The sequence below is a fragment of the Ruminococcus bromii genome (assembly GCF_002834225.1).
In the GTDB taxonomy this organism is placed as follows: Bacteria; Bacillota; Clostridia; order Oscillospirales; family Acutalibacteraceae; genus Ruminococcoides; species Ruminococcoides bromii.
Window position 1 is genome coordinate 1 of the sequence record NZ_NNSR01000072.1, and the last position, 114,564, is coordinate 114,564.

Here is a 114,564-nt window from a genome sequence, read left to right on the forward strand (position 1 = left end):
GCAAAGATGAAAACTGCAATTGAAGATTACGAAAACAAAAGCGGTGACAAGCTTCACGGTGTTGTTGTTGTACCTTTCTTTACAACTATTTTCAAGGAAGAAGCAAAGAGCCTTGCAGTACCGAACATTACAATCAAGCTCCCGAACGGACAGACACTTGCAACATCTGCAACAAAAGGCTTTGCGACAGGTGCAAAGTCAACAGTTTCATCTATTGTAAAGGCAACAGCAACTGCGACAGTAAAAACCAAGGTAATTGCCGTTGTCTGCGGTGCTACAATACTTGCAGGCACATCAGCAGTCGGCATAAGCATTCTTGCAGGCTGTAACGCTGAGAAAGAACCGACAGAACCGTCAGTAATATCTTCAACCGTACAGACATCAACTGTTCCAACAACTGTACCTAAAACTACAGTACCAAAGGCAGTTAAAGATTTGGTAGACAAGGGTGAAATCAAGGTCGACAAAGACGGCAACATCACAGATAAGAATGGCAAGAAAGTCGAAGTAAAAGACGGTAAGGTAGAAGTAAAAACCGATGACGGTAAGACAGTTACAGTTAAGGTTGACGATGTAAAAACTACGGTATCTAACAACAATAACAGCAATAAGGGTAACACCGAAAAGAAAGAAGATACTAAGTCAAATACATCTAAAAAAGACAACTCTTCAAAGACAAATACATCAAAGGTTGACACTTCTAAGAATGACAAGAAGCCAGCATCTAAGCCGAGCAACTCTTCAAAGAACGACACAAAGCCAGCTCAGAAGCCAACATCTAAGCCAGCATCTAAGCCGAGTGAGTCCTCAAAGACTGAAACACCTACAGCAAAGCCAAAAAAGAAGGTATGGGTAGATGACTACAAAACAGTTCACCACGAAAGAAAATGGATTGTAACGGGTACTCACGAGGAAGATGTATATGAATGGGTAGGAGTATATGTATGCAATAATTGCGGTATGAAGTTATCAGATGCTAATCTGAGAAAACAGCATCTTCTTTGGGAAGCAGAAGAAAATGGTGCTGGAGCTTATCATGTGGAAGAGGAATATGTAAAAACAGGAACCAAAACAGTAGAAGACGGCTACTGGAAAGAAGCCTATGACGAGAAAGTCAAAGACGGCGGTCACTGGGAGTACAGATAATTAAATTCGATAACAAGTATAAATACTAAATAAGATAGGGCTGTGAAGAAATGAAGTTTAAGACTTCGTTCTTCACAGCCTGACTTGTTTTGTACAAAAGCACGGCGCACCCAAGTTTCCTGTTCGTAAAGTATGCCCGAGCATAGTATTGTAATCGTTTGTGAAATCAATTGTAGGGGAGAACCGTGTTTTCTCGTTCGTGTGCAAAGCAGGATACATAATTTTGGCAAAATTAGAATCTGTTATGTTTAAGCTCAAATATTCTGACACAATAAAAGCCGTGTTTATTTTTGTCAATTGTATTTTTAAAATTCCGTCAGAACAATGTGCGCCTGTGAATTGTCAAGTACAATGGGTTTATCCATATCTACTCTCTTTAGTTCTCCGTACAGTCTGCCGAAAATCACCGTTGTTTTGTCCATATATGCCGCCATTGCCTCGCCTTTTACCGTAAACGGCTTAAATGTAATGTCAACTGCGGAATATCCTGCCTTGAAGTACCACGGTCTGTCAAGATTTCCGCCTGTACTTTTAACATTTATCTGTGACAGCTTTTCAAGATGCCCGTCAGTGAAAAAGCAGTTTTCGTTGCCGTAACGGTTATCGCCTACTCTGCTTGCAAGGCAGAGGGAAAAGCGTTTTCCGTCAATAAAGCAGTCGGAGCTTAATCTCTGATAATTATGCTTTCTCGGCTTTGAAAAGCGTGTCCAATCAAAATATGCGTTAGTGGTTGTTTCGTTTAAGGAATATTCCATACCGCCCACACGAATAATTCCGCCTGCGACAAATTTGGGAACAAAGCGTTTGAGATAAAAATATTTTCTGTCCCTCTCAAATGGTGCAATTTCGTTAAGACTTTCTCCTGCCGTCTTTTTGAGATTAATGTTAAAGTAAAGATTTTTTATGCCGCCAAAGTCGATAAAATCACATTTTAAAAATCTTCCGTTCGGTGTGTTTGTAAGCTGCAGCTGAAGTCTTTTGTCCGTGTACAAAAGCTCTCCCGAAATGCCCGATTCGGGAAGCTCGTTCTTGCTGAAAACAAATTTTTTTACAACACAATCATAAATCACACCGCCTCTTTTAAGGTCGGCAACCGCAATTTTTACCGCAAATTCCATGCCCAGATTTTCAACCGAAAGATAGAGCGATACCTCTGTGTTGCTTATGAAATAGCAATCCCTTTCGCTGTGTTTTCCTCTTGTTTTGCTCTGTTCGCTGTTATATTCAAAAACAGGCGTTCTTGCCCAGCCTGCACACATAACCTCTCCGTTTTCTTCAAAAACATTATGCTTTTCGGTTATCTCATGTTGCAAAACAATCCCTCCGTGTTCTCGTTTTTAAAATTTCCCATAAAATCACACCATACAATATACACAAAATAATTATGCTTTTCAAGAATTATAACAAAACTGTAAATTTCGATTTTCCGCATCCGAACACTATCGTATGTACTGATATATATTTTTGGTGCATAAACTTGTAATACTATCATACACCTGTGAGGGCGGTTTTTATGAAGAAATTTGTCATTTTGCTTTTAATCTGCTTATGTTTTCTGCTTTGTTCATGCAGTGCCGACACATCGGGATATCAAAACGAGCTTACCTGCACAGACTGGAGTGCAGAGCTTGACGGCGGCGGAAGGATAAGCCTTTCGTTTGACGGCGACAATGCGTCCCTTATTATGATGAGCGGAAAAGACAAGGCGGAGCTTTGCGGAAAATATGTTGTCGATGATACAACGCTTGTCATATTTGTGCCGAAACTTTACAGAAACTACACATTTGAATATATTCCCCACGGAAAAAAGCTTGATTTGTCATACAACGGTTCAAAAATCACGCTCAGCCGTGCCGATAACACGCAAAAAACCGAGTAAATCAGTCGTTCAAAGTTTCTTATGTACATTTTGAGCGGAATACGCAGATTAACGAATAATTTTATTGATAAATAAAGTTGTGTGTGTTATAATGTTTTAAGCTATGTTATTATGCCATTTTTGGATTTTTTCGGAGGTATTGTTTTGGTAGTGTTTGGAATTGATCCCGGATATGCCATTGTAGGTTGGGGAGCAATCAATTTTCAATCGAATACATATAAAACTCTCGGTTACGGTGCAATTGAAACCGTTGCCGGAACTGATTTTAACAAACGGCTTGAGTACATCTATGACGAAACCTATGCTATTCTCAACAGATGTCGCCCCGACGCTCTTGCAATCGAAAAACTTTACTTTCAGACCAATCAGAAAACGGCTATCAATGTTGCTCAGGCAAGGGGAGTAACCCTGCTTGCGGCACAAAAACTTAAAATACCAATCTTTGAGTACACTCCTCTTCAGGTCAAAACGGCTGTAACGGGATACGGCAAGGCTAAAAAACCGCAGGTTATGGAAATGACCGCAAGGCTTTTAAAGCTGAAAGAAATCCCGAAACCCGATGATACCTGTGACGCACTTGCAATTGCAATCTGTCACACACAGGCGGCAGGCTCACAGCTCAGAAGAGTAATGTACGGAAAGGGACTTTAAATATGCTTTATTCCGTAAGAGGAAAACTTATTGCTATAGAATCAAATGCGGCGGTAGTAGAGTGCGGCGGTGTCGGCTATATGTGCCAGACAACAATGAACACACTCAAAGCCGTAAAGCTCAACACAGAGGTAACGCTCTACACCTACCTTAATGTAAGGGAAGATGCGGTTGACCTTTTCGGCTTTGCAACAAAGGCAGAGCTTGAAACCTTTAAAAACCTCATCAGCGTAAGCGGTGTAGGTCCAAAGGCAGGACTTGCGGTTTTGTCGGAACTCAGTCCCGAACAGGTTGCAATGGCGATTGCCTCCGATGACCTCAAAACAATTACAAGAGCACAGGGAATAGGCAAAAAAATTGCACAGAGAATTGTTCTTGAACTCAAGGACAAGCTTGCAAAAGCGGCTAAAGAGGACAGTTCCTTTGCACAGGCGGCACAGAACAGCGTGAATGTTTCAACGGGAAATGTTCCGAAAGCAATTGAGGCTCTCGGAGTTTTGGGCTATTCTCCTTCGGATGTTTCGCCCGTGCTTGCAGCACTCGACAGCGCCTTGCCTGTTGAACAGCTTATTTCGCTCACATTAAAACAGATGGGAAGACAGTAATATATGAGTAAAATGGAATTCTCGGATGAATTTGATTTTGAAAACAGAATAACCGATACTTCCGAAATTCCCGAAGATACGGCAGAGAGCGACAACCCTCTGCGACCGAAAACACTTTCGGAATACATAGGACAGGAAAAGGCAAAGGAAAACCTCAAGGTTTTTATCGAGGCGGCAAAAATCAGAGGCGAAACCCTTGACCATGTACTGCTCTACGGCCCTCCGGGACTCGGTAAAACAACTCTTTCGGGAATCATTGCGAATGAACTCGGTGTGTCAATGAGAATAACCTCAGGCCCTGCAATTGAAAAGCCGGGCGACCTTGCGGCATTGCTTACCAACCTTAACGAGGGCGATGTGCTTTTTATTGACGAAATTCACAGACTGAGCCGTTCCGTTGAAGAAATACTTTACCCTTCAATGGAGGACTTTGCAATTGACATCATCACGGGTAAAGGTCAGATGGCGGCTTCGTATCATCTGCCGTTGCCAAAATTTACACTTGTCGGGGCAACCACAAGAGCAGGTCAGCTGACCGCCCCTTTGCGTGACCGTTTCGGTGTGGTGTTAAGACTTGAGCTCTACACTCCCGAGGAGCTTGCACAGATTGTTGAAAGAAGTGCCGGAATCCTCGGAATAAAAATTGAACATGACGGTGCGCTTGAAATTGCGTCCCGTTCAAGGGGAACACCACGAATTGCAAACCGACTTTTAAAGCGTGTGCGTGACTTTGCACAGGTTATGTCAAACGGTGTCATCACACTTGAAACCGCAAGGACAGCACTTGACAGACTCGAAATTGACGAACTCGGTCTTGACCGCAACGACAGAAGAATGCTTGAGGCAATCGTTCGTTTTTACAACGGCGGTCCTGTCGGACTTGAAACGCTTGCGGCGGCAATCGGTGAAGAGGCTGTAACAATCGAAGATGTCTATGAACCGTATCTTTTGCAGATAGGTTTTGTCAGCAGAACACCGAGGGGCAGATGCATAACTGCCGAGGCCTGCAAGCATCTCGGCTGTGAATTTCCTAAGGGTGTTGTAAATGCACAGCCAACACAGCCGACTCTCTTTGGTGACAGGGAGTCATAAATCAGTCACAATATGAGTGTATAATTCAACAGAGTGCAAGGCTTTTACTTGGGTTATACCGAAAATTTCAGTTTTGAAAATTTACAATCTACAAATTATTTAACGGAGGAATATATATAATGGGAAGATTATTCGGCACAGACGGTGCAAGAGGTGTTGCAAACGCAGAGCTTACACCCGAACTTGCAATGAATATAGGCAGAGCGGCGGCAATGGTTCTTATCAGCGATGAGGTTGAACACCCCACAATTTTAATCGGTAAGGACACAAGACTTTCGGGCGATATGCTCGAGGGCGCACTTATCGCAGGACTTTGCTCGGTAGGTGCAAATGTTCACATTCTCGGGGTAGTTCCTACTCCTGCGGTTGCTTATCTTGTAGGCAAATATAATGCCGACGCAGGTATTATGATTTCCGCATCACACAACCCGTTTGAATTTAACGGTATCAAAATTTTCAGCTCTGACGGATGCAAGCTCCCCGATGCCCTCGAAAACAGAATTGAAGAAATCGTACTTGACCATGTTGTACCGTATGCATCAGCAACAGATGAAAATATCGGCAGAGTAACATATGATACAGAGGCGGCTGATTTGTATATTGACCACCTTGTTTCGGCAGTTGACTGCAACTTTGAGGGTATGGAAATTGCACTTGACTGCTCAAACGGTTCTTCTTCAAGAACAGCCGAAAAGCTTTTCACAAAGCTTGGTGCAAAGGTTCATATGCTTTTTGACGAGCCTGACGGTGTGAACATCAACCGTGACTGCGGTTCAACTCATATGAGCAAATTGCAGAAGTATGTTCGTGAACACAAGCTTTCATGCGGCCTTGCCTTTGACGGTGACGCCGACAGATGTCTTGCGGTTGACGAAAACGGAAACCTTGTTGACGGCGATTACCTTATTGCAATCTGTGCAAATGATATGAAGCAGAGAGGAGTACTCAAAAAGAATGCTGTTGTCGGAACAATTATGACAAACATGGGCTTTAACAAGTTTTGTGAAGAAAACGATATGCACTTTGTTTCAACAAAGGTTGGCGACAGATATGTTCTTGAGGCTATGATGCAGGAGGGCTACAACATCGGCGGCGAGCAGAGCGGTCACATCATTTTGCTTGACTACGCAACAACAGGCGACGGTCAGCTTTCAGGCGCAATGATTCTCAGCATTATGAAGAGAACAGGCGAAAAGCTCAGTCAGCTTGCAAAGATTATGGAGCGTCTGCCGCAGGTGCTTATCAATGTTAAAGTAAGCAGAGAGGGCAAGCTCTCATTCTATACAGACAGGGAAATCAAGGCTGAAATCGAAAGAGTGAGCGAAATCCTCGGTGACAGAGGCAGAATCCTTGTTCGTGTATCGGGAACAGAACCTCTCGTAAGAGTAATGCTCGAGGGCGAAAACCTCGAAGAAATTCAGAACCTTGCGGAAGAAGCCGCACAGGTAGTAAGGGAAAGACTTGCATAATGCGATTATCTGATAAATGGAAAGATTATGAACTTATAGATACCTCTGACGGGGAAAGACTTGAAAGATGGGGAGATATAATCCTTATCCGTCCCGATCCGCAGATTATCTGGTCAAGCGAAAAGAAAAATCCTCTTTGGTATTCGGCACATGCCCGTTACCACCGTTCAAATCGTGGCGGAGGAAGTTGGGAGCAGTACAAAAAAGTTCCCGACCGCTGGACTGTAAATTACGGCAACCTCGTTTTCAACATCAAGCCTATGGGATTCAAGCACACGGGTGTGTTCCCCGAACAGGCAGTTAACTGGGATTTTGCCGCAGAAAAAATTAAAAACGAAAACAGACCGCTTAAAATTCTCAACCTTTTCGGTTACACAGGCTGTGCAACTCTTGCGTGTATGAACGCAGGCGCAACCGTTTGCCATGTTGACGCATCAAAGGGCATGGTTCAGTGGGCAAAGGAAAATGCCGCATCAAGCGGTATTGCCGACAGACCTGTCCGTTGGCTCGTTGACGATTGCGTAAAATTTGTACAGCGTGAAATCCGCCGTGGCAACAGGTATGACGGAATCATTATGGATCCTCCGTCATACGGCAGAGGTCCTGGCGGTGAGGTCTGGAAGCTTGAAGAACAGCTTTATTCGCTCGTAACCCTGTGCAAGCAGGTCCTTTCGGACAATCCGCTGTTTTTCATTCTCAATTCTTACACAACGGGACTTTCTCCCGCTGTAATGGAGTATTTGCTCGGAGTTCTTTTGCAGAAGTACTTCGGCGGAAAAGTATCAAGCGATGAAATAGGACTGAAGGTGAGCGACACGGGACTTGTATTGCCGTGCGGCTCAACCGCAATATGGGAGAAATAATAAATGAGCTTTATTTCACTTGACAACATCAGCTTTTCATATTCCGACATTGAAAGCGGTCAGCCGTACAAAAATGCGGTTGACGGTGTTTCTCTCAACATCGAAAAGGGTGAATTTGTTGCCCTTCTCGGTCACAACGGATGCGGAAAGTCAACTGTTGCAAAACATCTCAACGCAATGCTATTGCCGGATAAGGGCAAAGTGTATGTTGACGGAGATGACACATCAGATGAAAACAAGACATATGACATAAGAGAAAAAGTGGGACTTGTACTTCAAAATCCCGACAACCAGCTTGTTGCAAGCGTTGTTGAGGAAGATGTTGCTTTCGGCCCCGAAAACCTCGGAATACCGCCAAAGGAGATTCGACAGAGGGTTGACGATGCCCTAAAAGCCGTTGATATGTACGATTACCGTGAACACGCCCCGTTCAAGCTTTCTGGCGGTCAGAAACAGCGTATTGCAATTGCGGGAATTCTTGCAATGCAGCCACAGTGCATAGTTCTTGACGAACCAACGGCAATGCTCGACCCTAACGGCCGTGACGAGGTAATGACAACGCTTTTAAAACTCAACCGTGAAAAGAATATGACGGTTGTCCTCATCACACACTATATGGAAGAGGCAGTCCTTGCCGACAGAGTTGTCGTTATGGACGCAGGAAAAATCCTCACTCAGGGTACACCCGAAGATGTTTTTTCACAGGTGGAACTCCTCAAAAAACACCGCCTTGATGTTCCGCAGGCAACAGAGCTTGCATACAGACTCAGGGGGTGCGGAGTAAAATTTGATAAACTTCCTCTCAATGCAGAGCAATGTGTAAAAATGCTTGAGGAGGTGCTGTCATGAGCAAGGTGCTTGAACTGAAAAATTTAAGCTATGTTTACGGAACAGGCACTCCGTTTGAGAAAACCGCAGTCAATAATGTTAGCCTTTCAATTGAAAAGGGCGAGTTTATCGGCATTATGGGACACACGGGCTCGGGCAAGTCAACACTTGTTCAAATGCTCAACGGACTTATGAAACCAACTTCGGGACAGGTTCTTCTTGACGGCGAGGATATCTGGGCAAATCCCAAGGATATCAGAAAAATCCGTTTCAAAGTCGGAATGGTATTTCAGTATCCAGAATATCAGCTTTTTGAAGAAACCGTTGCCAAGGATATCGCATTCGGCCCTACGAATATGGGCAAGAGCGGTGCAGAGCTTGAAAAAGCGGTAAATGATGCCGCAAGATTTACCGGACTTAAAGATGAACTTCTTGAAAAATCTCCGTTCGACCTTTCGGGCGGTGAAAAGAGAAGGGCGGCAATTGCAGGTGTTATTGCAATGAATCCCGAGGTTCTTGTTCTTGACGAACCGACCGCAGGTCTTGATCCTATGGGCAGAGATGTGCTGTTGAGCCAGATTGTGCAGTATCACAAGGAACGCAAAAACACAGTTATCCTTGTATCCCACAGCATGGAAGACATTGCAAGGGTTGCCGATAAGATAATCGTTATGAACAAGTCAAACCTCGTTATGTTTGATAAGACAAAAGAAGTTTTCTCAAAGGGAAGAGAGCTTGAAGAAATAGGACTTCGAGTACCGCAGATAACCAAGATTATGCTTGATCTGCGTGAAAAAGGTTTTAATGTTCCCGAAGGAATACTTACTGTTGATGAGGCAATGGACTGTATTTCCTCACTGCTTGACAAGGAGGGTAAAATATGGTAAGAGATGTTGCGTTCGGTCAGTATTTTCCTGCGAATAGCGTAATCCACAAATGTGATCCCCGTGCAAAGCTGATTATGCTTGTCGGATTTCTCGTAATTATTTTCTGTACTTTTAATTATGCTTCGCTTGCACTTGTTGTGCTTTTTACCGCACTTTTTGTTGCGGCAAGCAAGGTGCCTGCAAAGTTCTATTTCAAAAGCATGAAAGTAATTATATTTATTATAATAGTAACCTCAATTCTCAATGTGTTCTACGGTTCGGGTGATCCGCTTGTACAATGGGGAATTTTCAAAATTACCTTAAACGGCATTAACAGAGCAATTTTTGTTTCGGTAAGAATCATCTGTCTTATCCTTGCAAGCTCCTGTCTTACATTCACAACCTCTCCGACAGAGCTTACGGATGCAATTGAAAGACTGATGAAGCCGCTTGCAAAACTGCACTTTCCCGTTCACGAGATTGCAATGATGATGTCGCTTGCTTTAAGATTTGTTCCCACACTTCTTGAAGAAACCGACAAAATTACTCAGGCTCAAAAGGCACGAGGTGCCGATATGGAGTCGGGTAATATTATTCAGAGGGTAAAGGCGTTTATCCCTATTCTTATTCCGCTTTTTGTTTCGGCATTCAGAAGAGCATATGAGCTTGCAACAGCTATGGAGTGCCGTTGCTACCGTGGCGGAACAGGAAGAACACGAATGAAAACTATTCATATGGCAAAGCGTGACTATGTATCCTTTGTAATGGTCGCACTTCTAATCGGCGGAGTGATTTTATGCAACATATTCCTGCCTGCGGCAGTTTAAGAAATCTTCTTCTCACAATTTCATATGACGGAAAAGAGTTCCACGGCTGGCAGATTCAGCAGAACGCAATGACGGTTCAGGAGGCTTTTCAAACTGCTCTTTCTAAGATTATCGGTGATGACTTTGATGTAAAGGGATGCAGTCGCACAGACAGCGGAGTTCACGCAAATATGTACTGCATCAGCCTTAAAACAGAACATCCCATAAAGCCCGAAAGGCTCAAGGCGGCGCTTAACCGCTGGCTGCCGCTAAGCATTGCGGTTCTTGACTGCAAAGAGGTTGCACCCGATTTTCACGCCCGCTATTCCTGCACAAGCAAGGAATATATCTACAAAATCTGGAACAGCGAGGTGCGAAATCCGTTTCTTGACGGATACGCACTTCATTACAGATACAAAATTGACGAAAATCTGCTCGACAAAGCCGCTCAGGCATATGTCGGCAGACACGATTTCACTTCCTTTTGCACGCTTGATAACCGTGAAAAAGGGGATATGACCAGAAATGTAAAAGCCTTTTCGGTAACCCGTGAGGGCGACCTTGTTACAATGAAGGTTGAGGCTGACGGCTTTTTGTATAATATGGTTCGTATTATGGTGGGAACACTTCTCAGAATTCAGCAGGGTAAAATTGCTCCCGATGAAATCCCCTCCATTATAGAAAAGAAAAACAGAAAATATTCGGGTCCCACCGCACAGGCTTGCGGATTGTACCTGAATCGTGTGAATTATGAAAATGACAACAGTTCACAAAAAGGAGTGAACACTGATGTTTAAAAAGTTTAAAGGACATTATTCAAAACGAAAAACACATAAATCCGACAGAGATGTAATGAGCTATGAGGATATGCCTCTTGACGATTATGAACAGGAAAAAACCGAAATGTCGCCGCAGGCTGTCAAGAAAATCGTACTCGGTGCGTGTATTGCCATTGCGGCAGGACTTATAGTTTTTGCCTTTGCAAACCGTGATAAGCTTACATGGGAGAACATCTCAAACTGGTGGACTTATGATGTACTCGGAAATGCAGGTCACGGTTATCCCGTTGACATTATCGGTTCAGAGGTTTCATCAGGTAACTTTGCCGTGTCGCAGGGACACGCAGTGTATGCTTCCGATACCTCTTTTGTAACCCTGACAAGCTCCGGTACAGAGGTTGCACGACTTCAGCTTACACATTCAAATCCCGTAATGAAAAACAATGAAAACAGATTTCTTACATACGGAATCGGCGGTTCAAGCTATGAGATAAGCAGCTTTGACGAAAAGCTTTATTCGGGTACTGCCGATAACAAAATCTATACCGCAGATATTGCGTCAAACGGTACATATTGCCTGGTAACAGAGGATACCGGTTATCTTACTACGCTGTATGCTTACAGCAAAAATAACAACAGAATCTATAAATATTCTTTTTCGGAATATTACATAACTTCGGTTGCTGTCAACAAAGACGGTTCCGGCTGTATTGCAACAGGCATTTCAAGCGATAAAGGCTCGGTTGTAACAGGCGTTTATGTTCTTGATTTTTCACAGGACAAGCCTGTTTCAACATACACCGTAAAAGGGGATTCTGTTATTGACTGCAAGTATCTTACATCTGACACAGCTGTACTTATCGGTTCACAGGCAAGCTACATTGTAAACAAGGGCGAGAAAAATTACAAGACCGTCAGCTACGACGGAAAGACCCTTTCAAATTATTGCTTTAACACAGACACTTCATCATATACAATGGCTCTTTCAAGAAGCGGTGACGGCAGGAGCGTTGCTCTCATAAACTATAATAAAAACGGCGAGGTTCTGAACACAATCAATACCGAACACAAAGCCGACTCAATTTCGGTTTACAAGGGAACGGCTGCAATTCTTGACGGCAATGTTGTTTACGGTTATAATCAAAAAGGTGATTTGCTATACTCGGCAAATTCGGGAACGGGTTCAAAAAAGGTTGTGCTTGCGTCCGATTATACCGCTTATATTCTAAGCGTAAATCAAATCAGATTCATCGACCTTGACAGCGTATCCAGCAGCGATACCGCCGAAACTTCAAAACAGGAGTAATAAATTTGATTGCAGATATAATAATTATTGCAATATTTGCGCTTTTGTTCATGATTGACTTTAAGCGTGGAATTGCAATTACAATTCTCAATATCGCAGGAGTGGCTCTCACGGGCTTTCTTGCGTATCACATTTCAGCTTTTCTTGCATCGTGGGTTTATACGGCATTTGTTCAGCAGACTTTGATAACAAATTTGCAGCAGATGATAGACACACAGGGCATTAACGCAGCAATAGCAAACAGCTTTTCTGCTCTTCCGGACTGGGCAATGGGGATGATGGGATTTTTCCTTTCTCTTTTTGGAACAGATGCAAGTATCTATACTAATGACTTTCAAATTCCGAATCAGACGGCTACAACCGTATCCGTATCGGTTGAACAGCTGATACAGCCAATTATAACAGGATTTTTTCAAATGGTTATCGGTGCGGTAATCTCAATAATTGTCTTTATACTTATCAAGTTGCTTGTTAATAAACTTGCAAAGGTATTCAAAATACCGGTTGTTAAACAGGTCAATCAGTTATTGGGCGGTGTATTCGGACTTGCGGAGGCGGCAATCCTTGTATTTTTTGCCGTAAATATCTATTCGGGAGTGCTTGAGTTTTCAAATCCCGAAATGCTTAATAGCCCTATGATTTCAGGTGCTGTTTTTAAATTTTTCAGTGTTGCAGTCTGAATGAAGAAACAGGAGGGAACAGTAATGGAAAAAGAAAAAGATGTGTGGAGCTTTAAAACATCCGATTTGGTTGCTATACCTAATATTATAACTTATGTAAGATTTGTGCTTATAATCCCGTTCGTATATTTTTTCCTTGCGGAACAGTATATATATGCGGCAATATGTATAGGTTTGTCGGGACTTACCGATTGCTTTGACGGAATGGCTGCCAGAAAACTCAATCAGGTAACTCCTCTCGGGAAAATCCTTGATCCCATTGCAGACAAGGTAACGCTTTTTGCGGTCGTTATCTGTATGGTGATTTATGTGCCTATGGTTCTTCCGATTCTTGTGACGCTTTTGGTCAAAGACCTTCTTATGCTCATCGGCGGTGCTGATTTAATTAAGAAAAGGCTCACACCGCCTTCCGCTAACTGGTACGGAAAGGTCGGAACAATTATTTTCTACTTTTCCGTATGTCTTATCGTATTTTTGAAAGCATTCTTCGCTTACGAAAATATGGTGCTTGACCTTGTGTTGCTTTCAGTTACCGCAGCGTCAATGCTTTATGCACTTTATCGTTACGGAAAAATCTATTTTGCAATGATTAAAGAGTACAACGAATCACTTAAAAAGACAGCTGACATTAAAAATAAATAAATTCCGACAAATAAATATTGAATTATTTGTTAAACAGTTGTATAATTCTTATATTACCATGACAGCAAATGTGCAATTTGGTGTCCTAAAAAGGAGTATGCTATGCTTTGTACAAGATGCGGAAAACGCCCTGCGGTTGTTTTCGTTTCAAATAATAATTCCAAAGACGCCCCGACGGCAGGTTATTGCCTTACCTGTGCAAAAGAGCTTGGAATCAAGCCGGTTGAGGATCTTATCAGCAAAATGGGTATCTCGGACGAGGACCTTGAAAATGTTCAGGATCAGATGAATACCCTCATGAACAGTATGGGTGACGGCGATATGTCACAGCTTATGGAACAGCTTGGTGCGGATAACCTTGCCGAGCAGATGGGCGATTTTGCTAAAGACGGTGACGGCAGTGAGGATGATGACTTCTCTCACGGTGCACCTGCATTCCCTGCATTTTTCAACAGTATGTTCGGCGGACAGAACAACAATGCGACAAATCAGGATAACAATAAAAAGGGCAAAAAAGAGAAAAAAGAAAAGAACAGAAAGCACATCAATCTTTACTGTGAAGACCTCACACGCAAGGCGAGAGAGGGCAAAATCGACCGCATTGTCGGCAGAGACAGCGAGATTGAGCGTGTAATTCAGATTCTTTCAAGAAGAACAAAGAACAATCCTTGCCTTATCGGTGAACCAGGTGTAGGTAAAACCGCTATTGCAGAGGGGCTTGCTCTCCGCATTGCCGCAGGAAATGTTCCTCAAAGACTTAAAAACAAGGAAATTCAGCTTCTTGACCTCACCTCACTTGTTGCGGGTACTCAGTTCAGAGGTCAGTTTGAAAGCAGAATCAAAGGACTTGTTTCCGAAATAAAAGAGAACGGCAACATAATTCTCTTTATTGATGAGGTTCACAGTCTTGTCGGCACAGGTGACAACGAGGGTACAATGAATGCCGCAAATATCCTCAAACCGGCTCTTTCAAGGGGCGAGGTTCAGGTTATCGGTGCTACAACATTCAACGAATACAGAAAATATATCGAAAAGGATTCTGCACTTGAAAGAAGATTTCAGCCTGTAAAGGTCGGTGAGCCTACAATCGCTCAGTCAATTGATGTTATCGCAGGCGTAAAAGGCTATTATGAGGCACATCACCGTGTAATTGTTGACGATGATATCGTTCGCAAGACGGTTATCCTTTCCGAAAGATACATAACAGACCGTTTTCTTCCCGACAAAGCAATCGACCTTCTTGATGAAAGCTGTGCCTGTGCCGCTCTCCGCAATAAAAGCATGGAGCGTCACGATAAGCTTGAGGACGAAAGACAGAAGCTTCTTATCAAAAAGGACGCTCTTACAAATGCCGATGAGGTAAACTACGAACAGCTTGCCGAGGTCAACACAAGCCTTGCAAGAATTGACAGCGACCTTAAAGAAATTGACCCCGAAACTCTCGTTTCAAAGGTCACAGAGGAGGATATCGCCAAGGTAATCGAACTCTGGACAGGCATCCCCGCATCAAGAATCAAGGAAAACGAGCTTTCAAAGCTTGCCAACCTTGAGGACGAGCTTAAAAAGAAAATTATCGGTCAGGACGAGGCTGTAAAGGCTCTTGCATCTGCAATCAGAAGAAGCAGAGTTCAGATTTCACCTCGCCGCAGACCTGCATCGTTCATCTTTGTAGGTCCGACAGGTGTCGGTAAAACAGAGCTTGTAAAGGTTCTCAGCAAGGAACTTTTCGATACCCCCGAAACACTCATCAGACTTGATATGAGTGAATTTATGGAGAAACATTCGGTTTCTAAAATTATCGGTTCACCGCCCGGATATGTCGGTTACGATGAGGCAGGACAGGTAACGGAGAAAGTTCGCCGCAGACCTTATTCGGTTCTCCTCTTTGATGAAATCGAAAAGGCTCATCCCGATGTTCTCAATATTTTGCTCCAAATTCTTGACGAGGGCAGAGTTACAGACGCTCACGGCAGAACAGTAAACTTTGAAAATACTGTTATCATTATGACCTCAAATGCCGGCTCTGCGTCAAAGGACAGCGCATTAGGCTTTGGCAAGACTGAAGAAGATGCCTCAAAAGAAAAGGTTATGAAGGCACTTTCCGAGTTCCTCCGTCCTGAATTTATCGCAAGAGTAGACGAGGTTATCGTATTCAACAGCCTTAAAAAGGACGATTTTGTAAAGATTGCAGACCTTATGCTCTCTGAGTATGTACCGACTCTTGAGGAAAAGCACATCAAATTCACATTTGACGAAAAGGTTTGTCAGCTCCTTGCAGATAAGTCATGCAACGGTGCAAGCGGTGCTCGTGACCTCAGAAACACAATTCGCAGAGAGGTTGAGGAGAAAATTGCAAACGCAATGATTGAGGCAGGTGCAGGCGGTGTTACTGCAATGCACCTTACAGCCGAAAACGGAGAGCCTGTTCTTCAGTCAATCTGATTTTTTACGGTAAAAGTTAACACATAAAATTTTCGCATATCGGGCAGTCATTACGATTGCCCGATTTTTTGTATGCATTTTTTATATGCAATATAATTCCGCTAAAGAACAATCTCGCACGGCGAGCCGCCGTACCCAATTCGTGAAGATAGTTTGTAATATCAAAAAACATATTATGCCCGAGCGGAAGTTTTTTAAAAATTGAAAGTTGAAAATTGAAAATGTAAAATTGTGGTCGGGCATACAGTTTGCAAAATGCAAATCATTGTCGCCCGATTGTTTTTGTATATATAGAAGTTGCGTTAAATGTAGAGGCGGATATTATCCGCCCGCACGGCGAGCCCCGTACCCAATTCGTGTAGATAATTTGTTTTGCATTATACAAACTGTCTACACGAGAGAAAAAACACAAGAGAAAAAACGGCTGTGTAACATAATGTACACAGCCGTCTTTTGAAAATAAAATGAAAGAAAGATTTAACCTTTTACAGCACCTGAAACAACGCCCTCGATGATGTATTTCTGACAGGCAAAGTAGAAAATAATAATTGGAACGATACTCAGAACGATAAGCGCCATAATAGCACTTGTGTCCGTATGACCGTAACTGCCGTTAAGATACTGAATATGAATCGGAATAGTTTTGTAATCCATATCAAGAATAAGATAGGGGAGAAGGTAGTCGTTCCAAATCCACATTGTTTCAAGGATTGCAACCGAAATAAAAGTAGGTTTCATAATCGGAAGAACAATACCGAAGAATGTTCTCAAAGGACCTGCTCCGTCAACATCTGCGGCTTCCTCAATTTCAACAGGAATTGATTTAACAAATCCCGAGAACATAAATACCGCAAGTCCTGCTCCAAATCCGAGGTATATAATCAAAATACCCCACGGAGTTGTAAGCTTGAGACTGTCGGCTGTCTTTGAGAGGGTAAACATTACCATCTGGAAAGGAATAACCATTGAGAAAATGCAGAAATAGTAGATGATTTTGCATATACGAGAATTTGAACGCTGCAAGTACCACGCACACATTGATGTGCAGAAAAGAATAAGCACAACACCGCCGATTGTAATGAAGAAGCTCCATACAATTGACTTCCAGAACGGATAGTTGCCGTGGAACATACCTGTCATATAGCTTTGAAAGCCCTGAAAACTGTCTGCATTCGGAAATTCAAAGATTGCACGGCTGATTGCCGCATTGCTCTTGAAGGAGTTCATCAGTACAATGAAAACGGGAGCAACATAGAATACTGACACAATAGAGAAGAGAATTGTTAAAATTTTCATTCCTACGGTTTGTTTTTTCTTTACAGGCCTATCCTTAGCCTTTGCTGCAACTTTTGCCATTACTGCTGAACCTCCTTTCTTCTTGTAAAGTAAAGCTGAATAAGGGCAATGATAACAACAATTACGAAGAAGATAACGCCCTCAGCCTGACCTACGCCACGAGAATTCTGGTTTGCATAGAATGTATTGTAAATATTGAGAGCCATCATTTCCGTCTGATAAACCATTGTACCGCTTCCCTGTGATACAATACCCGGAGCACCGCCTGTGAGGGCAAGGTTCTGGTCGAACAGCTTAAATGAGTTTGTAAGTGTAAGGAATGTGCAGATTGTGATGGAAGGCATCATCATCGGCAATGTTACATTTGTAAGCAACTGTTTTTTGCCTGCGCCGTCAATTTTAGCCGCCTCATAAAGATCATGAGGTACGCTCTGGAAACCGGCAATGTAAATAATCATCATATAACCTGCCTGTTGCCAGCACATAAGAATTACAAGTCCCCAGAAACCGTAGTTTGCGTTAAGCGCAAGGTTTGTTCCGTAATACTGAAGAATACCGTTAAAAATGTACTGCCAGATGTAGCCGAGAATGATACCGCCTACAAGGTTAGGAACAAAGAAAACAGTTCTGAATACATTTGATCCCCTGATTCCGAGCGTGAGTGCATACGCCACAAAAAACGCAATTAGGTTAATGAGTATAACAGATACTATAACAAACACAACTGTGAACCAGAATGAATGTAAAAAGCCCTCATTCTGAAAGGCCTTGACATAGTTTCCGAACCCGATGAATACTGCATCGCTTGTTGTTCTGAATTTACAGAACGAAAGGTAAATGCCGTTAAAGAACGGATATACAAAACCTATAAGGAAAGCAGCCAGAGTGGGAAGAACAAATATCAGAAAATAAATTTTTCTTTTAGGTTTTCTAAACATAATATTTTGCCTTTCCGTTCATAAGAAAGGGGAGCGGAATGCCGCCCCCCTACCGAACCTGTTAAATTAAAACAGAAATTTTACAATCAGCCGTTAGCCTTTGCATATTCTGTTTTCCAACCCTGTACGAATGCAGTCTTAACAGCATCCCAGTCGCCTGTACCTGCTGCATACTGTGTAAGAGCTGTACCAACACCGTTTTTCCAATCTTCACTTGGCATTGTTGTGAAGTTCCAGCTTACAGGAGTTTTGCCTGCTGCTGTGAGTTCGTTATCAATCTTAACAAATACATTGGTTGCTTCCTTAGCATTCTTGAAAGGAATTACAAATCCCATATCGTCAGCAAGAGCAGATGTACCTGTTTTGTTTGTTACACACCAGTTCAAGAATTCAAGAGTAGCTGCCTGATCGTCAGCACTTGCCTTGTTGTTTACACACCAGTAGTTCTCTGAACCTGTGCAAAGACCCTGATTAGCTTCATCGCCTGCGCCGATGTAAATCGGGAGCATGCCGAGTTCGTCGTCCTTCATACCTGCCTTGGTAACTATTGAATATTCCCAGCTGCCGTTCTGGAAGAATACTGCTTCGCCTGATGTGAACTCAGTTTCAGCGTCTGTACCCTTCTTGCTTGCGAGGTCTGCAGGATCACATGTTGAATCTTTGATGTAGAGATCCCAGATGTTCTTATAGTTTTCAAGGTATTTACCCTCGATAGCGTCTGTTGATTTGATGCCCTTATCCTTGTACTCAAAGTAGATAGGAAGGTTAGCAAGGTGAGTTTTGAATCTCCAGTCAGATGAAGAATCCATACCTGCTGATGTGAACGCACCCTTAACGCCGAGCTTATCCTTATTCTTCTGGATTTCATCGGCTACAGTCTTTAACTTCTCAAAGCTGTTGATGTCTTCAATCTTCTTAACCGAAGCAAAGTCAGAATCGCAATACTTCTGGAGAAGAGTCTTGTTGTAGATAATGCCGTATGTTTCAATTACATAAGCAATACCGTAAACCTTGCCGTCCTCTTCAAGTGCATAATCCTTTGAAGTAAGCTGTTTATAAATTTCTGATGAGCTGAGGTCTGCACAATAGTCTTTCCAGTTTGCAAGACCTACAGGACCGTTAACCTGGAAGAGTGTAGGAGCGTTGTCCTTGTCCATCTCTGCTGTAAGTGTTGACTCATAAGTACCCTCGGCAGCTGTCTTAACAGTTACCTCAACACCTGTTTCGTCCGTGTACTTCTTAGCAAGAGCCTGCCAATCCTTGTCCTGCTCAGGCTTAAAGTTAAGATAGTAAACTTTACCGTTTTTTGCGTTGCCTGCTGCATTTTTTGAATCATCTTTTGATGAACCTGATGATGAAGAACCGCCGCAGCCTGCAAGAGCAGTAGCAGTCATCATACCTGCAACTGCAAGAGCTGCAGCTCTTTTGATTGTTGATTTTTTCATAGCTTTCACCTTAATTAAAAATATTTATCCGCTAAACCCGGATATTGGCGAGAGAACAACATTCTGTGTTCTCTCTATTGCAACAATCATAACACACTATTTATGAAAATACAATAGATTTTTTTAAAAATTTTCTCTGCGATTAGTCAAAACGAAGGTATTGACCAAATGTAATTTCAAAATCAAACAAAAAACAACCGCATATTATCTGAGTTTTTTGACTTATTTGTCAAATAAGAAATATTAAAGTAACATTAAAGTTACAATATTGTAACCTGTCAAATATGGTCATTCTATTGAAAATGACAAGTGCTTTGTGCTAAAATTATGTCAAATTTGTTTTTTAAGAAGGTTAATTTAGCAATTATGAAAAATTTCAATCAATCATCACTTGCACGATTTTTCACCCGATTCCCTAAGCTGTTATTTGCGGGATTGATGTACTCAATTCCGTTTGCCGTATTTTCCGGAATATTCATTCTCATAAGCTTTCTGTCCGGATTCAACAATGTAATATTATGGAGCTTGGGAATAATTCCCGCAATGCCGTTCTATTCCGGACTTGTAATGGTAATCCGAAAAATCTCTGTTGAAAAAGAGGATGTAAATGTTTTTAAAACTTTTGTTCAGGCTTTCCGTGAAAATTTGAAAAAATCAATTTTTAACGGATTTGTCGCTTACCTCATAGTAGCATGTTCGTTTTTTGCAATTCTCTATTACGGAACACTTGCTCAGACAGACATCGTTTACGGCTCTGTCTTTACCATATATATAGTATTCTCAATCGCAATGCTTATTATGCTGTTCTATGTACCGCTTCTAACAATTACCTATGACCTCAGACTTCGTGACATTTATAAAAATTCACTCTTGTTGATTTTCGGTAAAATTCTCAGAAATATTGTCGCGCTTGTGCTTGTCGGCATAATTTCTTTTGCGGTCTTTCTCGCAGTAATCTATGCAAAGGGTGCAATGCTTATTGTTGTAGTTGTTCTCTCGGTAATTTTCTACCCTATGATTGCAACCTATATAATAGTATCCGTAATTGCAAAAGGCGTGCAGGAGTCTGTCGGTTACTTTACAGGTGATAATGTGCAGTATGTCCTCACGGAAGAAGAGGTTCAGCGTGAAACCGAAGCTGTAGAGAATGCAAACTCAGATGACGACTACATCTTTGTCAACGGCAGAATGATTAAAAACCCGTCGAAAACGAATACAACAGAGTAATATTTTAGCACTTTGCAGAATGCATAGTGTTTTTACATCAAAATTAAAACCGCACCAAAGAGTCTGAAAACGGCTTTTTGATGCGGTTTTTGTAGTTGAACTAAAGAAGGTATATGCCCCGGACCTGATGATTTCATCCCATTCGACAGATATAGAAACTGTTGATATTATCCGCCTCTGAGTATTTGTTGCAGTCAAGGTATTAAGTAAATTTGGGTATATAAAAATAAAACAGTCGGCAACAAAAAAGATACCGACTGATAAACACCCCAACATTTTTATTATAACATAATACAGATATTACTTCAATAGATTTTTTAAAAATAAAATTATAAATATTTTTAATAAAAGTGTTGACAATGTTGAAAACTAACTGTATAATATAGACAAAGAAAAGAACTTAAGGAGGTTTTAAAAATGAAAGCAAGAAAACCTTACTTCAAACAAATCAGAGATTATATGCGGAGCTTACCACCTAACTCTACAGCCCGTGTATTCTAAGAGATGATCTTCTAATTCTTGTTTGTTTTGTCGGAAGAGCTGATTATTTTGATGTTATAAAAACATATTTATTAATTTTTAATCGCAAGAGCATTCCGAATTCGTCTTTAGCAATCTACATATTATGATTGAAATTCGTCCAATTAAGCGTTAAAGATTATCAAATTTAATACTCGGGAGAACGGAATTTTAATTATAACTTAATATATATGAAATCTTTAAATTGGTGGTTAGTCCAATGGAAGCTTAATCAGAATTTAGGTTAAGCAAAAATAATCCGAAACGGAGATAAGTCCAATGGAAGTAAAAACTAAAACCGATGGATGAACAGCTTATACAACAGCACACAGAGTAGTCTGAATTTAAAGAATGTAAGAGGCTGAATTTAGTAAGCAGTTCAAACGGAGCGTAAATTTGGAAACTTACAGTACAGAGTGAAACCGTAAATTTCAATCTGATTTCTAAAATTCTAAGAAAACTAAACTGTCAGGAGATTATTCCAATGAAATAAGAACTTGAAAAAAATCTCACTTATTTGTTATGATTGGAGATATTCCGATGTATGCTTGAGATTTAAACCGGTATAAAGTCAAAATATAATCCAATACTTGGAATTGACAGTATTCGGTTACTGATATTGATTTGTTAAAAAGTTAATATAGGTCATAAATAAAGCATTGATTAGCAGTAATTATAATGTCGTGATGACATAGTGAATCTGCAGACAATAGGAGATTATTCCAATGAGAATTTAAGTCTTATGGTTTGATGATTGTATACATACTTAGGTGTGTAAACATAATTAGTCGAATTTAAAGCTAAAGGAGTTAATTCCAATAACTGTATAAGCCAAAATTCCGAAATATTCCAATGGCTTGGTTTCAGGATAGGTACAATTGAAATAAAAAAGTTGATAAGCTTTTTTAAGTGATTGTTGTGCCGATTGATATTATGAATTTAAACGGTTGAAAAACTTTTATATTCAAATTTAGGAACGGAGAAAAGTCCAATGTAATACTAAATTGTTAGTGTAAAGGACGAAAATCCGAAATTGGAGATGAGTCCAAAGGGCATATTAACGATACGATACCCATCTGAAAATTGCTATTTATGAATCAACCAATTACAGAGGTGACTGCAACAGTGGTCACCTCTGTTTTGCATTTTGTCTGAGATAACTGTGTATAATAGAATAAGTGAATTTGCTGAATACAAAAATTATGGGGACAACATTTGCTGTCCCCATATCTATTTCAATAATAATTTTCTAATCAATACAATATTGATTACTCAATACCGAGAATTTCTTTACTTGCGATTACGAGCTTTTCACAAATTTCTGTTGCATCTGCTTTGTTCTTGGCGACTGAAGTTATATAGAGCTTAATTTTTGGCTCTGTGCCGCTTGGACGGATGATAACTGCATTGTCACCGGAAAGGTGAAGAGCAATAACATTTGACTTAGGAAGTTCAATGTCGGTAGCACTGCCGGTTGCGATCTCAGTTTCCTTTTTAAGAAGATAGTCGGAAACCTTAACAACATCGTAGCCTGCAATGCTCTTTGGTGTGTTATCTCTTACAGCTGTCATAATATCAGCCATCTTCTGCATACCTGCGGCACCGTCAAACTCGAATGAGTATGTCTGATTGAGGTAGTAACCAAATTCTTCGTAAAGACCGTCAATAACCTCGGCAAGTGACTTGCCCTGCTTCTTGTAGTAAGCAGCCATTTCGCAAACGAGCATTGACGCAACAACAGCATCCTTATCTCTTACATATGTGCCTGAAAGGTAGCCGTAGCTTTCTTCAAAACCGAAGAGATATCTGTTTTCTTCATGCTTTTTTTCAAGGTTTAGAATAACTTCACCAATGTATTTGAAACCTGTAAGAACATTCTTGAGTTCACAATCGTACTTTTCGCAAAGCTTGTTGATGAGTTTTGTTGTAACGATAGTTTTAACAACAACAGGCTTTTCGGGAAGCTTGCCGCTTGCTTTTTTGCAGGAAAGGATGTAGTTTGTCAACATTACGCCGTCTTCATTACCTGAAATAAGTCTGTAACTGCCGTCATAATCCTTAACTGCGATACCTACACGGTCTGCGTCAGGGTCGGTTGCAAGAAGAAGGTCAGGTTGTTCTTTTTCACAAAGCTCAAGACCTTTTGCAAGTGCCTCTTTAATCTCAGGGTTCGGATAAGGGCAAGTTGTAAAGTTGCCGTCGGGAAGTTCCTGCTCGGGGACAACAATAACATCTTTAACGCCGATTTTGCCGAGAACCTTTCTTACAAGCTTGTTGCCTGTACCGTTAAGAGGTGTGTAGACAACCTTAAGGTCAGCACCCTCACAAATGCCGGGGTTGACCTGCTGTTCCATAACCTTTTCAAGGTATGTGTCATAAACGCTCTCATCAACATATTCAATCATACCGTTGCTAACGGCTTCATCAAAATCTGCAATTTTAACATCCTTGAACATATCAAGCTTTGAAATTTCGTCGTAAACTGTGTTAGCGGCAACATCTGTCATCTGACAGCCGTCCTCGCCATATGCCTTGTAGCCGTTGTATGCAGCAGGGTTGTGGCTTGCCGTAACCATAATACCTGCCTGACATTTAAAGTAACGAACGAGGTATGAGAGAACGGGAGTAGGCTGAAGCTCAGAAGTGATGTAAACCTTAATACCGTTAGCGGCAAGAACTCTGGCTGCCTCATTCATAAACAAATCTGCTTTAATTCTGCTGTCGTGAGAAATAGCAACAGAACCCTTGCCGTACTTTTTGAGAACATAATTGGCAAGTCCTTGTGTAGCCTGACGAACAACATAAATATTCATTCTGTTAGTACCTGCACCAATAATACCTCTAAGACCTGCAGTACCGAATTTTAAAGCTGTGTAGAAACGATCATAAATTTCATCTTCATTGTTTTTTATACTTTCAAGCTCAGCTGTAAGATCCTTGTCTTCAACAGCATTTTCGAGCCATTCGTTATAAAGTTTTTTAATATCCATGATTATGCCCCCAACTTAAAATATTCACAAAATTATAGTTAATATCTGTGACAAGCCATTCTTGCCTATCTTAATTCACTATACCATAAACTCTGAAAAAAAACAAGTTTTTTATTTTGTACATTTTACGGAATGTGTACTAAAAGCTGTGTGTTCTAAATTAAACTGTATAAAATTCTATTAACTGTATAATGAAATTGACTCATATTATTGGCTTTTCGTGATGAGGGACGGCGGTTATTCCGCAAAAACAACTGTGCTTTGCTTTTAATGTATATCTAAGCGTGCTGAGCGTGCTGACTTTTGTTCTTTGTCAGAATTAAATTACGGCTCAACAAACGGCATATTAAAATACTCGGCAACTGATTTTGCAAGGTTTCTGCCGATTACATTGATGTTGTCCCTAATCCATTGAGCTTCTTCGGGATTATCGTGATATGCAACCTCAATCAATGCCGACGGTGATTTTGTCCGCCTTACTTCCGCAAGTGAGGTGGTGGGGATTATGTCAACATCGTTCGGTTCGGGATAAATATCCTTGTAATTCTTTTGCAGAATTTCTGCAAATCGCTTGCCGTTACTGCCTGTCGGGTAGTAATAAATGTCCGCACCCGTGTATCTGCCTGCCGAACCCTCGGGAGCGGCATTGCTGTGAATTGCAAGGTGCAAATCGTGATTGCCCTTGTTTGAATCTGCAATTGCCTGACTAAGCGTCATATCGGGATCGTTTCGCTTGAAATCAATTCCGCTTGCTTTCAAATAAGGCTCCATTGCGTCCGCAATAAGATTCATATAATATTCTTCATTTCCTCCGTCTACATACGGATTATACTCCTGTAATGACGGTGAAAGGTATACTGAAGGCATAAAATCTCTCCTAAATTTAATCTCTTATCATTTTATTCGCAAAACCCGTGCCGTTGACAAATAATTTTCTTTTCAAAATTCAATTTGTATTGTATAATGATTACATATGATTTTGGTGGAAATGTTGGCAAGTGTATGATATCACAATTATTATGTGTGAGCAGATTGTAACCGTAGACAGAATGTCAAGCGTAGGGGCGGGTATTGTTCTTCTAAAGAACTATTATTTAATGCAAAAACTTGCTTAATTACTTTATGAAATTATGAAACGGAGAAATTATTATGACTGATGAAATGAGAGCAAAAGTTGAGAAAGTTATGAAAAATCTTGAACGCAACAAGATGAAACCTTATTTTTGCGAAAACAGGGAAGAGGCTCAGGCACTTGTAAAAACACTCATTAAAAAGGGCGAAACAATTTCATGCGGCGGTTCAAAAACTCTTGACGAAACGGGAATTTATCAGATAATAAATTCGCCCGATTACAATTTTCTTGACCGTTCCGCACCCGGAATGACTCGTCCCGAGGTTGAAGAGGTTTACCGTCAGACTTTCAGGGCAGACACATTTTTTATGAGCACAAACGCTCTTACCGAAAACGGAGAGCTTTATAATGTTGACGGCAATTCAAACCGTGTTGCCGCACTTCTTTACGGTCCGAAAAGCGTTATCGTTGTATGCGGTATCAACAAAATCGTAAAGAATATTGATGAGGCAATCAAGAGAGTTAAAACAATTGCCGCTCCGCAGAATACAATCAGACTCGGCATTGAAACCCCTTGCGGAAAAACAGGCGAATGTGTTTCATTAAGAAAAGAAAATCCCGAACTCTGTGACGGATGCCACGGTGATACAAGAATCTGCTGTAACTATGTGGTATCTGCTCAGCAAAGACATATTGACAGAATCAAGGTTATTATCATCGGCGAAGAATACGGATATTGATTCTTTTAAAGAAAAAAGCCGCATCAAAAGACACGGCTTGGGAGAAATTCAGAATGTAATCATCTGCAATTGTTCTGACTTTTGTTCTGGCTGTTCTGCTGATTTTTATTCTGATTGCTGTTCTGATTCTTATTCTGGCTGTTCTGCTCGTTCTTGTTCTGATTGTTGTTCCGATTCTGATTGAAATTCATTTCAACACCTCCTTTACAAAACTATTATTAACCCGAAAAGGCTTGTTTATTCATGAATGATTTTTTATTGCGAATGAAATCACTTCTGGGTGATGAATTTGACGAATTTTTAAAATTTTACAACAGCGATGATTTTATAAAAGGACTTCGTGTCAACACCTTAAAATGTTCGCCCAAAAAGCTTTGTTCACTTCTTGATTTTGAACTGAAAAAGACTCCGTTTTGCGATGAGGGCTTCTATATTCCGTCCGATGTTAAGTCAATCGGCAACAATCCTCTGCACCATGCAGGAGCGTTCTATGTTCAGGAACCGTCTGCAACTTCGGCAGTTACAATGCTTGATGTTCATGAGGGCGATTATGTCCTTGATTTGTGTGCCGCTCCGGGCGGAAAAAGTACGCAAATCGGCGCTAAACTTAACGGAACAGGACTTTTGTGGAGCAATGAAATTGTAAGAAACAGAGCGAATATTCTTTTATCGAATATTGAACGAATGGGTATTTCAAACGCTGTTGTATCAAACTGCCGTCCAGATGAACTTTGCAAAAGGCTTGAAAACCGCTTTGACAGAATCCTTGTTGACGCACCCTGCAGTGGTGAGGGAATGTTCCGCAAGAATGATGCGGAGCGTGAATGGAGCATTGAGCATGTAAAGAGTTGTGCCGCCCGTCAGCTTTTGATTCTTAACAGTGCAAAAAATGCCCTGAAAAACGGCGGATATATGGTTTATTCAACCTGTACTTTTTCAAAGGAAGAAAACGAGGGCGTAATTTCTCGGTTCCTTGCAGAAAATCCCGATTTTGAACTTGTTGATTCGGGCGTAACATTCGGCAGACCTACGCTTGATTATGCGAGAAGAATTTTCCCGATGGACGGCGGAGAAGGACATTTTGCCGCCAAGCTTCACAAAAAGGGCGAGCCGTATTCTAATTATAGTATTCCTAAAAAGAATAATAAAATCGACTCGAAAATTTTTGATTTTTATGACAGTATTTTTATCGACAGACCGTTCGGTGAAAATATTGAGGTTATAAAGGATAAAATTATAGTTCTTCCACAGAATTATAATTTTGATGTAAAAGGCTTGCAGATTCTCCGTGCGGGAGTTATTCTCGGCGAAATTGTCAAGAACAGAATCGAACCGCATCACAGCGCATTTACGGCAGCTAAAAAGGAAAACTGTAAATCCGCAGTTGATTTTGATGTGAACAGTAAAGAAATTGCAGCGTATCTTCACGGTGAGGAAATTGCCGTGCCACAGGATGTCAAAGGCTATACGGCTGTCTGTGTAAACGGAATTACTACAGGCTTTGGTAAAGCGTCAAATTCAAGACTGAAAAATAAATATCCGAAAGGGCTTCGCATATTAAGATGAAAAAATTATCAGATATAGGTACAATCAAAGACATACTTTCAAGACACGGTTTTACTTTTTCAAAGTCACTCGGTCAGAATTTCCTTATAAACCCGTCAGTTTGTCCGAGAATGGCAGAGCTTTCGGGTGCCGGAGACGGAGTAGGCGTAATTGAAGTCGGTCCCGGAATAGGGGTTCTCACAACAGAGCTTTGCTCACTTGCCGACAAGGTCGTAGCAGTTGAACTTGACAAGCGACTTCTTCCCGTTCTTGAAGAAACACTCTCAGAACACGACAATGTTAAAGTTGTGAACGATGATATTCTTAAAATTGACTTGCACAAGCTGATTGAAGAAGAATTTCAGGGTATGGATGTTGTTGTGTGTGCAAATCTTCCGTACTACATCACATCTCCCGTAATTATGAAATTGCTTGAGGACAGACTGCCGATTTGTGCAATCACGGTTATGGTTCAAAAAGAGGCGGCTCAGCGAATTTGTGCTGAGGTGGGTTCCCGTGCAAGCGGTGCGGTAACGGTATCGGTCAACTATTATGCAGAACCCGAAATGCTGTTTTCGGTTAGTGCAGGCTCGTTTATGCCTGCTCCAAAGGTTGATTCGGCTGTTTTAAGACTTAACATTCTCAAAGAGCCGCCCGTGAAGGTCGATGACGAAAAGAAGTTTTTTAAGGTTGTAAAAGCCGCCTTTTCACAGCGAAGAAAAACACTTTCAAATTCTCTTGCATCGGGACTTTCTTTGCCAAAGGCAGAGGTCAACGCAATTCTTGATAATTCTTCCGTTCCTCTCAATGCAAGGGCGGAACAGCTTAAACTTGAAGATTTTGCAAACATTGCAAACAACCTTGGTGACTGATTATGAAAAGAAAAATGAACGGTCTTTACAAAACAGCTTTTATATTGATGCTTGTTGCCGCAGCACTTTTTATTGCCGCAACAATTGTTGCATATGCCCTTGAACGTCCGTATTTCTCAGCAGTTTTCTCATGCAGCGGAGCTTTTCTTGCATTTTTGGGCATAATATTTGCAACTTGCAGTAAACCCAAAAAACGCAAAAGACACCTTGTATCAGATGAAATTGCTGCCGAAAGTGATGACGATGATGAGATTTCTGAAAATTTTGTTGACAATGAGCAATAAATTTGATAGAATGTCAGTAGATAAAGGGGAGTAGTTCGCAGATAATCTGTGATATTAATCGTCAGTACATACCGTTTTCGGTATCGGTTATATCTTAAAGGACAAGACTTTTATTGTAGGGTGAGTTGCACCTTGCAATAAGGGTCTTTTTTATTTACCTTTTTCAGTTGTCTGTATTCTGCAATCCGAACGGAGGAGAAAATTATGAAAAATTGGTATCAGTTGACCGAGAGCGAAACTCTTGACAAGCTCGGTGTCACAAGCGAAGGACTTTCGTCACAACAGGCTGACAGTCTTCTTGAGAAACACGGAAAAAATGTGCTTGAAGAAAGCAAAAAGAAATCTGTTTTTCAGGTGTTTTTAAGTCAGTTTGCCGACCTTATGGTAATAATCCTTATAATTGCGGCAATCGTTTCAATGTTTTCGGGAAGTGTTGAAAGCACAATCGTAATTTTTGCGGTAATCACACTCAATGCTATTCTCGGCACGGTTCAGCATGTCAAGGCAGAAAAGTCACTTGAAAGCCTTAAATCGCTTTCGTCACCCTCGGCAAAGGTAATCCGTGACGGAAGAAAAATTGAAATTGATTCAGAAAACATCGTTCCCGGCGACATTGTTGTGCTTGAGGCAGGCGATCTTGTTGTTGCAGACGGTAGAATAATAAATAACTATTCTTTACAGGTAAATGAGAGCTCGCTCACGGGTGAATCAACAAATATTGACAAAAGCGTGGCGGTAATTGAAAAGGAAGTTCCGCTTGCCGACCGCACTGATATGGTCTTTTCGGGCAGCCTTGTAACATATGGCAGAGCAATTGTTGTTGTTACGGAAACAGGTATGAACACAGAAATCGGTAAAATTGCTACACTTATGAATCAGGCAAAGAGCAAGAAAACTCCCCTCCAGCTCAGCCTTGATAAATTTTCGAGCAGACTTGCCGTTATTATTATGGCAATCTGTGTAGTAGTTTTCGGCTTGAGTATGTTCAACGGAATGTCGGTTCTCAACTCTCTTATGTTTGCCGTTGCACTTGCAGTAGCCGCAATCCCCGAGGCGCTCGGCTCAATCGTTACAATTGTTCAGGCAATGGGTACGCAAAAAATGGCAAAAGAAAATGCCGTTATCAAGGATTTGAAGGCTGTTGAAAGCCTCGGTTGTGTGTCTGTAATCTGCTCCGATAAGACGGGTACGCTCACACAGAATAAAATGACTGTTCAGAAAATCTATGTGAACGGCGAAAGTATTCTTGAGGATCAGCTCGACCTTAATATTGAAAGCCACCGTCATCTCCTTTACGATATGGTTCTAAACAACGATTCGAGTATCGTTGACGGAAAGGGAATAGGCGACCCGACCGAGTACGCTTTGCTTGAAACATTTCAGCATATCGGACTTGATGAAAATGTGCTTAGGGATGTTCTTACAAGGGTTGAGGAAGTTCCGTTTGATTCCGACAGAAAGATGATGAGCACAAAGTACAAAATGCACGGTGTAAATCATATTCTCACAAAGGGTGCGCTTGATTCAATTCTTGACCGTTGTGTAAGTATCGCAACAAAAGACGGTGTTCGTCCGATTACAGATGAAGATAAGGCTGAGATTTCAAGAGTTAACCGTGAATATTCCGAACAGGGACTCCGTGTTCTCACCTTTGCATATAAGGAATCTGATGAGGCTCTCACGGTTGACACAGAGAAGGATTATACATTCATCGGACTTGTTTCAATGATAGATCCTCCGAGAGAGGAGTCAAAACAGGCTGTTGCCGATGCAATCCGTGCAGGAATCAAGCCTGTTATGATTACGGGCGACCACAAAATCACAGCAAGTGCAATCGCAAAGCAGATTGGTATTTTCAATGACGGTGACATCGCAGTTACAGGTCTTGAGCTTGACGCAATGAGCGATAAGGAGCTTGACGAAAAAATTGAGAAAATTTCTGTTTATGCACGAGTTTCTCCCGAAAACAAAATCAGAATCGTTGAGGCTTGGCAAAGAAAAGGCAACATTGTTTCCATGACAGGTGACGGTGTAAACGACGCACCCGCTCTCAAAAAAGCTGATATCGGTGTTGCAATGGGTATCACAGGTACCGAAGTTTCAAAAGACGCCGCATCTATGATTCTTCAGGATGATAACTTTGCTACAATTATCAAGGCGGTTGCAAACGGACGAAATGTTTACCGCAACATTAAAAATGCAATTCTTTTCTTGCTTTCGGGTAATATGGCAGGCATTTTTGCCGTGTTGTTCTGTTCAATTATGGCTCTGCCCGTACCGTTTGAGGCGGTTCACCTTCTGTTTATCAACCTTCTTACAGACTCACTTCCCGCAATTGCAATCGGTATGGAGAAGCCCGAAAAAGACTTGCTCAGACAAAAACCCCGTGATCCGAAACAGGGAATCCTTACAAAAAGCTTTTCTGCTCTTATGCTCGGACAGGGTGCTTTGATTGCCGTTGTAACGCTCATTTCATTCTACATCGGACTTCAGACAAGTCCTGCCGTTGCAAGCACAATGGCATTTGCAACACTCACGCTTGCAAGACTGTTCCACGGCTTTAATTGCAGAAGTACACATTCAATCTTTAAACTCGGACTTTTTTCAAACACGGCAAGCATAGGCGCTTTCTTTATCGGAACATTCCTGCTCGCATTTGTATTGTTTGTTCCGTTTATGCAGCCGCTTTTCAGCGTTACCGCACTCACAGGCGCACAGGCAGGCTTTATAGCCCTCCTCGCATTCATCCCGACATTTATAATTCAGTTTGTAAAAGTCATTGTTGAAAATGTGAGAAAGTAAATTTAATAACATTGAACACGGCAGATTGATTTTGCCGTGTTCTTTTACTTTTATCGAATAAAATTCATTGACAAAGAAATAATAATGTAGTACAATGTACTATACAAGGAGGTCGGTATTATGGCATTCTCAATCAGATTAACAGAACAGGAAAAGAAAATAGCAGACAGCTATGCTCGGTTGCACTCAATATCACTCGGAGAGGCTTTTAAACAGGCTTTGTTTGAAAAAATCGAAGAAGAATATGACCTTGCCGTTTTTGATGACGCTTATGATGAATACAAAAAGAGCGGTGAAGAAAGCAGACCAATCTCTGATTTTTGGAAGGAACTTGACATATGAGTTATGTTGTAAGAACCACTCCGAGATTTGAAAAAGAATTTAAAAAACTCGACAGATATACTATGAAGATGATTAAAGCATGGATTGAAAAGAATTTATCGGGGTGTGAAAATCCCAGAGTGAAGGGAAAGGCTCTCACGGCAAATCGCAAAGGTCAATGGCGGTATCGTATCGGAGATTACAGACTGCTCTGCCTTATAGAAGACGAAGAACTTGTTATTCTTGCTTTGTCTATAGGTCACAGGCGAGAGGTTTATGACAACACTTAAAATTAAAAATACTTAAATAATCAAATTCGGTCATAATCTTTGAATAATTATGACTGAAAATTATTTAATTTGAATTATTTTGACTGAAATTACAAAAATTCCTTGACAAAGTTTGACAGGTTTCTTATAATTAAATCATAACATAATGTTTCACAGGGTATTACAGGATATACAAAAATAAGATTAAGAAGGGTGACAGAAATTATGAACATTTGGCACGACATTTCTCCAAAGAGAATTACAAAAGACAAGTTTTATGCCGTAATCGAAATTTCAAAGGGCGGCAAAAACAAATATGAGCTTGACAAAGAAACAGGTATGCTCAAGCTTGACCGTGTGCTTTTTACATCAACTCACTATCCTGCAAACTACGGCTTTATTCCGAGAACCTTTGCAGATGACGGCGATCCGCTTGATGTTCTTGTTTTGTGCAGTGAAACAATTCAGCCGATGACACTCGTTGAATGCAAGCCAATCGGTGTTCTCAATATGGTTGATAATGACAGCTGTGACGAAAAAATTATCGCAGTTCCGGTAAACGATCCCAACTACAACTGCTACAGCGACATCAGCGAACTTCCAAAACATTATTTTGAAGAAATTCAGCACTTTTTCCAGGTTTACAAGACCCTTGAGGCTGGCAAGGTTACTTCGGTAACCGAAACCGACGGTGTTGACAAGGCTAAAGAAATCATTGAAAAGGCTATCACAAGCTATATTCGTGATTTTCAGATGGCGTAAATTTATAAAGACCGCAAAACTAAAAGCTTTACCAAAAACGGTAAAGCTTTTTCTTTATTCTGATATTTAATTTAATTCTAAAAAGGAATATTATTATAATCCATTCCTGTATAATAAAAATACCGCAGGTTAAAGTTTAAAATCCTTAGCCGAAAAATCTGTTTTAAAAACCGTGACATTCGGCATACGCAATAACGGGTCATACTTAAATGATCTGCATTTTCCGTTCTTGACCTGCTTAGATTTTTTGCAGAACATAATATCGTTTTCAATTCCGCTGTATTCGCAATATGAACAGTTGACAGGAATATTCTTGCCAAACAAACTTTTTTTCATAATCAACACCTCTGAATGTATATAGTATAGCATTAACTTGATTATGTTTCAAGCATAATATTTTGTCGGATTTTATTTATGAAAATCAGAAAGGAACGCTTATGAAATTTTCTTCAAAAACAATGAAGCTCAACAACATTGATACAGTACCGTATCTTACATATAATTCTTTGTCAGAAATAAATTTTATCAATCACGCATTCACAACCCGACTTGGTGGTGTGTCAACGGGTGAATTTACATCAATGAATATGGCGTTTAACAGGGGTGACAATCCCGACAGTGTAACCGAAAATTACAAAAGATTCTGCAAAAGTGCAGGCTTTGATTATGAAAGCCTTGTAGCCTCGGCACAGGATCACCACACGGTTGTAAGAGCCGTAACATCTGCCGAAAAGGGCATAGGCATCTACAAGCCCCGTGATATGGAGAGCGTTGACGCTTTGATTACAAATGAAAAGGGAGTAACCCTCGTAACCTACTATGCCGACTGCACACCGCTGTTTTTTGTTGATACAAAGAACAAGGCAATCGGACTTGCCCATGCCGGTTGGAGGGGAACTGTCGGCAGAATAGGGGAAAAGGTTGTTGAGAAAATGACTGAGCTTTACGGTACAAATCCCACCGATATCAAAGCCGCAATCGGTCCCGCAATTTCAGTTTGTTGCTATGAGGTTGACTATCCATGTGCAGAACATTTTCTGAATCTTGCAGACCTTGACAGCTCAAAGTTCGTTTTTGAAAAAGGAAACGGAAAATATATGGTTGACCTTTTAGAAACCAACCGTCAGATTCTTACTGCTTCAGGTGTAAAGAATGAAAACATAACAGTTTCGGATGTCTGCACCAACTGCAACAGCGACCTCTTATGGAGTCACCGTGCCACCAAAGGTCACAGAGGTACAATGAGTGCATTTATGTGTATAAAATAAGAATAATATTTTTGCTTTTGCAAAGCAAAAGACGGTTATTGACCGCCTTTATATATCTGAATTTATCTTTCTGTTTTTTGCAAACCATACATCGTTTACCTTAAATTCTTTGCCGTTAAGGTAATTAAGAATGCCTGCATCGGTTTCAAAATTGAATTTCAGCTTATAGCTATAAAGCGCCTGATACTTAATGCTGTCGGGTGCTTTTTTGCCTTTGCCGTATTTTGTATCGCCCACAAGCGGATGACCGATTGATGCCATATGTGCTCTTATCTGATGAGTTCTGCCTGTTAAAAGTTCAACTTCGGCAAGGCTGAATTTGCCGTTGAAGTCAAGAATTTCATATTTTGTCTTAATTTCTTTTGAACCATCAACTTCATTTTTGAAAACAGTAACCTTGTTTTTACTTTCATTCTTGGTCATATAACCGTGAAGTGTGTCGCTGTCCTTTTTCGGCTTTCCGTATAAAAGGCAGAGATAGTATTTTTCAAGCTCTCTTGTTTTCATTTTTGCATTTAAAATTCGCAGACTGTCGGCATTTTTAGCCGCAATCACAATTCCGCCCGTGTTTCTGTCGATTCTGTTGACAAGTGCAGGCGCAAAGGCCTTTTCTTCATCGGGATTATATTCACCTTTGTCATAAAGGTAGTGCTGAACTCTTGCAACAAGTGAATCAAAGTGATAATTCTTGTCGGGGTGTACGATTATGCCCGGTTTTTTATCTATAAGTATAAGGTTTTCATCCTCATAAACAATGTCAAAGGTTTTCGGTGCTTTCATGAACTCATAGCTTTTTTGCTCCGATGCCTCAAAAAATTCGTCCTTAATATAAAAGGTAAGCACATCGCCCTCTTTGAGCATGGTCTGAATATCACACTTTTTGCCGTTTACCTTAATACACTTTTTCCTTATATATTTGTACATAAGCGACTTTGGCAGAGTTTTGAATCTTTTTTGTAAAAATTTATCGAGTCGCTGATTTGCGTCATTTTTTTTTATTTCAAGTGTTCTCATAATTTGTAAAATTCTCCGTAAAAGTTTCTTAGATTATCTTATATCAATTTTAAAAATAATTCAACTGCTTTTGCACACTATTTGATTTTGTGTATATTCTGGTATAGGGTGATACAGTGAATTGCTACAGACAGAGAATTAAATCCGCAGTATGCTTTGGATTGGGACTGCTGTGTGCATCACTTCTGCCGAGTGAATGGGTACTCGTCATTGCGGCAGGCGCACTCGTAGTTGTCAGTATTTGTTGTGTTCGGAGGTAAATTATGAAAGTTGTACTTATTGAGAAACCAAAATTCATATCGGCAATTTTAAGAAAAATTTACGGAATTAAAAAAGGGTGAAAATAAATCGGTGAAAGCAAACACAACATTTTCAAGTGCTGCCGGTTTGGTCGGCAGGTAAACAGTTGCCGTCGCAGTGCCTGTTTATAGCACCTTTTGCCGAATTACGATAATTTAAGACGGTATTGACTGTTCAGTATTAAAGAAAATGCCTTTCGCTTTTGCGAGGGGCATTTTTGCGTGCTTTTTCGCGGAATATTTATGTGTGTCGGTGTAATATTTTTCTTCCGTATGCAATATATTTAACTATAAAACATAAAGGAGAGAAAAATATGGAGTTTAATCAGGAGAACCGTTTGTTTTGCACACCGTCGGTTGTGCTTGACACGGTTGCCGAACAGCTTGCAGATGTTGATCTTACTCTGCCCGATTATTGTCCGGATATTGAAAAAATTCTGAAATGTACCCTCACACCCAAAATTCAAAGCAGGACGCTTTCGGGCGGTCAGCTTCAAATCGACGGATTCTGTACTGTGAATGTGATGTATGTGGAAAGCATAAATAAAAGCGTTCGCTGCTGCGAACAAAGCGTTAATTTTTCGCAGAGCTTTTCCGTGAAGGACGCTTCGGATAATCCGGTTATAATAACAAAAACCAAGTCGGAATACATAAACTGCAGAGCATTAAGCCCACGCAGACTTGTAATGCACGGAGCATTTTCTCTGTATGCAAAAGTATTTTCCAAAACTCAGACGAGCATTTTCACTTCGCCCGATAATATTGAGATATTAAAAAAGACGGTGTCTTGTGCCGACCTTAAATCGTTCTGTCAGGAGCAGTTTTCGGTATGTGAAGAAATCTCCGTAGGCGAAAAGCCCCGTATTGAGTCTGTCCTTCACAGCGATATAAGCGTGGGAGTTACCGATGCAAAAGCCGTTACGGGAAAGCTTATGCTCAACGGCGAGCTTAATCTTAAACTGCTGTATCTGACAAACGTTGAAAGCGGAGAAACGGGAAAGCTTGATTATCTTCTTCCGTTCAATAAGATTATTGACTGTGACGGAATTGACGAAAACACAATAAACTGCGTTTCCTGCGATGTTATGTCATATGACATAAGACTGAAAAACGATATGCTTTCCGAAAAGCCTTCCGTTATTCTTGATGTGAAGCTTTGCGTAACCGAAGAAGGTTACATTACCCGTGAAGAAGAGGTTGTATGTGACGCTTATTCCACAGACTTTTCATCACTGCCCGAATTTGAACAGCTTAAAATTACAGGAGAAGTTATTCCTCTGAACGAAGCTCATATGGAAAAACTGTCCGTGAAGGTAGATGACGGCAAAATTTCAAAAATTCTTGATATTTTTACCGATCAGATAACAGCCGAAGCTTCACACGATGACAGAGGTACGGTCGTAAAGGGCAAAATTAACATATGTATACTTGCTCTCAACGAGGAAGACGCGCCCGTGTTTATTGAACGCTCAGCCGATTATGAACATATCATTCCTAATAATGAATGTAACTGTGCAAAAATTTCAGGAGCACGCGCAGCAAGTATAAGCTACCGTCTTGCCGAAGATGATGTGATTGAAATCCGCTGTGAGTTGAAAATATGCGGAGCCGCTATTTCCGAAAACAGAATAAATGTTGTTAAAAATGTGAATGTTTTTGAGGATAAACCAATACCTCCCGAAAATTTTGCACTTACTTTATATTTTGCGAATAAGGGAGAAAAGCTCTGGGATATTGCAAAATCACACAATACAAGGCTTGGTTTGCTGCTTTCGGAAAATCCGGAGGAAAATCAGGTGCTTGAAGCCCCGAAAATGCTGTTGATTCCGAGAATATAGGGAGGTATAAAGATGGAAGAAAGAAATGTTTATCAGGACATTTCCCGAAGGACAGACGGCGATGTATATATCGGAGTTGTCGGCCCCGTCAGAACGGGTAAATCCACATTTATAAAAAGGTTTATGGATTCGCTTGTACTGCCGAATATTCGTGACGAGGCAGTCTATAAGCGTACCGTTGACGAACTTCCGCAGTCTGCCGCGGGAAGAACCATAATGACAACAGAACCAAAGTTTATTCCCGAGGAATCCGTTGAAATCAATCTTGGCAGCAACACAACCTTTAATGTCCGTATGATTGATTGTGTCGGATATATTGTGAACAGCGCCATCGGCTACAGTGAAGAGGACGAACCGAGAATGGTGAAAACTCCGTGGTCGAAGGATGCAATTCCCTTTGATGATGCCGCAGAAATCGGTACTAAAAAGGTAATTACCGACCATTCGACAATCGGTCTTGTTATTACAACGGACGGTACAATCAGCGATATTCCGAGAGAAGATTATATAGAAAGTGAAAAGCGCGTAATAAATGAACTCAAGGCAATTAACAAGCCGTTTATTATTCTGCTCAATTCAGTTGACCCTGCGGCGGACGAAGCAATCAATCTTTCAAATGAAATGACTGCAGAGTATAAAGTTCCCGTAATACCTGTAAGCTGTATGGAACTTGATGAAACCGAAATCAAAAGGATACTCGCACAGCTTTTGTTTGAATTTCCTATCCGTGAAATCAAGGTTGACATTCCAAGATGGGTTGTAAAGCTCGATAAAGACCATTGGCTGAAATCGGTTGTATTTGATTCAATAAAGAAAAATGCCGCAAAAATTGAGAAAATCAGGCAAATTCAGCAGGTGTTATCAGAGCTTGAACAATGTGAGTACATTACTTCTGCAAGGGTTACGAACCTTGACCTCGGCAAAGGCTGTGCCGAAATGGCTGTATCTATCAGAGGTGAACTTTTCTACAAGGTAATTTCTGAAGAAACAGGTCTTGAAATTACAGAAGAATACGAGCTTCTGAACTGTATAAAGACTCTTTCACAAAAACAAAAGGAATTTGACAAGATTGCTCAGGCTTATGAGCAGGTTCAGGAAACGGGCTACGGAATTGTTATGCCGACAATTGACGAACTTACCCTTGACGAACCGCAGATTATTAAGCAGAGCGGAAAATACGGCATAAAACTCAGAGCAAGCGCGCCGTCAATTCATATGATGAAGATATTTACGCAGACAGAGGTTACTCCGATTGTCGGATCGGAACAGCAGTCCGAAGAGCTTGTGTCTTATCTTCTCAGAGAATTTGACGAAAATCCGGAGAAAATCTGGGAGAGTAACATATTCGGAAAATCCGTCCATGAGCTTGTAAACGAGGGACTTCACAACAAGCTTTACAGAATGCCCGCCGACGCAAGGCGGAGAATAGGGGAAACCATTGAGAAAATTATCAATGACGGCTGCAACGGATTGATATGTATAATTCTGTAACGGTAAATAACAACAGAATTGCAAAGATTTAATTAACAAATAAATCAGCTAACGCAAAAATAAATTAGTAATATCGCCAAAAAAATATTCGCCCCATATTTGTTGTTGAAAATGCTTCGGGAATAAAGTATAATATTCCTATATGCAAATGACAAATATGGGGGTTGTTTTATGAATCTTTCCGATGTAGCTTTATTGGCTAAAGAGGAGCTTTCCCTTGCCGAAAAAGGTATTGCCTCTGCAAAAGTTGTTCTTACAGGTTTTGTTGTTGTATTCGCAATGCTGATTCTCTTGATTTTCATAATCAAGATTTACGGCGCAATTATTCAGAAAGCTCAAAATGCCGGCAAAAAGAGCAAAGAGAAAAAGGCTGAAACCGTAGCAGAAACTCCTGCTCCCGTTGTTGCCGTTCCTGTTGCTCCTGCTCAGACAGACGGTGTTTCCGATGAGGTTGTTGCCGTAATTTCCGCAGCAGTTGCCACTATGTACGGCTCTTCCGAAAAAGCAAGAATCAAGAGTATTAAAAAGTCATCAGACGGCGGTCGTTCCGCATGGGCAAAAGCCGGTGTACTTGATAATACCCGCCCGTTTTAAGGCAAAGTTTTAAGGGAAAGGATGTTATCTAATGGAAATTTTACAGGGCTTTGTAGATGCCGTTGTCGGTATCTTTGAAGACTCGGGTCTGTTAACTCTTAACTGGCAGAACTATGTAATGATTGGTATTTCAATCGTTTTGCTTTACCTTGCAATCAAAAAGCAGTATGAGCCGCTTTTGCTCCTTCCTATCGCATTCGGTATGCTGCTTGTTAATCTTTATCCGAGCATTATGGCTCCGCCTACAACACAGCTTTTGACAGAGGCTCAATGTACCGCACAGAATGTTGCGGTGTCGGGACATGCCAAGACGGTGATTGACGGAGTAACTTATATTGAGAATCCGACATACGGCGGACTTCTTTATTACCTCTATCAGGGTGTTAAGCTCGGCATTTATCCGCCTCTTATCTTCCTCGGCATCGGTTGTATGACTGACTTCGGTCCGCTCATCTCTAACCCGAAGAGCCTTATTCTCGGTGCTGCCGCACAGATTGGTATCTTTTTAACATTTACAGGTGCTATTTTCCTCGGCTTTACAGAGGCAGAGGCAGGTGCTATCGGTATCATCGGCGGTGCCGACGGTCCTACGGCTATTTATGTAACAACAAAGCTTGCTCCGCATCTTCTCGGTTCAATCGCAATTGCCGCATATTCATATATGGCTCTTGTGCCGATTATTCAGCCGCCTATTATGAAGGCGCTCACAACCAAAAAAGAGCGTTCGGTAGTTATGGAACAGCTTCGTCCTGTTTCAAAGCTTGAGAAGATTATGTTCCCGGTAATTGTTGTTATTATCATCGCAATCTTCCTTCCTGACGCAGCTCCGCTCGTTGGTATGCTTATGCTCGGTAACCTCTTTAAGGAGTCTGGCGTTGTTGAAAGACTCAGCAAAACAGCTCAGAACGAGCTTATGAATATTATCACAATCTTCCTCGGTACAACTGTAGGTGCAACTGCATCCGGTCAGAACTTCCTTACTCTTGACACAATCAAGATTATCGTTCTCGGTCTTCTTGCGTTCTGTATGGGTACTGCATTCGGTGTACTCTTCGGTAAGATTATGTACAAGGCAACAGGCGGTAAGGTTAACCCGCTCATCGGTTCAGCAGGCGTATCCGCCGTTCCGATGGCTGCCCGTGTATCTCAGAAGGTTGGTCAGGCTGAAAATCCCGGCAACTTCCTCCTCATGCACGCTATGGGCCCGAATGTTGCAGGTGTAATCGGTTCAGCAGTTGCAGCCGGCGTACTCCTTAATGTTGTAGGCTGATAACCGTAACTTAATAAACTATGATAAAGGAAGTCTTTACGGCTTCCTTTATTTTTGCTGTTAAAGAATCCGACAATGAAAAATTTGTATAATATCACAGAAATTATTTCAATTATTATTCTATGATAGAATTATTACACGGGTTATATAAGATATAATAATTAGTGAATATGTAAAACTGTGCCGTAAAACATCTTCTTTTTTGCTTTGCAGTACTGTTTCCTTATTATGAATTAAAGGGGCTATATAAATGGCAAAGAATGTAACCGTTCAGCGAATTGTCAGCGTCCTTTTGCACAGAGTCAAGTTTATTATTCTTGCCACTGTTGTAATGGGATTGCTGTTCTTTATGTACTCACGCTTTGTAATTGCACCGATGTACAGCACATCGACTATGATTTATGTTCAGAATTACAGTTCTGCTCAGCGTGATAACGCAAATACTGAGGCAACGACTTCGACAAAAACTGAAAGTGATTCAAAAAAGACTTCAAACGAAGAAAATCAGAAGATTTATCCTGCCGATATCTCTGCATCTGCAAACCTTGCTGAAATCTGTGTTACGCTCTTTAAAAACTCTGATGAGATGACAGCACTCTATGACGGATGCACGGTTAATGTTGATGTAACTGACGGTACTTTCTTTATTACTATTACCGTTGACGGTACCGATGCACAGAAGTGCGCCAATGTTGCAAATCAGCTTGCCGAAAAAGCTGCCGAGGTTTACAATTCAAAATTCAGCTACGGTCAGATCGGAACTCTCCGTCAGGCCAATGTTCCGCCGGCACCTTATGCGCCGAGTAATATGAAAAATATGCTCATCGGTGCCGCTATCGGATTTATTGCATCCTGCCTTATTTCAATTCTTATTGAACTTATTGATACAACTATCAAGTCAGAAGACGATATACAGGAAATTTACGGAATCCCCATATTTGCCGAAATTCCCGACTTTGATAACCAGGGTTAAGGAGGAACTATGGCTTCTAATTTTAAATTATTTAAAAAGAAAAACGACAGAAAAAATAAAGGACAAATTTTTTCTCTCTCCGACAAAAGCAAGTTTGCAATTGTTGAAGCCTACAAGGCGGCAAGAACAAATATTATGTTTTCACTTTCTGCAAAAGAAAAGAAATGCTTTGCCGTAACAAGCTATTCAAAGGGTGAGGGAAAAAGCACGGCTTCCGCTAACCTTGCAATTTCATTTTCAAAAATGGAGAAGAGAGTTCTTCTCATTGACTGCGATCTTCGCCGTCCGAATATTCATAATATTTTTAAGCTTGACAATAAGAACGGTCTTACCAATGTAATCGGTAAAATGATTGAGGTTGACGAGGCTGTTAGGCACGATGTTTTACCTAATCTTGATATTCTCCCTGCGGGTACTATTGCGCCAAACCCTTCCGAGCTTATGTGCAGCGCTCGTTTTCAGGAGCTATATAAGCAGTTTGTCAGGGAGTATGATTATGTAATTTTTGATACACCCCCTATCGGTGTTGTTGCCGATGCTTTGCTTCTCAAGGATTTGATTGCCGGTTTTGTTGTAGTTGTGCGTGAACGCTCAACAACTCACGGTGATCTTCAACATCTTATTGACAGTGTTAAGCTTGCCGACTCTACCATACTCGGACTTCTTGAAGTAGGCTGTACCTATGATTCAAAAAGAAGAAAGAAAGGCTATTACTATTACCAGTATTATTGATTTGTCAGATTCGCTGCTTTGTGCTGCAGCACGAAAACATCTAAAAGCTATATAAACAACAAAAAAATCACAGACTTGCAAACTTTCACCAAAAATGACTGTTGTGAGTCTGTTCTTTTTTGTGAAAATAAAAATGCAAGTTTGTAAAAAACATCTTGCATTTTTCTGCCGCATAGGGTAAAATGTATTAGAAAATTAAAATACATTTGCAATAATATTTTAAGGAGTTATTCAAAATGGGTTATCTTGATTTAAGTAAACAGGAACTTGAAAAAGAGTATAGCGTGCTTTCTAAAAGGTTTGAAGAAATCAAAGGTATGGGTCTTAGCCTGAATATGGCAAGAGGCAAGCCCAGCAAAGAACAGCTGGATTTTTCATTGCCTATGCTTGACACAATTAACAGCAAGTCTGATTTTATCGGCGAAGACAATATGGATTGCCGTAACTACGGACTTCTCAACGGTATTACAGAGTGCAGAAAGCTTTTTGCGGATATTCTCGGTGTAGATGCAGAGAATGTTATTGTAGGCGGTTCTTCAAGCCTTAATATGATGTTTGATACAATTTCATGCTTTATGACAGCTCCCGCTGTTGAGGGCTGCAAACCATGGTATGAAGTAAAGAACAGAAAATTCCTCTGTCCGGTACCGGGTTATGACCGTCATTTCGGCATTACTCAGTATTACGGCTTTGAGCTTATCCCGATTCCTATGGATGACAACGGACCTGATATGGATATAGTTGAAAAGCTCGTTTCCGAAGATGAGTCTGTTAAGGGCATCTGGTGTGTTCCTAAATATTCAAACCCTGCAGGAACAACTTACAGCGATGAGGTTGTAAAGCGTTTTGCAGCCTTAAAGCCTGCCGCCAAGGATTTCAGAATTATGTGGGATAATGCCTATTGCATTCATGAAATCAGCGACACGCCCGATGTGCTTCTCAATATTATGGATGAGTGCAAAAAGACCGGCAACGAAGACCTTCCTATTATGTTCTGTTCAACATCAAAGATTACTTTCCCCGGTTCGGGTGTTGCTGCGCTGGCTGCTTCTGAGAATAACCTTAAAGTTCTCCGTGAGAAATATAACTATGAAATCATCAGCTATGACAAGCTTAATATGCTTCGCCATGTAAGATTCTTCAAAAATTATGACGGCGTTCTTAAGCATATGGAAAAGCACAAGAAAATTCTTAAGCCTAAGTTTGACATCGTTCTTGATACACTTGATAAGGAGCTTGAACCCGCCGGTATCGCATCATGGAAAAAGCCGCACGGCGGATACTTTGTAAGTGTTGATGTATATGACGGTACGGCAAAGAGGACAGTTGCCCTCTGCAAGGAGGCAGGAGTTGTCCTCACAGGAGCAGGTGCGACATATCCTCTCGGTCTTGACCCCAATGATTCAAATATAAGAATTGCTCCGACATTTCCTCCGAACAGTGAGCTTGAAGTTGCAATGGATGTTTTCTGTACCTGTGCCAAGCTTGCCGCCTGTGAGAAGATTCTGAACAAGTAATCATCACTAGATTTTTTGTCTGTCAGTGCTTACTATGAAAGATTTTGTGCATTATTTATAACATTAGAATGTTTTTTTTGACAGATTGAATTCTTTTTTTATTAAATATTTCCGTATCCATTGACATTTTACAAAAATAATTCTATAATAACTCTGTTACGGTCTGTGGTTAGATGTTCGTGACAGAGTTATTTTGACTTTAGAGCAAAATAAAACCACAGCCAATTATTTAACGGAGGTTTCAAAGGCATGAAAAGAGTTCCAAAGCCTGTATTCTTTGTCGTAGCTTTGCTGATACTTGCCTTTTCATTTACTGCGATTTTTGGTATTTCCTACTACACCGGCGATAACAAAACAACAGTATTAAAAGGTATCAGCGACATACGATGGGGAATAGACATCCGCGGCGGTGTTGAAGCTACTTTCAAACCGGCAGGGGATGTTGACGCAACTGACGAGCAGCTTGAGTCTGCAAAGTCAATCATTGAATTAAGAATGGTATCTCAGGGTATCACGGATTATGAGCTTTATGCTGACGCAAAGAGCGACAGAATCATTGTTCGTTTCCCGTGGAAGGAAGATTCCGACCAGAACGCAGTTGAGGCTATTGAAGAAATTTCTTCAACAGCACAGCTTACATTCCGTCCCGGAGACGGTCATGAAACAACTGACATCGATTCAAACGGTGAATATGTTTACAAGACTCCTTCAGGTGACACGGCAAAAACAATCCTTATGGACGGTTCTTATGTTGAAAGTGCCTCAGCAGGTATGACAACAGACAAGACCACAGGTAAAAATTCCTATGTAGTTCAGCTTAAGCTGAAGAGCAGCGGTGACAAGAACGGTAAAGAGCGTTTTGCTGACATCACTAAAGAATATCTAAACCAGCAGGTTTCAATCTGGATGGATGATATTATGCTTTCAGCTCCTAAGGTTGAGGCTGAAATTACAGACGGCAACGCTGTTATTTCAGGTGACTTCACAGCTAAAGAGGCTCAGGACCTTGCATCAAAAATCAACGCAGGTGCTCTTCCTTTCCAGCTTGAAACATCAAACTATGGCACAATCAGTGCAACCCTCGGTGAAAATTCACTCATTGCAATGGCATATGCGGGTGTTATCGCATTTATCCTTATTGCAATCATTATGATTCTCTTCTACCGTTTGCCCGGTTTTGTTGCAGTTATCTCACTTCTCGGTCAGATGGGTCTTGCCATTGCGGCTGTATCAGGTTACTTCCCTGTATTCTCTTCATTCACAATGACGCTCCCCGGTATTGCTGGTCTTATCCTTTCAATCGGTATGGGCGTTGACTGTAATGTTATTACTGCCGAGCGTATCAAGGAAGAACTTAAAGCGGGCAGAACTCTTGACGGTGCTCTTGAAAGGGGTACAAAGAATTCACTTTCCGCTATCATCGACGGTAATATGACCGTTATTATCGTATCAATTATCCTTATGCTTGTATTTGGTCCTGCAAATATTCTCTCCATTATCTTCGGTGAGTCAACAACAGGTACTATCTACTCATTCGGTTACACACTTCTTGTCGGCGTAATCGCTAACTTTATCATGGGTGTATTCTGTACAAGAATTATGCTCAGAAGTGTTGCAGGCTTTAAGTTCCTGCGTAAAAAATGGTTGTTTGGAGGTGCTAAGAATGACTGATAAAACTCAGACAAAGGCAGTTTCAAAAGCCCCTCTTACAGACGAGGAATTTGTTAATAAGTATAACGGAGGCCGCAAGATTATTGACTTTGTAGGTCACAAAAAGATTTTCTTCGGAATTTCTCTTGCAATTATTATTATCGGTATCATCTGCAACTTTATTTTCGGTACACAGCTTGACATTCAGTTCTCAGGCGGTGCAACTCTTAAATTCAGCTACAGTGGTGAAATCAATCAGTCTGAACTTACTGATTTTATTCAGGTTGAAACAACAGAGGACAGAATCACTACAACATATGCTCAGGATCTTATGGGTGACAGCGGCACAACGGTAACTGTTCAGTTCTCGGGTAACGATTCAATCAAAACCGATATTCAGAAGAACCTTGAATCAGACCTTCAGAAGAAGTATCCGGACAATAACTTCAAATGTCTTGAATCAAATTCGGTTGATGCTTCAATGGGTTTCAGCTTCCTTCTCAAGTGTCTTACTGCTGTTGCAATTGCAGCCGTGCTTATGGTTCTTTATGTAACAATCAGATTTAAGAAAATCGGCGGTCTTTCGGCAGGTGTTATGGCTCTCGTAGCCCTCTTCCACGATGTTGCAATGATTTACTTTATGTATGTAATCTTCCAGATGCCGATTGACGCAAGCTTCATCGCAGTTGTTCTTATGATTCTCGGTTATTCGCTTAACGATACAATTGTTATCTATGACCGTGTTCGTGAGGAAAAGAAGCTTGTCGGAAGCAAAACAGATGTTGGCAAGATATTCAACCTCAGCTGTACAAAGTGTATTAAGAGAACAATTATGACTTCTGTAACAACACTTTCAGCTATTCTTGTTGTTTATGTTGTTGCCTGTGCGTTCAATATCACATCTGTTCAGGGCTTTGCTCTTCCGATGATTATCGGTATCATATCGGGTTGTTATTCTTCAATCTGTATCGCAGGTCCGCTTTGGGTTATGTGGCAGCGTCATAAAAAGGCAAAGAAGCTTGCCGCTAAAGCTGCATAAAACAGCTTTCGGATAAATTTATCCGATTCTGCAAATAATTATAAAGGGGTTGCATAAAGATGTTTTATGCAATCCCTTTTGTGTATTCTGTACTTTAAACAACTTGGAGCGATATATGAAAAAAACTGTTTCAATTTTTCTTTCTTTCCTGATAATTTGTGGCTTGTTTTCAATCTCCGGATGCGGAAAAGCTGAGAGCTTTAAGAAGTCTGACGGTAAAATCAGCGTTGTTACTACAATTTTTCCTTACTATGATTTTGTAAGACAGCTTGCCAGCGATAAGGCTGATGTCCGTTTGCTGCTTTCGCCCGGAAGTGATCCGCACAGCTATGAACCCACGCCGTCTGATATTGTTGCAATTGAAAATTGCGATATTTTTATCTATAACGGCGGTGAAAGCGATGAATGGGTTGACGGAGTACTTTCATCAATTGAAAACAAAAATGTCAAGGTGATGAAGATGATGGAGTATGTTCCTCTCAGACATGAACAATCTATGGATCATGACCATGAACACGACAGTCATGAAGATATGGATGATGATGACGAAGGTCACGATCACGAAGAAGGGGAGGAGTATGACGAGCATGTCTGGACTTCAATCAGAAATGCAGAGCGTATGTCTGCCTCAATCGCAGATGAGTTAATGTCAGTTGACAGCAAAAATTCTAAATATTACAATGACAGAAAAACAAATTACATTTCACAGCTTGACAGCCTTGATAAGAAATTTACCGAAGTTGCAAATAATAAAAAGCGTGACACGCTTGTTTTTGGCGACAGATTTCCGTTTCTCTATTTCGTAAGCGACTACGACCTCGGTTATGAATGTGCTTTCCCCGGATGCAGTCATGAAACCGAGCCGAGTACAGCCGTTGTTTCTCATCTGATTGATTTTACAAGAGAACACAATATACCCGTTGTGTTCTATCTTGAGCTTTCAAGCGGCAAAATTGCGCAGATTATTTCAGAAGATTCTTCCGCAAAGACGATGCAGTTTTCTTCGTGTCATAATGTTACAAAAGAAGATTTTGAAAACGGTGCAACATATGTTTCTGTTATGAAACAAAATCTTGAAGCACTAAAGGAGGCGTTATACTGATGTCACTTATTAAAATAGAAAATGCCTCGCTCGGTTATGAAGGCAAAACCGTTGTCAATGATATTTCGGTTGATATAAAAGAAAAGGATTATATCTGCATAGTCGGCGAAAACGGTTCGGGCAAAACTACTCTTATGAAAGCCCTTCTCGGACTTTTAAAGCCTTTGAGCGGTTCAATTACCTACGGCGACGGACTGAGGCAGAATGAAATCGGTTACCTTCCGCAGTCAAGCGATATTCAGCGTGATTTTCCTGCTTCTGTCAGCGAGGTTGTGCTTTCGGGCTGTCTTAACAAAAAACACACCTTTTTCTATTCTAAAGAGCAGAAAAAAACTGCCGCTGAGAATATGAAGCTCACGGGTATTTATGATTTACGCAAGAAGTGTTTCAGAGAACTTTCCGGAGGTCAGCGGCAGCGTGTTATGCTTGCAAGGGCTTTATGCGCAACACACAAGCTGCTTATTCTCGATGAGCCGGTGACGGGACTTGATCCAATGGCAATGGCTGATATGTATGCTCTCATCAAAAAACTGAATGAAAGCGGAATCACGATTATTATGGTTTCTCATGATGTAAATTCAGCGGTGAGCAATGCCTCAAAAATTCTGCACCTTGCAAAGAATTGGTATTTTTACGGTACTGCACATCAGTATCTGCATTCGGATGCCGGCAAACGCTTTATTCTCAGCGATTGTCCGTGTGATGAATGTCAGCACAGAGTTCACGGGGGTGCAAAAAATGTTTGATATGATTATCGAAATGTTTTCATACAATTTTATTGTCAGGGCATTTATTGTCGGCATACTTGTTTCTTTGTGTGCGGCTCTGCTCGGTGTTACGCTTGTTCTCAAACGCTATTCAATGATTGGTGACGGGCTTTCACATGTGGGCTTCGGTGCGCTTGCAGTTGCGGCGGCTCTCAACCTTGCACCGCTTGAAGTTGCTGTTCCTGTAATCATTATTGCGGCATTCCTGCTGTTAAGACTTTCCGAGAACAGTAAAATCAACGGCGATGCGGCAATCGCAATAATTTCAAGTACGGCACTTGCAATAGGTGTTGTATTTGTCAGTGTATCGGGCGTAAATACCGACCTCAACTCATACCTTTTCGGCAGTATTCTTGCCACAACAACAGCCGATGCTATTATGTGCGGAATCCTTGCACTTGTTGTAATCGTAATATTCATTTTGTTCTATAACAAGATTTTTGCCGTAACCTTTGATGAAACATTTTCAAGGGCAACAGGTCTGAAAACAGGTGTTTATAACACGGTAATTGCACTCCTTACGGCTCTCACAATCGTAATCGGTATGAGAATTATGGGTACTCTGCTTATTTCCGCACTTATAATTTTTCCTGCGCTTTCTTCAATGAGGGTCTGCAAAAAATTCAAGTCGGTAATTCTCTGCTCAGGTGTGCTTTCGCTCTGCTGTTTCTTTGTCGGTATGTGTGCGTCATATTTCTGTGACACACCGACAGGCGCAAGCGTAGTAATAGTCAATGCAGCTGTTTTTCTTATATTCTGGCTGATTGAATTTATCAATTCCAAAATTAAAAAGAATAATTCTGTGTAAGAATTACAAAATATTTTCAACTAACGGAAACTCGCTTTCTTTAATGGAGGCGAGTTCTTTTTTTGCCTGAACGCTTTCGGCAAAGTACATATCACGGTTCTGTTTTTGTGCAAATGCGGTCATCCTCGAAATGCTTATTCCTATTGCGTCAACATAATCGTGTATGAGCACGGTATCAATAAATTTTGCACTGTCATACCACTCTTCTTCTGTTTCTTTGCAAATTTTGAGAGCGTCGTCAAATTCGAGCCGACTCATCAGTCTGTCGGCGTGTTCGATTTTTGCAATGAACGAATCCGTCTTGCCCGAAATAAATCCTGTTTCAACCGAGGCAAAGCAGAGTGCCGCCAGAACAAGCGAAAGTGCAATGTAAATTCTTTTCATACTGTCATTCCTTTTTTATAATATTGTAATTTCCGAGTGCGTCAAGTGTCATCAGAAAAACATTGTTTTGCTTAATATTTTTCTTTTCGAGAATTTTCTTGACATAATCCTTTTCTTTTTCACACAGATTAAGAGAATTTTGAAGGATTTTACCGTTGCTGACAACAACCGTTTCAATTTTGTTGTCCTTGATTTTTAACCCGAAATCCTCGGCAGACGGCTGTCTTTTATCAGGCTTTTCGAGAACGCTTACTTCACCGTTGGTTTCAACAATGCAGTACTGAACATCTTCAATCGAAAAAATACCCTGTTGTCTTAGCTGAACGCTCAAATCTTCTGTTGTAAGCCGTAGCTTTTTCATTGCAGATTGCAGAATTTTTCCGTCTTTAATTACAATAACGGGCTTTCCGCACACAAGACTGCGGAAACCGCTCCACTTCATCATAATCACGCTTGCTGTAATTTCAAGAGCAACTAATATTGCAACCGGGATAACTCCGCTCAATAACGGTTGAGATGTGTTCTGCATAGGAATTGACGCAATATCCGATACTATCATCGTTATAACAAGCTCACTCGGCTGCATATCGCTTATTTGTCGCTTTCCCATAAGTCTGACTGCCAAAATAACAAAGGCATAGAGCAAAATTGTTCTGATTATTGAAATTATCATAACATCACCGTTACTAATATTTGCATAATTTGAGCCGATATACCGCAAAATAAAAAGCAGATATATTAAGACGGTGATTAAATGTATAATTCGTTAAAAGAAAATATTTCAGCTTTGAAGAAAATGTTCAAAAATTCGGCAGACTTTACGGTTCGTGAAATGAATCTAAAGGGACAATGCAGTATAAAATCCGCAATAATCACAATTGAGGGGATGTGCGGAAAAGATACGCTTGCATTGTCGCTGATCAATCCTCTGCTTGATTATTATTTTGAATGTCAAAATCCCGATGAAATTTTTGATACAATCAAAAATACCGTGCTGACATCAAGCGAGATTGTCGAGTTTACGACAATTGACGAGGCAATCAGCTTTTCAACATCAGGCTTTGCCCTGCTTGTTGTTGACGGCTGCAGCCGTATGCTTGCAATCGGAGCACAGGGCTTTTCGTTCAGAAGTGTTTCCGAACCTGAAAGTGAGGTGGTTCAGAGAGGCTGCCGAGAGGGTTTTACAGAACCGCTGAGAATCAATATGACTTTAATAAGACGAAGAATCAAAAGTCCCGACCTTGTTTTTGAAACCGTAACAAGCGGATACAGTTCAAATACGCAGATGATGATTTGTTACCTTCAAAACAGCGTGTCAAAGCAAATCCTTAAAGCAATCAGAGAACGGCTTGAAAACTGCAATCTTAAAATGATTCTTGCGTCGGGATATTTAAGCGAATATCTTGAAGATAACAGTTCAAATTCACTTTTTTCGGGGGTAGGAATTTCCGAAAGACCCGATACGGTCTGCGGAAAGCTATCGGAGGGGAGAGTGGCAATTCTGATTGACGGAACACCGTCGGTAATAATAATTCCTCATCTTTTTGTTGAAGAATTTCAGAGTGTTGACGATTACTCAAATCGTCCGTATTATGCGGCATTTATACGGATTTTAAAGTATATTTCATTCTTTATAGCTGTATTTTTACCGGGAATATACACCGCTTTTGCACAGTTCCATCCCGAATATTTTCCTACGGGTCTGCTCGTGAAAACCTCCGATTCATTATCTCAGACTCCATTGCCCGTAACACTTGAAGTTATTCTCATAACCTTTATCTATGAGGTTATGAGAGAGGCGGGACTGCGTATCCCAAAGCCGCTCGGACACGCTGTCAGTATTGTCGGAGCGCTTGTAATCGGCGAAAGTGCCGTCAGTGCAGGTATAATCAGCTCGTCAACCCTTATGGTCGTAGCAACTGCGGCAATTTGCAGTTATGTTACATCCGCACTCTATCCGCCTATTATGGTGCTGAGATTTTTCTGCGTTATCGCAGGCGGAATGTTCGGCTTGTGGGGAATAGTTCTGCTCACCTGCGGAGTACTTGTCAATATGTGCTCAAAAACCTCGGTCGGTGTGCCGTATATGTCATCGCTTGCTCCGTTTTCATGGAGAAGTATGCGTGATGTCTTTGTCAGAGCAGATTGGAAAAGTCTTTCAAAGCGCACAATCAAGGTTCAGAAATTTCCCGAAACGGAGGAGATATAATGCAGTCTAATATAACTTTTCCGTCAAAAAGACTTATGCTTTCGCTGTTTGTATGTTCTGTACTTCCAATATTGTTAATGGGGCGGAGCTTTTTGCAGAGTGACAATATTTTTTCAAGTCTTGTGTCAATCGGATTCGGAATATTTTTCACGCTGTTGTGCTTTGTTCCTTTTTATTCGATAAAGCACAGAACAAGACTTGATTTTTCAGCCTTTGCAAAAAACACATCGCAAACGGGCTTTTTCTTTGTTTCTTCATATTATTGTATGTATTTCACCGTGATAACCGTTTCTTTTCTGATTAGATTTTGTGATATGTTTGTTTCGGGTGTTAATCCCGATGCTGACACAAAGGTGATTGCCTTTCTGATACTTTGCATTTGTGTTTACGGTGCGTCAAAGGGGGTAAATCCGCTTTCAAGAGTCAGCATTTTTGTGTTTGCGTTTCTTATAATTGCATTTGCAGTGATATTTTTCGGCAATATAAAATCTTTTGAATTTGCACCGAACAGCACCTTTGTAACACCCGATTTTTCAAATATTCGGAGCAATGCTGCAGACTGTTTAATCTTTGCGTTTCTGCCTGTAATTTTTGGATTCAATTCCACAAGCACCAAAAATCTGTCGATAAAACAACCTGTAATTACAACTCTTATTATATTCGGCACATTAATGTTAACTTTGTTTTTCACCGATTTTGTAACGGGTGCATATTCGGCACAACAACCGTATTCTGTTCAGCTATTGTCAAAAACCGCTTATTTCGGTGATATGAAGGGCTTTGACAGCTTTTATCTTGCCGCTGTAACAGCTTGTGTATTTGTTTTTGTAACAGCGGTTCTCATCAGCGTTTCAAACTGCATTGTAAATACATCTTCAAAAAGAACGCTTGTTTTTGTTTCGATAATAGCTTTTATAATGTTTGTTTTGTTTGTTTGTGCAGATAGTTATAATGCTGTAAAAGAATTATTGTTGAACAATATTTTTCTGACTGCACTCAATTTTATTTCCGCACTTCTGATTCCGGCAATCTGTCTTTTTGCGTATAGGAGAAAGCTGTATGATTAAAAAAATATTTTTACTGCCGATTATGGCAATTGTTCTGATTTTAGGCGGCTGTACAAATTCAAACCGAATTGACACCTCATCACTGGTACAGACTGTTACCGCTGAAAATAAATCCGGCAAAACCGTATATAATTTCTATCTGCTGAAGAACTGCGAAGATGTGCAAAGTGTTTCGGTTGAGGCTGACAGCCTTGAAAAAGCCGTAATATTGGCAAAGAAAGCCTATATCCCAATGCTTACGCTTTCAAAGCTTGAATTGTATCTTATAGACTCAAATCTCGGAGAAAAAAATCTCAAAACAGATATAAATTATATTTCAAAAGCAAGCAAAATTTCACCTTTAACTTATGCAGCCTTTTCGGATACAAAAACATTGCAACTTTTTTCAAAAGATAAAGAGGCATTAAGAAAAGTAAAAGAACACATTGTTCATTTAAAGAATAATGAAAAAGAGCTTTCGGTGACATCTTTATCCATATTTAATAATTTTAAGGGTAAAAATAACGGCTATTTGAGTATTTGTTATATTAGTTCCGAAAAAGAATTAAAAGCAGACATTGTTAAAATAGTAACATAAAAATGAGAAAATTTTATTTAAAATTGAAAAATAATTCACAAAAAGACTTTATCAAGACAGCGTTATGGTGTATAATAGCAATAAGTATATAATACTTATTGCGAATGTTCGCCGATTTTGAGGCAGGAACATTGCACCGCTTTAATAAGGGTAATAAATATTTAGGATAGGACGATGATTTATGTCTGTTGAATTTTCTGTTCCGCTGTCGCAAATTGCAGAAGCATTGAACCTCACCGAAGTTTATGTCGCTGAAAATTACAAGGAAACTAACATATCGACTGTTGAAATCAACAGACCGGGACTTGAACTTACGGGTTATCTTGAATTCTTTGACAACAAGCGAATTCAGGTTCTCGGCAACACGGAGTTCTCGTATCTCGGCCGTTACGGTCCCGAGGCTCAGAAAATGGTTATTGACTCCATTTTCAGCTTTGGACCGCCTGCAGTTATAATCTGCCGTGACATTGAACCTTCAAACGCAATTCTCGAGAGTGCAAAACTGCACAAGGTGTCAATTTTCAGCACTCCGCAGAGTACATCGGATCTCACTGCGTCACTTGTACAGTACCTTAACAAAGAGCTTGCTCCGAGAATCACCCGTCACGGCGTTCTTGTTGAAGTGTACGGCGAAGGCTGTCTGCTTACGGGCGACAGCGGTGTCGGTAAGAGTGAAACCGCAATTGAGCTTATCAAGCGTGGTCACCGTCTTGTTGCCGACGATGCCGTTGAAATCAGAAGAACTTCTCTGACAACTCTCTACGGTCAGTCTCCCGAAAATATCCGTCACTTCATTGAGCTTCGGGGTATCGGAATTATCAACGCCAGAAAGCTTTTCGGTATGGGCGCAATCAAACTGCAGGAAAAGATTGATATGGTAATCAACCTTGAGCAATGGGACAGCTCAAAGGTTTATGACAGAATGGGACTTGACAACGAATATATGAAGATTCTCGGAATAGAAGTGCCTACTTTGACAATTCCCGTAAAGCCCGGTCGTAACCTTGCTGTAATTATCGAGGTTGCCGCAATGAATAACAGACAGAAGAAAATGGGTTATAATGCCGCAAGAGAACTTCTCAAAAATCTCGGAATGGCTGTTGAGGATCTTCCGCCGTCACCAAAGGTTATTGTTGATACATGGGAGTAACTGTATCGGATTTTTTATACATTTTAAATGTGCGGAACAGAAATTACATATCATAAACTGACAACGGAGGGTAATTTAATGGATACTACCGATATTATATATAATTATGCTCAAAAGCTTGACTGTGATGCAAGACGATTTGAACCGATGAGCAGACACACTTCATTTAAAATCGGCGGAAAAGCAGATGTTTACATAAAGGTGACAAATCTTTCTCAGCTGATGAAAATTTTAAAGGAATGTGATGCCTGTAAGGAGAAGTATATTCTTCTCGGCAACGGCAGCAATGTTCTTGTTCCCGATGAGGGAATCCACGGCACTGTTCTCCGTCTTGACGGTGATTTCAGAAACATTTCATTGATTGACGACACAACAATCTATTGCGGAGCCGGTGCGGCTTTGGGAAGTCTTTGTAAGTTTGCCCAAAAATGCGGACTTTCGGGACTTGAATATGCGTGGGGAATCCCCGGAACAGTCGGCGGTGCTGTGTTTATGAACGCAGGCGCATACGGCGGTGAAATGAAAGATGTTGTTTACAGCGTTTCTCATATTACAAACAGCGGTGACATCGGCAGAATAGAAGCCGCTGATCTTGGATTCGGCTACAGAACAAGCGTTTACCGCAAAAACGGCTGCATAATTACAGGCGCTGTTTTCAAACTTAAAAAAGATAATCCCGAAGAAATTCAGAACAGAATGAACGATTATATGAACCGCCGTTCGGCAAAACAGCCGCTTGAATATCCCAGCGCCGGCAGCGTGTTCAAAAGACCTGAGGGTGCATTTGCAGGTGCTCTCATTGAGCAGTGCGGACTCAAGGGCAAAACAGTCGGCGGTGCTCAGGTCAGTGAAAAACACGCAGGCTTTATTATTAACAAATCGAAGGCTACGGCAAATGATGTAAAACAGCTTGTGTCTGAAATTCAGAAAACTGTTGAAGATGAAACAGGCTACAAGCTTGAATGTGAACTTATTTTTCTTTAATCAAAAGGTGTAATTTTATGGAATTTGTAATCATTACAGGAATGTCGGGTGCAGGCAAAACAGGTGCTTTGCATGTGCTTGAAGACATCGGCTACTACTGCGTTGACAATCTACCGTCAAGCTTGCTGTCAACACTCTACGATCTTTGCCTTAAATCTGAAGATGATTCAATGAAAAGAGTTGCAGTTGTTGTTGATGTAAGAGGCAACGAAAAATTTGAGGAAATGTGTTCTCAGATTGAACGCTTTAAAAAACGCTATGAAAATGTAAAAGTATTGTTCTTTGACGCAATGACGGACAGGCTCGTTGTTCGTTATAAGGAAACAAGAAGAAGACATCCTCTTTCGGAAAAACTCAAGGACGGTTCGGTACTGTCTGCCGTTGAGCTTGAAAGGGAGCTTCTTTTGCCTGTTAAAAGAACAGCCGATTATAACATTGACACTACATATATGTCAAACAAACAGCTCCGAGAGCGAATTATGTCAATGTTCATGGAGGACACTTCACAAAGCATTACGCTGACATTTATGTCGTTCGGGTTCAAATACGGAATTCCGCTTGAGGCAGATCTCATTATGGATGTGCGTTGTCTGCCTAATCCTTTTTACATTCCCGAACTCAAACATCTTACAGGGCTTGACAAAAAGGTGCGTGACTATGTTCTTGAAAGTGAAGAAACAACCGAATTTTTAAAGCGACTTTTGAGTATGCTCGATTTTTCGGTTCCGCTCTATCTCAAAGAGGGCAAAAGCGAGCTTGTTGTCGGCATAGGTTGTACGGGCGGCAAGCACAGAAGCGTTACAATTGCCATGCAGCTTAACGCTCACTTTCATGAGAAAGGCTATAAGTGCGTTATTCAGCACAGAGATATTGACAGGTAAGGTGCAGAGATGTCATTTTCCTCGGATGTAAAAAAAGAAATTTGTTCGGTTGAACAGTTCGACCGTGAAGCTCTCAAAGCAGAGCTTTACGGAATGCTTTTGTTCAGCAGAAATTTTTCATCAAAAAAAATAACCTTTACAACAGAAAGTAATTATGCGGGAAACCGCCTTATATTTCTTTTACAGAATTTATATATGCCGATAATCGAAAAACAATCGGCGTTGAGAACAAAATCAAGCGACAGCCGCCTTTACAAAATAATCGTGATTGACGAAAACGATTGCAAGCGTATTTTTGAGGATTTCGGACATATTTACGGTCAGGTTACTCTGCGCGTAAACAGGGCAAATCTTTCAAGCGAAGAGCTTACACAATCATTTTTGAGAGGTGTTTTTCTAAGCTGTGGCTCAATATCCGATCCGATGAAAAGCTATCACCTCGAATTTTGCGTTCCTCACAAAAATCTTTCTCAGGATTTGTGCAAGGTGCTTTCCGAAATAACCGAATGTACTCTCGCTCCGAAAACAGTTGTTCGCAGCGGCAGTTATATCGTTTATTTCAAAGAAAGTGAGCAGATTTGCGATTTGCTCACCTACATAGGCGCTCCGATAAGAGCAATGGAGATTATGGGGACAAAGGCGATAAAACAGGTCCGAAACAATGTGAACCGCAGAATCAACGGTGAGGTGGCAAACATCGGAAAAATCGCAACGGCGTCGGCAAAACAGCTTGATGCAATCGAGCATATCAAGAGGACGGTCGGAATTGATTCTCTGCCGGAAGATTTGCGGGAAATTGCATATTTAAGGCTTGAAAATCCCGATATGTCACTTCGTGACTTGGGACAGAATCTTTCAACCCCAATCAGCCGAAGCGGTGCAAATCACCGTATGCAAAGACTGCTTGAATATGCAGGTACAGAGGTAAAAACTAATGGAAAATAAAAATATAACTTTTGAACAGGCAAATGAACTGCTTGAAAAATCAGTTTCAAAAATGGAGAGCGGAGAGCTTACTCTTGAACAGACAATGGAGGAGTATGCAAAAGCGTGTGAGCTTCTTGCTTTTTGTATGAAACAGCTTGAGCAATGCAAGGGTAAGATTATTGATATAAACGAGAAAATTTCAAAGCTTTCAAAGGGTGATGACAATGAGTAAGGATTATGCAAAGATAACCGAAAATGCTTTAACAAACTATCTTCCGAGTGCGGATTGCCGTGAAAAAAAGCTGATTGACGCAATGGCTTACAGCCTTGAGGCAGGCGGAAAGCGTGTCCGTCCGTACCTTGTGTTTTCGTTTAACAGCCTTTGCGGCGGAAGTGAAGAGTCTGCAACGGCATTTGCCTGTGCAGTTGAAATGATTCACACATATTCTCTCATTCACGATGATTTGCCGTGTATGGATAACGATGACCTCAGAAGAGGCAAGCCGTCAAATCATAAGGTTTTCGGTGAGAATATAGCTTTGCTTGCCGGCGACGCACTTTTAACGCTTGCCTTTGAAACCCTTACAAATGAAAAGACAGTAAAAATTTGCGGAACTCCTGCTTGCTGCAGAGGTGTTTCCGTGCTTTCAAAATACGCAGGTGCGACAGGAATGATAGGCGGTCAGGTTATTGACCTTATGAGTGAAAACACGAACGCTCCGATTGAAGTTCTCCGTGAAATGGACTACAAAAAAACAGCCTGTCTTATAAAAGCAGCCTGCGAGCTTGGCTGTATAAGTGCAGGCGCAAACGATAAGCAAATCAAAGCCGCCTCTGAATTTGGCGAGTGCATCGGCATTGCATTCCAAATTCAGGACGATATTCTTGATGTAACCTCATCCGATGAGGAACTCGGCAAGCCTGTAGGCAGTGATGCCGAAAACAGCAAATCAACCTATGTTTCACTTCTCGGAATTGAAAAGTGCAGAGAACTTGTTGATGAACTTACCAAAAAGGCCGTCAATGCGCTACAGGGCTTTGACGGTGATACAACAGAGCTTGGAGATTTTGCATATAAACTTGCAAAAAGAAATAAATAACTTTGTTAAGTAATTTTGATTATACGGATAGGAAATAAATTATGGGTGAGTATGAACTGCTTTCTAAAATTAAATCACCGCATGATGTCAAAAAGCTTAACGGCGAACAGCTTGAAAACCTGTGTACCGAAATAAGAGAGAAGCTTGTTGAAACTGTATCTGTAAACGGTGGACACCTTTCGCCTAACCTTGGCGTTGTTGAGCTTACCGTTGCTCTTGAGCGTAGCTTTAATCTGCCGAAAGACAGCATTGTATGGGATGTCGGACATCAGGCATATACCCACAAGCTGTTGACGGGACGCTATGAGCAGTTTGACACAATCCGCAAAAAAGGCGGAATTTCAGGCTTTCCGAAGCGTGCCGAGAGCAAATACGACGATTTTAACACAGGCCACAGCAGTACATCAATATCAGCCGCATACGGTATTGCAAGAGCAAAACACCTTATGGGCGACCAAAGCTACACAGTTGCCGTAATCGGTGACGGTTCGTTCACAGGCGGACTTGCTTTTGAGGGAATGAACAACTCGGGCAGATTTAATAAAAATTTCATTGTTGTTCTCAATGATAACAAAATGTCCATTTCACCGAATGTAGGCGCATTGTCACGCTACCTTACAACGGTAAGAATTCAGCCGTGGTATATGCGAGTCAAGAAAATTACGGAAAAAATTCTTTCACACATTCCGCTTGTCGGAAAACCGCTTAAAAGATTTTTGCAGGGAGGAAAATCAAAACTTAAAAATCTTGTGTACAAAAACACTCTTTTTGACTGCTTCGGTTTTACCTATCTCGGACCTATTGACGGTCATAACATTGATGAGCTTGAAAATGCGTTTGAGTGTGCCAAAAAGGTGAATTCTCCCGTTCTTGTTCATGTTGTCACCAAAAAAGGAAAAGGTTATCAGCCTGCCGAGGACAATCCGGGCGGATTTCACGGAATCGGTCAGTTTGATATTGATTCCGGCGAGCCTCTTTCAAGCCACAGGGGGTTTTCGGCTGAGTTCGGAAAGACTATGTGTGAGCTTGCCGAAGACGATAAAAAGATTTGTGCAATCACAGCCGCAATGTCGGGAGGTACGGGACTTACCGAATTTTCAAAGCTTTATAAAGAAAGATTTTTTGATGTAGGTATTGCAGAAGAGCACGCAGTAACCTTTGGATGCGGACTTGCCGCAAAAGGTATGCGTCCTGTTTTTGCTGTGTATTCAACATTTTTGCAGAGAGCCTATGATCAGCTTTTGCACGATGCGGCTCTCGGAAAACTTCACCTTGTAATCGGTGTTGACCGTTCGGGAATTGTAGGCGATGACGGTGAAACTCATCAGGGTGTGTTTGATGTTTCGATACTCAACACCATTCCGAACACAACAATTTTTTCTCCGGCATATTTTGACGGTATGAGAAAATCTCTTTCAACCGCAATCTACATTTGCGACAGCCTTGCCGTTGTGCGTTATCCTCGCGGCGGAGAGCTTTACAGACCTGATGATTTCGGTGAAGAAAATCTTTCTTACGATGTTTACGGAAATCCGAATTGTAAAAATCTTCTCATAACCTACGGCAGACTTTTCTCTTACGCCTGCAAGGCTAAAGAAACTCTTGCAAAACAGGGTATTGAGATTTGTATATTAAAACTTTGCAGAATTAAACCGATTGATGAAAATGCCGTTGATTTTGCGGCTGCTTTTGAAAATGTGTGGTTCTTTGAAGAGGGAATCAAAAACGGAGGCATTGCAAGAAACTTCTCCGATTTACTCTGTTGCACTTCATTCTGCGGAGATTATCACATAAAGGCTATAAATGACAAATTTGTTAAGCAGATGTCAGTAAGTGAGGCTCTTCATGAGCTTAAGCTTGACAATGACGGAATGGTAAACACCATTACCAAAAATTTAAAGGAAAAGAATTAGGATGAAAAAAAGACTTGATATTCTTGTATATGAAAAGGGCTTTACCGACAGCCGTGAAAAGGCTAAGGCGATTATAATGTCGGGGCAGGTTTATGTTGACAATCAGAAAGCCGACAAGTGCGGAACTTCTTATGATGAAAATGTTAAAATTGAAGTAAGGGGCAACACGCAAAAATATGTCAGCCGTGGCGGTTTAAAGCTTGAAAAGGCCATAGACAATTTTGACTTTGATTTAAAAGATAAGATAGCAATGGATATCGGTGCGTCAACAGGCGGCTTTACCGACTGTATGCTCCAAAACGGTGCAAAAAAGGTGTATTCAATTGATGTCGGCTATGGACAGCTTGCATGGAAGCTTCGCAACGACCCCCGTGTTGTCAACCTTGAACGCACCAATATGAGAAAGGTTACAAGGGAGCAGGTTCCCGATGAAATCGACTTTTTCTCGGTTGATGTTTCGTTCATTTCATTAAAGCTGATTCTGCCTGTTGCAAGACAGCTTATGAGCGAAAACGCACAGGCGGTCTGCCTAATCAAACCGCAGTTTGAGGCAGGCAGGGAAAAGGTGGGCAAAAAGGGCGTAGTTCGTGATCCTGCCGTCCATGTGGAGGTTGTCAGAAAAATATTTGATTTCTGCCTTGAAAACGGCTTTGATGTACTTAATCTCGACTATTCGCCAATCAAAGGTCCCGAGGGCAATATAGAATACCTTATCCACCTTCGCAAAAGCGACGATCCAAAATCATACACAGATGTAACACCCGAGCAGCTTGTTGAAAATTCACATGCCGCTCTTGATAAAAAATGAGCAGGTGTTTTTATGAAATTTGCATTAGTGGTCAATCTTTCAAAAGAAAGAGCAATTAAATATGCAAAAAAGATTTCTCTTTTTCTTCTTGATAAAAATGCAGAAATTGCTATGATTGAGGAATGCAGTCAGTATTTTAAGGGAATCCACATTCATTATTCAAAAAACATTACGGAGCTTTTTGAATACTGCGATATGGCGATTACGGTAGGCGGTGACGGAACGATTATCCATGCCGCAAAATATGCCGCAAAAGCCGATAAACAGCTTATCGGTGTGAATGTCGGCAGACTTGGTTTTGCCGCAGATGTTGAACCGCACGAATATGAACAGCTTGAACGACTTCTTACGGGCGATTACGCAACAGAAGAGAGAATTTTGCTTGATGTTGAGGTCATAAAAGAGGACGGCTCAAAGCACTATCTTGCAGTAAACGATGCCGTTGTCGCAAGAGGTCAGCTTTCAAAAACAATTGATTTGCACCTGAGTCTTGACGGTGACGAAATTTCAAAATACAGAGCAGACGGTTTGCTCTTTGCAACTCCGACAGGCTCAACCGCTTATTCATTGTCAGCAGGCGGACCTATCCTCGCGCCGAAAATGGAATGTATTCTTATGACTCCTGTTTGTCCGCACTCGTTATTTTCCCGTTCCGTACTTTTCAGCGGAGAATCGGAGCTTTCGGTTCATGTTAAAATCCCCGAAGAATGCTGTTGCGTGCTGACAATTGACGGTGAAAAGAATGTTCCGATACTTGCAACCGACAGGGTTGTAATCCGCAAATCCGATTTAAAGCTTAAACTTGCGTTACTCCACAACCGCAATTTTTATAAGCTGCTCAATGAAAAACTGAAAGAGAGGGATTTCTGATGAAAACAGGGCGACACGCACGAATTCTTGATATTATAGCCGAACATCCGATTGAAACACAGGATGAACTGCTCACTCGACTTCGTGAGGAAGGTTTCAAGGCAACGCAGGCTACAATTTCAAGAGATATCAAGGATTTACGCCTTGTTAAAACTCTCGGAAGTGACGGAAAATACCGCTATGTTTCTGCATCTCGCAGTTCAACCGATATCCGTACCAATTTTTCAAATCTTTTCAGCACTTCGGTAGATTCAATTGATGTTGCGCAAAATCTTGTTGTAATAAAAACCCTCAGCGGTATGGCTCAGGCAGTTTGTGCCGCACTCGATTCTGCCGACTATCCGTCTGTTGTCGGAACAATTGCAGGTGACGATACAATCTTCATTGCCTGCCGAACAGCCGACCTTGCTGTGTCGCTTACCGAAGAACTCAAAAAGCTAATTTGACAGGACTGATTGAAATGCTCAGAACTTTATATATAGAAAACATTGCCGTGATTGAAAAAACTTCAATAGATTTTGAAAACGGTCTTAATGTCCTCACAGGTGAAACAGGTGCAGGTAAAAGTATAATAATTGACGCAATCAACGCAATTATGGGACAGCGTACATCAAAGGAAATTATTCGCACCGAGGCTGATTCAGCCTTTGTAAGCGCCCAATTTGACGATATTAACCAAAGCATTGTTGAAAAGCTTGATGAACTCGGCTTTTCCGATGACGAGGGAATGCTCATTTTGCAGAGAACTCTCAACAGAAACGGCAAGAGCAGTTGTAAAATCAACGGAAAGCCTGCAACGGTTTCAATGCTCAAGGAACTCTCAAAGCATCTTATAAACATTCACGGTCAGCACGAAAGCTACGAACTTTTCTCTTCCGAAACTCATATTGATTATATTGACCGTTTCGGCGGTTGTGAAAAGCTTTTGACTGATTATAAAAAATGTTATGATGAATATAAAATTCTCAAAAAGAAATTAAATTCAGCCGATTCGGACGAAAGTGAAAGATTGAAAGAAATTGATTTACTTTCATATCAGGTAAATGAACTCACAGAATCCGATGTTAAGCAGGGCGAAGAACAGGAGCTTGAGAGCGAAAGAACAGCGCTTATGAGCTTTGAGAAAATCTTTTCTCTGCTCAATGATGCTAAAATGGCTCTTGACGGTGACGAAAACTACGGCGGCGGTCTTGAATCGGTCGATTCTGCATCAACTGCCCTTCAAAAAGCGTCATCATATAATGCTGAATATGAAGAAATTGCAAATACGCTTACAGATGCATATTACAATTTAAAGGATTGTTGCGACAGCATTTCCGACGCTATTGATTCGCTTGAATCAGATCCACAAAGGCTTGAAGAAGTTGAAGAAAGGCTTGACCTTATCAACCGTCTTACAAGAAAATATAATTGCCCGTCAGACGAGCTTTCGGAACTTGCCGAAAAATATCAGGCAAGACTTGACGAACTTGTGAACTATGACCGCAACCGTGACGAGCTTGCGGAAAAATGCAGAGAAAGCGAAGAAAAAATGCTTGCGGCTGCCGAAAAACTCGGTACTCTCCGCAGAAAAACCGCAAAAACCTTTGCAACAAAAGTAAAATCCGAAATGGCATTTTTGAATATGCCGAATGTTGAGCTTGTTCCGTACTTTGAAAAGTGCGAACCAAATTCAAAGGGTACGGATAAAATGGAACTGCTCATCTCCGCAAACCCGGGTGAAACACCTCGCCCTGTTGCAAAAATCGCATCGGGCGGTGAGCTTTCAAGAATGATGCTTGCAATTAAAACTGTTCTTGCAAGCACGGATACGGTTGATACCCTCATTTTTGATGAGGTTGACACAGGTATTTCGGGTTCAGCGGCAGAAAAGGTCGGCTTAAAACTGCGTGAAGTCAGCAAAAGCAGTCAGGTTCTCTGCGTAACACATCAGGCACAAATCGCCGCCCTTGCCGATTCTCACTATCTTATCCGCAAACAGGTTGAAAAAGGAAGAACATTTACAAATGTAACCCTCCTTGACCATAACGGCAGAGCAGGCGAGCTTGCACGAATAATCGGCGGTGTTGATATAACCGATGCCGCACTTAAACATGCAGAATCAATGCTTGAAAAGTACAATAACTGATTTTGAAAGGAGTAACGAATATGACGAATGAAGCAATATTAAGCAGTAACGGAAATTATACACTATTCAGCTTTAACGGCTATGTTATCAGATTCAGAACTTCATCAAAACTCGAAAGATATACAAAAATACTTGAATGGGAAAACGGTTATATTGCAGTGACAGCAAAATATAAAGGGCTTCCCGAAGAAGAAGAATATATAGATTTAGTGCCGATTCTTGAAAATCTGTATATTGATCCTGATGAATTTTTAAAACAGATAGAGAAAGTGAGAATCAGTTATGATTGATTTTAAGACAATTGCTGACAATGCTGATTTGATTATAAACGGTTATGCGTTTACAAAATCAGGAGATTACATCAGGGTTTTAAATTTGAATCGCCTTAATAAAGCACTCGTATTTGATTATAATCAGGAAGTAATTGAAACAAGTATGGATGATATAGAAATTCAGATTGTATTTGATTATTATAATAAAAACAAAAAATATATGGAGGTGTAGCCGTGCCTAAATATTATGAATTTAAAGTATGCGGTTACTATCTCTATTATACCGCACATTGTATTATTGAGGCTATGCATGTCCATGCAAGTGATAAGAAACTTACTGAATCTGGTTCAGCTAAGTTTTTTGTTAAAAGTAACGGTGACACAACTGTTGAAAGACAGGGAATCATCTCTGAAAGAGAAGTAAGAATTATTCGTGAATTTATTAAGGATAACTACAAAGATATGTATCTTAAATGGAACGAATTAAGCAATAACGGATTCTTTGGTGAATAATTTATTAAACTATACAAACGAAAGGGAGCGGCATTTTGAAGCTGTGGTCGGTTGCAAAACTTGATAAAACTAAGGCGGGGGAGATTCAGTCCCGCTATGAGCTGCCTGCAATTGTTGCAATGCTGCTCCAGATACGGAATATTACAACGAATGATGAAATTGAAAGCTTTCTTTACAATGATTCTTTCGTTGCCGATCCGTTTGAAATAAAAGATATGGATAAGGCTGTTGAACGCATTAACAAGGCTCTTGATTGCGGTGAACCGATTTGTGTTTACGGTGATTATGATGCCGATGGTGTCACATCAACAGCACTTTTGTATTCTTACCTTGAAACAATTGATGCAAACGCAATGTACTATATTCCGTCCCGTGAAACAGAGGGCTACGGAATGAATAAAAACGCTGTTGACAAGCTCAACGAGCGTGGAATAAAGCTCATAATTACCGTTGATAACGGAATTGCGGCAGCACAGGAGGTTGAATACGCAAGCTCACTCGGAATTGACACGGTTATAACAGACCACCATATGCCGTCAGGCGAGTTGCCGAAGGCTTGTGCCGTAGTTGACTTGCACAGAAGGGACTGCAAAAGCAGGTTTAAAAATCTTTCGGGTGTCGGTGTTGCCTTTAAGCTGATTATGGCTCTTGAGGGAGAGTACTGTGACACAACAACCCTGCTTGAGAACTATTCGGATCTTTTGAGCATCGGCACAATCGGTGATGTTGTTGAGTTGAAGGATGAAAACCGAGTGTTTGTCAAGCACGGACTTGAAAGCATTACAAATACCGACCGTCCGGGATTGCAGGCACTTATCAAAGACTCCGGACTTACAGGCAAAGTAATATCTTCAACTAATGTGTCGTTTACAATCGTTCCGAGAATCAATGCGGCAGGCCGACTCGGCTTGTCCGAAAAATCAGTATCGCTCCTTCTTACGGAAGATTATGAGGAAGCCGATGAAATCTCATCTCAGCTTTGCTGTGACAACTCCGAAAGGCAGGAGATTGAGCGTGACATTCTTGAAAAAATTGACGAAATTATCCGCAGAAAGCCGTCGCTTGTCAATGATAAAATTATTGTTATTGACGGTGAAAACTGGCATCAGGGTGTAATCGGACTCATTGCCGCCAAAGTCAAAGAGGCTTACGGCAAGCCTGCAATTGTCATTTCAAAGCTTGGCGGTACTGCAAAGGGTTCAGGCAGAAGCGTTGAGGGATTTCCCCTTTGTGACGCTGTTTTTGCTTGCTCAGACCTGCTTACACACAGAGGCGGTCATCCAATGGCGGTCGGACTTTCTCTTGATCCCGAAAATATACCTGCTTTCCGCAAAAAAATAAACGAATTTGCCGATAATTTCGGTAAGATGCCCTACGATAAAATCAACATTGATTGCAAACTTAACCCTGCGTACATAAATCTTGATTTATTAGATTCTCTCTCGCTTATGCAGCCATACGGTGCCGGCAATCCGACACCTGTTTTCGGTTTGTATAATATGACTCTGAGAAATATTACTCCGCTTTCGGGCAATAAGCACCTAAGACTTACGCTGTCACGCGGCAACACACAGATTACAGCTATGAAGTTTTTCACTTCAACCGAAGAATTTCCGTATAAAATCGGTGAAACGCTCGACCTTGCGGTAAATCTTGACCGCAATGAGTTTAACGGAAATGTGTCTGTTTCCGTGATTGTCAGAAATATTAAATCATCGGACTGCGATACCGAAAAGCTCCTTGACAGCCGTACAAACTACGAGGATTTTTGCAGAGGAAAACAGCTTGACAGCTCACAGCTTTCCGATTTAATGCCTGACAGAAATGATTTTGCCTTGCTTTACAGATATTTAAAAAATAGCAGTGGGTATGCCTTTGATACCGCAATTTTGCCTCATATGCTTGACAACAGGCTGTCTTTTGGTAAAATTAAAGTAATCCTTGAGGCTATGAGAGAACTCGGTCTTATAGAATTTTCAGACGGAATGAAAACCTCCGGAATATCCGTTCTGCCTGTAAACGGCAAGGTTTCTCTTGAGTCTGCTCCGATTATCAGGAAATTAAGAGAGGTATTTTGATGGGAAAATTTTCAAATGTTGCACATTATCAGGATTTTACGGAACTGAAAAAGATTCTTTCCGCATCTGCTGCCAACACTTACGATATGGATAAAATCGAAAAGGCATATAAATTTGCCGAAAAAGCTCACGGTGACCAGCGCAGAGTATCGGGAATTCCGTACATTCTTCATCCCGTTTCAGTAGCCTGTATTGTTGCAGAGCTCGGTATGGATACCGATTCCGTCTGCGGTGCGTTGCTGCATGATACTGTTGAGGACACAGGAGTAACACTTGAAGAGGTTACAAAACTTTTCGGTCACGATGTTGCTAAGCTGATTGACGGCGTTACAAAAATTTCAAAAATTCCGTACTCAACCCGTGAACAGCAACAAGCCGAAAATATAAGAAAAATGCTTATCGCAATGGCTGATGATATCCGTGTAATTATCATTAAGCTTGCCGACAGGCTTCACAATATGCGTACAATGAACTGTATGCCCGAACAAAAGAGGAGAGATAAATCACTTGAAAATATGCAGGTGTTTGCTCCGATTGCTCATCGGCTCGGTATCAAAACAATAAAAGATGAGCTTGAGGATCGTTCTCTCCAGTACCTTGATCCAATCGGTTATAAGGAAATCGAAGACGACCTTCTTATGACGGAGGAGGACCGTGACAAATTTATTGAATCCATCAAGACTCAGATTCTTGCAAAAACCGAGGGTATAATTCCCGGTGTTTATATCAGCGGCAGAGTTAAAAGTATTAACAGTATTTACCGCAAAACATATATGCAGGGCAAAACAATGGATCAGATTTTTGACATTTTTGCCGTGCGTGTAATCGTTGACACAGTATCCGACTGCTACAATGTTCTCGGTGTAGTTCATGATATATTCAAGCCTATTCCTAACCGCTTTAAGGACTATATATCAATGCCTAAGCCGAATATGTACCAGTCGCTCCATACAACCGTACTCGACAAAAACGCAATTCCTTTTGAAATTCAGATAAGAACATGGGAAATGCATTACACCGCCGAATACGGAATCGCTGCCCATTGGAAGTATAAGCTTGGAATGGGCGCAGGCGGCAAAAATAATGACAAAATGGAGGAAAACATCAAAAAGGTCAAGGATATGATTCTTGATCAGCTTGAGGCTGAAGATGTTACCGACATCGCAAAGAATATCAGAAACGATTTTACGGAAAACGATGTTTATGTGTTCAGCCCGAGAGGCGATGTGTTCAATCTTCCGCAGGGTTCAACTCCGATTGATATGGCTTATCTTATTCACACACAGGTAGGTCACAGAATGGTCGGCGCTAAAATTAACGGAAAAATCGTTCCTATTGACTATAAGCTTAAAACAGGCGATATCTGTGAAATTATCACCCAGAAAGAGGAGCACCCAAACAGGGCATGGGTTGATATCTGTAAAACCGCATCGGCAAAATCAAAAATCCGTTCATGGTACAAACATGAAAAGCGTGATGAGAATATTGTTGAAGGCAGGCAGATGCTTGACAAGGAATTTAAGCGTCACGGAATCAATCTTTCCGAGGAAGAATATCCCGAGTTTCTTCAAAAGCTGATGATTAAAAAGCAGTATAATTCCATGGATGATTTCTATGCCGCAGTAGGCTACGGCGGTATTCAGCTTTGGAAGATAATGCCAAGGCTCAAAGAGGAATATCAGAAAGCATATGCGTCAGATATTGAAGAAATTGATGTTCCGCAAGCACCCGTAAAGCGACCGAAGGCATCCGCAGGCGTTGTAATTGAGGGTGCTGACGATGTTCTTGTAAAATTCTCAAAGTGCTGCAATCCTCTGCCGGGTGACGATATCATCGGCTATATTACAAGGGGCTACGGCGTTTCAATTCACAAAAGACATTGCACAAATGTGCCGAAAGATATCAGCAAGAGTGAAGAACCTGAAAGATGGGTAAGCTGTTACTGGGAGGACGAGGTCGGAGAGGCATTTAGAAGTACGCTCCAGATTACCGCAACCGACAGAACAGGACTTCTTGCAGATGTTACAATCAAGCTTTCGGATATGCACATTTTTATACACTCTCTAAATTCAAGAGAAGCGGGCAACGGACTTGCCGTAGTTACGGCAACAATTGATGTTATGGGCAGAAATCACCTTCGCGGTGTAATTTCAAAGCTTTCCGACATCAACGGAACAATTGAAGTAAAAAGACTGTAATTGGGGTTATAATTTATGAAAGCAATTTTACAGAGAGTTACCGAGGCCAAGGTTGAGGTCGATTCAAAAACCGTGGGCGAAATCGGTATTGGTTTTCTTATTCTTCTCGGAGTTGAAAACGGCGACACCGAAAAAGAGGCGGACGCACTTGCCGCAAAAATTGCAGGGCTGAGAATTTTTACAGATGAAAATGATAAAATGAATCTTGCTCTTGCCGATGTAAACGGTTCGGTGCTTGTAATTTCAAATTTTACCCTTTGTGCAGACTGTTCTCACGGCAGACGGCCAAACTTTATGGCAGCCGCAAGACCCGACACAGCCAATCCTCTCTATGAATATTTCTGCAAAAAAATGCACTATAACGGAATTGAGCGTGTTGAAAAGGGAATTTTCGGTGCCGATATGAAGGTTTCGCTTGTTAATGACGGTCCCGTTACTATTGAAATCAACACAAAGGATTTGAAAATATGATAGATGTAAAAATTTTTAATGTTACGGTTCTTATGACAAACTGTTGTCTGCTTACAGACAGAAAAACAGGCAAAATGGCTGTAACCGATCCGGGCGCACCGAATGAAGAACTCAATTCCGAAATTGAGAAAAACGGCGGAAAGCTTGAATATGTAATTCTTACACACGGTCACTACGACCACATAAGCTATGCAAAACAGCTTGCCGAAAAGTTTGACGCTAAGATTGTTACGGGAGAGAAGAATAACGAATTTCTCAGCAATCCTGCACTCAATCTTACCGAAAAGCACAGACTTTCACTCAAACCGTTTTCAGCCGATATTCTGCTTAAAGACGGTGACAAATTTATGCTCGGCAACACTGAAATCAAATATATCACCACACCTGGACATACAAGCGGTTGCGGTTCATATATTTTTGATGACACAATCATTTCGGGAGATACTCTTTTCTGCGAGTCATACGGCAGAACAGACCTTCCCACAGGTGACGACGCCGAAATGGCAAAGTCAATCAAAAAGCTTAAAAATCTTGAGGGTGATTATCGTGTAATTCCCGGTCACGGCCCGACAACAACCCTTGACCACGAGAGAAAATACAATCCGCTGATGAGGATTCTTTAATATGAATTTATATGTAAAAAATCACAATTTTCATTTTGAACTTGAAAATCTTACAAGGCTTTTCTTTCCAAATGAAAAAATAACGGTAATAAGAGATTTTTCTGAACCACAGCCTCCGTATATCTATACGGAGGTTTCGGATAAAATTACAATTTCGGTGAATATCGGTTCTTTTAATAAGTCCGAAACAGCTGTGAAAAAGCTTACGGATGATGACAACGAGCTTGTTTCGGCACAGCTTTTGTACAAACTTCTTTGTGATTTTACGGGACTTACACAGCCGTGGGGAATACTTACGGGAGTTCGCCCAGTAAAGCTTTTAAGAAAACTTGCCGAAGAATCAAATGAAGAACAGGCTGTGAAAAAGTTTTTAAACGACTTTTTTGTCAGCAACGAAAAAACAGCATTGTCAAGGGAAACCGAGCATAACGAAAGAAAAATTCTTGAACTTTCAAGACCCGAATCTTTCAGCCTTTATGTCGGAATCCCTTTTTGTCCGTCAAGATGCAGTTATTGCTCATTTGTAATGGCGTCAATCGAAAGGGCTGAAAAGCTGATTGAACCGTACACAAAGCTATTATGCGAAGAAATTAAACGGACAGCCGAAATTGCAAACAAGCTTGGTTTAAGGCTTGAAACCGTATATTTCGGCGGCGGCACTCCCACTACTCTGAGTGCCGAACAGCTTGACACGGTGCTTAGAACAGTAAACAAATGCTTTGATATGTCAACCTGCCGTGAATTTACAGTTGAGGCAGGTCGACCCGACACAATAGACAGCGCAAAACTTTTTGCCTTAAAAGAAAATAAAGTTGACCGAATCAGCATAAATCCGCAGACAACAAACGATGAGGTGCTGAAAACTATCGGCAGAAAGCATACTGCTCAGCAGTTTTTTGACGCTTTTGAGCTTGCAAGAAAATGCGGCTTTGATAATATCAACACAGACCTGATTGCAGGCTTGCCGACAGATACCCCCGAAAGCTTCAAAAATTCACTCGATTCAATCGTCAGGCTGAATGCGGAATGTATCACGGTTCACACTCTTTGTATGAAAAGAGCGTCCCGCCTTACAACCGAGGGAGTAACGCTTGATTTGCAACAGGCGAGAGATGCAAGAGAAATGCTTGCCTACACGCAGAATATTCTCGGACAAAACGAGTACATTCCGTACTATATGTACCGTCAGAGCAGGATGGTCGGCAATCTTGAAAATGTCGGCTGGTCAAAAAGAGGCTTTGAAAGCCTGTACAATGTTTATGTTATGGACGAAACCCACACAATCCTTGCCTGCGGTTCGGGCGGTGTTACAAAACTGAAACGAAATAATCCCGATTATCTCGAAAGAATATTCAATTTTAAATATCCGTACGAATACATTGACCGTTTTGATGAACTTATTCAAAGAAAGTCAGGAATAATGCAGTTTTATGGTCAATAACACAGTTGATAATTGCTCCCGACAGTGCTATAATACGACATATGCGATTGAAAAAAATAAAATTGTCATATGTTGAACATAATGAAAATAATGTTCATAATTAGATTCTCTCACGAGTAAATTTTAGAAAGGTTGGATCAGTATGGGAAAATTCGATGAGATTTTTGACGATGTTGTAGTAAACGCAAAGGCTTGTGCGTCTGCTGTTTCGCAGAAAGCGTCATCGGTATATGATGTGTCTAAGCATAAAATAACAGCCGCTGAAATCAGAGGCGATATTAACAAAAAGCTTCGTGAGCTCGGTGCGCTTACATATAAATCCGAGGTTCACGGCACAGACTATTCACAGCAGATTAAGATTATTGTGTCTGAAATCAGCGATTTAAAGGACAGTCTTAATGCAGTAAATGAACATATTGCCGTTGCAACGGATAAAAGAAGATGTCCCGGTTGCAATGCTGTAATTCCCAATAATTCTGTTTTTTGCAATATCTGCGGTATTAAAATTGACGATATCGGCGATGCGAAAGAAGACTTTGAACTTTGATTTTTATTAATGGGTGATTATTTTTGTCTAAATTAAAAACTAAAAAATACAATGCCGTTGCAAATGCCGAGAAAGACGCTTCTCAAACCTTTGTCAAAGGTGCGGCAATTCTTACTTTAAGTATGGTAATTGTCAAGGTTTTCGGACTTCTTGACAAGGTTATTCTTACAGGTATTTTCTCCGGTGTTTCTTTTGAACAAGCCGTTGCCGGCGGAACAGAAACCGTCAATTTTGCATCTTTCGGTCTTGGTCTTTACAGTAATGCCTATGAAATTTTTGTAGTTATATTTACTGTTGCAACAGGCGGTCTGCCGATAGCAATTTCAAGGCTTGTATCTGAAAGTACAGCTCAAAAACGGTTCAATGATGTAAGGCAGATTCATAAGGTTTCAATACCATTCTTCGTTATTGTCGGCATTCTTTCATTTGCAATTCTTGTCGGTGCAAGCTTTATCTATGTTCAGATTATAGAGTCTCCGTATTCGTTGCTCGGTATGCTCTGCCTTTCTCCGACGGTGTTCTTTGGCTGTCTTGTTTCAATTTACCGAGGATACTATGAAGGTCAGCGCAATATGATGCCGACTGCCGTTTCGGAAATTATCGAGGCAACGATTAAGCTCTTTATCGGTGCATTCCTCGCTTACATCATTGCACACCTCGGTATGAATTCTTATGCTGAGTCAGGCACGGTTTTCGGACTTTACATTGCAAATCAAACCGAGGCTTACCAGACAATCGTTTCATTCTCGGTTGCAGGTGCAATTATGGGTATCACCCTCGGAAGTGCCGCGTCATTTGTGTTCTACATTCTCAAGTTTAAAATTCAGGGCGACGGAATCCCCGAAGAGTATTATCGCAATTCTGTTGAGGCTCGTTCAAGAAGAGAAACTTTTAACAAGATTCTCAAAACAGCCATTCCTGTTGCAATGGGTTCACTTATTATGAGCGTAGGCTCTCTTATTGACCAGGTAATCGTTCAGCGTGTGCTGCTCAATATGATTGAAACCAATCCGCAGGCTCTGCAGGCACAGTACAGTCAGTATTTCACAGCCGATATGTTCTATGCCGACACAAAGACAATCCACACCAGCCTTTGGGGTTGCTACTCAGCCGCCCTCACTTTTCTTCAGCTTGTAACAGCCGTAACACAGGTATTCGGTTCAAGTGCTATGCCGAATGTAACAAGTGCGTGGACAAAGGGCAACAAGGATGAGCTTAAAAAGTCAATTGAAACCGTTATCCGTCTGACAATGCTCTTTACATTCCCGATGGCTCTCGGTATGATGGCACTTTCTTTTCCTGTTATGAGCCTTGTGTACAACGATCCTCTCATTACCGATGTCGGTGGAAGAATACTTCTGATTATGGGCGTCACAACAATCTTTGGTGCGGCGTCAACTCCTGTGTGCAGTATGCTTCAGGGTATCGGCAGGGTTGATCTTCCAATGAAGCTGTACACAGTTTGTATGGCTGTTAAAATCGGCATTACTTGGATGTTTGTAAGCGTTCCGGAAATCAATGTTCAGGGTGCAACAGTCGGTTCAATGATTACCTATGCAATTATGACAATTGTTGGAATGTATCTTCTTATAAGATATTCAAAAATCAAGCCTGATTTGTTCGGTACAACGGTAAAACCGCTTATCGGTGCGATTGCAAGTGCCGCTTCTGCGTTTGGTGTGTATCACCTTATGGACAGCATTATCGGTTCTGCAAGAATGTCAATTGCAATTTCTCTTGCAACTGCAATCATTGTTGCGGTTATCGTTTATATTGCTGTATTGTTGATATTGCGTGCTTTTACGGCAACAGAATTGAAATTTTTGCCGAAAGGTGAGAAAATCGCAAAAACACTTGAAAAATTCGGACTGATTAGGTAAAATATATATCTGTTGCGGTTGTTTCCGCTTTTCAGATAAAATTTGCATGGTCTAATAAGATTATCGGAGATGTCACGAATGAACTTTACAGAAAAAGAAAATTATAATTTTAATGACCTTGTTGAGATAGTAAAAGTCCTTCGTGCACCCGACGGTTGTCCGTGGGACAGAGAACAGACTCACAAGTCAATCCGCTCAAATTTTATTGAGGAAACTTATGAGGCTGTTGAGGCTATTGATACCGATGACCTTGATTTGCTAAAAGAGGAACTCGGCGATGTTCTTCTTCAGGTTGCACTTCATGCTGAAATTGAAAGCGAACAGGGAACCTTTGATATTAACGATGTTTGTGACGGAATCTGCAAAAAGCTTATAATCCGTCATCCTCATGTTTTCGCAGATGTCAAAGCTGACACAACCGAAAAGGTTCTCAAAAACTGGGATGCAATCAAGATGAAAACAAAATCTCAGAAAACTCAGACTCAGGCTATTCTCAGTGTGTCAAAGGCACTTCCTTCACTTATGAGAAGTACAAAAATTCAGCAGAAGGCTGCAAAGGTCGGTTTTGACTGGGAAAATGTTGACGGCGCCCTTGACAAGCTTTTTGAAGAATGTGAAGAACTTAAGACGGCTGTTGAAAATAAAGATAAGGAAAATCAGCGTGAAGAGCTCGGTGATGTTCTTTTTTCAGCGGTAAATGTCGCAAGATTTCTTGATATTGACAGTGAGCATGCACTTTACGACGCCTGCGATAAATTTACTGACCGCTTTTCATCAGTTGAAAGGCTTGCAAATGAGCGCGGAATTGATATGAAAACGGCATCATTATCAGTACTTAATTCCCTTTGGGATGAAGTTAAATTATCTAAGAATTAAATTGGAGGTTTATTATTATGAACAAGACAGAACTTATTGCTGCTGTAGCAGAAAAGAGCGGCATTTCAAAGAAGGATGCTGAAAAGGCTGTTTCATCAACAATTGAAACAATCATCAATACAGTAGCTGAAGGCGAAAAGATTCAGATTGCAGGTTTCGGCACATTTGAACAGCGTCAGAGAAATGCAAGAACAGGTTGTGACCCAAGAACAGGTAAATCAATTGAAATTCCTGCTTCAAAGGTTCCTGCATTCAAGGCAGGCAAGGGCTTCAAGGATGTTGTAAACAAGTAATTTGTTTTCTTTTCGGGTAATGATGCCGCTGTGCGTCATTACCCTATTTTTTATCGGAAGGAAGTGGATTTATGCGACTTGATAAATATCTCAAGGTTTCAAGACTTATCAAACGCAGAACTGTTGCAAATGAGGCTTGTGACGCAGGTAAAATTACCGTAAACAATAAGGTTGCCCGCGCGTCATACGATGTTAAGCTTGGCGATGTAATTGAAATCACACTCGGTTCAAAAAGCGTGAAAGTAAAGGTCACAGATGTAAAAGAGGTTGTTCGCAAGGAAGATGCCGCAACAATGTATGAGGCGGTTGTCTGATTTTATTTTGTCAAATAAAAAGAATAATTTTATTTAATTCTCCGTATAAATTACTGATAACTAATTTGTACGGGGGTTTTTTTATGCAGGAAACGCCAAAGGTTAAGAATCACACAGTAATGCTTGATAACAGGGGAAAGCTTGTCATGACAGGTGCGGAGGATGTGCCGGGCTTCAACGAAGAAACCGTTTCTGTCAAGACCTCATGCGGATGCCTTGTGATTAAGGGTGAAAATCTTCATATTGACAAGCTTAACCTTGAAACGGGTGATGTGTCCATTGACGGCAAAATTAACGCAATGCAGTATTTGGGCAGCGGTGCGTCAAAATCAAAGCTTTCAAAACTTTTTAAGTAGGTGTAATTTTGGAACTGACTTTCTCGCAGCAGACAACGGCTTTTTTGTATTCGCTGATATTCGGCACAGCGGCGGGTCTGTTTTATGATATATTTAAAATTATCAGAATGACATTTTGTAAAAGCAAAATTTCTGTTTTTGTTCTTGACCTTATCTATGTGCTCATTGTGTCGCTTAATTTGTTTATTTTCTCGGCGGCATATATGTTCGGATTTGTCAGAGTGTTTGTAATGTTCGGCTCAATCATCGGTTTTTTGGTTTGCAGACTGACCGTAGGTCGGCTTTTGTCGCTTGTTTATTGTCCGTTGATTTATTTCGGTGAAAGAATTTGTGTGAAAATTTCCCGAAAAATTAAAAAAATTCTGAAAAAGCTATTGAAAAACAGCAACAAGATATTGTATAATGTGAATAAGAATAAAGGTATATTTAGAAACAATGATAATAACTCAGTAGAGAAAGCAGATAGTTTTAAAAATGAAAAAAAGCACAAGGAAAGAAAATAAAAGCACTGCATTTTCTCAGCATCCCGAAGAAAATGAAATCAAGGAGATTACTCCGAAAAAGCGTAAAAAGGGAAGATACATTTTGATATATCTTGCGATTGTAGGCTTTGTATTCTATGCCGTAATTACAATTATCAATCAAAATGTTCAGATAGCCGAGAAAAAGTCTGAGCTTACTGATTTGCAGCAACAAATCAGTGTTGTTGAGATTCAGTCGCAGTACCTCAAAAAGGTACAGGATTACAAGGGTGACGATCTCAAAAAATATATTGAAAAAATAGCTAAAGATGAATTAGGCTATGTCGGTGACGGTGAGAGAATTTTTATCAATGTTGCCGGAGAATAAAAGGGTAGAAATAATTTTAAGGGGTAATAAATTTATATGGCTATTGAAGTCGGAATGATTCTGGAAGGCAAAGTATCAGGTATTACAAAATTCGGAGCGTTTGTTGATTTGCCGGATTCAAAAACCGGTATGGTACACATCTCAGAGGTTGCACCTACCTTCATCAATGAAATCAGTGATTATGTAAAAATCGGACAAGAAGTAAAGGTAAAGGTGCTTGCACTTAATGACGGAAAAATCAGCCTGTCTATGAAACAGGCTCTTCCGAAGGAGCAACAGCATCAGAGAAAGCGTCCTGACAAACCTCAAAGGCAGAATCACAGAAGCAGAGAGCCATACAAGCCCGCTCCGCCCGTAACATCACCGGGTGATTATGAGTGGCAAAGTTCACGCAGAAATGCTCCCTCTTCGTTTGAGGATATGATGTCAAAGTTCAAGCAGACAAGCGAGGACAAGATGTCTGACCTTAAGCGTGGCGGAGAAAGCCGTGGCTACAGCCGCAGAGGCAACGGCAACGGCAGAAAATAAAAATATAATATAAGGGAGGCAGATTTTATGAAAATCACCTACACAGCAAGAAAAGTCAACCTCAGAGATAATTTTAAGGAAAGATGCGAGAAAAAGCTTTCAAAGTTTAACCGTATTTTCTCAGAGGATGCTTCTGTCAATGTAGTTGTCACCCTCGAAAAAAATCGTCAGACTGTAGAAATTACAATCCGTGACAGCGGTATGATTTATCGTGCAGAGAGCACAATGCCCGAAATGAATGATGCACTTGACAAGGTTTGTGATGTTCTTATGCGTCAGATTCGCAAGAACAAAACAAGACTTGAAAAGAAAATTAAATCCGCCGGTATTGAAGATTTAATCATGGAGGCTTCTCAGGCTGAAGAACCGGAGGATGATGATTACAGCGTAGTTCGTAAAAAGCATATACTTGTCAAACCAATTACAGTTGACGAGGCTATTCTTGAGATGAATATGGTAAGCCATAACTTCTTTATGTTTATCAATTCCGAAACCGATGAAATCAATGTTGTTTACAAGCGTGCGGACGGTAACTACGGTTTGCTCGAGCCAACAACCGACTGATTCTTAAAAGCAAGGGGTATCGGTTAATTCCGATGCCCTGTTTTTTTGTGTCTGTATTCCTGTAAAACAGCCGGTTAAATATCGTTTTAAATGATGGAGAAAAATATGAATATGAAATTTTCCGCTCCCTGCATATTCGGTCTTGAAGGACTTTGTGCAAACGAGCTAAGATATCTCGGCGTTGAAAATGTTAATGCCGAAAACGGAAGAGTTACCTTTACGGGCGATTGGTCAACTCTTGCACTCGCTAACATAAACTCACGCTATGCGGAACGAATGCTCATTCTTCTTGCGGAATTTGAAGTTCACACCTTTGACGATTTGTTTGAGGGTGTAAAGGCAATCCCGTGGGAGAATTATATAGGAATTTCCGAGGCCTTTCCCGTAAAGGGAAGATGCTTGGATTCTGACCTGATGAGTGTTCCGAATTGTCAGAAAATCGTAAAAAAGGCTGTTGCAGACCGCCTTTCACAAAAATATATGCTCCCGTGGTTTGATGAAACAGGCGCGCCGCACCAAATCCAGTTCCTCATTCTTCATAATAAGGTTAGCATAATGCTTGATACTTCGGGAGCAGGCTTACACAAAAGAGGCTATCGTGCCGATTCAAATGACGCACCCATAAAAGAAACGCTCGCGGCTGCAATGGTTGAGCTTTCAAGAGTAAGAGCCGATCATTTTGTAACAGATCCGATGTGCGGAAGTGGCACGATTCTTATTGAAGCGGCAATGAAAGCACTGAACATTGCTCCGGGACTTAACCGCTATTTTGCCTGTGAACATTGGAACTGTGTACCGAAAGATATTTTTGAAACAGCAAGAGAAAACGCAAGGCAGAAAATAAGACATGACGCAGCATTCAGGGCAACAGGTTACGATATAGATGATTCAGCCCTTGCAATTGCAAAGAAAAATGCAGAAATTGCAGGTGTAGCCGACAGGATAACATTTGCAAACCGTGATATTAAAGATTTTCAGCTTGAGGACGGTTTTCAGACAATCATCACAAATCCGCCATACGGCGAACGGCTGCTTGATGTAAAATCGGCTGAAAGGCTGTACGCAGTTATGGGCGAGCGTTTCAAAAGAATAAAGGGTAAAAGCTATACCGTTATAAGTCCCGATGATGATTTTGAAAAAATCTTCGGCAGAAAGGCCGACAAACGGCGCAAACTTTATAACGGCACGCTGAAATGTCAGCTTTATATGTATTTTAAATAATTTTATTACATTGCGTCGGCGTAAAAAACAGTTGATTTTCTTTCGTATTTATAGTATGATAGAAAGCGATGACAAAATTTAAGGAGGTATCACAGTTGGACGAGAATAAAGAATTTTTAGCACCTGAAAACGAATCAGAAAGCACCAACACAGATACAACATCAGAAACCACAGAAAATACAGAAGAGTTTGCAGCTTTTGCAGAAAACAACGAAGACACACCTCAGAATATTGATGGGATGTCAGAAGAAGCCGTTGCCACAGAAACAACTCCTGCTCCAAAAAAGAAGAAGTTACTTCAGCTTCCTATCATCATCAGTGTCGTGATTGTGGCGGCTGTTGCTCTTACTCTTTTTGTAACCAAGGCATTTTTTGACACAAGCATTGTAGGAACATGGATTCAATCTGTTCCGATGTCAAGTGATACATCATCAAGTGATGAGGCTGCTAATTTTGATATTTATTACACATTTTATAATGACGGCACACTTGATTTCACAGTGGGTACAATGACATGGAACGGTACATACACAGTTTCAACTGACAAATCGGGAAATCAAACCCTTGAAAGAGTTCTCAACGGCAGTCAGATGAGCTGCAATTATGCTGTTTCGGGAAATATGTTCACAGGCAAAACTCTTGAACTTTATACTTCAACATCAGACGAAAAGGCTGAGCTCAAATCCGGTAATGTTGTTAAGCCTGAACTTAAGGTTGACAAAGATTTTAAGGCAGACGATAAGGTTACAGGCACTTGGACATATGACAACGGTTATACAAAGATGACCTATAAGTTCAATGATGACGGTACTGTTGAGATTAACCAGTCTGACTCCGTCAAGGCTGAGGGTACATATTTAATCAAAAATAAAACAATTATCATAAAGTATTATTATACAGATGAAGTTGAAATGGATGTTGCTTATTCGGTTGAAAAGGACGGACTTAAGCTCAACGATATTCTCTACACAAAGGATGACGGTTCTGCAAAGGCTACTACAGCGGCAGCAACCGAGGCAGCCACAACTTCGGCAAAATAATCTTTTGAACTTTTAACGCAGGGCAACGGCAGATTATCTGCTGTTGCCTTTTTAAAAATACAGTAATATGAGGAGGAATAATATGACGCCGCAGGAAGAATTTATTGAAATCTACAACAAATATATCACAAGACAGGGTGCTGACGAGCTTCTGGAATGGCTCAAAAGAACCGATTTTTTTACCGCCCCTGCAAGTTCAAAATATCATTGCGCCTGTGAAAACGGTCTTGTAATGCACTCCGTCAGCGTATTCAATACAATGATGGAAAAGCACTATGACGAAGAAACCGACAATATTGAAAGTTTTGCAATCTGCGGACTTCTTCACGATTTGTGCAAGGCTCAGTTCTACAAGGTTTCAAGCAGAAATGTCAAGAATGAAAAAACAGGTCAGTGGGAAAAAGTTCCCTACTATGCAATTGAAGATCAGTTCCCATACGGTCACGGCGAAAAGTCAGTTTTTCTTATTGAACGCAAAATGCACCTTAAAATTGACGAGGCTATGGCAATTCGTTGGCATATGGGCGAATTTGGTGACAAGAACAGCAATACAATCAGTCAGGCTTATGACAAATATCCTCTTGCCGTAAAGCTTCACCTTGCAGACCTTGAATCAACCTTCCTCCGTGAAAAAGGAACTTCACAGGTTAATAACAGGTAATATTTTAAACACAGGTGCAGATACTTATTTTACCGATAAATTTATGATATGGGGAAACCAAAATGGATTTTATAACAGCACAGAACCGTGTGGAAGAGCTTACAAAACAGCTTGAATATCATAACAACCTTTACTACAATCAGGACGAACCGGAAATTTCCGACTACGATTACGATATGCTCATGCGTGAACTTGAGAATATTGAAAAGGAATTTCCGTCACTTAAGTCGCCTATGTCACCGACAAACCGAGTCGGCGGTAATGCAGGAGAAAAGTTTTCTCCCGTTACTCATGAGGTTGTAATGGAAAGCCTTCACGACAGTTTTTCACACGAAGAGCTTCGTGAATTTGACGCAAGAGTGCGAGAAACCGTGCCAAATGTACGCTATGTTGTTGAACCTAAATTTGACGGTCTTTCCGTATCATGCGAATATGAAAACGGTGTTTTTGTAAGAGGTTCAACCCGTGGCGACGGCTCTGTCGGTGAAGATGTAACCGAAAATCTTATGACAATTAAAAGTCTGCCAAAGCGTATTCCGAATGCACCCGAATATCTCGAGGTTCGTGGTGAGGTGTATATGTCGTTCAATTCGTTTGACGCACTTACTCGCAGACAGGAAGAAAACGAGGAAAAAACCTTTAAAAATCCACGAAATGCCGCCGCAGGTTCACTTCGTCAGAAAAATGCAAAAATAACCGCTCAGAGAAGTCTTGATATATTCGTGTTCAATATCCAGCAAATCAGAGGAATGACGATTGAAAGCCATATTCAGGGGCTTGACTATCTTACGGAACTCGGCTTTCCGACTGCATTTTACAGCGTTTACGATAATGTTGACGAGGTGATTGAGGAAATTGAGCGCATAGGAAATATGCGTGGAGAGCTTGATTATGCAATTGACGGCGCTGTTGTCAAGGTTGACAGCTTCGCAAGCCGCCGACTTCTCGGTAGTACCGCAAAATACCCTAAATGGGCAGAGGCATATAAGTATCCTCCCGAGGAGAAGCCTACTAAACTTCTCAATATTGAAATCAATGTCGGCAGAACAGGGGTGCTTACTCCTGTAGGCAACTTTGAACCCGTACTTCTTGCCGGAACAACAGTAAGCCGTGCCACACTCCACAATAAAGATTTTATAGATGAAAAAGGTATTTGCGTAGGAGATACGGTTATAATCAGAAAAGCAGGCGAGATTATTCCCGAAGTTCTTTCCGTTAAGGAACACGCTGAAAATGCCGTGCCGTTTGAATTTCCGTCAGTATGCCCGTCATGCGGTAACCCTGTTACACACGATGAGGGCGAGGCGGCAATCCGTTGTACGAACACAGACTGTCCCGCACAGCTGACAAGACATCTTATTCACTTTGTCAGCCGTGACGCAATGGATATTGACGGACTCGGTCCTGCAATTCTCGAACAGCTTTCAGACGAAGGACTCGTAAAATCCCCTGCCGACCTCTACAGACTTAAAGCGGAAGATATTTCAAGCCTTGAACGCAAGGCTGAAAAGTCAGCACAAAATCTTATTTCTTCAATAGAAAAATCAAAAGAAAACGAACTTTTCAGGCTTGTTTTTGCTCTCGGAATCCGTAACATAGGTCTTAAAGCCGCAAAGATAATCTGCGAAAACTTTGCAACAATTGACGATATTATGAGCGCAAAGGCTGAGGATTTTGAAAAAATAGACGGCTTCGGTGCTGTTATGGCAGAAAGCCTTGAAAATTATTTTTCACTTGACGGTACAAAGGAGCTTATTGCAGACCTTAAATCACTCGGATTAAAAATGAAACCGTCACAGCCGAAAAATACAGGCGGTCTTTTTGAGGGCAAAACCTTTGTCCTCACAGGCACACTTCCGACAATGACAAGAAGTGAAGCCTCAAAACTCATTGAACAGAACGGCGGCAAAACAAGCTCATCAGTTTCAAAAAAGACTTCCTATGTCTTAGCAGGCGAAGATGCCGGCAGTAAACTAACCAAAGCCCAAACCTTAGGCGTTACAATAATTTCCGAAGAAGAATTAAAAGAAATGCTGTCAATGAAATAGTTACAATAAATACTTGATACTGTATATATGCTGTTGTATAATTATGGCGAAAGGGGTACTTGAATTGAAAAAATATTTAATTTTAGCTGCTGTAACTTTACTTGCTGTTTTGTTATCTGCTTGCAGCGGAAATGTGAAAAGTAACGATACTTCTGCTGAAAATACAACTACTCAGGTTTCAACCTCGGTTTATGAAACAGTGCAGACATCAAATGCTGAATTGCCGAAAATTTATAATCCGACCAATGTAGAAATCCGTGATAATGAAGATGAAAACAAAGTTATTATTGAGTCATCTCAAATCGAGTATGTGTGTTTGCTTGATGATATTAACGGTATGGTGTTAAATATGAAGCTTACAGCTGACGGAACTGATAAGTTTGCAGACTACACTAAAAATAATATCGGTTCTGCTGTTCGGTTTGTTATTAACGGAAAGACTGTTTCAAAACCGCAGATAAATGCTGAAATTACTGACGGCAATATTAATTTTACAGGTGATTACACTAACGAAGAATATGCTGCTATCTTTAGTGAAATAAAAAGCAAATAAAACAATTTTCAATCCTCCGATTTATGTCGGGGGATTTTTATGTTCATTTATAATTTACAATACTTACTAATGAATATGTATAGCAAATGCTTGACATTGTATATTTAACGATATATAATAATGATGAAAGGAGTGCTTTTTATGACACAGATAAACTTTAGAATTGAAGAAGATATTAAAGAAAATGCAGAAAAAGCATTAAAAGATATGGGACTCACTATGTCTTCGGCAATAACAATGTTTCTTGTTAAGGTTGGTCGTGAAAAAAGAATACCGTTTGAAATAACAGCAGATCCTTTTTATTCAGAAAGCAATATTCGCTATCTTGAAAAAATTGCTGCTGATATTAAAAATGGAAAAGCAACATTTTCTGAACACGCACTTATTGACGGTGAAGACTGATGAAAATTCTTTGGGAATCCCATGCGTGGGAAGATTATGTATATTGGCAATTTTAAGATAAGAAAACGCTAAAGAAGATTAACAGAATCATTACCGATATTTGCCGTAATCCTTTTGAAGGAATAGGAAAACCTGAACCTCTTGTATAATCGCCTGCAAAGGACACTACGAGTAACAGCTTATATTTCAAAATAAAATACTTCAAATCCTCCGATTTATGTCGGGGGATTTTTTTATGCCCTTTTGACATATGACTGTGCTTGTCTGCATAGTATTTATTGTACAAACTCTTTTGGGAGGAATCTAAAATATGCTTGCTGAACAAAACGAAAAGAGATTTACGGCGGCACTCAACTGCCTTTGTAAGAATATTTCACGCAGACTTTTACCGCTTGCGCCTAAATTAGTCGATTCGGTTCAGGAAATCAGACTGCGGCTTTCACGACCGCTTGCACTTGTCTGTCCCGATAATACATACTACTTAACGCAAAACGGCGGACTTAGCAACACAATCCTTGACGGTGCAATGCTTGTTGTTTCAAAAGCCGATATTGTCGATACCTTCAACAACATTTGTAACTACTCCGTGTATAACAGACAGAACGAAATTGTAAACGGCTTTGTCACAATGTACGGCGGTCACAGGGCAGGAATCTGCGGAACAGCGGTTGTAAACAACGGAAAAATTGTGAATATCCGTGATATAACCTCAATCAATGTCCGCATTGCAAGGGAGCATAAGGGTTGTGCGGATTCTCTTTATAATAAGATAATTGCCGTTTCGGGAGGTGTTCTCATATGCGGAGCACCTTGCAGCGGAAAAACAACCGTACTTCGTGACCTTGCAAGACTTCTGTCAACCAAGGGCAAGAAGAATGTTGCTCTGATTGATGAAAGAGGAGAGCTTGCAGGCACGGCATCGGGTAAATTTCAGAATGATATCGGAATGTGTGATGTCTATGATTCATACAACAAGAGTGAGGCAATGCTTCACGCAATCCGCAGTATGGCACCAGAAATTGTCATCTGCGATGAAATCGGCTCAAAAGAAGATATCTACGCCGTTGAAAAATCGGTCAACTGCGGAGTTCGGATAATTTCATCAACGCATTGTGCAAATGAATACGAACTGAAACAGAAAGCAAACATGGTTTCTCTTATGAAAACAGGAGCATTTCAAACGCTTGTGTTTCTGTCAAATCGAACCCACGCAGGTGAAATTGTGAAAATATCGCAGGTAGGTGACAACTTTGCCGTTTAAACTCATAGGATGTTTGCTTGTTGTCTGCACGGGTACAATGATAGGTTTTGTTTTGTCGGGTAGGTTATATAAACGCAGAGATTTTCTGAAATCATTCACGGAATTTATATCATTGCTTGCAACAAATCTTCGCTACAGCGGTGATGATATCTTCACTCTGGTTAATTCCTGTGCAGAAAATTCAAGCCTTGATTTATTGCTTTTTGCAGAATGTGACAGACCTTTTGACGAATTGTGGCTTGAAAGGGTAAAACAATTATCTTCTGAAATACCGCTTTCAAAATCCGATATTTCAATGCTGAACGATTTCGGAGGTCAGCTCGGAAAAACCGATACGGAGGGACAGTTAAAACATCTTGAACTCTACGAGGTGTCATTTTCAAAACAGCTTTCATCAGCCCTTGATGCCATAACAAAAAAATCAAAGCTATATAAAACAATGGGATTTTTTGCAGGAAGTGCAATCGCCCTTATGATGATTTAGAGGTAGTAATGGATGTTGAGCTTATTTTCAAAATTGCCGCTGTCGGCATAATTGTTGCGGTTCTTACCCAACTTCTCATACGAAGCGGTAGAGAGGAGCAGGCAATGCTGACCTCGCTTGCCGGACTTATAGTTGTGTTGACGCTGATAATAACGCAAATCAGCACTCTGTTCAACACAATAAAACAGCTTTTCGGTTTTTAATATGAATATTCTGTCAATTTCCGTGCTTGCAGTTGTGACCGTAATAATCTGCGTAATGCTCAAACCAAAAAATGCGGAAATCTCCGTTATGCTCGGTATAAGCTGTTCCGTTATTATTTTAATCGGCGTGCTTACTCAGGTTTCGGCTATCGTTACAACAATCAATCAAATCATAGCCTCATCGGGAATAAGCGTTGATTACATAGTAATTCTGCTGAAATCAATCGGAATATGCCTTGTCACCGAGTTCGCTGTGAATACCTGCAAGGATTCGGGCAGTCAGTCGCTTGCATCAAATGTTTCGCTTGCAGGAAAAATTATGGTTACGGTAACGGCACTTCCGCTTTATTCAGATATTTTAAAAACCGTGTTGTCACTTGCAGGCAATTGAGGTGAAGAAGTGAAAAAAAGTGTTGTAATAATTACTGTTGTGTTTGTGCTTATCTGTATTTCGTGCATAGGTGCAAACGCTGAGGAAGGTGAAATGATTTATGATATGTCAAATGTTTTTGATTCGCTGTCCGACGATATAAAGCAAAGCCTTCAGAATATGGGCGTTGATTTGGGGGATTTTTCAAAGCTTGCCAACCTGTCTTTTGAAAATGTAATGGGCGAAATCCTCTCGCTTGCACTCGGCAACATTTCTTCACCGCTCAAAGGTCTTGTCAATATAACCGCTCTGCTTTTGCTCTGTTCCGTAATCAGCGCCTACAACGGTTCGCTGTCCTGTGATATTTCAAACTCGCTGAATATAACCGCAACGCTCTGTATAACCTGTGCCGCAGTAGTCCCTGCTGTCGGAGTCATCGCATCAACGGGTTCGGTAATCTGCACCGCATCAAATATAATGCTTGCCTATGTTCCTGTTATGGCTGTAATTATGGCAAGCTCGGGTTCTGTGGCAGGCTCGGCATCATACTATGCTGTGATGATAGGGGCAGGGGAGGGTGTGTCACAGCTTTCATCAAAAATAATCGTTCCTCTGCTCAATATGTTCCTCGGCCTGTCAATAACATCATCCGTATCGCCGTCCGTAAATCTCAGCGGTTTTATGTCAATGATTTCAAAGAGCGTAAAGTGGCTTTTGGGTTTTGCTATGACAATCTTCACAGCCGTGCTGACATTCAGACAGCTTATAAGCGTTTCGGTTGACAATGTTTCAACCCGTGCTGTAAGGTTTACTCTCAATTCATTTATCCCGATAGTCGGTTCGGCTCTTTCGGATGCCTACAAGGTAGTTCAGGGCAGTATCGGACTTTTAAAATCGGGAATAGGAATAATAGTGATTCTGTCCGTTACAATTGTGTTTATGCCTGTGATTTTGCAGGGGGTAATGTGGATGTTCACCCTTTGGATCGGCAAATCAACGGCAGAGGTTCTCAATCTAAACGGTCCGGCAAAACTGCTTGAAAACATATCGTCTGTGTTTTCAACTCTCATAGCCGTTTTGCTGTGCATTATGTCAATTTACATTCTTTCAACGGCGGCGGTAATTATGCTTGGCGGCGGAGGTTCATCATGAGCGGACTTTTTACGGTTGTTGTTGTAATGTGTGCGTCTGCGTTAATATGCTCGCTTGTTCAGACCTTTGTTACAGACGGCAGTACAAAGAAAATCATCAGCCTTGTTTTAGGAGCGTTTATTATCTGCTGTATGGTTGTTCCCGTAAAAAATGCCGTATCGTCATTTAATACCGATATTGAGAAAAAGCAAAATTCTGTTAAAGAAATATCGACAGATGATGAGGCATACAGCAATGCCGTTATAAAGCAGACGGAGATAAATCTTGAAGCTACATTAAAAAATCTTCTTTTACAGAATAATATAACAATCAAATCGTGTGACATAATTTTGAGCAGAGTTGAAAACAACGGCATAATCATAGCGTCAATCAGCATATATATAGACAAAGAATTTGTTCGGTACACAAATCTTGTATCATCAATTGTTTATGACAATTTCGGAATTACACCAAACATTATGACGGAGTGAATTATGGAAGACAAAACAGGTTCAAAGCAGAAATCAATGCTCGACAGTAAAAAAATAAGAAATATTATAATCGTTGTCGGTCTTATCGGTATTGGTTTAATATTTCTTTCAAACTGGGTTGATTTCGGTTCTTTGACATCAGGAAAAGGAGATGAAGCATTTTCCGTAAAAACATACAGCACAAAAATAGAAAATGATTTGCAGACGGTGATTTCAAAAATTGAGGGAGCAGGCAAGACGGAAGTTTTGCTTACAATGGAAAATTCCGTTGAATATGTTTATCTTGACAACAGTACCACAAAAACAAAGGAAATTGAACCCTTGATAAGAGGTGTGCTTGTAGTGTGTGAAGGCGGTGATGATCCTGTTGTGGTTGAGCGTGTCACCGATGCAGTCACAAAAGCGCTTGATATTTCAACAGCAAAAGTATGTATTACAAAATTATCAGAATAAAGGTCGGGAGTAATATGAAATCTAAGAAAAAATATATCGTTTTTGCATCACTTGTGCTTGCACTTTCGGCAGCAGTGTACATAAACTGGCAGCTTTCGGGAGCTAAAACTCCCAAAAGTGCCAAAGAACTCGGTGCGGCATCATATGTCAGTGCAACCGCTTCGGCGTCGGATGATGAGGTACAGCAGACAGCTGCACTTTCAAACGAGAGCAAAAGCTATTTTTCAGCCGAAAGGACAAAGCGGCAGGCAACTCAGGATAAAATAATTGATGATGCAAAAGAAATTTTTAATCTTGAAAGCTCGTCTGATGCCGACAAAAGTGAGGCTGAAAAGAATGTTGAAGAGCTTCTCAAAACCTTTACAATTCAGGACAGCATTGAAAGTATTGTCAAAGCCAAAGGATTTTCAGAATGCCTTTGCTATATAAGCGACCAAGGTGTGTCGGTAATTGTTCCGAAATCTCAGCTTGACGATACATCTGTTCTGATTATTGACGATGCCGTGGTTACTCATTATGAGGTTGATTATGACGATATATCGGTAATAGGAGCATAAATTCTATGGCTGTGAAGAACGAAGTCTTAGACTTCATTTTTCGCAGCCACAACTGTATAACAGTAATTTTGCAACATCATATAAGAATATATAAATTGAGATATAAATTGAGTTACACCTATTTATGCAGAAAATTAACTTCTGCACATTATTTTATATTTATCAAAATTTATGCTTGACAAACGAATATGTTTGTAATATAATGTTCAGGTAAACAAAGCAAAGCAGAAATGCTTTCACCTGTGGGGTGTCGTCTGCACGGGTCAATACCAAAGTTGTTTTAGTATTGTAATGCGGACGGAGTGTTTCTGTCCGCATTTATTGTTTTATCAGACTTTGGAGGTGTTTACCCATCAGCAAGAAAGAAATTCAGATTAACGAAGAAATCCGTGACAAAGAGTTAAGAATTATTGGCTCTGATGGTCAGCAGCTTGGCATTATGTCAGCTAAAGAAGCTCTTGATTTGGCAGAACAGAAGAACCTTGACTTGGTTAAAATTGCTCCGCAGAGCAATCCTCCTGTATGCAAAATTATGGATTACGGAAAGTACCGTTTTGAGCAGGCTAAAAGGGAAAAGGAAGCAAGAAAAAATCAGAGAGTTGTTGATATTAAAGAAGTAAGACTTTCTCTTAACATTGATACACATGATTTTAACACAAAGCTTAATAACGCTCTTAAGTTTATCAAACACGGCGATAAGGTTAAGGTTTCAATTCGATTCAGAGGCCGCGAAATGGGTCATCCCGAAATCGGTCTTGAAACAATGAAACGATTTGCTGATGCTTGCAGTGAAACAGCTGTTGTCGAAAAGCCTGCAAAGCTTGAAGGCAGAAATATGCTTATGTTTCTTGCGCCAAAGACTAATAAGTAATTAAAGCTAAGGAGGATACTAATATGCCTAAAATTAAAACTCACAGCGGTGCCAAAAAGAGATTCAAACTTTCTAAGAATGGTAAGGTTATCCGTGCTCACGCTAACAAAAGTCACATCTTGAACAAGAAGACAACAAAGCGTAAAAGAGGTCTTCGTCAGACTGTTGCTGCAGATAAGACAAATACAGCTCAGATCAAGCGTCTTATTCCTTACAAATAATCACTGAGGACTACTAACTAACATATACGGAGGTAATATATAATGGCACGAGTAAAAGGTGCGATGATGACTCGCAAAAGAAGAAAAAAGACATTAAAGCTTGCTAAGGGCTACTGGGGTGCAAAATCAAGACACTTTAAAATGGCTAAACAGGCTGTTATGAAGTCCGGCAACTATGCATATATCGGTCGTAAGCAGAGAAAAAGAGATTTCCGTCGTCTTTGGATCACTCGTATTTCAGCCGCTTGCAAGGCGAACGGCACAAACTATTCAACTTTTATGAACGGCTTGAAGAAAGCTGGCATTGCTCTTAACCGTAAGATGCTCTCTGAAATTGCAATTTCAGACCCTGCTGCTTTTACTTCACTTGTTGAACAGGCTAAAAACGCTTAATTTAACTTACTTTGTAATTGCGTTTGGGTTATCCCAAACGCAATTGTTTTTTACAAGGATTTGGACGGTTTTATGACTATACTTTCAAGCAAGGATAATTCTAACATAAAAAATGCCGTAAGGCTCAGAAAAAGTGCAAAACACAGGCGTGAATCCGGACTTTTTATTGCAGAGGGTGTTCGCATTTGTATAGATGCAATGCTCAGCAAAGCAGATATAGATACCTTTTTTGCAAGCGAAAAGGCTGCGGCAAAATATGCCTATGAATTTGAACAATTGCGAAAATATTCGGCTAAAGCCTTTGTTGTGTCTGATAAAATATTCAATCAAATCTGCGATACCGAGTCACCGCAAGGTTTTCTTTGTGTAATAAAAGCACTTGACAAAAGCGGCTCTTTTGATAAAATAAAAACTGGTGACAAATTTTTGGCACTTGATAATTTGCAGGATCCAAGCAATTTGGGTACGATTTTAAGAACTGCCGAGGCTTTAAATGTTACGGGAGTTGTTCTTTCTGACGATTGTTGTGATATTTACAGCCCAAAGGTTGTACGGGGCAGTATGGGTGCTGTTTTCAGACTTCCTTTTGTTGTTTCAACCTCAATTGCGGAGTATTTGAATACCCATTCCGAGCTTGAATCGTATGCGGCAGTTGTGTCTTCATCTGCTGATAAGATTACAGAAACCTCTTTTGCTTCGCCTTGTATTGTTGCCGTAGGCAACGAGGGCAACGGACTTAAAGAGGATACAATAAGTGCCTGTAAGCATAAAATTACTATTCCTATGACAGGAAGAGCAGAGTCTCTCAATGCCGCCGTTGCGGCGTCAATAATAATGTGGGAAATGATGAAATGATTTCGCGAAATGCCTGTTACTGGATTTGGATTACACTTTCGATAGGCTATAATAATCCAAAGGTAAAGAGAATATCCGAAATGTATTCCGATGTGTCTGCCTTTTATTACGGCGGTATCTCGGAATGGCGTCTTTGCGGAATTTTCTCACAGAGAGAACTTGAAAAATTTTCTTCAACAAGGCTTGAAGACGCTCAGAAAATCATAGACAGGTGCATTGAATGTAATTACTCGATAATATGTATTGATGATAAGTTGTTTCCAACCTGCCTTTATAATATCGAATGTCCCCCTGCCCTAATATATGTAAACGGCACTATGCCTGATGTTGACAATACTTTTTCAATCGGTATTGTCGGTACGCGCAGAGCAACTAAGTATGGAATAGAAAATTCCTACCGCTTTGCATATGCACTTTCAAAATACGGGACAATTATAGTCAGCGGAGGCGCATTGGGTGTTGACGGCGCGTCACACCGAGGAGCTCTTGCAACAGACGGAATTACAATTTGTGTCAGAGGGTGCGGACTTAATTGTTCATATCTCAGGGAAAATTCAGATATCAGAAGCACAATTCCAAAACGGGGTGCAGTAATCTCGGAATATCCGCCTGATGAAACACCGAGGAATTACTATTTTCCTGCCCGCAACAGAATTATAGCCGCCCTGTCTGACGGCTTGCTTGTTATGGAAGCAGGAAAGAAGAGCGGTTCGCTGATTACCGCTAATCTTGCCGCAGAACAAGGCAAAACGATTTTCGCTTTACTCGGCAATAACAGCCCTCAAAACGAAGGCTCAAACACTCTTATAAAAGAAGGTCTTGCAATACCTGTTACGGATTTTATGGATATACTCTGTGAATTTGATAATCTGTATGCAACCGATGATGAGCTTGATATTGATAATATTTCTCTTGCCGATACCGGCAATTTTCCTGTAAAGGGCATAAGAAAGCAAGCTCCTGCAAGAATTTATGTCAATAAACAAAACGATGAACAGACTGTTGTAACAGAAAAATCAACTGTTCCTAAAAATGCGGAAGCTGCCGCGTCAAAGCCTGTTCATAAAGAAAACTTAAATTTGCCCCAAACAGCTCAGGATGTGTATGAATACATCGGCAATGAGCCTGTGCATATAGATAAAATTTCAGCCGATTTGAACATTCCTGTGTTCAAGGTGCTGACAGCCCTTACCATGCTTGAAATGAAAGGTCTTGTTTCGGCATTGCAGGGAAGAAATTACATTTTAAAATGATATTTATCGAATAGCTTTATTCGTTAATCTATATTCTGTTGTCCTTGAAGAATGCAATGTGTAAAAAGGACAGAAAGGCAGTGAAAACATATGTCAGATTTAGTAATCGTTGAGTCGCCCGCTAAGGCGAAAACAATTAAAAAATATCTTGGCAGCGGCTATGAAGTTGTTGCTTCAATGGGTCATGTCCGTGACCTCCCAAAGTCAAGATTAAGCGTTGATATAAAAAAGAATTTTGCACCAAAGTATGAGATTATAAAAGGAAAAGAAAAACTTGTTGACGATTTAAAATCAGCCGCCGAAAAAAGCGAGCATATTTATCTTGCAACCGACCCTGACCGTGAGGGAGAGGCAATTTCATGGCATCTTGCCTATATTCTCGGTTTGCCCACAGATGAAACTAACCGTGTTGAATTTAATGAAATCACAAAATCAGGTGTTACAAACGGTATGAGTCATCCGAGATCAATCAATATTGACCTTGTAAATGCTCAGCAGGCAAGAAGGATTCTTGACAGACTTGTCGGTTATAAGCTCAGTCCGTTTATTTCGCAGAAAATAAGAAGAGGTCTTTCCGCAGGTCGGGTTCAGTCTGTTGCCGTTAGAATTATTGTTGACAGAGAAGAGGAAATCAGAAAATTTAAGCCTGAGGAATACTGGTCGATTGACGCTAAGTTTATTCCAAAGGGCAGCAGAAAGTCTTTTTCTGCATCTTTATATTCCGATGAAAACGGAAAAATAAAAATCACAAACGGTGAACAGGCTGATAAAATTGAGGCTGATTTACAGGATGCCGAGTATGTAATTACTAAGGTTAAGAACGGTACAAGAAAGAAATCTCCTGCACCTCCGTTTATAACTTCAACTCTCCAGCAGGAAGCGTCAAGAAAACTCGGTTTCCAGTCAAGAAGAACAATGAAGGTTGCTCAGGAGCTGTACGAAGGCGTTGATATTGAGGGTATGGGTGCAACCGGTCTTATCACATATATGAGAACCGACTCACTCAGAATCTCAAATGTTGCAATTGAAGAAGTAACCGAATATATAAAAAATGCCTATGGTGAAAAATTCCTTCCGCCAAAGCCAAGATTTTTTAAATCAAGAAGCAACGCACAGGACGGTCATGAAGCAATCAGACCGTCAATGCCCTCTCTTACTCCCGACAGCGTAAAGGCAAGCCTTACATCCGATCAGTATAAGCTGTATAAGCTTATTTGGAACAGATTTACTGCGTCACAAATGGCTGACTGTATCCAGAAAACAACACAGGCTGATATTGTTGCCAACGGTTATACATTTAAGGCTTCGGGCTACAGAGTTGATTTTGAAGGCTTTACAACACTCTATGTGGAAAGCAAGGATGTTGAAGAAGAAAAGACTACACAGCTTCCGCCGCTTGAAAAGGATATGATTGTAAGATGTAAAGAGTTGAAGAAAAATCAGCACTTTACACAGCCGCCGGCAAGATATACCGAAGCGTCACTTATCAAAGCACTCGAGGAGTACGGCATCGGCAGACCGTCAACATATGCCGCAACAATTACAACAATTACAAGCCATGAATATGTTAAGCGTGAGGGCAAAAGCCTTGTTCCCACAGAACTCGGCGAGGTTACAACCAACCTTATGAAAGAGCGTTTTCCGAAGATTGTAAATGTAAAGTTTACAAATCAGATGGAGGAAGACCTTGATAAGGTTGAAAAGGGAACAGAAGAATGGCACGCTCTGCTTAATGAATTTTACGGCGATTTTGATAAAACTCTTAAAAAAGCAAAAGCGGATATGGAAGGTGTAAAGCTTCACTTAAAAGAAGACGAAACCGATATTATATGTGACAAGTGCGGCCGTCAGATGGTTGTAAAAGTCGGCAGATACGGTAAATTTATCGCCTGCCCCGGATATCCTGAATGTAAAAATATTATTAAATATGTAGAAAAAACGGGGGTAAAATGTCCGAAGTGCGGCGGCGATGTTATTATCAAGCGTACAAAGACAAAGAGAATTTTTTACGGCTGTTCCAATTATCCCGAGTGTGATTTTGTAAGCTGGAACGAGCCGACAAACGAGAAGTGTCCGCAGTGCGGAGGAATCCTTTTCAAGAAAAAAGGCAAAAAGCCGACATTGTTCTGTGCAACAGAGGGATGCGGTTATACTAAAACAGCAGATACGGATGATAAATAATGCATATTAATGTAATCGGTGCAGGACTTGCAGGTTGTGAGGCGGCAATGCAGATTGCCTCTCACGGAATAGAAGTGCATCTTTATGAAATGAAACCGAATAAAAAAACGCCTGCTCATCATACGGATAAGTACGCTGAACTGGTTTGTTCAAATTCTCTTAAAGCCATGCGTGTTGAAAGTGCCGCAGGACTTTTGAAAGAGGAAATGCGCAGACTTGATTCTTTCCTTATGAAGTGTGCGGATGCCTGCAAGGTTCCGGCAGGCGGAGCGCTTGCCGTTGACAGAGATATTTTTTCTTCTCTTGCAACGGAAGGTATAAAGAATAATAAGCTTATTAAGGTTTGTGAAGAAGAAGTTTGTGAAATTCCGAAAGATGAAATCACGGTTGTGGCAAGCGGACCGCTTACCTCTGAACCGCTTGCCGAATATATAAGAGGAATGTTCGGTTCTTCCCTTTCGTTTTTTGATGCCGCCGCTCCTATTGTAACTGCCGAAAGCATTGATATGGAGTACGCTTTTTGTGCGTCAAGATACGACAAGGGCGATGGTGACGATTATATCAACTGTCCGATGAATAAAGAGGAATATGAAATCTTTTACAATGCACTCATATCGGCAGAAAGAGCGCCTTTGCATGACTGCGATGTCAGCAATCCGAAGGTGTATGAGGGCTGTATGCCTGTTGAGGTAATGGCTCAGAGGGGCGAGGGAACACTTCGCTTTGGACCTATGAAACCTGTCGGTCTTGTGAATCCAAAGACAGGTCACAGACCTTGGGCGGTTCTTCAGCTCAGAAAAGAAAACAAAGCCGGTAATATGTACAATCTTGTAGGATTTCAGACCAATCTAAAATTTCCCGAACAGAAAAGGGTGTTTTCACTGATTCCTGCACTTCATAACGCTGAATTTGTCCGCTACGGTGTTATGCACAGAAATACTTTTCTTGATTCGCCGAGAATACTTAACAGCGATTTTTCTGTTAAGGATAATCCTAACCTTTTCTTTGCAGGTCAGATTACAGGCGTTGAGGGGTATATGGAATCAGCCGCATCGGGAATTATGGCAGGTATAAATGCTTGCCGAGCTGCCGAGAAAAAAAGCACAATTACATTGCCAAATGATACAATGATTGGCGCACTTTCGGCATACATCTCTGATTCGTCGGTCAAAAAGTTTCAGCCAATGGGAGCAAATTTCGGAGTTTTGCCGGAGCTTGAAAACCGACCGAGAGATAAAAAAGAGCGTGGTGCGGCGTATTCCGCAAGAGCGTTGGATAGCTTGGATAACTATTTAAAGAATATTTAAGGTGAATGGAATGAACATAATTGTTGACGCATTCGGCGGTGACAACGCACCCTTGGAAATTATCAAAGGCTGCGTTGAGGCAGTTGCCGAATATAACATAAACATAACCCTGACAGGTGACGAAACCGAGATTAAAAATGTATTTTCGGAAAACTCACTGTCAATGAATAATATTGAAATCTGCCATTGCACACAGAAAATTACAATGGAAGATTCTGCGGAGTCTGTTCTCAAAGAAAAAAAGGACAGCTCTATGGCTGTAGGTCTTCGCTTGCTTAACGAGGGCAAGGGCGACGCATTTGTCAGCGCAGGAAACAGCGGCGCATTGTGTGTTGGTGCAACTCTTGCAATAAAGAGAATTAAAGGAATAAAACGCCCTGCGTTCGCTCCTGTTATGCCGTCCGAAAACGGATTTTTTATGCTTATGGACGGCGGCGCAAATGTTGAGTGTCGTCCCGAGATGCTGTATCAGTTTGCTGTTATGGGTTCAATATATATGGAAAAGGTTATGGGTATCAAAAACCCCCGTGTCGGACTTGCCAATGTCGGTGCAGAAGAACACAAGGGAACAGAACTTTACAGAAATACGCATGAACTTCTTCAGAACAGCAAATTGAATTTCATCGGAAATGTAGAAGGCAGGGATATTCCGAACGGAGTATGTGATGTTGTAGTTTGTGACGGATTTACAGGCAACTTGATTCTCAAAACATATGAGGGCGTTGCTCTTGTAATGATGAAACAAATCAAAAATATGTTTATGGGCAGTGTCAAAGGCAAGCTTGCCGCAGGTCTTGTTATGAAGGACCTCAAAAATATGAAAACACATTTTGATTACAACAGATACGGCGGTGCGCCTATTCTCGGTGCATCAAAGCCTGTGTTCAAAGCACACGGAAGTGCCAAGGCTGTTACAGTTAAGAATGCTATCAGACTTTCTGTTGAATATGTAAAAGCAAATGCTATTGAAGCGATTTCTTCATCACTTTAATTTTTGCAAATAATGTCGCTTTAGGAGTTTTATAATGGAAGATTTACAAAAGAGAATCGGCTATACATTTAAAAATACAGATTTGCTTACAGAGGCACTTACTCATTCTTCTTATGCAAATGAACATAAAGCCAAGCATATAAAATATAACGAAAGACTTGAATTTCTCGGTGATGCAGTACTTTCAATTGTCGTTTCCGATTACATTTTTAAGCATTGTCCGGAACTTCCCGAGGGTGAACTGACAAAGCTCAGAGCGTCACTTGTCTGCGAGAAAACTTTGTTTGAATTTGCAAAGCAGATTGAACTCGGAAAGTATCTTGTGTTAAGTAAAGGCGAAAGAAACAACGGCGGCGCAGAACGACCGTCAATTCTTTCCGATGCCTTTGAGGCTTTGATTGCAGCAATTTATATTGACGGCGGCATTGAGCCTGCGTCGAAACACATTCTTAATTTTGTAATTCCTGCAATCAAGAACTCAAAGAAGAAGAAGCTTAACGATTATAAAACCGCTCTGCAGGAGATTATCCAGAAGAATCCTGGCGAACAGCTTGAATATGTTCTCGTTGGTGAAAGCGGTCCTGACCACAACAAGCACTTTGTTGTTGAAGTCCATCTCAACAGCAATGTAATAGGAAAAGGCGGCGGCAGAAGTAAAAAAGAGGCAGAACAGCAAGCCGCCAGAGAAGCTTTGGAGCTGATGGGTTATTAAACACAGTAATGTATCAATTTTTATTCCGCACAACGGTTGTCCGCATATGTGCAGTTTTTGCAATCAAAATAAGATAACAGGTCAGGCATATCAGCCGACTCCCTTTGAGGTTGAACGGATACTTGATAAAGCGGCTTCTGATTTGGGCGAACGCACCAAAAATGCAGAAATTGCATTTTTTGGCGGAAGTTTTACAGCTATTGACAGAACCTATATGTTATCTCTCCTTGATGCAGCTAAAAAGTTCAGAGATAAATTTTGCGGAATAAGAATTTCTACCCGTCCCGATTATATTGACAAAGAAATTCTTGATATTTTGAAAAGCTATGGCGTGACATCAATTGAACTTGGTGCGCAATCTATGTCAGACGATGTACTGCTTGCAAACGACAGAGGACATAGTGCAGAGGATGTTTTCAAATCCTCACAGCTTATTAAAAGTTACGGCATTTCGCTTGGCTTGCAGATGATGACGGGACTGTATAAATCAGATATTCAAAAGGATTTATACACAGCCGAAACATTTGTGAAAATAAATCCCGATACCGTAAGAATCTATCCTACGGTCATTATGAAAGATACAAAGCTTGCCGAACTTTATCTTAACGGAGAATACATCCCGTACTGTCTTGAAAAGTCCGTCAACCTTTGTTCAAAGCTGATTGAACTTTTTGAAAAGAACAATATAAAAATTATAAGGCTCGGACTTCATTATTCCGACAGCCTTGTAAATAACAGCTACGGTGACAACTATCACCCGGCTTTTAAGGAATTGTGTGAAAACAAGCTTTTTTATGATAAGTTTATCGAAAAAGCAAATGAGTTTTCTAACCCGAATGAAATTAAAGAGGTTATCGTCAATTCTAAATCTCTGTCAAAATTTCTCGGACAAAGAAAAAGTAATGTAAAAAAATTAAATGAACTCGGATATAATTTTTCGGTTTGTTTTGACGATACTTTGCAGAAATATGAATTATATTTAAAATAGGAGCTTGCTGATGCGATTAAAGTCTTTGGAAATTCAAGGTTTCAAGACCTTTCCCGATAAAACTAAATTATCCTTTGAACAGGGAATCACCTCTGTTGTAGGTCCTAACGGTTCAGGCAAAAGTAACATCAGCGACGCTATCCGCTGGGTTCTCGGTGAACAGTCGCCGAAGAGCCTTCGTTGTGCCAAAATGGAGGATGTTGTCTTTAACGGCACAGACAAGCGTAAAAGACAGGGCTATGCCGAAGTTACTCTGAATATCGACAACAAAGACCGTGCTCTTGATTTTAACGGTGATGACATAGCTGTTACAAGAAGATACTATAGAAGCGGTGAAAGCGAATATCTTATCAATAAAGCGGCTGTTCGTCTTAAAGACATCAACGAACTCTTTATGGACACAGGCCTCGGTCGTGACGGTTATTCAATGATCGGACAGGGTAAGATTGACAGCATTGTTTCTTCAAAAGGTGAGGACAGACGAGAAATTTTTGAAGAAGCCGCGGGTATTTCCCGTTACAGATACAGAAAAATTGACGCTGAGAGAAAGCTGAAAAGTACGGAGGACAACCTTTTAAGACTTCGTGATATTGTAACCGAACTTGAGGAAAGAGTAGGTCCTCTTGAAAAGCAGTCTGAAAAAGCTCAAAAATTTCTTGAATATTCGGAAGAAAAAAGAGGTCTTGAAATTGCACTCTGGCTTTTAACTCTTGACCGTTCACAAAATGAATTAAAGGTTCAGGATGAGAAAATTTCAATTGCAAAATCTCAATATGATGACGCAGAAACCGCACTTGAACAAATTCAGACCGAAAGTGAAGAAATTTACATAAGAAACGGTGAGTATTCTTCTAAAATAGAAAATATCAGAACCGAAATCACGGATATTGAATCGCAGATTTCCGAAAAGCGTTCTCTTGTGTCTGTTGCAGAGAACGATATTCTGCATAACAATGATAATATTGACAGAATAAAAAATGATATTGCACAGTTTGATGTAAATTCCGATGAACTTGAAAAGCGAATTGCGTATAAAGAAAAAGAGATTTCGGAGCTTGACGCGGATATAATCGCCAAAAAGAAAAAGTACAGCGAGCTTTCGGAGCAGCTTAACGAAATTAATACGACTTCAGGCAAAAGCAGTGATGTTTTGCAGGAAATTACTGCCGAGCTTTCTGTTCTTACTTCAAAGTTGGCTGATGCAAGAGTTACCGAGATGACTGCCGAAAGCACGGTTTCGGAGCTTAATTCAAGAATAGAATCTTTAATTTCATCTAATGACGAAAAGAAAACGCAGTCTGAAGAGCTTGCCGATATTTCAAAAGATTACGAAAATAAAATCGGTGCTGCAAAAGAAAAAATTGAATCACTGAAAAATACAATAGACGGTTTACAGCTTAAACTGTCTTCAAAAGAAAAGAAAAAAGACGAACTCCGTGAAGAAAGCAACAAACTTATGCTTGACGTCAAGGAGCATATGAGAAAAATTTCATTCCTTGAAAATCTTGAGCGTAATCTTGAGGGCTTTTCAAAGAGCGTAAAAACAGTTGTCAATGCTCAAAGTCACGGCAAGGTCCACGGAATATGTGGTCCTGTTTCGCGAGTGATTTCAGTTCCGAAAGAATACGGAGTTGCAATTGAAACAGCTCTCGGTGCGGCTATGCAAAATATCGTAACCGAAACCGATGAGGACGCAAAGCAGGCAATCAGATATCTTAAATCCGTTGACGGAGGTAGGGCAACATTTCTTCCGCTTAACACAATCAAGCCGAGAGAACTCCGTGAAAACGGTCTTGAAGATTGCTACGGATTTGTAGGGGTTGCCGCAAATCTTTGTTCATGCGACAGTAAATACAACGGAATCCTGTATTCCTTACTCGGAAAAATTGTAATTGCAGAGGATTTGAACTGCGCAACAACAATTGCTAAGAAATATTCTTACAGATTTAAAATTGTAACCCTTGACGGTCAGGTTGTTAATGCCGGCGGTTCGCTCACAGGCGGTTCGCTTAACAGAAACACAGGACTTCTCAGCAGAGCAAGTGAGATTGAAACACTCAAAAAGCAGACAACTGTTCTTGAACAGAAATCAAAGGATGCAGAAAACAGAAGTGTTGAAATTTCTCGTGAATATTCGGCATTTGAAGCTCAGCTTCTCGGTTCACAGGCAGACCTTTCAAATCTTCGACAAGACCTTGTAAGACTCGAGGCTGAAAAGAGAGCCTGCGACAATGAGCTTGCAAACGCGGGTGCTTCTGTTGAAAACGCAATGAATGAAATTACAAATTGCCGACGGAGAATTGAAATTCTTGAAAAAGATAAAAATTCTGCGAAACAGCTCCTTGTTGAACTCAATAAGAAAATCCTTGCTGCCGAAGAAAAGGTAAATGAACTTACGGGCAGCAGAGCAGAGCTTACAAAAAAGCGTGAAGAAATTTCTTTGCAGTTACAGAATCTGCGACTGGAAATCGTTTCTTCACAAAAGGATATTGACGCTCTTAATTCTGATATTGTTTTTGCAAAATCAACAGGCAATGAAAACCTTGAAAGAAAGGCAGAACTAAATCAAGAGATTGAGAGAATCAAAAGTGTTATTCTTGAAAAAACAGCACTTATCGAATCTGCAAATGCGGAAATTGAAAGGCTGATTGCAAATCAGAACGAACGCTCAAAGGCTATTGAAAAAATCAATGCCGACAGAGAACAACTTGAAAAACGCAGTGCCGAAATCAGAACGGTTGAGCGTGATAAAACATCAGAGCGTGAAACCTCAGGCAGAGAGCTTGCAAGACTTGAAGAGAGAAAAATCAACATTCAGAAGCAGTATGATGATATTATCTCGAAGCTTTGGGAAGAATATGAGTTGACAAGACGAGAGGCAGAAAATTGTGCCGTTGAAATTGATGACTCAAAACAGGCGCAGAGGCGACTTAACGAGCTTAAACAAAAAATCAGGTCTTTGGGAAATGTAAATGTATCCGCTATTGAAGAGTACAAAGAGGTTTCCGAAAGATATGAATTTATGAGCGCACAGGTAAATGATGTTGAGAAGTCAAAGAAAGAGATTGAAAAGCTTATTACTGACCTCACAAAGCAGATGAAGGAAGTGTTTGTGGAGAGCTTTGATCAGATTAATAAGAACTTTACCTACACCTTCAAAGAACTTTTCGGCGGCGGTACAGCCTCGCTTTCGCTTGCAGATCCGGAAAATATTCTGACAAGCGGAATTGATATTCTTGTCCATCCGCCCGGTAAGATTGTTATAAATCTTGAGGCATTGTCAGGCGGCGAAAAAGCACTTGTTGCAATTGCACTCTATTTTGCTATAATGAAAGTAAGACCTGCTCCGTTCTGCGTAATGGATGAGATTGAGGCGGCTCTTGATGATGTAAATGTTTACCGTTTTGCCGCATATCTTCGCAGAATGACAGATAATACACAGTTTATTCTCATTACGCATCGCCGTGGTACAATGGAAGAAGCCGATGTGCTTTACGGTGTTACAATGCAGGATGAGGGCATTTCAAAATTACTCGAGCTTCGTTCAACCGAAGTTGCTGAAAAACTCGGTATAGATTCAAAGTAATTATAAGGAAAGTGATAATATGGGATTTTTTAAAAAGATTAAAGAGGGACTGAAAAAAACTCGTGATGCGGTTGTTGGTCAGATTGACTCAATGCTCAAATCCTTTACAAAAATTGATGATGAGCTTTTTGAAGAGCTTGAAGAACTGCTCGTTATGGGTGATGTAGGTGTTCCGACAGCCGAAAAAATTTGTAAAGAACTCAGAGAAAGGGTAAAAAAGGAAGGTATAAAAGATCCGTCCGAAATTACTTCGCTTCTCAAAGAAATTATTGCCGATATGCTCAGGGGCGGTGAAGAGCTTGACCTTGCAACATCTCCGTCAATTATTCTTGTAATCGGAGTAAACGGTGTAGGAAAGACAACTACAATCGGCAAGCTTGCAAATGCACTTTCAAAAGAGGGCAAAAAGGTTATTCTTGCCGCAGCCGATACATTCAGAGCTGCCGCAATTGAACAGCTTGAAATTTGGGCAGACAGAAGCAAGTGTGAAATTATTAAGCAGAAAGAAGGCAGTGATCCTGCTGCTGTGATTTATGATGCAATTTCAGCCGCAAAGGCAAGACAGGCAGATGTAATAATCTGCGATACTGCGGGCAGACTTCACAACAAAAAGCACCTTATGGACGAGCTTTCAAAAATTAACCGTGTAATTGACCGTGAGCTTCCGGATGCGTCAAAAGAAAAGCTTCTTGTTCTTGATGCGACAACAGGTCAGAATGCGGTTAATCAGGCTGAACAGTTCAGAGAGGCAACGGGAATTACGGGTATTGTTCTTACAAAGCTTGACGGCACGGCAAAGGGCGGTGTGGTTCTTGCAATTAAGGACGGTCTTGGAATCCCTGTTAAATATATCGGCGTCGGTGAGCAGATTGACGACTTACAGCCGTTCAATCCCGATGCTTTTGCAGATGCACTTTTCAGCGTTAAGGAATGATGAATATGAAGTTTATAATTGCAAGTAATAACAAAAAGAAGCTTGCCGAACTTGAAAGAATACTTAATCCGCTCGGAATAAATGCTGTTACTCCGAAAGAAGAGGGAATATCTCTTGATGATGTAGAGGAGAACGGGACAACCTTTGCCGAGAATGCTTTTCTTAAAGCTAATGCGGCTTATTTAAAAACGGGACTTCCTGCCATTGCCGATGATTCGGGTTTGTGTGTAGATGCTCTTAGCGGCAGACCCGGTGTTTATACGGCACGCTATGGCGGTGAAGGCTTGACAGATGAAGAAAGATACATTAAACTTCTTGATGAGATGAAAAATGTCGATGATGACAAGCGTTCCGCTCATTTTACTTCTTCAATCTGCTGTATTCTTCCAGACGGTTCAAAGATAACAGCCGAGGGTATTTGTAAAGGTAAAATTGGTTATGAGCCAATCGGCAAAGACGGATTTGGCTATGATCCGATTTTTATGTTTGGCGACAAGAGTTTTGCAGAGCTTTCAGCGGAAGAAAAGGATGCAGTAAGTCATCGCGGAAAAGCGTTAAGAGAGCTTAAAGCAAAACTGGAATACTATTTCAAAAACAACTGATTTGAAAGGATTTAAAATATGTTAAACAGCAAACAGAGAGCATTTCTCAGAGGACTTGCGAATCGTATTGACACAATTCTTATTGTCGGCAAGGGCGAAATTACGGATAATATCATCAAACAGGCAGACGATGCTCTTACGGCAAGGGAAATTATAAAAGGTAAGGTTCTTGAAAACAGTGCATATTCCTCAAGAGAGGCCGCCGAAGCTATTGCAGAAAAATGTTCTGCGGATGTTGTTCAGGTAATCGGCTCAAAATTTGTGCTTTACAGAAGAAACGATGACGAGCCTGTTATTGAGCTTCCGAAGGCAAAGAAGTAATTATGAAAACAGGTGTTTTCGGCGGAACCTTTAATCCGGTTCACAAGGGTCACATAATGCTTGCGGAATATTGTATGGACAGCGTTGGACTTGACCGCATTATTATGATACCTACGGCTGTTCCGCCGCACAAAATAAGCAATAATCTTGCAAGCGAAAATGACCGTCTTAATATGTGTAAGCTTGCGTGCAGGGGTAAAGAAAACTTTTTTGTGTCTGATATTGAAATTAAAAGGCAGGGAAAAAGCTATACTTATGAAACCCTTACACAATTGAAAGAAATTTATCCTGATGATCATTTATACACAATAATGGGTGCGGATATGTTTCTTACACTCAACAGGTGGAAAAATCCTGAAATTATATTTGAAAAATCGTCAATAATAACAATTCCCCGTGATGAAGAAAACAAGCATGAACTTGAGAACTTTTACAATAAGGTTTTGAAAGCTATGGGAGCAAGTTCGGTTATTCTTCCAAATCCCGTAATGAGCGTGTCCTCAACATTTATAAGGGAAAATCTTGACAATTTTAATTTGATAAGCAATATGCTTGATAAAGGCGTTTACGATTATATAATAAAAAACAATTTATATCGGAAGTGAGAGCTTTGAATATATCTGATTATAAAAAAATAATTAGTGAAAGAATGGGTGATTACAGATTTAATCACAGCGTAAATGTTGCGAAAGAGGCCAAAAAGCTTGCAAGGCGTTACGGCGGCGACGAAGAAAAGGCTGAGATTGCCGGTATTCTTCACGATATAACAAAAGAAATGCCAAAAGAACAGCAGTTGCAAATTATTATTGACAGTGGTATAATTTTAGACAATGTTCAACTTCATGCTCCAAAGCTATGGCACGGAATGAGCGGCAGCATTGTTGTCCGTGATGAACTTGGCATTGACGATGAGGATATACTCAACGCAATAAGGTACCACACAACAGGACGAGCAGGAATGAGTTTGTTGGAAAAAATAATTTTTACGGCAGATTTCACTTCCGAGGAGCGTACATACAGCGGTGTGGCAACAATGAGAAAGAAATCAAAAAAGAGCCTTGAAGAGGCTATGCTCTACGGCTATCAGTTTACATTCAAGGATCTTTCTAAAAGGCAGCTTGCAATTCATCCCGATGAGGTTGCCTGCTATAATGAAATTGTTCTGCAAATATCCCAAACGAAAGGAAAAAACAAATGAGTTCTTACGATGAAGCAATACTTGCAGCAAAAGCCCTGAGTTCAAAAAAGGGACTTGATATTCAGATTATAAAAATTGCCGATGTTTCTGTTCTTGCCGACTATATGGTAATTGCAACAGGTACAAGCTCAACCCATGTAAAGGCGCTTGCCGATGAGGTTGAATACAAGCTTGATCAGGCAGGAATTTCGGTAAGTCATATAGAAGGTTACAGATCTAATTCATGGATTCTCCTTGACTACATTGATGTTATAGTCAATGTGTTTGATGATGAAGCCCGTGACTTTTATGATCTTGAAAGACTTTGGCAGGACGGCGAAAGCGTTGACCTGGCAGGTATCGTTGACTAATTGCAGGAGGGTTTACTTTGAAATACAATCATAAAGCCGTAGAAGAAAAATGGCAAAAAATTTGGGAAGATAAGGGTGTGTTCCACGCAAGTGAGGACACAGAAAAAGAAAAATTCTATGCTCTTATCGAGTTCCCGTACCCGTCGGGACAGGGTCTTCATGTAGGTCATCCCCGTCCGTACACAGCACTTGATACAGTTGCAAGAAAACGCAGACTTGAGGGCTACAATGTCCTTTATCCTATCGGATGGGACGCTTTCGGTCTTCCTACCGAGAACTATGCAATCAAAAATCACATTCACCCTGAAATCGTAACAAAGAAGAATATTGCCCGTTTTAAAAAGCAGATTCAGTCACTCGGTATTTCTTTTGACTGGAGCAGAGAAATCAATACGACAGATCCCGAATACTACAAGTGGACGCAGTGGATTTTTATTCAGCTTTATAAGCACGGTCTTGCTTATAAAAAAGAGATGAATGTAAACTGGTGTACTTCATGCAAGTGCGTTCTTGCAAACGAAGAGGTAGTAAACGGCGTTTGTGAGCGTTGCGGAAGTGAAGTTGTTCACAAGGTTAAGTCACAGTGGATGCTTAAAATCACAGAATATGCTGACAGACTTATCAATGACCTTGACCTTGTAAATTATCCTGACAGAGTAAAAGCACAGCAGAAGAACTGGATCGGCAGAAGTAAGGGTGCTGAGGTTGATTTTACAACTACAACAGGCGACACACTTACAATTTATACAACTCGTGCCGATACACTTTACGGTGCTACATATATGGTAATTTCTCCTGAACACCCAATGATTGAAAAGTGGGCTGACAAGATTTCAAATATGGACGAAATCAAGAAGTATCAGGAGGCTGCCGCGCGTAAGTCTGACTTTGAAAGAACAGAGGTAGCAAAGGAAAAGACGGGCGTAAGAATTGACGGCGTTAATGCTATAAACCCTGTAAACAATAAGGAAATCCCGATTTTTATTTCTGACTATGTCCTTGTATCATACGGTACAGGTGCTATTATGGCTGTTCCTGCTCACGATACCCGTGACTGGGAATTTGCAAAAAAATTCGACCTTCCTATTATTGAAGTTGTTAAGGGCGGCAATGTTCAGGAAGAGGCTTACACAGATTGTGCCAAGGGCATTATGGTCAACTCGGGAATGCTTGACGGTCTTACTGTTGATGAAGCAAAGAAAAAAATTATTGATTGGCTCACAAGTGAGGGCAAAGGTCATTCAAAGGTAAATTACAAGCTCCGTGACTGGGTATTCTCCCGTCAGCGTTATTGGGGCGAGCCTATTCCGATGGTATATTGCGAGAAGTGCGGTTATGTTCCTCTTGATGAAAAAGACCTTCCGCTCAGACTGCCTATGGTTGAGTCATATGAACCGACTGATAACGGCGAATCTCCGCTTGCAAAGATGACAGACTGGATTAACACAACCTGTCCTTGCTGCGGCGGTAAGGCTAAGAGAGAAACCGATACAATGCCTCAGTGGGCAGGCTCATCGTGGTACTATCTCAGATATATGGACCCGCACAATAAAAATGCCATTGCATCAAAAGAGGCTCTTAACTACTGGTCACCTGTTGATTGGTACAACGGCGGTATGGAGCATACAACTCTCCACCTTCTTTACAGCCGTTTCTGGCATAAGTTCCTCTATGATATCGGTGTTGTTCCTACTCCGGAACCATACGCTAAGCGTACTTCACACGGTATGATTCTCGGTGAAAACGGCGAGAAGATGAGTAAATCAAGAGGCAATGTCGTAAATCCTGATGAAATCGTTGACGAATACGGTGCAGATACAATGCGTTTATATGAAATGTTCATCGGTGACTTTGAAAAGGCTGCTCCGTGGAGTAAGGCAAGCATCAGAGGTTGCCGCAGATTCGTTGAGCGCTATTGGAACCTTCAGAATGTTCTCATTGACGGTGACAAAATCAGACCCGAGCTTGAGAGTGCGTTTAACAAGGCAATCAAAAAGGTTGGCGAGGATATTGAAAATATCAAGTTCAATACCGCCATCGCAACTCTTATGGCTTTAATCAACGATATTTCAAATGTAAAGTCAATCAATAAGGAAGAACTCAGAATTTTCTCAATTCTCCTTAATCCGTTTGCTCCTCATGTTACGGAAGAAGTTTACGAGGCTTGTAAGCTTGGCAATGGTATTCTTGCCGAAGCTGAATGGCCTGAATATGACGAGTCAAAATGTGTTGATGAAAGCGTGGAAATCGTCGTTCAGGTAAACGGCAAAATTAAGACTAAACTCAATATCCCTGTTGACGCTGACAAGGATACAGTTCTTGAGCTTGCCAAAAATGACGAGAATGTTAGGAAAGCAATTGACGGAATGAATATTATTAAGGAGATTGTTGTTCCTAAAAAACTTGTAAATCTTGTTGTTAAGCCATAATTCAACTCTTAAAATAAATTTAACCTAAATTTCTACAATGCTATTGACATTATTCGAGTGATAATGTATAATAACATTTGCAATTATATGCAAATTACCCATGCCCGGTGGCAGATGGGAGGGAAGATAGATGGCAGAGATTAGACTTAAAGAGAATGAATCCCTTGAAAGTGCTTTAAGAAGATTCAAGAAGCAGTGTGCCAGAGCTGGCGTTATTGCTGAGGTTCGCAAAAGAGAAGCTTATGAAAAGCCCTCTGTAAAGCGTAAGAAAAAATCCGAAGCAGCTCGCAAACGCAAATACAGGTAATCAAACAGGCGGACAGAGCATTCTGTCCGCTTTTTGTTTTATCTTCATATTTCTTTGAAAAAAGGTGACACTATGAAAAAGATTCTTATTATACTCGGACCTAACCTCAATATGGTAGGCGTCCGTGAAAAGGGAATATACGGTGAAGAAACTGCCTCTGATATTGAAAAGCAGATTATTTCATACGCTGAAAGCAACGGCTTTTCTGCCGAAGTTTTTCAGTCAAATCACGAAGGAGATCTTATTGATAAAATTCATTCGGCAAAGGGCAGCTTTGACGGTGTTGTAATTAACGCAGGTGCGCTCACTCACTATAGCTATGCTTTAAGAGATGCCATTGCTTGCGTGAAGATTCCTTTCGTAGAGGTTCATATGTCTAATATTCACGCAAGAGAAGAGTTCAGACATACATCTGTAATTGCACCTGTTTGTGTCGGTCAGATTGCAGGCTTTGGCAAGAACAGCTACTTCCTTGCTATCAATGCATTAAAGGACTTGATGTGATGCAAAATGCTTTATTTGAGCAAAGGCTTGAAAATTTAAAGACGGTTATTGACAGTAACAATCAGGCTCTTCTGATTACTAATGAAAAAAATATCGGCTATTTTTGCGGATTTTTTCACAGCGAAGGCTATTTGCTTGTAACTGAAAATGAAACGGTTCTTTTCGTTGATTTTCGATACTATGAGGCTGCACTAAAAAAATCAAGCTGCTGTAAAGTGGTTTGCTTTACAAAGCTTTTTAAAGACCTTATAAGCGAGGTTAAGAACAATTCTGTTGTGAAGGTGCTTTTTGAGGCTTCAAATATTACGGTTGAAAAATACAGCCGTTTTAAAAAAGCTTTTTCCGAAAACGGCATTGATTGTATCTGCAACAGTATTCTTGATGATAAGATAGATAATATCAGGTGTATCAAAGACAAGTCCGAAATTACTAAGATTGCCAAAGCTCAGGAGATAACCGAAAAGTCATATCTTGAGGTGTTGAATTACCTAAAACCCGGTGTCAGCGAACGCAGGGTTGCACTTGAGCTTGAACACCTCATAAAGCTTAACGGCGGCGAGGGCGTTTCATTTGACCTTATTACGATTACAGGTAAAAAGACTTCATTGCCACACGGAGTTCCGTCAGATGATATTGTCAGTGAGGGAGATTTCTTTACTTTTGATATCGGCTCAATTTTTGAGGGTTATCACAGCGATACTACGCGTACGGTAGCAATCAAGTCGGCTGACGAAGAAATGAAAAAGGTTTATGACATCGTATTAAAAGCTCAGCTTGCTGTACTTGACAGCGTAAAACCAGGAGCAAAATGTTCTGATGTCGATAAAATTGCAAGAGATATAATCTCGGAAAACGGTTACGGAAAATATTTCGGTCATGCAACCGGTCACGGTGTAGGACTTGATATCCACGAATCTCCCGTTGTATCTCCGAGAAGTGAAACAATGCTGAAAAAAGGTATGATAATAACCGATGAACCGGGAATATATCTGCCGGGTAAATTCGGTGTTCGCATTGAAGATATGCTTTGCGTGACTGATACAGGTTACAAAAACTTTGTTTCACTCCCCAAAGAACTCATTATTGTGTAATAAAAGTCTTGCATTTTTTGTCATTGTTATGTATAATGTAAATTGTTATATTACGGCATACATTACCGTATTTCCGTATGAAAGATAATTAGGAGGTATTACTAATGATATCAGCAGGTGATTTCAGAAACGGCGTTACATTTGAAATGGACGGTCAGGTTGTATCAATCATTGAATTCCAGCATGTAAAGCCAGGTAAGGGTGCTGCATTTGTAAGAACTAAAATCAGAAATGTTATTACAGGCGCAGTAGTTGAAAAAACTTTCAACCCGAACGATAAGTATCCCACAGCTTTCATTGACAGAAAGGATATGGAATACAGCTATTCAGACGGCGATCTTTACTACTTCATGGATACAGAAACATGGGAGCAGATCCCGATTAACAAGAGCGTTCTCGGCGACAGCTTTAAGTTTGTTAAGGAAAATATGGTGTGCAAGGTTCTTTCTTACAAGGGCAATGTATTCGGTATTGAGCCTCCGAACTTTGTTGAACTTAAGGTTACAAAGACAGATCCCGGCTTTAAGGGTGACACAGCAACTAACGCTACAAAGCCTGCAACTCTTGAAACAGGTGCTGAAATTAAGGTTCCCCTCTTCATTGACGAGGGCGAGGTTATTCAGATTGACACAAGAACAGGCGAATATATGGGCAGAGCTTAATCTCTGCAGGAGAATCTGTTATGAATCTTACTGAAAAAATTTCTTACATTCGCGGTCTTTGCGACGGCCTTGAGCTTGATGAGTCAAAACCTGAAGTAAAGGTTATTAACGCAATCGTTGATCTTCTTGATGATATGGCTTTTGAAGTATCCGATATGGAGGAGCTTTACGATGAGTTAAGCGCTCAGGTTGACGAAATTGATCAGGATCTTGCTGATGTTGAGTCTGATGTTTACGATGACGAGGACTATGACATTGAAGATTATGACGATGAAGATGACGACTATGATTTTGATGATGAAGAGAATCCTTTTTATGAGGTAACTTGCGATTCATGCGGTCAGAAGCTTAATGTTTCCGAAGATGTCCTTCTTGAAGGCGAAATCGAATGTCCAAACTGCGGTGAAAACCTCGAGTTTGATTTTTCAAATCTCTTCAGTGATGAGGAAGATGACGACTGTGATGTCGATTGTGCATCATGCGGCGGTTGTTCGGACACAGAAGAATAATTAACAAAACAAACACCCTTCGTATAGTATATACGAGGGGTGTTTTTATGTTGTACAGAAAAAGATGTAAAAGAAAATTTGTTCTTTTAAAGAAAATACTTCTTACTGTTGTTTTACTGATTATCGGTGTTACTGTTTTCTGCGAAGTGCATTTGTCAGATTTCAGACCGGAGTACATAAGAATTCAGGCTGAAATATTGTCTGTAAATTCTGTCTGTGACGCAGTGAACAATACACTTGACAAGCTTAATTATTCTTACAGCGATATTGCAAAGATCAATTGTGATACAAACGGAAATGTGCAGTCCATTGAAACGGATTCATTCAAAATCAACAGAATTAAAGCCGACATCACGAAAGCTGTTCAGAAGGAAATAGCTAAGGTATATGACAATGAAATTGAAATACCTCTCGGTGCATTTACGAATATTACAATACTCTCAAATGTCGGACCTTGCATTCCCGTGAATTTTAACCTTACAGGAAGCTTTTCCTCGGAGGTTATAAGTACATTTGAACAAGCGGGAATAAATCAGACAATCCACCATATAAAGCTTTTGTTTACCTCAAAAATAATGACAACCTCGCTTGATTATTCAGGCAAAATAACATTTACTACCGATTTTGAAATTGCACAATCCGTAATAGTCGGTAATATACCGTCCGGATACGGTTCTCTGTTTCAGACTTATAAGAAGTAAATTTTGAAAAACCTGTGAAAAACATTGAAAAACCGTATATCTTGTGTTATAATCTAACAGTTAATACAATGGGTTAGGAGGCATTTCTTTGCCTGACAGTCAGAAAATTTCCGAAAAACAATCGGAGTATATGAATTTAATAGCTGAAATTATGGATATCCGCAAAAGAGGAGAGAAGCCTGTTGCGTATATCAGAACATACGGCTGCCAGCAGAATGTGGCGGATAGTGAAAAAATCAAAGGTATGCTTGAACAGTCAGGATTTGAGTTTGCAGACGAACCCGACAATGCGGATTTCATACTTTTTAATACCTGTGCCGTAAGAGAACACGCCGAGGACAGAGTGTTCGGCAATGTCGGTGCGTTAAAAAATCTCAAGCGTAAGCATCCCCAGATCCTCATTGCTTTGTGCGGTTGTATGATGGAGCAGGAGCATATTGCAAACAGAATTTACAAGAGCTTTCCTTTTGTGGGACTTGTGTTCGGTACTCATTCATTGCACCATTTTCCTGAGCTTATGTATAACGCTCTTCTTGACGGAAAGAGAGTGTTTGAAAGAGGTAATGACGATAACCTGCTTTATGAGGGCTTTCCTGTTAAGCGTGACGGCACTTTTAAGGGTTGGTTACCGATTATGTACGGCTGCAACAACTTCTGTACATATTGCGTTGTGCCTTATGTAAGAGGCAGAGAACGCAGCCGTGAAAAGAATATTATTGTTTCTGAGGCTAAAAATATGATTGAGTCCGGTTACAAAGATATTACCCTTCTCGGTCAGAATGTAAATTCCTACGGAAAAGGTCTTTCCGAGAAAGTAAACTTTTCACAGCTTTTGCGTGAGGTCGATTCAATTGACGGCGATTACTGGCTTCGCTTTATGACATCGCATCCAAAGGATTGTTCTAAGGAGCTTATTGATGCAATTGCGTCGGGTACTCATATAAGCAAGCATCTTCACCTTCCGTTTCAATGCGGTTCGGACAGAGTGCTTAAGGCAATGAACCGTCATTATGACCGCAGAAAGTATCTTGAAATAATCAATTATGCAAAAGAAAAAATTGACGGTCTTTCACTTACAAGTGATATTATTGTAGGCTTTCCCGGCGAAACATATGAAGATTTCAAAGAAACTTTATCCCTCATCCGTGAGGTTGAGTTCACATCGCTCTTTACTTTTATTTTCTCGCCAAGAGTCGGTACTCCTGCGGCTAAAATGGACGATCCTATTCCGGCGGAAGAAAAATCAAAGTGGTTCCGTGAGCTTCTTGATGTTCAGGAAGAAATTGCGGCAAAGCGTTGTTCTTCAATGGTCGGCAAAACAGAAAAGGTGCTTATTGAAAGTGAAAACGATAAGAACGGTGAATTGTGCGGCCGTACAAGCGGCAACATAATTGTTGAGCTTGAAGGATCAAAGGACTGTATCGGAACATTCAAAAATGTAAAAATAACAAAGGCTCGCAACTGGATATTAAAGGGCGAGCTTGTAAAATAATCGGAGGTTAAAACTATGGATATCATTGAGAAGGCAAGGGAACTCGGAAGACTCATTCAGGAAGAAGAATCATATAAAAAATTACAGGACGCTCAGAAGAATGCAGATGCAGATATGGAGCTTCAGCGTCTTATCGGTGAATTTAATCTTAAGAGAATGTCAATCAACAATGAGGCATCTAAAAAAGAAAGAGATCAGGAAAAGCTTTCTAAGCTTAATACTGAGATGAGAGAGGCATATTCTCAGATTATGTCAAACGAGAATATGATTGCCTACAATGATGCAAAGGCAGCCTTTGATGTTGTTGCAAACAGAGTTCTCGCAATTGTTCAGCAGTCTGCCGAGGGTGCAGACCCTGAAACAGCCGATTACAGCCAGTCATCTTGCTCGGGAAGCTGTGCTACCTGCGGCGGCTGCGGCTGATAAACGGTTCGATAAACGGTTCTAAATTTTGTTAAGGAAGTGAAACAAATGGCGGAGTTATCTCCAATGATGCAGCAGTATTTCAAAATAAAAGAAGAAAACAAAGACAGCATTTTATTCTTCCGACTTGGAGATTTCTACGAAATGTTTTACGATGACGCAAAGCTTGCATCAAAGGAACTTGAACTTACTCTTACAGGAAGGGATTGCGGACAGGCCGAGCGTGCTCCCATGTGCGGAGTGCCGTTTCACAGCTGTGAGGGTTACATTGCAAGACTTGTTGCAAAGGGCTATAAGGTTGCAATTTGTGAGCAGACCGAAGACCCCGCAAAGGCAAAAGGTCTTGTAAAGCGTGATATTATTCGAGTAATTACTCCCGGTACCGTAATGGAATCGAGTATGCTTGATGAAAGCAAAAATAACTACATTTGCTGTATGTTTTCCAAAAATAAAGCTATAGGACTTTGCTTTTGTGATATTTCCACAGGAGAATTATACGCTACGGAAAT

General features: G+C 40.7%; 123 protein-coding genes and 1 pseudogene (1 of these 124 only partly in view). 113 read left to right on the forward strand and 11 right to left on the reverse strand.

Annotated elements, in window-relative coordinates; all coding sequences use genetic code 11:
* Window positions 1-1,146 (forward strand): hypothetical protein (locus tag RBATCC27255_RS10485; RefSeq protein WP_101029501.1); only part of this gene is annotated, 1,146 nt, incomplete at its 5' end.
* A 305-nt stretch (window positions 1,147-1,451) separates the two neighbouring features.
* Here the strand turns inward: RBATCC27255_RS10485 and RBATCC27255_RS07995 are convergent.
* The gene (locus RBATCC27255_RS07995) at window positions 1,452-2,459 is read right to left on the reverse strand and encodes a DUF2804 family protein (RefSeq protein ID WP_101029502.1); all 1,008 of its coding nucleotides are present in this window, start codon (window positions 2,457-2,459) and stop codon (window positions 1,452-1,454) included.
* A gap of 200 nt (window positions 2,460-2,659) precedes the next feature.
* On the opposite strand from RBATCC27255_RS07995, the gene RBATCC27255_RS08000 reads away from it, so the two are divergent.
* From RBATCC27255_RS08000 to RBATCC27255_RS08065, 14 genes are all read left to right on the forward strand, one after another.
* Window positions 2,660-3,025 (forward strand): hypothetical protein, encoded by a 366-nt coding sequence (locus RBATCC27255_RS08000; protein WP_101029503.1) that lies wholly within the window; start codon window positions 2,660-2,662, stop codon window positions 3,023-3,025.
* Between the two features lie 150 nt (window positions 3,026-3,175).
* Window positions 3,176-3,676, forward strand: coding sequence for a crossover junction endodeoxyribonuclease RuvC (gene ruvC / locus RBATCC27255_RS08005; RefSeq protein ID WP_306526550.1), 501 nt, complete (start codon window positions 3,176-3,178; stop codon window positions 3,674-3,676).
* Window positions 3,677-3,678: 2 nt separating this feature from the next.
* Complete coding sequence (gene ruvA, locus RBATCC27255_RS08010) at window positions 3,679-4,281, forward strand: Holliday junction branch migration protein RuvA (RefSeq protein WP_101029504.1); 603 nt, start codon at window positions 3,679-3,681, stop codon at window positions 4,279-4,281.
* 12 nt (window positions 4,282-4,293) lie between these two features.
* Window positions 4,294-5,373, forward strand: coding sequence for a Holliday junction branch migration DNA helicase RuvB (gene ruvB, locus RBATCC27255_RS08015; RefSeq protein WP_046432628.1), 1,080 nt, complete (start codon window positions 4,294-4,296; stop codon window positions 5,371-5,373).
* A 119-nt stretch (window positions 5,374-5,492) separates the two neighbouring features.
* On the forward strand, window positions 5,493-6,842 hold the full coding sequence (gene glmM / locus RBATCC27255_RS08020; RefSeq protein ID WP_101029505.1) for a phosphoglucosamine mutase: 1,350 nt from the start codon (window positions 5,493-5,495) through the stop codon (window positions 6,840-6,842).
* Window positions 6,842-7,705 (forward strand): class I SAM-dependent rRNA methyltransferase, encoded by an 864-nt coding sequence (locus RBATCC27255_RS08025; RefSeq protein WP_101029506.1) that lies wholly within the window; start codon window positions 6,842-6,844, stop codon window positions 7,703-7,705. Before glmM ends, RBATCC27255_RS08025 begins: the two co-directional genes overlap by 1 nt.
* A gap of 3 nt (window positions 7,706-7,708) precedes the next feature.
* Window positions 7,709-8,554, forward strand: a complete 846-nt coding sequence (locus tag RBATCC27255_RS08030; protein ID WP_101029507.1) for an energy-coupling factor transporter ATPase — start codon at window positions 7,709-7,711, stop codon at window positions 8,552-8,554.
* On the forward strand, window positions 8,551-9,420 hold the full coding sequence (locus tag RBATCC27255_RS08035) for an energy-coupling factor transporter ATPase (protein WP_101029508.1): 870 nt from the start codon (window positions 8,551-8,553) through the stop codon (window positions 9,418-9,420). Before RBATCC27255_RS08030 ends, RBATCC27255_RS08035 begins: the two co-directional genes overlap by 4 nt.
* Window positions 9,414-10,226: an energy-coupling factor transporter transmembrane component T family protein gene (locus RBATCC27255_RS08040; protein WP_046432606.1), complete on the forward strand. Its 813-nt coding sequence runs from the start codon at window positions 9,414-9,416 to the stop codon at window positions 10,224-10,226. The genes RBATCC27255_RS08035 and RBATCC27255_RS08040 overlap by 7 nt, the downstream gene beginning before the upstream one ends.
* Window positions 10,196-11,002, forward strand: coding sequence for a tRNA pseudouridine(38-40) synthase TruA (truA, locus tag RBATCC27255_RS08045; RefSeq protein ID WP_101029509.1), 807 nt, complete (start codon window positions 10,196-10,198; stop codon window positions 11,000-11,002). The genes RBATCC27255_RS08040 and truA overlap by 31 nt, the downstream gene beginning before the upstream one ends.
* A complete protein-coding gene (locus RBATCC27255_RS08050) occupies window positions 10,995-12,290 on the forward strand; it encodes a DUF5711 family protein (RefSeq protein WP_101029510.1) in 1,296 nt (431 codons plus the stop codon). Before truA ends, RBATCC27255_RS08050 begins: the two co-directional genes overlap by 8 nt.
* A 5-nt stretch (window positions 12,291-12,295) precedes the next feature.
* The gene (locus RBATCC27255_RS08055) at window positions 12,296-12,970 is read left to right on the forward strand and encodes a CvpA family protein (RefSeq protein ID WP_101029511.1); all 675 of its coding nucleotides are present in this window, start codon (window positions 12,296-12,298) and stop codon (window positions 12,968-12,970) included.
* A gap of 24 nt (window positions 12,971-12,994) precedes the next feature.
* On the forward strand, window positions 12,995-13,612 hold the full coding sequence (locus RBATCC27255_RS08060; RefSeq protein WP_169923302.1) for a CDP-alcohol phosphatidyltransferase family protein: 618 nt from the start codon (window positions 12,995-12,997) through the stop codon (window positions 13,610-13,612).
* Between the two features lie 102 nt (window positions 13,613-13,714).
* Window positions 13,715-16,054, forward strand: coding sequence for an ATP-dependent Clp protease ATP-binding subunit (locus tag RBATCC27255_RS08065; protein WP_101029513.1), 2,340 nt, complete (start codon window positions 13,715-13,717; stop codon window positions 16,052-16,054).
* Window positions 16,055-16,531: 477 nt separating this feature from the next.
* On the opposite strand, the gene RBATCC27255_RS08070 is transcribed toward RBATCC27255_RS08065, so the two are convergent.
* The 3 genes from RBATCC27255_RS08070 to RBATCC27255_RS08080 form a co-directional block, all read right to left on the reverse strand.
* A complete protein-coding gene (locus tag RBATCC27255_RS08070) occupies window positions 16,532-17,410 on the reverse strand; it encodes a carbohydrate ABC transporter permease (RefSeq protein WP_015524103.1) in 879 nt (292 codons plus the stop codon).
* Window positions 17,410-18,288 (reverse strand): carbohydrate ABC transporter permease, encoded by an 879-nt coding sequence (locus tag RBATCC27255_RS08075; protein WP_101029514.1) that lies wholly within the window; start codon window positions 18,286-18,288, stop codon window positions 17,410-17,412. The genes RBATCC27255_RS08070 and RBATCC27255_RS08075 overlap by 1 nt, the downstream gene beginning before the upstream one ends.
* Window positions 18,289-18,374: 86 nt before the next feature.
* Window positions 18,375-19,733: an ABC transporter substrate-binding protein gene (locus RBATCC27255_RS08080; RefSeq protein WP_101029515.1), complete on the reverse strand. Its 1,359-nt coding sequence runs from the start codon at window positions 19,731-19,733 to the stop codon at window positions 18,375-18,377.
* Window positions 19,734-20,099: 366 nt separating this feature from the next.
* On the opposite strand from RBATCC27255_RS08080, the gene RBATCC27255_RS08085 reads away from it, so the two are divergent.
* On the forward strand, window positions 20,100-20,960 hold the full coding sequence (locus RBATCC27255_RS08085; RefSeq protein ID WP_169923303.1) for a DUF624 domain-containing protein: 861 nt from the start codon (window positions 20,100-20,102) through the stop codon (window positions 20,958-20,960).
* Between the two features lie 1,787 nt (window positions 20,961-22,747).
* Here RBATCC27255_RS08085 and RBATCC27255_RS08090 read toward each other — a convergent pair.
* On the reverse strand, window positions 22,748-24,469 hold the full coding sequence (locus RBATCC27255_RS08090) for a phospho-sugar mutase (protein ID WP_101029517.1): 1,722 nt from the start codon (window positions 24,467-24,469) through the stop codon (window positions 22,748-22,750).
* Between the two features lie 324 nt (window positions 24,470-24,793).
* Window positions 24,794-25,336 (reverse strand): N-acetylmuramoyl-L-alanine amidase family protein, encoded by a 543-nt coding sequence (locus RBATCC27255_RS08095; protein ID WP_101029518.1) that lies wholly within the window; start codon window positions 25,334-25,336, stop codon window positions 24,794-24,796.
* A gap of 282 nt (window positions 25,337-25,618) precedes the next feature.
* On the opposite strand from RBATCC27255_RS08095, the gene RBATCC27255_RS08100 reads away from it, so the two are divergent.
* A complete protein-coding gene (locus RBATCC27255_RS08100) occupies window positions 25,619-26,281 on the forward strand; it encodes a lactate utilization protein (RefSeq protein ID WP_101029519.1) in 663 nt (220 codons plus the stop codon).
* Between the two features lie 59 nt (window positions 26,282-26,340).
* Here RBATCC27255_RS08100 and RBATCC27255_RS10675 read toward each other — a convergent pair whose 3' ends face one another.
* Window positions 26,341-26,472 carry a hypothetical protein gene (locus RBATCC27255_RS10675; RefSeq protein WP_278292637.1) on the reverse strand — a complete coding sequence of 44 codons (132 nt, stop codon included), beginning with the start codon at window positions 26,470-26,472 and terminating at the stop codon, window positions 26,341-26,343.
* Window positions 26,473-26,524: 52 nt separating this feature from the next.
* Here RBATCC27255_RS10675 and RBATCC27255_RS08105 point away from each other — a divergent pair, with 52 nt between their 5' ends.
* The 7 genes from RBATCC27255_RS08105 to RBATCC27255_RS08135 all read left to right on the forward strand — a co-directional run bounded on the left by RBATCC27255_RS08105 (window position 26,525) and on the right by RBATCC27255_RS08135 (window position 33,136).
* A complete protein-coding gene (locus tag RBATCC27255_RS08105; RefSeq protein WP_101029520.1) occupies window positions 26,525-27,847 on the forward strand; it encodes an RsmB/NOP family class I SAM-dependent RNA methyltransferase in 1,323 nt (440 codons plus the stop codon).
* Window positions 27,844-28,698: a 16S rRNA (adenine(1518)-N(6)/adenine(1519)-N(6))-dimethyltransferase RsmA gene (rsmA, locus tag RBATCC27255_RS08110; protein WP_101029521.1), complete on the forward strand. Its 855-nt coding sequence runs from the start codon at window positions 27,844-27,846 to the stop codon at window positions 28,696-28,698. Before RBATCC27255_RS08105 ends, rsmA begins: the two co-directional genes overlap by 4 nt.
* A gap of 2 nt (window positions 28,699-28,700) precedes the next feature.
* A complete protein-coding gene (locus tag RBATCC27255_RS08115) occupies window positions 28,701-28,982 on the forward strand; it encodes a hypothetical protein (RefSeq protein ID WP_101029522.1) in 282 nt (93 codons plus the stop codon).
* Window positions 28,983-29,186: 204 nt separating this feature from the next.
* Window positions 29,187-31,784: a cation-translocating P-type ATPase gene (locus RBATCC27255_RS08120; protein ID WP_101029523.1), complete on the forward strand. Its 2,598-nt coding sequence runs from the start codon at window positions 29,187-29,189 to the stop codon at window positions 31,782-31,784.
* Between the two features lie 120 nt (window positions 31,785-31,904).
* Entirely contained in the window at window positions 31,905-32,126 is a 222-nt protein-coding gene (gene relB / locus RBATCC27255_RS08125; RefSeq protein WP_101029524.1) for a type II toxin-antitoxin system RelB family antitoxin, read from the forward strand.
* Window positions 32,123-32,395: a type II toxin-antitoxin system RelE family toxin gene (locus RBATCC27255_RS08130; RefSeq protein ID WP_101029525.1), complete on the forward strand. Its 273-nt coding sequence runs from the start codon at window positions 32,123-32,125 to the stop codon at window positions 32,393-32,395. Before relB ends, RBATCC27255_RS08130 begins: the two co-directional genes overlap by 4 nt.
* A 204-nt stretch (window positions 32,396-32,599) precedes the next feature.
* Entirely contained in the window at window positions 32,600-33,136 is a 537-nt protein-coding gene (locus RBATCC27255_RS08135; protein WP_101029526.1) for an inorganic diphosphatase, read from the forward strand.
* Between the two features lie 129 nt (window positions 33,137-33,265).
* On the opposite strand, the gene RBATCC27255_RS08140 is transcribed toward RBATCC27255_RS08135, so the two are convergent.
* Entirely contained in the window at window positions 33,266-33,472 is a 207-nt protein-coding gene (locus RBATCC27255_RS08140) for a hypothetical protein (protein ID WP_101029527.1), read from the reverse strand.
* A 62-nt stretch (window positions 33,473-33,534) separates the two neighbouring features.
* Between RBATCC27255_RS08140 and pgeF the strand changes: the two genes are divergently transcribed.
* Window positions 33,535-34,404 carry a peptidoglycan editing factor PgeF gene (pgeF, locus tag RBATCC27255_RS08145; RefSeq protein ID WP_242958618.1) on the forward strand — a complete coding sequence of 290 codons (870 nt, stop codon included), beginning with the start codon at window positions 33,535-33,537 and terminating at the stop codon, window positions 34,402-34,404.
* Between the two features lie 48 nt (window positions 34,405-34,452).
* Here pgeF and RBATCC27255_RS08150 read toward each other — a convergent pair whose 3' ends face one another.
* The gene (locus RBATCC27255_RS08150; RefSeq protein WP_101029528.1) at window positions 34,453-35,418 is read right to left on the reverse strand and encodes an RluA family pseudouridine synthase; all 966 of its coding nucleotides are present in this window, start codon (window positions 35,416-35,418) and stop codon (window positions 34,453-34,455) included.
* Window positions 35,419-35,534: 116 nt separating this feature from the next.
* Between RBATCC27255_RS08150 and RBATCC27255_RS10490 the strand changes: the two genes are divergently transcribed.
* The 14 genes from RBATCC27255_RS10490 to RBATCC27255_RS08215 all read left to right on the forward strand — a co-directional run bounded on the left by RBATCC27255_RS10490 (window position 35,535) and on the right by RBATCC27255_RS08215 (window position 49,498).
* Window positions 35,535-35,678 (forward strand): hypothetical protein, encoded by a 144-nt coding sequence (locus RBATCC27255_RS10490; RefSeq protein WP_169923304.1) that lies wholly within the window; start codon window positions 35,535-35,537, stop codon window positions 35,676-35,678.
* A gap of 3 nt (window positions 35,679-35,681) precedes the next feature.
* The gene (gene spoVM / locus RBATCC27255_RS10780) at window positions 35,682-35,759 is read left to right on the forward strand and encodes a stage V sporulation protein SpoVM (RefSeq protein WP_101029637.1); all 78 of its coding nucleotides are present in this window, start codon (window positions 35,682-35,684) and stop codon (window positions 35,757-35,759) included.
* A 272-nt stretch (window positions 35,760-36,031) separates the two neighbouring features.
* Complete coding sequence (locus RBATCC27255_RS08160; protein ID WP_101029529.1) at window positions 36,032-37,555, forward strand: DUF3794 domain-containing protein; 1,524 nt, start codon at window positions 36,032-36,034, stop codon at window positions 37,553-37,555.
* A gap of 12 nt (window positions 37,556-37,567) precedes the next feature.
* Window positions 37,568-39,046 carry a stage IV sporulation protein A gene (gene spoIVA, locus RBATCC27255_RS08165; protein WP_101029530.1) on the forward strand — a complete coding sequence of 493 codons (1,479 nt, stop codon included), beginning with the start codon at window positions 37,568-37,570 and terminating at the stop codon, window positions 39,044-39,046.
* Window positions 39,047-39,217: 171 nt separating this feature from the next.
* Window positions 39,218-39,640 carry an OadG family transporter subunit gene (locus tag RBATCC27255_RS08170; RefSeq protein WP_101029531.1) on the forward strand — a complete coding sequence of 141 codons (423 nt, stop codon included), beginning with the start codon at window positions 39,218-39,220 and terminating at the stop codon, window positions 39,638-39,640.
* 31 nt (window positions 39,641-39,671) lie between these two features.
* Window positions 39,672-40,910 (forward strand): sodium ion-translocating decarboxylase subunit beta, encoded by a 1,239-nt coding sequence (locus tag RBATCC27255_RS08175; protein WP_015524068.1) that lies wholly within the window; start codon window positions 39,672-39,674, stop codon window positions 40,908-40,910.
* A 250-nt stretch (window positions 40,911-41,160) separates the two neighbouring features.
* Complete coding sequence (locus RBATCC27255_RS08180; protein ID WP_101029532.1) at window positions 41,161-41,883, forward strand: YveK family protein; 723 nt, start codon at window positions 41,161-41,163, stop codon at window positions 41,881-41,883.
* 9 nt (window positions 41,884-41,892) lie between these two features.
* Window positions 41,893-42,615 carry a CpsD/CapB family tyrosine-protein kinase gene (locus RBATCC27255_RS08185; protein ID WP_101029533.1) on the forward strand — a complete coding sequence of 241 codons (723 nt, stop codon included), beginning with the start codon at window positions 41,893-41,895 and terminating at the stop codon, window positions 42,613-42,615.
* A gap of 236 nt (window positions 42,616-42,851) precedes the next feature.
* Window positions 42,852-44,132: an aspartate aminotransferase type Ic gene (locus RBATCC27255_RS08190; protein ID WP_101029534.1), complete on the forward strand. Its 1,281-nt coding sequence runs from the start codon at window positions 42,852-42,854 to the stop codon at window positions 44,130-44,132.
* 249 nt (window positions 44,133-44,381) lie between these two features.
* Window positions 44,382-45,803, forward strand: a complete 1,422-nt coding sequence (gene secD / locus RBATCC27255_RS08195; RefSeq protein WP_101029535.1) for a protein translocase subunit SecD — start codon at window positions 44,382-44,384, stop codon at window positions 45,801-45,803.
* On the forward strand, window positions 45,796-46,821 hold the full coding sequence (gene secF / locus RBATCC27255_RS08200) for a protein translocase subunit SecF (RefSeq protein ID WP_101029536.1): 1,026 nt from the start codon (window positions 45,796-45,798) through the stop codon (window positions 46,819-46,821). Before secD ends, secF begins: the two co-directional genes overlap by 8 nt.
* A gap of 115 nt (window positions 46,822-46,936) precedes the next feature.
* Window positions 46,937-47,923 carry a metal ABC transporter substrate-binding protein gene (locus tag RBATCC27255_RS08205; protein WP_101029537.1) on the forward strand — a complete coding sequence of 329 codons (987 nt, stop codon included), beginning with the start codon at window positions 46,937-46,939 and terminating at the stop codon, window positions 47,921-47,923.
* Window positions 47,923-48,669 (forward strand): metal ABC transporter ATP-binding protein, encoded by a 747-nt coding sequence (locus RBATCC27255_RS08210; protein ID WP_101029538.1) that lies wholly within the window; start codon window positions 47,923-47,925, stop codon window positions 48,667-48,669. The genes RBATCC27255_RS08205 and RBATCC27255_RS08210 overlap by 1 nt, the downstream gene beginning before the upstream one ends.
* Window positions 48,662-49,498: a metal ABC transporter permease gene (locus RBATCC27255_RS08215; RefSeq protein WP_101029539.1), complete on the forward strand. Its 837-nt coding sequence runs from the start codon at window positions 48,662-48,664 to the stop codon at window positions 49,496-49,498. The genes RBATCC27255_RS08210 and RBATCC27255_RS08215 overlap by 8 nt, the downstream gene beginning before the upstream one ends.
* 3 nt (window positions 49,499-49,501) lie before the next feature.
* On the opposite strand, the gene RBATCC27255_RS08220 is transcribed toward RBATCC27255_RS08215, so the two are convergent.
* Complete coding sequence (locus tag RBATCC27255_RS08220) at window positions 49,502-49,882, reverse strand: DUF4363 family protein (RefSeq protein ID WP_101029540.1); 381 nt, start codon at window positions 49,880-49,882, stop codon at window positions 49,502-49,504.
* Between the two features lie 4 nt (window positions 49,883-49,886).
* Window positions 49,887-50,555, reverse strand: a complete 669-nt coding sequence (locus RBATCC27255_RS08225) for a DUF421 domain-containing protein (protein ID WP_101029541.1) — start codon at window positions 50,553-50,555, stop codon at window positions 49,887-49,889.
* A gap of 81 nt (window positions 50,556-50,636) precedes the next feature.
* On the opposite strand from RBATCC27255_RS08225, the gene RBATCC27255_RS08230 reads away from it, so the two are divergent.
* From RBATCC27255_RS08230 to mutS, 74 genes and pseudogenes are all read left to right on the forward strand, one after another.
* Window positions 50,637-52,091, forward strand: a complete 1,455-nt coding sequence (locus tag RBATCC27255_RS08230) for a spore germination protein (protein ID WP_101029542.1) — start codon at window positions 50,637-50,639, stop codon at window positions 52,089-52,091.
* Window positions 52,091-53,158, forward strand: coding sequence for an SLC5/6 family protein (locus RBATCC27255_RS08235; protein ID WP_101029543.1), 1,068 nt, complete (start codon window positions 52,091-52,093; stop codon window positions 53,156-53,158). The genes RBATCC27255_RS08230 and RBATCC27255_RS08235 overlap by 1 nt, the downstream gene beginning before the upstream one ends.
* Window positions 53,151-53,735, forward strand: a complete 585-nt coding sequence (locus tag RBATCC27255_RS08240; RefSeq protein WP_101029544.1) for a hypothetical protein — start codon at window positions 53,151-53,153, stop codon at window positions 53,733-53,735. The genes RBATCC27255_RS08235 and RBATCC27255_RS08240 overlap by 8 nt, the downstream gene beginning before the upstream one ends.
* A gap of 181 nt (window positions 53,736-53,916) precedes the next feature.
* Complete coding sequence (hprK, locus tag RBATCC27255_RS08245; protein ID WP_101029545.1) at window positions 53,917-54,885, forward strand: HPr(Ser) kinase/phosphatase; 969 nt, start codon at window positions 53,917-53,919, stop codon at window positions 54,883-54,885.
* Between the two features lie 78 nt (window positions 54,886-54,963).
* A complete protein-coding gene (murB, locus tag RBATCC27255_RS08250) occupies window positions 54,964-55,869 on the forward strand; it encodes a UDP-N-acetylmuramate dehydrogenase (protein WP_101029546.1) in 906 nt (301 codons plus the stop codon).
* Between the two features lie 17 nt (window positions 55,870-55,886).
* On the forward strand, window positions 55,887-56,750 hold the full coding sequence (gene rapZ / locus RBATCC27255_RS08255) for an RNase adapter RapZ (RefSeq protein WP_101029547.1): 864 nt from the start codon (window positions 55,887-55,889) through the stop codon (window positions 56,748-56,750).
* A 9-nt stretch (window positions 56,751-56,759) separates the two neighbouring features.
* A complete protein-coding gene (whiA, locus tag RBATCC27255_RS08260; RefSeq protein ID WP_101029548.1) occupies window positions 56,760-57,695 on the forward strand; it encodes a DNA-binding protein WhiA in 936 nt (311 codons plus the stop codon).
* Window positions 57,685-57,909 carry an exodeoxyribonuclease VII small subunit gene (gene xseB / locus RBATCC27255_RS08265; protein WP_101029549.1) on the forward strand — a complete coding sequence of 75 codons (225 nt, stop codon included), beginning with the start codon at window positions 57,685-57,687 and terminating at the stop codon, window positions 57,907-57,909. The genes whiA and xseB overlap by 11 nt, the downstream gene beginning before the upstream one ends.
* Window positions 57,902-58,777, forward strand: a complete 876-nt coding sequence (locus tag RBATCC27255_RS08270) for a polyprenyl synthetase family protein (RefSeq protein ID WP_242958620.1) — start codon at window positions 57,902-57,904, stop codon at window positions 58,775-58,777. The genes xseB and RBATCC27255_RS08270 overlap by 8 nt, the downstream gene beginning before the upstream one ends.
* 41 nt (window positions 58,778-58,818) lie before the next feature.
* The gene (gene dxs / locus RBATCC27255_RS08275; protein WP_101029551.1) at window positions 58,819-60,690 is read left to right on the forward strand and encodes a 1-deoxy-D-xylulose-5-phosphate synthase; all 1,872 of its coding nucleotides are present in this window, start codon (window positions 58,819-58,821) and stop codon (window positions 60,688-60,690) included.
* Window position 60,691: 1 nt separating this feature from the next.
* Window positions 60,692-61,498, forward strand: coding sequence for a TlyA family RNA methyltransferase (locus RBATCC27255_RS08280; RefSeq protein WP_101029552.1), 807 nt, complete (start codon window positions 60,692-60,694; stop codon window positions 61,496-61,498).
* A gap of 12 nt (window positions 61,499-61,510) precedes the next feature.
* Window positions 61,511-62,368, forward strand: coding sequence for an NAD(+)/NADH kinase (locus tag RBATCC27255_RS08285; RefSeq protein ID WP_101029553.1), 858 nt, complete (start codon window positions 61,511-61,513; stop codon window positions 62,366-62,368).
* Window positions 62,368-62,814: an arginine repressor gene (gene argR, locus RBATCC27255_RS08290; protein WP_101029554.1), complete on the forward strand. Its 447-nt coding sequence runs from the start codon at window positions 62,368-62,370 to the stop codon at window positions 62,812-62,814. Before RBATCC27255_RS08285 ends, argR begins: the two co-directional genes overlap by 1 nt.
* A 14-nt stretch (window positions 62,815-62,828) precedes the next feature.
* Entirely contained in the window at window positions 62,829-64,496 is a 1,668-nt protein-coding gene (recN, locus tag RBATCC27255_RS08295; protein WP_101029555.1) for a DNA repair protein RecN, read from the forward strand.
* A gap of 20 nt (window positions 64,497-64,516) precedes the next feature.
* The gene (locus RBATCC27255_RS08300) at window positions 64,517-64,786 is read left to right on the forward strand and encodes a DUF7724 family protein (protein ID WP_021884172.1); all 270 of its coding nucleotides are present in this window, start codon (window positions 64,517-64,519) and stop codon (window positions 64,784-64,786) included.
* Entirely contained in the window at window positions 64,779-65,000 is a 222-nt protein-coding gene (locus RBATCC27255_RS08305; RefSeq protein WP_101029556.1) for a DUF7723 family protein, read from the forward strand. The genes RBATCC27255_RS08300 and RBATCC27255_RS08305 overlap by 8 nt, the downstream gene beginning before the upstream one ends.
* Before the next feature lie 2 nt (window positions 65,001-65,002).
* Window positions 65,003-65,281 carry a DUF4160 domain-containing protein gene (locus RBATCC27255_RS08310; RefSeq protein ID WP_101029557.1) on the forward strand — a complete coding sequence of 93 codons (279 nt, stop codon included), beginning with the start codon at window positions 65,003-65,005 and terminating at the stop codon, window positions 65,279-65,281.
* A 35-nt stretch (window positions 65,282-65,316) separates the two neighbouring features.
* Complete coding sequence (recJ, locus tag RBATCC27255_RS08315; RefSeq protein WP_101029558.1) at window positions 65,317-67,359, forward strand: single-stranded-DNA-specific exonuclease RecJ; 2,043 nt, start codon at window positions 65,317-65,319, stop codon at window positions 67,357-67,359.
* Window positions 67,359-69,557: a RelA/SpoT family protein gene (locus tag RBATCC27255_RS08320; RefSeq protein WP_187128357.1), complete on the forward strand. Its 2,199-nt coding sequence runs from the start codon at window positions 67,359-67,361 to the stop codon at window positions 69,555-69,557. Before recJ ends, RBATCC27255_RS08320 begins: the two co-directional genes overlap by 1 nt.
* A gap of 15 nt (window positions 69,558-69,572) precedes the next feature.
* A complete protein-coding gene (gene dtd / locus RBATCC27255_RS08325) occupies window positions 69,573-70,028 on the forward strand; it encodes a D-aminoacyl-tRNA deacylase (protein WP_101029559.1) in 456 nt (151 codons plus the stop codon).
* Window positions 70,025-70,651: an MBL fold metallo-hydrolase gene (locus RBATCC27255_RS08330; protein ID WP_101029560.1), complete on the forward strand. Its 627-nt coding sequence runs from the start codon at window positions 70,025-70,027 to the stop codon at window positions 70,649-70,651. Before dtd ends, RBATCC27255_RS08330 begins: the two co-directional genes overlap by 4 nt.
* A gap of 1 nt (window position 70,652) precedes the next feature.
* The gene (hemZ, locus tag RBATCC27255_RS08335; RefSeq protein WP_101029561.1) at window positions 70,653-72,092 is read left to right on the forward strand and encodes a coproporphyrinogen dehydrogenase HemZ; all 1,440 of its coding nucleotides are present in this window, start codon (window positions 70,653-70,655) and stop codon (window positions 72,090-72,092) included.
* 142 nt (window positions 72,093-72,234) lie between these two features.
* On the forward strand, window positions 72,235-72,639 hold the full coding sequence (locus tag RBATCC27255_RS08340) for a zinc ribbon domain-containing protein (RefSeq protein ID WP_101029562.1): 405 nt from the start codon (window positions 72,235-72,237) through the stop codon (window positions 72,637-72,639).
* 23 nt (window positions 72,640-72,662) lie between these two features.
* On the forward strand, window positions 72,663-74,519 hold the full coding sequence (locus RBATCC27255_RS08345) for a putative polysaccharide biosynthesis protein (RefSeq protein ID WP_101029563.1): 1,857 nt from the start codon (window positions 72,663-72,665) through the stop codon (window positions 74,517-74,519).
* A gap of 78 nt (window positions 74,520-74,597) precedes the next feature.
* Window positions 74,598-75,395: a nucleoside triphosphate pyrophosphohydrolase gene (gene mazG / locus RBATCC27255_RS08350; protein WP_101029564.1), complete on the forward strand. Its 798-nt coding sequence runs from the start codon at window positions 74,598-74,600 to the stop codon at window positions 75,393-75,395.
* Window positions 75,396-75,412: 17 nt separating this feature from the next.
* Entirely contained in the window at window positions 75,413-75,688 is a 276-nt protein-coding gene (locus tag RBATCC27255_RS08355; RefSeq protein ID WP_101029565.1) for an HU family DNA-binding protein, read from the forward strand.
* Window positions 75,689-75,759: 71 nt separating this feature from the next.
* Window positions 75,760-76,002: an RNA-binding S4 domain-containing protein gene (locus tag RBATCC27255_RS08360; RefSeq protein WP_101029566.1), complete on the forward strand. Its 243-nt coding sequence runs from the start codon at window positions 75,760-75,762 to the stop codon at window positions 76,000-76,002.
* A gap of 83 nt (window positions 76,003-76,085) precedes the next feature.
* Window positions 76,086-76,358 carry a sporulation protein YabP gene (gene yabP / locus RBATCC27255_RS08365; RefSeq protein ID WP_101029567.1) on the forward strand — a complete coding sequence of 91 codons (273 nt, stop codon included), beginning with the start codon at window positions 76,086-76,088 and terminating at the stop codon, window positions 76,356-76,358.
* An 8-nt stretch (window positions 76,359-76,366) separates the two neighbouring features.
* Entirely contained in the window at window positions 76,367-76,861 is a 495-nt protein-coding gene (gene yabQ, locus RBATCC27255_RS08370) for a spore cortex biosynthesis protein YabQ (RefSeq protein WP_169923305.1), read from the forward strand.
* Complete coding sequence (locus RBATCC27255_RS08375; protein ID WP_101029569.1) at window positions 76,833-77,207, forward strand: FtsB family cell division protein; 375 nt, start codon at window positions 76,833-76,835, stop codon at window positions 77,205-77,207. Before yabQ ends, RBATCC27255_RS08375 begins: the two co-directional genes overlap by 29 nt.
* A 36-nt stretch (window positions 77,208-77,243) precedes the next feature.
* Window positions 77,244-77,735 (forward strand): S1 RNA-binding domain-containing protein, encoded by a 492-nt coding sequence (locus RBATCC27255_RS08380; protein WP_101029570.1) that lies wholly within the window; start codon window positions 77,244-77,246, stop codon window positions 77,733-77,735.
* Window positions 77,736-77,762: 27 nt separating this feature from the next.
* Window positions 77,763-78,299: a ribosome hibernation-promoting factor, HPF/YfiA family gene (gene hpf, locus RBATCC27255_RS08385; RefSeq protein ID WP_101029571.1), complete on the forward strand. Its 537-nt coding sequence runs from the start codon at window positions 77,763-77,765 to the stop codon at window positions 78,297-78,299.
* Window positions 78,300-78,404: 105 nt separating this feature from the next.
* Window positions 78,405-79,520: a THUMP domain-containing class I SAM-dependent RNA methyltransferase gene (locus RBATCC27255_RS08390; RefSeq protein ID WP_101029572.1), complete on the forward strand. Its 1,116-nt coding sequence runs from the start codon at window positions 78,405-78,407 to the stop codon at window positions 79,518-79,520.
* Between the two features lie 95 nt (window positions 79,521-79,615).
* Window positions 79,616-80,560, forward strand: a complete 945-nt coding sequence (locus RBATCC27255_RS08395; protein WP_101029573.1) for a DUF5640 domain-containing protein — start codon at window positions 79,616-79,618, stop codon at window positions 80,558-80,560.
* An 82-nt stretch (window positions 80,561-80,642) separates the two neighbouring features.
* The gene (locus RBATCC27255_RS08400; RefSeq protein WP_015524032.1) at window positions 80,643-81,221 is read left to right on the forward strand and encodes a hypothetical protein; all 579 of its coding nucleotides are present in this window, start codon (window positions 80,643-80,645) and stop codon (window positions 81,219-81,221) included.
* 62 nt (window positions 81,222-81,283) lie between these two features.
* Window positions 81,284-83,269 (forward strand): NAD-dependent DNA ligase LigA, encoded by a 1,986-nt coding sequence (gene ligA / locus RBATCC27255_RS08405; RefSeq protein ID WP_101029574.1) that lies wholly within the window; start codon window positions 81,284-81,286, stop codon window positions 83,267-83,269.
* Window positions 83,270-83,402: 133 nt separating this feature from the next.
* Window positions 83,403-83,822 (forward strand): SecDF P1 head subdomain-containing protein, encoded by a 420-nt coding sequence (locus RBATCC27255_RS08410; RefSeq protein ID WP_169923306.1) that lies wholly within the window; start codon window positions 83,403-83,405, stop codon window positions 83,820-83,822.
* Window positions 83,823-83,963: 141 nt separating this feature from the next.
* Window positions 83,964-84,224 (forward strand): type II toxin-antitoxin system RelB/DinJ family antitoxin, encoded by a 261-nt coding sequence (locus RBATCC27255_RS08415; protein WP_101029576.1) that lies wholly within the window; start codon window positions 83,964-83,966, stop codon window positions 84,222-84,224.
* Between the two features lie 68 nt (window positions 84,225-84,292).
* Window positions 84,293-84,373 (forward strand): annotated as a pseudogene (locus RBATCC27255_RS10810) (type II toxin-antitoxin system YoeB family toxin); the annotation flags it as partial.
* 161 nt (window positions 84,374-84,534) lie between these two features.
* Complete coding sequence (locus RBATCC27255_RS08425; protein WP_101029577.1) at window positions 84,535-85,485, forward strand: Flp pilus assembly complex ATPase component TadA; 951 nt, start codon at window positions 84,535-84,537, stop codon at window positions 85,483-85,485.
* On the forward strand, window positions 85,475-85,969 hold the full coding sequence (locus RBATCC27255_RS08430) for a stage III sporulation protein AB (RefSeq protein WP_101029578.1): 495 nt from the start codon (window positions 85,475-85,477) through the stop codon (window positions 85,967-85,969). The genes RBATCC27255_RS08425 and RBATCC27255_RS08430 overlap by 11 nt, the downstream gene beginning before the upstream one ends.
* An 8-nt stretch (window positions 85,970-85,977) precedes the next feature.
* Window positions 85,978-86,172: a stage III sporulation protein AC gene (spoIIIAC, locus tag RBATCC27255_RS08435; RefSeq protein ID WP_015524029.1), complete on the forward strand. Its 195-nt coding sequence runs from the start codon at window positions 85,978-85,980 to the stop codon at window positions 86,170-86,172.
* A gap of 1 nt (window position 86,173) precedes the next feature.
* Window positions 86,174-86,563 carry a SpoIIIAC/SpoIIIAD family protein gene (locus RBATCC27255_RS08440; RefSeq protein ID WP_101029579.1) on the forward strand — a complete coding sequence of 130 codons (390 nt, stop codon included), beginning with the start codon at window positions 86,174-86,176 and terminating at the stop codon, window positions 86,561-86,563.
* Window positions 86,564-86,572: 9 nt separating this feature from the next.
* Entirely contained in the window at window positions 86,573-87,694 is a 1,122-nt protein-coding gene (locus RBATCC27255_RS08445) for a stage III sporulation protein AE (protein ID WP_101029580.1), read from the forward strand.
* The gene (locus RBATCC27255_RS08450) at window positions 87,691-88,164 is read left to right on the forward strand and encodes a stage III sporulation protein AF (RefSeq protein ID WP_101029581.1); all 474 of its coding nucleotides are present in this window, start codon (window positions 87,691-87,693) and stop codon (window positions 88,162-88,164) included. The genes RBATCC27255_RS08445 and RBATCC27255_RS08450 overlap by 4 nt, the downstream gene beginning before the upstream one ends.
* A gap of 3 nt (window positions 88,165-88,167) precedes the next feature.
* Window positions 88,168-88,617, forward strand: coding sequence for a hypothetical protein (locus RBATCC27255_RS08455; RefSeq protein ID WP_101029582.1), 450 nt, complete (start codon window positions 88,168-88,170; stop codon window positions 88,615-88,617).
* Window positions 88,618-88,631: 14 nt separating this feature from the next.
* Complete coding sequence (locus tag RBATCC27255_RS08460) at window positions 88,632-89,174, forward strand: SpoIIIAH-like family protein (protein ID WP_046432207.1); 543 nt, start codon at window positions 88,632-88,634, stop codon at window positions 89,172-89,174.
* Window positions 89,175-89,502: 328 nt separating this feature from the next.
* Window positions 89,503-90,045 (forward strand): translation initiation factor IF-3, encoded by a 543-nt coding sequence (gene infC, locus RBATCC27255_RS08465; RefSeq protein ID WP_021883974.1) that lies wholly within the window; start codon window positions 89,503-89,505, stop codon window positions 90,043-90,045.
* Window positions 90,046-90,068: 23 nt separating this feature from the next.
* Window positions 90,069-90,266 carry a 50S ribosomal protein L35 gene (gene rpmI / locus RBATCC27255_RS08470; RefSeq protein WP_015523787.1) on the forward strand — a complete coding sequence of 66 codons (198 nt, stop codon included), beginning with the start codon at window positions 90,069-90,071 and terminating at the stop codon, window positions 90,264-90,266.
* Between the two features lie 42 nt (window positions 90,267-90,308).
* Window positions 90,309-90,659, forward strand: a complete 351-nt coding sequence (gene rplT / locus RBATCC27255_RS08475; protein WP_015523788.1) for a 50S ribosomal protein L20 — start codon at window positions 90,309-90,311, stop codon at window positions 90,657-90,659.
* Between the two features lie 60 nt (window positions 90,660-90,719).
* Window positions 90,720-91,514 carry a TrmH family RNA methyltransferase gene (locus RBATCC27255_RS08480; protein ID WP_242958622.1) on the forward strand — a complete coding sequence of 265 codons (795 nt, stop codon included), beginning with the start codon at window positions 90,720-90,722 and terminating at the stop codon, window positions 91,512-91,514.
* Window positions 91,496-92,767 carry a DNA-processing protein DprA gene (gene dprA, locus RBATCC27255_RS08485; protein WP_169923307.1) on the forward strand — a complete coding sequence of 424 codons (1,272 nt, stop codon included), beginning with the start codon at window positions 91,496-91,498 and terminating at the stop codon, window positions 92,765-92,767. Before RBATCC27255_RS08480 ends, dprA begins: the two co-directional genes overlap by 19 nt.
* 90 nt (window positions 92,768-92,857) lie before the next feature.
* The gene (topA, locus tag RBATCC27255_RS08490) at window positions 92,858-94,948 is read left to right on the forward strand and encodes a type I DNA topoisomerase (RefSeq protein WP_101029586.1); all 2,091 of its coding nucleotides are present in this window, start codon (window positions 92,858-92,860) and stop codon (window positions 94,946-94,948) included.
* Window positions 94,948-96,255 (forward strand): methylenetetrahydrofolate--tRNA-(uracil(54)-C(5))-methyltransferase (FADH(2)-oxidizing) TrmFO, encoded by a 1,308-nt coding sequence (trmFO, locus tag RBATCC27255_RS08495; protein ID WP_101029587.1) that lies wholly within the window; start codon window positions 94,948-94,950, stop codon window positions 96,253-96,255. Before topA ends, trmFO begins: the two co-directional genes overlap by 1 nt.
* A 10-nt stretch (window positions 96,256-96,265) precedes the next feature.
* Window positions 96,266-97,246, forward strand: coding sequence for a phosphate acyltransferase PlsX (gene plsX / locus RBATCC27255_RS08500; protein WP_101029588.1), 981 nt, complete (start codon window positions 96,266-96,268; stop codon window positions 97,244-97,246).
* 34 nt (window positions 97,247-97,280) lie between these two features.
* Window positions 97,281-97,958 (forward strand): ribonuclease III, encoded by a 678-nt coding sequence (gene rnc, locus RBATCC27255_RS08505; RefSeq protein WP_101029589.1) that lies wholly within the window; start codon window positions 97,281-97,283, stop codon window positions 97,956-97,958.
* Between the two features lie 22 nt (window positions 97,959-97,980).
* On the forward strand, window positions 97,981-98,946 hold the full coding sequence (locus RBATCC27255_RS08510) for an elongator complex protein 3 (protein WP_278292695.1): 966 nt from the start codon (window positions 97,981-97,983) through the stop codon (window positions 98,944-98,946).
* 10 nt (window positions 98,947-98,956) lie between these two features.
* The gene (gene smc, locus RBATCC27255_RS08515) at window positions 98,957-102,532 is read left to right on the forward strand and encodes a chromosome segregation protein SMC (RefSeq protein ID WP_101029591.1); all 3,576 of its coding nucleotides are present in this window, start codon (window positions 98,957-98,959) and stop codon (window positions 102,530-102,532) included.
* Window positions 102,533-102,551: 19 nt separating this feature from the next.
* Window positions 102,552-103,466 carry a signal recognition particle-docking protein FtsY gene (gene ftsY / locus RBATCC27255_RS08520; protein WP_101029592.1) on the forward strand — a complete coding sequence of 305 codons (915 nt, stop codon included), beginning with the start codon at window positions 102,552-102,554 and terminating at the stop codon, window positions 103,464-103,466.
* Between the two features lie 5 nt (window positions 103,467-103,471).
* Window positions 103,472-104,068, forward strand: a complete 597-nt coding sequence (rdgB, locus tag RBATCC27255_RS08525) for an RdgB/HAM1 family non-canonical purine NTP pyrophosphatase (protein ID WP_101029593.1) — start codon at window positions 103,472-103,474, stop codon at window positions 104,066-104,068.
* A gap of 18 nt (window positions 104,069-104,086) precedes the next feature.
* A complete protein-coding gene (yhbY, locus tag RBATCC27255_RS08530; RefSeq protein ID WP_015523798.1) occupies window positions 104,087-104,389 on the forward strand; it encodes a ribosome assembly RNA-binding protein YhbY in 303 nt (100 codons plus the stop codon).
* A 2-nt stretch (window positions 104,390-104,391) separates the two neighbouring features.
* Complete coding sequence (gene nadD, locus RBATCC27255_RS08535) at window positions 104,392-104,994, forward strand: nicotinate-nucleotide adenylyltransferase (protein ID WP_101029594.1); 603 nt, start codon at window positions 104,392-104,394, stop codon at window positions 104,992-104,994.
* A gap of 5 nt (window positions 104,995-104,999) precedes the next feature.
* Window positions 105,000-105,587 (forward strand): bis(5'-nucleosyl)-tetraphosphatase (symmetrical) YqeK, encoded by a 588-nt coding sequence (yqeK, locus tag RBATCC27255_RS08540; protein ID WP_101029595.1) that lies wholly within the window; start codon window positions 105,000-105,002, stop codon window positions 105,585-105,587.
* Entirely contained in the window at window positions 105,584-105,937 is a 354-nt protein-coding gene (gene rsfS / locus RBATCC27255_RS08545) for a ribosome silencing factor (RefSeq protein WP_101029596.1), read from the forward strand. Before yqeK ends, rsfS begins: the two co-directional genes overlap by 4 nt.
* Before the next feature lie 17 nt (window positions 105,938-105,954).
* A complete protein-coding gene (gene leuS / locus RBATCC27255_RS08550; protein ID WP_101029597.1) occupies window positions 105,955-108,366 on the forward strand; it encodes a leucine--tRNA ligase in 2,412 nt (803 codons plus the stop codon).
* Between the two features lie 130 nt (window positions 108,367-108,496).
* Window positions 108,497-108,673, forward strand: a complete 177-nt coding sequence (gene rpsU, locus RBATCC27255_RS08555; RefSeq protein ID WP_015523801.1) for a 30S ribosomal protein S21 — start codon at window positions 108,497-108,499, stop codon at window positions 108,671-108,673.
* Between the two features lie 72 nt (window positions 108,674-108,745).
* Window positions 108,746-109,177, forward strand: coding sequence for a type II 3-dehydroquinate dehydratase (gene aroQ, locus RBATCC27255_RS08560; RefSeq protein WP_101029598.1), 432 nt, complete (start codon window positions 108,746-108,748; stop codon window positions 109,175-109,177).
* Window positions 109,177-110,268 (forward strand): aminopeptidase P family protein, encoded by a 1,092-nt coding sequence (locus RBATCC27255_RS08565; protein ID WP_101029599.1) that lies wholly within the window; start codon window positions 109,177-109,179, stop codon window positions 110,266-110,268. The genes aroQ and RBATCC27255_RS08565 overlap by 1 nt, the downstream gene beginning before the upstream one ends.
* Window positions 110,269-110,372: 104 nt before the next feature.
* The gene (gene efp / locus RBATCC27255_RS08570; protein WP_101029600.1) at window positions 110,373-110,930 is read left to right on the forward strand and encodes an elongation factor P; all 558 of its coding nucleotides are present in this window, start codon (window positions 110,373-110,375) and stop codon (window positions 110,928-110,930) included.
* A gap of 20 nt (window positions 110,931-110,950) precedes the next feature.
* The gene (locus RBATCC27255_RS08575) at window positions 110,951-111,439 is read left to right on the forward strand and encodes a CD1247 N-terminal domain-containing protein (RefSeq protein WP_101029601.1); all 489 of its coding nucleotides are present in this window, start codon (window positions 110,951-110,953) and stop codon (window positions 111,437-111,439) included.
* A 47-nt stretch (window positions 111,440-111,486) separates the two neighbouring features.
* A complete protein-coding gene (yunB, locus tag RBATCC27255_RS08580) occupies window positions 111,487-112,140 on the forward strand; it encodes a sporulation protein YunB (protein ID WP_169923308.1) in 654 nt (217 codons plus the stop codon).
* 88 nt (window positions 112,141-112,228) lie between these two features.
* Window positions 112,229-113,632, forward strand: a complete 1,404-nt coding sequence (gene miaB / locus RBATCC27255_RS08585) for a tRNA (N6-isopentenyl adenosine(37)-C2)-methylthiotransferase MiaB (RefSeq protein ID WP_242958626.1) — start codon at window positions 112,229-112,231, stop codon at window positions 113,630-113,632.
* Window positions 113,633-113,647: 15 nt separating this feature from the next.
* Window positions 113,648-114,055 (forward strand): YlbF/YmcA family competence regulator, encoded by a 408-nt coding sequence (locus RBATCC27255_RS08590; RefSeq protein WP_101029603.1) that lies wholly within the window; start codon window positions 113,648-113,650, stop codon window positions 114,053-114,055.
* Between the two features lie 48 nt (window positions 114,056-114,103).
* Window positions 114,104-114,564 carry the start of a DNA mismatch repair protein MutS gene (gene mutS / locus RBATCC27255_RS08595; RefSeq protein WP_101029604.1) on the forward strand. It continues 2,137 nt past the right edge of the window, so the window shows 461 of its 2,598 coding nt (coding positions 1-461); its start codon is at window positions 114,104-114,106; the stop codon falls past the right edge of the window.

What these genes read in the sequence shown, in the direction of transcription:
- RBATCC27255_RS08390 (WP_101029572.1), top strand. Translation starts at nt 78,405, where the DNA reads ATGAATATGAAATTTTCCGCTCCCTGCATATTCGGTCTTGAAGGACTT.
- rsfS (WP_101029596.1), top strand. Translation starts at nt 105,584, where the DNA reads ATGAGTTCTTACGATGAAGCAATACTTGCAGCAAAAGCCCTGAGTTCA.
- RBATCC27255_RS08120 (WP_101029523.1), top strand. Translation starts at nt 29,187, where the DNA reads ATGAAAAATTGGTATCAGTTGACCGAGAGCGAAACTCTTGACAAGCTC.
- RBATCC27255_RS08280 (WP_101029552.1), top strand. Translation starts at nt 60,692, where the DNA reads ATGAAAAAAAGACTTGATATTCTTGTATATGAAAAGGGCTTTACCGAC.
- RBATCC27255_RS08185 (WP_101029533.1), top strand. Translation starts at nt 41,893, where the DNA reads ATGGCTTCTAATTTTAAATTATTTAAAAAGAAAAACGACAGAAAAAAT.
- RBATCC27255_RS08440 (WP_101029579.1), top strand. Translation starts at nt 86,174, where the DNA reads ATGAATATTCTGTCAATTTCCGTGCTTGCAGTTGTGACCGTAATAATC.
- RBATCC27255_RS08300 (WP_021884172.1), top strand. Translation starts at nt 64,517, where the DNA reads ATGACGAATGAAGCAATATTAAGCAGTAACGGAAATTATACACTATTC.
- plsX (WP_101029588.1), top strand. Translation starts at nt 96,266, where the DNA reads ATGAACATAATTGTTGACGCATTCGGCGGTGACAACGCACCCTTGGAA.
- RBATCC27255_RS08415 (WP_101029576.1), top strand. Translation starts at nt 83,964, where the DNA reads ATGACACAGATAAACTTTAGAATTGAAGAAGATATTAAAGAAAATGCA.
- trmFO (WP_101029587.1), top strand. Translation starts at nt 94,948, where the DNA reads ATGCATATTAATGTAATCGGTGCAGGACTTGCAGGTTGTGAGGCGGCA.
- RBATCC27255_RS08140 (WP_101029527.1), bottom strand. Translation starts at nt 33,472, where the DNA reads ATGAAAAAAAGTTTGTTTGGCAAGAATATTCCTGTCAACTGTTCATAT.
- spoIVA (WP_101029530.1), top strand. Translation starts at nt 37,568, where the DNA reads ATGGAAGAAAGAAATGTTTATCAGGACATTTCCCGAAGGACAGACGGC.
- RBATCC27255_RS08170 (WP_101029531.1), top strand. Translation starts at nt 39,218, where the DNA reads ATGAATCTTTCCGATGTAGCTTTATTGGCTAAAGAGGAGCTTTCCCTT.
- RBATCC27255_RS08375 (WP_101029569.1), top strand. Translation starts at nt 76,833, where the DNA reads ATGAAAAAAAGCACAAGGAAAGAAAATAAAAGCACTGCATTTTCTCAG.
- RBATCC27255_RS08575 (WP_101029601.1), top strand. Translation starts at nt 110,951, where the DNA reads ATGAATCTTACTGAAAAAATTTCTTACATTCGCGGTCTTTGCGACGGC.
- secD (WP_101029535.1), top strand. Translation starts at nt 44,382, where the DNA reads ATGAAAAGAGTTCCAAAGCCTGTATTCTTTGTCGTAGCTTTGCTGATA.
- RBATCC27255_RS08000 (WP_101029503.1), top strand. Translation starts at nt 2,660, where the DNA reads ATGAAGAAATTTGTCATTTTGCTTTTAATCTGCTTATGTTTTCTGCTT.
- RBATCC27255_RS08565 (WP_101029599.1), top strand. Translation starts at nt 109,177, where the DNA reads ATGCAAAATGCTTTATTTGAGCAAAGGCTTGAAAATTTAAAGACGGTT.
- RBATCC27255_RS08270 (WP_242958620.1), top strand. Translation starts at nt 57,902, where the DNA reads ATGAGTAAGGATTATGCAAAGATAACCGAAAATGCTTTAACAAACTAT.
- RBATCC27255_RS08025 (WP_101029506.1), top strand. Translation starts at nt 6,842, where the DNA reads ATGCGATTATCTGATAAATGGAAAGATTATGAACTTATAGATACCTCT.
- RBATCC27255_RS08150 (WP_101029528.1), bottom strand. Translation starts at nt 35,418, where the DNA reads ATGAGAACACTTGAAATAAAAAAAAATGACGCAAATCAGCGACTCGAT.
- ftsY (WP_101029592.1), top strand. Translation starts at nt 102,552, where the DNA reads ATGGGATTTTTTAAAAAGATTAAAGAGGGACTGAAAAAAACTCGTGAT.
- rplT (WP_015523788.1), top strand. Translation starts at nt 90,309, where the DNA reads ATGGCACGAGTAAAAGGTGCGATGATGACTCGCAAAAGAAGAAAAAAG.
- RBATCC27255_RS08160 (WP_101029529.1), top strand. Translation starts at nt 36,032, where the DNA reads ATGGAGTTTAATCAGGAGAACCGTTTGTTTTGCACACCGTCGGTTGTG.
- RBATCC27255_RS10675 (WP_278292637.1), bottom strand. Translation starts at nt 26,472, where the DNA reads ATGAATTTCAATCAGAATCGGAACAACAATCAGAACAAGAACGAGCAG.
- secF (WP_101029536.1), top strand. Translation starts at nt 45,796, where the DNA reads ATGACTGATAAAACTCAGACAAAGGCAGTTTCAAAAGCCCCTCTTACA.
- RBATCC27255_RS08085 (WP_169923303.1), top strand. Translation starts at nt 20,100, where the DNA reads ATGAAAAATTTCAATCAATCATCACTTGCACGATTTTTCACCCGATTC.
- RBATCC27255_RS08425 (WP_101029577.1), top strand. Translation starts at nt 84,535, where the DNA reads ATGCTTGCTGAACAAAACGAAAAGAGATTTACGGCGGCACTCAACTGC.
- RBATCC27255_RS08210 (WP_101029538.1), top strand. Translation starts at nt 47,923, where the DNA reads ATGTCACTTATTAAAATAGAAAATGCCTCGCTCGGTTATGAAGGCAAA.
- xseB (WP_101029549.1), top strand. Translation starts at nt 57,685, where the DNA reads ATGGAAAATAAAAATATAACTTTTGAACAGGCAAATGAACTGCTTGAA.
- recN (WP_101029555.1), top strand. Translation starts at nt 62,829, where the DNA reads ATGCTCAGAACTTTATATATAGAAAACATTGCCGTGATTGAAAAAACT.
- RBATCC27255_RS08180 (WP_101029532.1), top strand. Translation starts at nt 41,161, where the DNA reads ATGGCAAAGAATGTAACCGTTCAGCGAATTGTCAGCGTCCTTTTGCAC.
- ruvB (WP_046432628.1), top strand. Translation starts at nt 4,294, where the DNA reads ATGGAATTCTCGGATGAATTTGATTTTGAAAACAGAATAACCGATACT.
- rsmA (WP_101029521.1), top strand. Translation starts at nt 27,844, where the DNA reads ATGAAAAAATTATCAGATATAGGTACAATCAAAGACATACTTTCAAGA.
- argR (WP_101029554.1), top strand. Translation starts at nt 62,368, where the DNA reads ATGAAAACAGGGCGACACGCACGAATTCTTGATATTATAGCCGAACAT.
- RBATCC27255_RS08355 (WP_101029565.1), top strand. Translation starts at nt 75,413, where the DNA reads ATGAACAAGACAGAACTTATTGCTGCTGTAGCAGAAAAGAGCGGCATT.
- spoVM (WP_101029637.1), top strand. Translation starts at nt 35,682, where the DNA reads ATGAAAGTTGTACTTATTGAGAAACCAAAATTCATATCGGCAATTTTA.
- yunB (WP_169923308.1), top strand. Translation starts at nt 111,487, where the DNA reads ATGTTGTACAGAAAAAGATGTAAAAGAAAATTTGTTCTTTTAAAGAAA.
- nadD (WP_101029594.1), top strand. Translation starts at nt 104,392, where the DNA reads ATGAAAACAGGTGTTTTCGGCGGAACCTTTAATCCGGTTCACAAGGGT.
- RBATCC27255_RS08065 (WP_101029513.1), top strand. Translation starts at nt 13,715, where the DNA reads ATGCTTTGTACAAGATGCGGAAAACGCCCTGCGGTTGTTTTCGTTTCA.
- RBATCC27255_RS08340 (WP_101029562.1), top strand. Translation starts at nt 72,235, where the DNA reads ATGGGAAAATTCGATGAGATTTTTGACGATGTTGTAGTAAACGCAAAG.
- ruvA (WP_101029504.1), top strand. Translation starts at nt 3,679, where the DNA reads ATGCTTTATTCCGTAAGAGGAAAACTTATTGCTATAGAATCAAATGCG.
- RBATCC27255_RS08240 (WP_101029544.1), top strand. Translation starts at nt 53,151, where the DNA reads ATGATTAAAAAAATATTTTTACTGCCGATTATGGCAATTGTTCTGATT.
- RBATCC27255_RS08305 (WP_101029556.1), top strand. Translation starts at nt 64,779, where the DNA reads ATGATTGATTTTAAGACAATTGCTGACAATGCTGATTTGATTATAAAC.
- RBATCC27255_RS08450 (WP_101029581.1), top strand. Translation starts at nt 87,691, where the DNA reads ATGAGCGGACTTTTTACGGTTGTTGTTGTAATGTGTGCGTCTGCGTTA.
- RBATCC27255_RS08400 (WP_015524032.1), top strand. Translation starts at nt 80,643, where the DNA reads ATGACGCCGCAGGAAGAATTTATTGAAATCTACAACAAATATATCACA.
- yhbY (WP_015523798.1), top strand. Translation starts at nt 104,087, where the DNA reads ATGTTAAACAGCAAACAGAGAGCATTTCTCAGAGGACTTGCGAATCGT.
- RBATCC27255_RS08080 (WP_101029515.1), bottom strand. Translation starts at nt 19,733, where the DNA reads ATGAAAAAATCAACAATCAAAAGAGCTGCAGCTCTTGCAGTTGCAGGT.
- hpf (WP_101029571.1), top strand. Translation starts at nt 77,763, where the DNA reads ATGAAAATCACCTACACAGCAAGAAAAGTCAACCTCAGAGATAATTTT.
- RBATCC27255_RS08100 (WP_101029519.1), top strand. Translation starts at nt 25,619, where the DNA reads ATGACTGATGAAATGAGAGCAAAAGTTGAGAAAGTTATGAAAAATCTT.
- RBATCC27255_RS08075 (WP_101029514.1), bottom strand. Translation starts at nt 18,288, where the DNA reads ATGTTTAGAAAACCTAAAAGAAAAATTTATTTTCTGATATTTGTTCTT.
- glmM (WP_101029505.1), top strand. Translation starts at nt 5,493, where the DNA reads ATGGGAAGATTATTCGGCACAGACGGTGCAAGAGGTGTTGCAAACGCA.
- RBATCC27255_RS08225 (WP_101029541.1), bottom strand. Translation starts at nt 50,555, where the DNA reads ATGATAATTTCAATAATCAGAACAATTTTGCTCTATGCCTTTGTTATT.
- hprK (WP_101029545.1), top strand. Translation starts at nt 53,917, where the DNA reads ATGTCTGTTGAATTTTCTGTTCCGCTGTCGCAAATTGCAGAAGCATTG.
- RBATCC27255_RS08035 (WP_101029508.1), top strand. Translation starts at nt 8,551, where the DNA reads ATGAGCAAGGTGCTTGAACTGAAAAATTTAAGCTATGTTTACGGAACA.
- rnc (WP_101029589.1), top strand. Translation starts at nt 97,281, where the DNA reads ATGGAAGATTTACAAAAGAGAATCGGCTATACATTTAAAAATACAGAT.
- RBATCC27255_RS08455 (WP_101029582.1), top strand. Translation starts at nt 88,168, where the DNA reads ATGGAAGACAAAACAGGTTCAAAGCAGAAATCAATGCTCGACAGTAAA.
- rdgB (WP_101029593.1), top strand. Translation starts at nt 103,472, where the DNA reads ATGAAGTTTATAATTGCAAGTAATAACAAAAAGAAGCTTGCCGAACTT.
- RBATCC27255_RS08380 (WP_101029570.1), top strand. Translation starts at nt 77,244, where the DNA reads ATGGCTATTGAAGTCGGAATGATTCTGGAAGGCAAAGTATCAGGTATT.
- mazG (WP_101029564.1), top strand. Translation starts at nt 74,598, where the DNA reads ATGAACTTTACAGAAAAAGAAAATTATAATTTTAATGACCTTGTTGAG.
- RBATCC27255_RS08070 (WP_015524103.1), bottom strand. Translation starts at nt 17,410, where the DNA reads ATGGCAAAAGTTGCAGCAAAGGCTAAGGATAGGCCTGTAAAGAAAAAA.
- aroQ (WP_101029598.1), top strand. Translation starts at nt 108,746, where the DNA reads ATGAAAAAGATTCTTATTATACTCGGACCTAACCTCAATATGGTAGGC.
- spoIIIAC (WP_015524029.1), top strand. Translation starts at nt 85,978, where the DNA reads ATGGATGTTGAGCTTATTTTCAAAATTGCCGCTGTCGGCATAATTGTT.
- RBATCC27255_RS08235 (WP_101029543.1), top strand. Translation starts at nt 52,091, where the DNA reads ATGCAGTCTAATATAACTTTTCCGTCAAAAAGACTTATGCTTTCGCTG.
- rapZ (WP_101029547.1), top strand. Translation starts at nt 55,887, where the DNA reads ATGGAATTTGTAATCATTACAGGAATGTCGGGTGCAGGCAAAACAGGT.
- ligA (WP_101029574.1), top strand. Translation starts at nt 81,284, where the DNA reads ATGGATTTTATAACAGCACAGAACCGTGTGGAAGAGCTTACAAAACAG.
- RBATCC27255_RS08090 (WP_101029517.1), bottom strand. Translation starts at nt 24,469, where the DNA reads ATGGATATTAAAAAACTTTATAACGAATGGCTCGAAAATGCTGTTGAA.
- relB (WP_101029524.1), top strand. Translation starts at nt 31,905, where the DNA reads ATGGCATTCTCAATCAGATTAACAGAACAGGAAAAGAAAATAGCAGAC.
- RBATCC27255_RS08220 (WP_101029540.1), bottom strand. Translation starts at nt 49,882, where the DNA reads ATGAAAAGAATTTACATTGCACTTTCGCTTGTTCTGGCGGCACTCTGC.
- RBATCC27255_RS08050 (WP_101029510.1), top strand. Translation starts at nt 10,995, where the DNA reads ATGTTTAAAAAGTTTAAAGGACATTATTCAAAACGAAAAACACATAAA.
- truA (WP_101029509.1), top strand. Translation starts at nt 10,196, where the DNA reads ATGCAACATATTCCTGCCTGCGGCAGTTTAAGAAATCTTCTTCTCACA.
- RBATCC27255_RS08115 (WP_101029522.1), top strand. Translation starts at nt 28,701, where the DNA reads ATGAAAAGAAAAATGAACGGTCTTTACAAAACAGCTTTTATATTGATG.
- RBATCC27255_RS08040 (WP_046432606.1), top strand. Translation starts at nt 9,414, where the DNA reads ATGGTAAGAGATGTTGCGTTCGGTCAGTATTTTCCTGCGAATAGCGTA.
- RBATCC27255_RS08230 (WP_101029542.1), top strand. Translation starts at nt 50,637, where the DNA reads ATGTATAATTCGTTAAAAGAAAATATTTCAGCTTTGAAGAAAATGTTC.
- whiA (WP_101029548.1), top strand. Translation starts at nt 56,760, where the DNA reads ATGTCATTTTCCTCGGATGTAAAAAAAGAAATTTGTTCGGTTGAACAG.
- dtd (WP_101029559.1), top strand. Translation starts at nt 69,573, where the DNA reads ATGAAAGCAATTTTACAGAGAGTTACCGAGGCCAAGGTTGAGGTCGAT.
- RBATCC27255_RS08460 (WP_046432207.1), top strand. Translation starts at nt 88,632, where the DNA reads ATGAAATCTAAGAAAAAATATATCGTTTTTGCATCACTTGTGCTTGCA.
- RBATCC27255_RS08135 (WP_101029526.1), top strand. Translation starts at nt 32,600, where the DNA reads ATGAACATTTGGCACGACATTTCTCCAAAGAGAATTACAAAAGACAAG.
- RBATCC27255_RS08205 (WP_101029537.1), top strand. Translation starts at nt 46,937, where the DNA reads ATGAAAAAAACTGTTTCAATTTTTCTTTCTTTCCTGATAATTTGTGGC.
- RBATCC27255_RS08330 (WP_101029560.1), top strand. Translation starts at nt 70,025, where the DNA reads ATGATAGATGTAAAAATTTTTAATGTTACGGTTCTTATGACAAACTGT.
- rpmI (WP_015523787.1), top strand. Translation starts at nt 90,069, where the DNA reads ATGCCTAAAATTAAAACTCACAGCGGTGCCAAAAAGAGATTCAAACTT.
- RBATCC27255_RS08030 (WP_101029507.1), top strand. Translation starts at nt 7,709, where the DNA reads ATGAGCTTTATTTCACTTGACAACATCAGCTTTTCATATTCCGACATT.
- RBATCC27255_RS08095 (WP_101029518.1), bottom strand. Translation starts at nt 25,336, where the DNA reads ATGCCTTCAGTATACCTTTCACCGTCATTACAGGAGTATAATCCGTAT.
- murB (WP_101029546.1), top strand. Translation starts at nt 54,964, where the DNA reads ATGGATACTACCGATATTATATATAATTATGCTCAAAAGCTTGACTGT.
- RBATCC27255_RS08590 (WP_101029603.1), top strand. Translation starts at nt 113,648, where the DNA reads ATGGATATCATTGAGAAGGCAAGGGAACTCGGAAGACTCATTCAGGAA.
- RBATCC27255_RS08190 (WP_101029534.1), top strand. Translation starts at nt 42,852, where the DNA reads ATGGGTTATCTTGATTTAAGTAAACAGGAACTTGAAAAAGAGTATAGC.
- topA (WP_101029586.1), top strand. Translation starts at nt 92,858, where the DNA reads ATGTCAGATTTAGTAATCGTTGAGTCGCCCGCTAAGGCGAAAACAATT.
- RBATCC27255_RS08105 (WP_101029520.1), top strand. Translation starts at nt 26,525, where the DNA reads ATGAATGATTTTTTATTGCGAATGAAATCACTTCTGGGTGATGAATTT.
- hemZ (WP_101029561.1), top strand. Translation starts at nt 70,653, where the DNA reads ATGAATTTATATGTAAAAAATCACAATTTTCATTTTGAACTTGAAAAT.
- RBATCC27255_RS08285 (WP_101029553.1), top strand. Translation starts at nt 61,511, where the DNA reads ATGAAATTTGCATTAGTGGTCAATCTTTCAAAAGAAAGAGCAATTAAA.
- RBATCC27255_RS08320 (WP_187128357.1), top strand. Translation starts at nt 67,359, where the DNA reads ATGGGAAAATTTTCAAATGTTGCACATTATCAGGATTTTACGGAACTG.
- rpsU (WP_015523801.1), top strand. Translation starts at nt 108,497, where the DNA reads ATGGCAGAGATTAGACTTAAAGAGAATGAATCCCTTGAAAGTGCTTTA.
- yabP (WP_101029567.1), top strand. Translation starts at nt 76,086, where the DNA reads ATGCAGGAAACGCCAAAGGTTAAGAATCACACAGTAATGCTTGATAAC.
- dxs (WP_101029551.1), top strand. Translation starts at nt 58,819, where the DNA reads ATGGGTGAGTATGAACTGCTTTCTAAAATTAAATCACCGCATGATGTC.
- RBATCC27255_RS08060 (WP_169923302.1), top strand. Translation starts at nt 12,995, where the DNA reads ATGGAAAAAGAAAAAGATGTGTGGAGCTTTAAAACATCCGATTTGGTT.
- efp (WP_101029600.1), top strand. Translation starts at nt 110,373, where the DNA reads ATGATATCAGCAGGTGATTTCAGAAACGGCGTTACATTTGAAATGGAC.
- RBATCC27255_RS08130 (WP_101029525.1), top strand. Translation starts at nt 32,123, where the DNA reads ATGAGTTATGTTGTAAGAACCACTCCGAGATTTGAAAAAGAATTTAAA.
- smc (WP_101029591.1), top strand. Translation starts at nt 98,957, where the DNA reads ATGCGATTAAAGTCTTTGGAAATTCAAGGTTTCAAGACCTTTCCCGAT.
- RBATCC27255_RS08175 (WP_015524068.1), top strand. Translation starts at nt 39,672, where the DNA reads ATGGAAATTTTACAGGGCTTTGTAGATGCCGTTGTCGGTATCTTTGAA.
- RBATCC27255_RS08215 (WP_101029539.1), top strand. Translation starts at nt 48,662, where the DNA reads ATGTTTGATATGATTATCGAAATGTTTTCATACAATTTTATTGTCAGG.
- RBATCC27255_RS08360 (WP_101029566.1), top strand. Translation starts at nt 75,760, where the DNA reads ATGCGACTTGATAAATATCTCAAGGTTTCAAGACTTATCAAACGCAGA.